General features: G+C 71.7%; 94 protein-coding genes and 5 pseudogenes (2 of these 99 cut by a window edge). 72 read left to right on the top strand and 27 right to left on the bottom strand.

Translation table 11 applies throughout. The features are described from left to right. Together ACHFIV_RS17440 and ACHFIV_RS17435 are read left to right on the top strand one after the other, a co-directional pair. On the top strand, positions 1-483 hold the 3' portion of the coding sequence (locus ACHFIV_RS17440; protein WP_398969357.1) for an SGNH/GDSL hydrolase family protein. The gene continues 726 nt to the left of window position 1, outside the view; only the last 483 of its 1209 coding nucleotides appear in the window; the start codon falls outside the window, past its left edge; the stop codon is at positions 481-483. 126 nt (positions 484-609) lie between these two features. Further along, entirely contained in the window at positions 610-2766 is a 2157-nt protein-coding gene (locus tag ACHFIV_RS17435; RefSeq protein WP_398969355.1) for a SpoIIE family protein phosphatase, read from the top strand. 229 nt (positions 2767-2995) lie between these two features. On the opposite strand, the gene ACHFIV_RS17430 is transcribed toward ACHFIV_RS17435, so the two are convergent. After that, positions 2996-4441 carry a glyceraldehyde-3-phosphate dehydrogenase gene (locus ACHFIV_RS17430; protein ID WP_398969353.1) on the bottom strand — a complete coding sequence of 482 codons (1446 nt, stop codon included), beginning with the start codon at positions 4439-4441 and terminating at the stop codon, positions 2996-2998. Positions 4442-4672: 231 nt separating this feature from the next. On the opposite strand from ACHFIV_RS17430, the gene ACHFIV_RS17425 reads away from it, so the two are divergent. Beyond that, positions 4673-6403, top strand: a complete 1731-nt coding sequence (locus tag ACHFIV_RS17425) for a pentapeptide repeat-containing protein (RefSeq protein WP_398969350.1) — start codon at positions 4673-4675, stop codon at positions 6401-6403. Positions 6404-6516: 113 nt separating this feature from the next. Here ACHFIV_RS17425 and ACHFIV_RS17420 read toward each other — a convergent pair whose 3' ends face one another. Both ACHFIV_RS17420 and ACHFIV_RS17415 read right to left on the bottom strand, forming a co-directional pair. Beyond that, complete coding sequence (locus ACHFIV_RS17420; protein WP_398969348.1) at positions 6517-7056, bottom strand: MarR family winged helix-turn-helix transcriptional regulator; 540 nt, start codon at positions 7054-7056, stop codon at positions 6517-6519. A gap of 230 nt (positions 7057-7286) precedes the next feature. Then, positions 7287-8654, bottom strand: a complete 1368-nt coding sequence (locus ACHFIV_RS17415) for an MFS transporter (protein WP_398969345.1) — start codon at positions 8652-8654, stop codon at positions 7287-7289. A gap of 289 nt (positions 8655-8943) precedes the next feature. On the opposite strand from ACHFIV_RS17415, the gene ACHFIV_RS17410 reads away from it, so the two are divergent. The 11 genes from ACHFIV_RS17410 to ACHFIV_RS17360 are packed head-to-tail and all read left to right on the top strand — an operon-like array spanning position 8944 to position 18982. Then, entirely contained in the window at positions 8944-10428 is a 1485-nt protein-coding gene (locus tag ACHFIV_RS17410; RefSeq protein WP_398969342.1) for an aldehyde dehydrogenase family protein, read from the top strand. Between the two features lie 32 nt (positions 10429-10460). Beyond that, on the top strand, positions 10461-11438 hold the full coding sequence (locus ACHFIV_RS17405; RefSeq protein ID WP_398969340.1) for a VOC family protein: 978 nt from the start codon (positions 10461-10463) through the stop codon (positions 11436-11438). Next, complete coding sequence (locus tag ACHFIV_RS17400) at positions 11435-12232, top strand: aspartate dehydrogenase domain-containing protein (protein ID WP_398969337.1); 798 nt, start codon at positions 11435-11437, stop codon at positions 12230-12232. Before ACHFIV_RS17405 ends, ACHFIV_RS17400 begins: the two co-directional genes overlap by 4 nt. Next, positions 12229-13011: an alpha/beta fold hydrolase gene (locus ACHFIV_RS17395; protein WP_398969334.1), complete on the top strand. Its 783-nt coding sequence runs from the start codon at positions 12229-12231 to the stop codon at positions 13009-13011. Before ACHFIV_RS17400 ends, ACHFIV_RS17395 begins: the two co-directional genes overlap by 4 nt. An 11-nt stretch (positions 13012-13022) precedes the next feature. Continuing rightward, positions 13023-13544, top strand: coding sequence for a cupin domain-containing protein (locus ACHFIV_RS17390; protein ID WP_129260692.1), 522 nt, complete (start codon positions 13023-13025; stop codon positions 13542-13544). Continuing rightward, complete coding sequence (locus ACHFIV_RS17385; RefSeq protein ID WP_398969329.1) at positions 13537-14292, top strand: SDR family oxidoreductase; 756 nt, start codon at positions 13537-13539, stop codon at positions 14290-14292. Before ACHFIV_RS17390 ends, ACHFIV_RS17385 begins: the two co-directional genes overlap by 8 nt. A 19-nt stretch (positions 14293-14311) precedes the next feature. Then, positions 14312-15100 carry an SDR family oxidoreductase gene (locus ACHFIV_RS17380; protein WP_398969327.1) on the top strand — a complete coding sequence of 263 codons (789 nt, stop codon included), beginning with the start codon at positions 14312-14314 and terminating at the stop codon, positions 15098-15100. A gap of 9 nt (positions 15101-15109) precedes the next feature. Next, the gene (locus ACHFIV_RS17375) at positions 15110-16735 is read left to right on the top strand and encodes a thiamine pyrophosphate-binding protein (protein WP_398969325.1); all 1626 of its coding nucleotides are present in this window, start codon (positions 15110-15112) and stop codon (positions 16733-16735) included. 38 nt (positions 16736-16773) lie between these two features. Continuing rightward, a complete protein-coding gene (locus ACHFIV_RS17370; RefSeq protein WP_398969322.1) occupies positions 16774-17709 on the top strand; it encodes a PDR/VanB family oxidoreductase in 936 nt (311 codons plus the stop codon). Between the two features lie 29 nt (positions 17710-17738). Continuing rightward, positions 17739-17963 carry a recombinase-like helix-turn-helix domain-containing protein gene (locus tag ACHFIV_RS17365; protein ID WP_398969319.1) on the top strand — a complete coding sequence of 75 codons (225 nt, stop codon included), beginning with the start codon at positions 17739-17741 and terminating at the stop codon, positions 17961-17963. Positions 17964-17965: 2 nt separating this feature from the next. Further along, entirely contained in the window at positions 17966-18982 is a 1017-nt protein-coding gene (locus ACHFIV_RS17360; protein ID WP_398969316.1) for a Rieske 2Fe-2S domain-containing protein, read from the top strand. A 117-nt stretch (positions 18983-19099) separates the two neighbouring features. On the opposite strand, the gene ACHFIV_RS17355 is transcribed toward ACHFIV_RS17360, so the two are convergent. The 4 genes from ACHFIV_RS17355 to ACHFIV_RS17340 form a co-directional block, all read right to left on the bottom strand. Beyond that, the gene (locus ACHFIV_RS17355) at positions 19100-19735 is read right to left on the bottom strand and encodes a MarR family winged helix-turn-helix transcriptional regulator (protein WP_398969313.1); all 636 of its coding nucleotides are present in this window, start codon (positions 19733-19735) and stop codon (positions 19100-19102) included. 44 nt (positions 19736-19779) lie between these two features. Beyond that, positions 19780-20727, bottom strand: a complete 948-nt coding sequence (locus ACHFIV_RS17350) for a methionyl-tRNA formyltransferase (RefSeq protein ID WP_398969310.1) — start codon at positions 20725-20727, stop codon at positions 19780-19782. Between the two features lie 703 nt (positions 20728-21430). Further along, on the bottom strand, positions 21431-23098 hold the full coding sequence (locus tag ACHFIV_RS17345; protein ID WP_398969307.1) for an FAD-dependent oxidoreductase: 1668 nt from the start codon (positions 23096-23098) through the stop codon (positions 21431-21433). Positions 23099-23107: 9 nt separating this feature from the next. After that, a complete protein-coding gene (locus ACHFIV_RS17340) occupies positions 23108-24022 on the bottom strand; it encodes a diiron oxygenase (protein WP_398969305.1) in 915 nt (304 codons plus the stop codon). A gap of 464 nt (positions 24023-24486) precedes the next feature. Between ACHFIV_RS17340 and ACHFIV_RS17335 the strand changes: the two genes are divergently transcribed. The 5 genes from ACHFIV_RS17335 (at position 24487) to ACHFIV_RS17315 (ending at position 32718) form a co-directional block, all read left to right on the top strand. Continuing rightward, a complete protein-coding gene (locus ACHFIV_RS17335; protein ID WP_398969302.1) occupies positions 24487-25827 on the top strand; it encodes an extracellular solute-binding protein in 1341 nt (446 codons plus the stop codon). Continuing rightward, positions 25824-26783, top strand: a complete 960-nt coding sequence (locus ACHFIV_RS17330) for a carbohydrate ABC transporter permease (RefSeq protein ID WP_398969299.1) — start codon at positions 25824-25826, stop codon at positions 26781-26783. Before ACHFIV_RS17335 ends, ACHFIV_RS17330 begins: the two co-directional genes overlap by 4 nt. Continuing rightward, positions 26780-27679, top strand: a complete 900-nt coding sequence (locus tag ACHFIV_RS17325) for a carbohydrate ABC transporter permease (RefSeq protein ID WP_398969296.1) — start codon at positions 26780-26782, stop codon at positions 27677-27679. Before ACHFIV_RS17330 ends, ACHFIV_RS17325 begins: the two co-directional genes overlap by 4 nt. A gap of 211 nt (positions 27680-27890) precedes the next feature. Further along, positions 27891-30005: an MMPL family transporter gene (locus ACHFIV_RS17320; RefSeq protein ID WP_398969293.1), complete on the top strand. Its 2115-nt coding sequence runs from the start codon at positions 27891-27893 to the stop codon at positions 30003-30005. 10 nt (positions 30006-30015) lie between these two features. Continuing rightward, entirely contained in the window at positions 30016-32718 is a 2703-nt protein-coding gene (locus ACHFIV_RS17315; protein WP_398969290.1) for a SpoIIE family protein phosphatase, read from the top strand. A 15-nt stretch (positions 32719-32733) separates the two neighbouring features. Here the strand turns inward: ACHFIV_RS17315 and ACHFIV_RS17310 are convergent, their stop codons facing one another. The 3 genes from ACHFIV_RS17310 to ACHFIV_RS17300 all read right to left on the bottom strand — a co-directional run bounded on the left by ACHFIV_RS17310 (position 32734) and on the right by ACHFIV_RS17300 (position 36047). Continuing rightward, complete coding sequence (locus tag ACHFIV_RS17310) at positions 32734-33366, bottom strand: class I SAM-dependent methyltransferase (RefSeq protein WP_398969287.1); 633 nt, start codon at positions 33364-33366, stop codon at positions 32734-32736. Positions 33367-33391: 25 nt separating this feature from the next. Beyond that, on the bottom strand, positions 33392-34177 hold the full coding sequence (locus ACHFIV_RS17305; RefSeq protein WP_398969285.1) for an SAM-dependent methyltransferase: 786 nt from the start codon (positions 34175-34177) through the stop codon (positions 33392-33394). A 145-nt stretch (positions 34178-34322) separates the two neighbouring features. Continuing rightward, complete coding sequence (locus ACHFIV_RS17300; protein ID WP_398969281.1) at positions 34323-36047, bottom strand: lysyl oxidase family protein; 1725 nt, start codon at positions 36045-36047, stop codon at positions 34323-34325. 441 nt (positions 36048-36488) lie between these two features. Here ACHFIV_RS17300 and ACHFIV_RS17295 point away from each other — a divergent pair, with 441 nt between their 5' ends. The 14 genes from ACHFIV_RS17295 (at position 36489) to ACHFIV_RS17230 (ending at position 50203) form a co-directional block, all read left to right on the top strand. After that, positions 36489-37250, top strand: a complete 762-nt coding sequence (locus ACHFIV_RS17295) for a DeoR/GlpR family DNA-binding transcription regulator (protein WP_398969278.1) — start codon at positions 36489-36491, stop codon at positions 37248-37250. 161 nt (positions 37251-37411) lie between these two features. Further along, on the top strand, positions 37412-38770 hold the full coding sequence (locus ACHFIV_RS17290; protein WP_398969276.1) for an ABC transporter substrate-binding protein: 1359 nt from the start codon (positions 37412-37414) through the stop codon (positions 38768-38770). Continuing rightward, entirely contained in the window at positions 38767-39738 is a 972-nt protein-coding gene (locus tag ACHFIV_RS17285; protein WP_398969273.1) for a carbohydrate ABC transporter permease, read from the top strand. Before ACHFIV_RS17290 ends, ACHFIV_RS17285 begins: the two co-directional genes overlap by 4 nt. Then, positions 39735-40607 carry a carbohydrate ABC transporter permease gene (locus ACHFIV_RS17280; protein WP_398969269.1) on the top strand — a complete coding sequence of 291 codons (873 nt, stop codon included), beginning with the start codon at positions 39735-39737 and terminating at the stop codon, positions 40605-40607. The genes ACHFIV_RS17285 and ACHFIV_RS17280 overlap by 4 nt, the downstream gene beginning before the upstream one ends. Further along, on the top strand, positions 40607-41596 hold the full coding sequence (locus ACHFIV_RS17275) for a zinc-dependent alcohol dehydrogenase family protein (protein WP_398969266.1): 990 nt from the start codon (positions 40607-40609) through the stop codon (positions 41594-41596). The genes ACHFIV_RS17280 and ACHFIV_RS17275 overlap by 1 nt, the downstream gene beginning before the upstream one ends. Further along, positions 41593-42507, top strand: coding sequence for a PfkB family carbohydrate kinase (locus ACHFIV_RS17270; RefSeq protein ID WP_398969263.1), 915 nt, complete (start codon positions 41593-41595; stop codon positions 42505-42507). Before ACHFIV_RS17275 ends, ACHFIV_RS17270 begins: the two co-directional genes overlap by 4 nt. 46 nt (positions 42508-42553) lie before the next feature. Then, positions 42554-44995 (top strand): SpoIIE family protein phosphatase, encoded by a 2442-nt coding sequence (locus tag ACHFIV_RS17265; protein ID WP_398969260.1) that lies wholly within the window; start codon positions 42554-42556, stop codon positions 44993-44995. A gap of 168 nt (positions 44996-45163) precedes the next feature. Next, the gene (locus ACHFIV_RS17260) at positions 45164-45586 is read left to right on the top strand and encodes a DUF6221 family protein (protein WP_398969257.1); all 423 of its coding nucleotides are present in this window, start codon (positions 45164-45166) and stop codon (positions 45584-45586) included. Positions 45587-45785: 199 nt separating this feature from the next. Then, positions 45786-46676, top strand: a complete 891-nt coding sequence (locus ACHFIV_RS17255; protein WP_398969254.1) for an SDR family oxidoreductase — start codon at positions 45786-45788, stop codon at positions 46674-46676. A gap of 104 nt (positions 46677-46780) precedes the next feature. Further along, on the top strand, positions 46781-47023 hold the full coding sequence (locus tag ACHFIV_RS17250) for a hypothetical protein (protein ID WP_398969251.1): 243 nt from the start codon (positions 46781-46783) through the stop codon (positions 47021-47023). Between the two features lie 341 nt (positions 47024-47364). Further along, entirely contained in the window at positions 47365-47880 is a 516-nt protein-coding gene (locus ACHFIV_RS17245) for a lamin tail domain-containing protein (protein WP_398969248.1), read from the top strand. A 148-nt stretch (positions 47881-48028) separates the two neighbouring features. Next, the gene (locus ACHFIV_RS17240; RefSeq protein WP_398969245.1) at positions 48029-48526 is read left to right on the top strand and encodes a peptidylprolyl isomerase; all 498 of its coding nucleotides are present in this window, start codon (positions 48029-48031) and stop codon (positions 48524-48526) included. A 152-nt stretch (positions 48527-48678) separates the two neighbouring features. Next, positions 48679-49473, top strand: a complete 795-nt coding sequence (locus ACHFIV_RS17235) for an SDR family NAD(P)-dependent oxidoreductase (RefSeq protein WP_398969727.1) — start codon at positions 48679-48681, stop codon at positions 49471-49473. Positions 49474-49498: 25 nt separating this feature from the next. Then, a complete protein-coding gene (locus ACHFIV_RS17230) occupies positions 49499-50203 on the top strand; it encodes a ribonuclease H (protein ID WP_398969242.1) in 705 nt (234 codons plus the stop codon). A 13-nt stretch (positions 50204-50216) separates the two neighbouring features. Here ACHFIV_RS17230 and ACHFIV_RS17225 read toward each other — a convergent pair whose 3' ends face one another. After that, positions 50217-50675 carry an ATP-binding protein gene (locus ACHFIV_RS17225; protein ID WP_398969724.1) on the bottom strand — a complete coding sequence of 153 codons (459 nt, stop codon included), beginning with the start codon at positions 50673-50675 and terminating at the stop codon, positions 50217-50219. A 192-nt stretch (positions 50676-50867) separates the two neighbouring features. On the opposite strand from ACHFIV_RS17225, the gene ACHFIV_RS17220 reads away from it, so the two are divergent. The 5 genes from ACHFIV_RS17220 to ACHFIV_RS17200 all read left to right on the top strand — a co-directional run bounded on the left by ACHFIV_RS17220 (position 50868) and on the right by ACHFIV_RS17200 (position 54959). Further along, a complete protein-coding gene (locus tag ACHFIV_RS17220) occupies positions 50868-51722 on the top strand; it encodes a helix-turn-helix domain-containing protein (protein WP_398969240.1) in 855 nt (284 codons plus the stop codon). A 124-nt stretch (positions 51723-51846) separates the two neighbouring features. Then, positions 51847-52104 (top strand): WhiB family transcriptional regulator, encoded by a 258-nt coding sequence (locus ACHFIV_RS17215; protein ID WP_398969236.1) that lies wholly within the window; start codon positions 51847-51849, stop codon positions 52102-52104. A 41-nt stretch (positions 52105-52145) separates the two neighbouring features. Beyond that, complete coding sequence (locus ACHFIV_RS17210; protein WP_398969233.1) at positions 52146-52484, top strand: YkvA family protein; 339 nt, start codon at positions 52146-52148, stop codon at positions 52482-52484. A 37-nt stretch (positions 52485-52521) separates the two neighbouring features. Further along, the gene (locus ACHFIV_RS17205) at positions 52522-54423 is read left to right on the top strand and encodes a rhamnogalacturonan lyase (protein WP_398969230.1); all 1902 of its coding nucleotides are present in this window, start codon (positions 52522-52524) and stop codon (positions 54421-54423) included. A gap of 164 nt (positions 54424-54587) precedes the next feature. After that, the gene (locus tag ACHFIV_RS17200) at positions 54588-54959 is read left to right on the top strand and encodes a hypothetical protein (RefSeq protein WP_398969228.1); all 372 of its coding nucleotides are present in this window, start codon (positions 54588-54590) and stop codon (positions 54957-54959) included. A gap of 332 nt (positions 54960-55291) precedes the next feature. Here the strand turns inward: ACHFIV_RS17200 and ACHFIV_RS17195 are convergent, their stop codons facing one another. Then, positions 55292-56017, bottom strand: coding sequence for a VOC family protein (locus tag ACHFIV_RS17195; protein ID WP_398969225.1), 726 nt, complete (start codon positions 56015-56017; stop codon positions 55292-55294). Between the two features lie 225 nt (positions 56018-56242). Here ACHFIV_RS17195 and ACHFIV_RS17190 point away from each other — a divergent pair, with 225 nt between their 5' ends. Next, a complete protein-coding gene (locus ACHFIV_RS17190; protein WP_398969223.1) occupies positions 56243-58678 on the top strand; it encodes a GH92 family glycosyl hydrolase in 2436 nt (811 codons plus the stop codon). Positions 58679-58850: 172 nt separating this feature from the next. Beyond that, positions 58851-62186, top strand: coding sequence for a LamG-like jellyroll fold domain-containing protein (locus tag ACHFIV_RS17185; protein WP_398969220.1), 3336 nt, complete (start codon positions 58851-58853; stop codon positions 62184-62186). Positions 62187-62321: 135 nt separating this feature from the next. On the opposite strand, the gene ACHFIV_RS17180 is transcribed toward ACHFIV_RS17185, so the two are convergent. After that, positions 62322-63341, bottom strand: coding sequence for a LacI family DNA-binding transcriptional regulator (locus ACHFIV_RS17180; RefSeq protein ID WP_398969217.1), 1020 nt, complete (start codon positions 63339-63341; stop codon positions 62322-62324). 213 nt (positions 63342-63554) lie between these two features. On the opposite strand from ACHFIV_RS17180, the gene ACHFIV_RS17175 reads away from it, so the two are divergent. Continuing rightward, positions 63555-64385, top strand: a complete 831-nt coding sequence (locus ACHFIV_RS17175) for a phytanoyl-CoA dioxygenase family protein (protein ID WP_398969214.1) — start codon at positions 63555-63557, stop codon at positions 64383-64385. Between the two features lie 45 nt (positions 64386-64430). Here ACHFIV_RS17175 and ACHFIV_RS17170 read toward each other — a convergent pair whose 3' ends face one another. Beyond that, entirely contained in the window at positions 64431-66776 is a 2346-nt protein-coding gene (locus ACHFIV_RS17170; protein WP_398969211.1) for an AbfB domain-containing protein, read from the bottom strand. 600 nt (positions 66777-67376) lie between these two features. On the opposite strand from ACHFIV_RS17170, the gene ACHFIV_RS17165 reads away from it, so the two are divergent. From ACHFIV_RS17165 to ACHFIV_RS17130, 8 genes and pseudogenes are all read left to right on the top strand, one after another. Next, positions 67377-68462, top strand: a complete 1086-nt coding sequence (locus ACHFIV_RS17165) for an ABC transporter substrate-binding protein (RefSeq protein ID WP_398969208.1) — start codon at positions 67377-67379, stop codon at positions 68460-68462. Positions 68463-68560: 98 nt separating this feature from the next. Continuing rightward, positions 68561-70168 carry a sugar ABC transporter ATP-binding protein gene (locus ACHFIV_RS17160; RefSeq protein WP_398969205.1) on the top strand — a complete coding sequence of 536 codons (1608 nt, stop codon included), beginning with the start codon at positions 68561-68563 and terminating at the stop codon, positions 70166-70168. After that, positions 70165-71163: an ABC transporter permease gene (locus ACHFIV_RS17155; protein WP_398969203.1), complete on the top strand. Its 999-nt coding sequence runs from the start codon at positions 70165-70167 to the stop codon at positions 71161-71163. The genes ACHFIV_RS17160 and ACHFIV_RS17155 overlap by 4 nt, the downstream gene beginning before the upstream one ends. Beyond that, complete coding sequence (locus ACHFIV_RS17150; protein ID WP_398969200.1) at positions 71160-72200, top strand: ABC transporter permease; 1041 nt, start codon at positions 71160-71162, stop codon at positions 72198-72200. The genes ACHFIV_RS17155 and ACHFIV_RS17150 overlap by 4 nt, the downstream gene beginning before the upstream one ends. Before the next feature lie 65 nt (positions 72201-72265). Continuing rightward, positions 72266-73303 (top strand): LacI family DNA-binding transcriptional regulator, encoded by a 1038-nt coding sequence (locus ACHFIV_RS17145; RefSeq protein ID WP_398969197.1) that lies wholly within the window; start codon positions 72266-72268, stop codon positions 73301-73303. Continuing rightward, entirely contained in the window at positions 73303-74403 is a 1101-nt protein-coding gene (locus ACHFIV_RS17140; RefSeq protein WP_398969194.1) for an aldose epimerase family protein, read from the top strand. Before ACHFIV_RS17145 ends, ACHFIV_RS17140 begins: the two co-directional genes overlap by 1 nt. 26 nt (positions 74404-74429) lie before the next feature. Next, a pseudogene (locus tag ACHFIV_RS17135) lies at positions 74430-74525 on the top strand (site-specific integrase); the annotation flags it as partial. A 118-nt stretch (positions 74526-74643) separates the two neighbouring features. Beyond that, positions 74644-76224 (top strand): FAD-dependent oxidoreductase, encoded by a 1581-nt coding sequence (locus tag ACHFIV_RS17130; protein ID WP_398969192.1) that lies wholly within the window; start codon positions 74644-74646, stop codon positions 76222-76224. A 36-nt stretch (positions 76225-76260) separates the two neighbouring features. Here ACHFIV_RS17130 and ACHFIV_RS17125 read toward each other — a convergent pair whose 3' ends face one another. Then, positions 76261-79272 (bottom strand): carbohydrate binding domain-containing protein, encoded by a 3012-nt coding sequence (locus tag ACHFIV_RS17125; protein ID WP_398969190.1) that lies wholly within the window; start codon positions 79270-79272, stop codon positions 76261-76263. Between the two features lie 271 nt (positions 79273-79543). On the opposite strand from ACHFIV_RS17125, the gene ACHFIV_RS17120 reads away from it, so the two are divergent. Beyond that, a complete protein-coding gene (locus ACHFIV_RS17120) occupies positions 79544-79969 on the top strand; it encodes an acyl-CoA thioesterase (protein ID WP_398969187.1) in 426 nt (141 codons plus the stop codon). Positions 79970-79985: 16 nt separating this feature from the next. Here ACHFIV_RS17120 and ACHFIV_RS17115 read toward each other — a convergent pair whose 3' ends face one another. Continuing rightward, positions 79986-80570 carry a YdeI family protein gene (locus ACHFIV_RS17115; protein ID WP_398969186.1) on the bottom strand — a complete coding sequence of 195 codons (585 nt, stop codon included), beginning with the start codon at positions 80568-80570 and terminating at the stop codon, positions 79986-79988. Between the two features lie 553 nt (positions 80571-81123). On the opposite strand from ACHFIV_RS17115, the gene ACHFIV_RS17110 reads away from it, so the two are divergent. The 12 genes and pseudogenes from ACHFIV_RS17110 to ACHFIV_RS17055 form a co-directional block, all read left to right on the top strand. Continuing rightward, positions 81124-82305, top strand: a complete 1182-nt coding sequence (locus ACHFIV_RS17110) for a S8 family peptidase (RefSeq protein WP_398969721.1) — start codon at positions 81124-81126, stop codon at positions 82303-82305. Positions 82306-82689: 384 nt separating this feature from the next. After that, positions 82690-83094, top strand: a pseudogene (locus ACHFIV_RS17105) (discoidin domain-containing protein); the annotation flags it as partial. Positions 83095-83119: 25 nt separating this feature from the next. Further along, a pseudogene (locus ACHFIV_RS17100) lies at positions 83120-84438 on the top strand (glycoside hydrolase family protein); the annotation flags it as partial. 64 nt (positions 84439-84502) lie between these two features. Continuing rightward, positions 84503-85702: pseudogene (locus tag ACHFIV_RS17095) on the top strand (alpha-amylase family glycosyl hydrolase); the annotation flags it as partial. A gap of 32 nt (positions 85703-85734) precedes the next feature. Continuing rightward, on the top strand, positions 85735-86052 hold the full coding sequence (locus ACHFIV_RS17090; RefSeq protein ID WP_398969184.1) for a cupin: 318 nt from the start codon (positions 85735-85737) through the stop codon (positions 86050-86052). A 118-nt stretch (positions 86053-86170) separates the two neighbouring features. After that, positions 86171-87079 carry a YihY/virulence factor BrkB family protein gene (locus ACHFIV_RS17085; protein ID WP_398969181.1) on the top strand — a complete coding sequence of 303 codons (909 nt, stop codon included), beginning with the start codon at positions 86171-86173 and terminating at the stop codon, positions 87077-87079. 48 nt (positions 87080-87127) lie between these two features. After that, positions 87128-87820 (top strand): GNAT family N-acetyltransferase, encoded by a 693-nt coding sequence (locus tag ACHFIV_RS17080; RefSeq protein WP_398969179.1) that lies wholly within the window; start codon positions 87128-87130, stop codon positions 87818-87820. A 5-nt stretch (positions 87821-87825) separates the two neighbouring features. Beyond that, positions 87826-88707 carry an ABC transporter substrate-binding protein gene (locus ACHFIV_RS17075; protein WP_398969177.1) on the top strand — a complete coding sequence of 294 codons (882 nt, stop codon included), beginning with the start codon at positions 87826-87828 and terminating at the stop codon, positions 88705-88707. Between the two features lie 156 nt (positions 88708-88863). Continuing rightward, entirely contained in the window at positions 88864-89127 is a 264-nt protein-coding gene (locus tag ACHFIV_RS17070; protein ID WP_398969176.1) for a type B 50S ribosomal protein L31, read from the top strand. 145 nt (positions 89128-89272) lie between these two features. Then, complete coding sequence (locus ACHFIV_RS17065) at positions 89273-91123, top strand: acyl-CoA dehydrogenase family protein (RefSeq protein WP_398969174.1); 1851 nt, start codon at positions 89273-89275, stop codon at positions 91121-91123. After that, complete coding sequence (locus tag ACHFIV_RS17060; RefSeq protein ID WP_398969173.1) at positions 91120-91290, top strand: hypothetical protein; 171 nt, start codon at positions 91120-91122, stop codon at positions 91288-91290. Before ACHFIV_RS17065 ends, ACHFIV_RS17060 begins: the two co-directional genes overlap by 4 nt. Before the next feature lie 67 nt (positions 91291-91357). Beyond that, positions 91358-91657 (top strand): annotated as a pseudogene (locus ACHFIV_RS17055) (ABC transporter ATP-binding protein); the annotation flags it as partial. A gap of 108 nt (positions 91658-91765) precedes the next feature. On the opposite strand, the gene ACHFIV_RS17050 reads toward ACHFIV_RS17055, so the two are convergent. Next, positions 91766-92773, bottom strand: coding sequence for a PRC and DUF2382 domain-containing protein (locus ACHFIV_RS17050; RefSeq protein ID WP_398969170.1), 1008 nt, complete (start codon positions 92771-92773; stop codon positions 91766-91768). 242 nt (positions 92774-93015) lie between these two features. On the opposite strand from ACHFIV_RS17050, the gene ACHFIV_RS17045 reads away from it, so the two are divergent. After that, complete coding sequence (locus ACHFIV_RS17045; protein ID WP_398969719.1) at positions 93016-93786, top strand: adenosylcobinamide amidohydrolase; 771 nt, start codon at positions 93016-93018, stop codon at positions 93784-93786. Further along, positions 93783-94679, top strand: a complete 897-nt coding sequence (locus ACHFIV_RS17040) for an NAD(P)-dependent oxidoreductase (RefSeq protein WP_398969167.1) — start codon at positions 93783-93785, stop codon at positions 94677-94679. Before ACHFIV_RS17045 ends, ACHFIV_RS17040 begins: the two co-directional genes overlap by 4 nt. A gap of 4 nt (positions 94680-94683) precedes the next feature. On the opposite strand, the gene ACHFIV_RS17035 is transcribed toward ACHFIV_RS17040, so the two are convergent. Together ACHFIV_RS17035 and ACHFIV_RS17030 are read right to left on the bottom strand one after the other, a co-directional pair. Continuing rightward, positions 94684-95943: a sulfite oxidase gene (locus ACHFIV_RS17035; RefSeq protein ID WP_398969164.1), complete on the bottom strand. Its 1260-nt coding sequence runs from the start codon at positions 95941-95943 to the stop codon at positions 94684-94686. Between the two features lie 315 nt (positions 95944-96258). Next, positions 96259-97131 (bottom strand): SigB/SigF/SigG family RNA polymerase sigma factor, encoded by an 873-nt coding sequence (locus tag ACHFIV_RS17030; protein ID WP_398969162.1) that lies wholly within the window; start codon positions 97129-97131, stop codon positions 96259-96261. Between the two features lie 444 nt (positions 97132-97575). Here ACHFIV_RS17030 and ACHFIV_RS17025 point away from each other — a divergent pair, with 444 nt between their 5' ends. The 3 genes from ACHFIV_RS17025 to abc-f all read left to right on the top strand — a co-directional run bounded on the left by ACHFIV_RS17025 (position 97576) and on the right by abc-f (position 101714). Next, entirely contained in the window at positions 97576-98430 is an 855-nt protein-coding gene (locus ACHFIV_RS17025) for a GNAT family N-acetyltransferase (RefSeq protein ID WP_398969159.1), read from the top strand. A gap of 30 nt (positions 98431-98460) precedes the next feature. Further along, positions 98461-99654, top strand: a complete 1194-nt coding sequence (locus ACHFIV_RS17020; protein WP_398969157.1) for a PP2C family protein-serine/threonine phosphatase — start codon at positions 98461-98463, stop codon at positions 99652-99654. 362 nt (positions 99655-100016) lie between these two features. Then, positions 100017-101714 carry a ribosomal protection-like ABC-F family protein gene (gene abc-f, locus ACHFIV_RS17015; protein WP_398969155.1) on the top strand — a complete coding sequence of 566 codons (1698 nt, stop codon included), beginning with the start codon at positions 100017-100019 and terminating at the stop codon, positions 101712-101714. A 162-nt stretch (positions 101715-101876) separates the two neighbouring features. Here abc-f and ACHFIV_RS17010 read toward each other — a convergent pair whose 3' ends face one another. Together ACHFIV_RS17010 and ACHFIV_RS17005 are read right to left on the bottom strand one after the other, a co-directional pair. Beyond that, positions 101877-102458, bottom strand: a complete 582-nt coding sequence (locus tag ACHFIV_RS17010; protein ID WP_398969152.1) for a snapalysin family zinc-dependent metalloprotease — start codon at positions 102456-102458, stop codon at positions 101877-101879. Positions 102459-102717: 259 nt separating this feature from the next. Then, the gene (locus ACHFIV_RS17005) at positions 102718-103224 is read right to left on the bottom strand and encodes an NUDIX domain-containing protein (RefSeq protein WP_398969150.1); all 507 of its coding nucleotides are present in this window, start codon (positions 103222-103224) and stop codon (positions 102718-102720) included. A gap of 281 nt (positions 103225-103505) precedes the next feature. Between ACHFIV_RS17005 and ACHFIV_RS17000 the strand changes: the two genes are divergently transcribed. Further along, a complete protein-coding gene (locus ACHFIV_RS17000) occupies positions 103506-106934 on the top strand; it encodes a phosphodiester glycosidase family protein (RefSeq protein WP_398969716.1) in 3429 nt (1142 codons plus the stop codon). Positions 106935-107120: 186 nt separating this feature from the next. Here ACHFIV_RS17000 and ACHFIV_RS16995 read toward each other — a convergent pair whose 3' ends face one another. The 3 genes from ACHFIV_RS16995 to dhaK are packed head-to-tail and all read right to left on the bottom strand — an operon-like array spanning position 107121 to position 109177. After that, positions 107121-107531, bottom strand: a complete 411-nt coding sequence (locus ACHFIV_RS16995) for a PTS-dependent dihydroxyacetone kinase phosphotransferase subunit DhaM (RefSeq protein ID WP_398969147.1) — start codon at positions 107529-107531, stop codon at positions 107121-107123. Next, positions 107528-108145, bottom strand: a complete 618-nt coding sequence (dhaL, locus tag ACHFIV_RS16990) for a dihydroxyacetone kinase subunit DhaL (protein ID WP_398969144.1) — start codon at positions 108143-108145, stop codon at positions 107528-107530. The genes ACHFIV_RS16995 and dhaL overlap by 4 nt, the downstream gene beginning before the upstream one ends. A gap of 39 nt (positions 108146-108184) precedes the next feature. Further along, the gene (gene dhaK, locus ACHFIV_RS16985; protein WP_398969142.1) at positions 108185-109177 is read right to left on the bottom strand and encodes a dihydroxyacetone kinase subunit DhaK; all 993 of its coding nucleotides are present in this window, start codon (positions 109175-109177) and stop codon (positions 108185-108187) included. A 330-nt stretch (positions 109178-109507) separates the two neighbouring features. Here dhaK and ACHFIV_RS16980 point away from each other — a divergent pair, with 330 nt between their 5' ends. Continuing rightward, positions 109508-110611 carry an NAD-dependent epimerase/dehydratase family protein gene (locus ACHFIV_RS16980; protein ID WP_398969140.1) on the top strand — a complete coding sequence of 368 codons (1104 nt, stop codon included), beginning with the start codon at positions 109508-109510 and terminating at the stop codon, positions 110609-110611. 11 nt (positions 110612-110622) lie between these two features. On the opposite strand, the gene ACHFIV_RS16975 is transcribed toward ACHFIV_RS16980, so the two are convergent. Together ACHFIV_RS16975 and ACHFIV_RS16970 are read right to left on the bottom strand one after the other, a co-directional pair. Next, a complete protein-coding gene (locus tag ACHFIV_RS16975; protein ID WP_398969137.1) occupies positions 110623-111735 on the bottom strand; it encodes a sensor histidine kinase in 1113 nt (370 codons plus the stop codon). A 3-nt stretch (positions 111736-111738) separates the two neighbouring features. Beyond that, positions 111739-112509, bottom strand: coding sequence for a response regulator transcription factor (locus ACHFIV_RS16970; RefSeq protein ID WP_398969135.1), 771 nt, complete (start codon positions 112507-112509; stop codon positions 111739-111741). Between the two features lie 123 nt (positions 112510-112632). On the opposite strand from ACHFIV_RS16970, the gene ACHFIV_RS16965 reads away from it, so the two are divergent. Genes ACHFIV_RS16965 through ACHFIV_RS16955 form a run of 3 tightly spaced genes read left to right on the top strand, consistent with a single transcriptional unit; the run spans position 112633 to position 114799 of the window. Further along, a complete protein-coding gene (locus ACHFIV_RS16965; protein WP_398969132.1) occupies positions 112633-113364 on the top strand; it encodes a glycosyltransferase family 2 protein in 732 nt (243 codons plus the stop codon). Further along, the gene (locus ACHFIV_RS16960; RefSeq protein WP_398969130.1) at positions 113361-114020 is read left to right on the top strand and encodes a TIGR04282 family arsenosugar biosynthesis glycosyltransferase; all 660 of its coding nucleotides are present in this window, start codon (positions 113361-113363) and stop codon (positions 114018-114020) included. The genes ACHFIV_RS16965 and ACHFIV_RS16960 overlap by 4 nt, the downstream gene beginning before the upstream one ends. Then, entirely contained in the window at positions 114017-114799 is a 783-nt protein-coding gene (locus ACHFIV_RS16955) for a class I SAM-dependent methyltransferase (RefSeq protein ID WP_398969127.1), read from the top strand. Before ACHFIV_RS16960 ends, ACHFIV_RS16955 begins: the two co-directional genes overlap by 4 nt. A 310-nt stretch (positions 114800-115109) precedes the next feature. Here ACHFIV_RS16955 and ACHFIV_RS16950 read toward each other — a convergent pair whose 3' ends face one another. Further along, positions 115110-115343: the 3' portion of a molybdopterin-dependent oxidoreductase gene (locus tag ACHFIV_RS16950; protein WP_398969124.1), read on the bottom strand. 1032 nt of this gene lie beyond the right edge of the window; only the last 234 of its 1266 coding nucleotides appear in the window; the start codon falls outside the window, past its right edge; the stop codon is at positions 115110-115112.

Below are 115343 nucleotides of genomic sequence, written 5' to 3'. Positions count from 1 at the left end.
AACACCGACCTGATGCGCCTGCGCGCCTTCGCCCCGGCCGTCCACGGCTTCCTCGACACGATCCGCGAGGGCCACCCCACCACACCGCTGCTGGTCGTCTCGCCCCTCCTGTGCCCGATCCACGAGGACACGCCCGGCCCCAGCGCACCGGACCTCAGCGCCCTCGGCGCGGGCAAGCTGAACTTCCGTGCCGCGGGGGACCCCGCCGAAACGGCCGCGGGAAAGCTCACCCTGAGCGTCATCAGGAGCGAACTCGCCCGCATCGTCGAGCAGCGGGCGGCCGAGGACCCTCACCTGCACCACCTCGACGGTCGTGAACTCTACGGTGAGGCGGACCACGCGGAACTGCCGCTCCCCGACTCGCTGCACCCCGACGCCGCCACGCACCGCCGCATCGGCGAACGCTTCGCGGAGCTGGCGTTCCACTCGGGTGGCCCGCTCGCCGTCCCACCCGCGGGGACGCCGGGCGGGGCCGGGGGCTGAGCCAAACGGCTACGGCGAGGAGAGGGGCGGTTGAGAGCCCGGACACACAAGGGCATTCTTGAACACAGGTCGCATATGTGTGTTCGTGGGCGGCCTGCCTAGGCGGGGAGGACGAGTGATGGGCCCATGAGCATGGACGAGTCGGGCCGTGTACGTCCGTCCGGCGGCGGCGGTGAACCCACACCGACGGCTGCCGACGGCCTCTGCCTGCCGTCCGAACGTGTGCGCTGCGAGATCCTTGAGCAGCTACCGGTGCCGGTGGCCTACTTCGGCAGGGACCAGCTGCTCGCCATGGCGAACCGGGCGGCCGCCGATTCGGTCGGCAGGCCCGAGGCGTCGATCGTGGGGCTGCGGCCCGGGGAGGTCGAACCCGGACTGTTCCTGGAAGGCGGGGAGGGCCTCGCCGAAGCCATCGCCCGCGTGCTGAGGACGGGTGTGGGAGAGCCGTACGAGACGCACCTGATGGTGGCGGGCAGCGAGCACATCTGGCAGGCGGCGATGTCACCCGTGTGCGATGCCGCCGGCGAGGTGCAAGGTGTGTCCGTCGTGACGCTCGACACCACGGAGCAGTTCTGGGCGCGCCGTCGCCTGGCCGTGCTGAACAAGGCCAGCATGCGCATCGGCAGCACCCTCGACGTGGGCCGGACGGCGGAGGAGCTCGCGCAGCTCGCCGTCGAGGACTTCGCCGACTTCGTCACGGTCGACCTGCTGTCCGAGGCCCTGACGGGGGACGAGGCCCGCTCGGTGGCACACCGGGACTCCATCGACTTCCACCGGGTGGCCCAGAAGTCCGTTCTCGACGGGTGTCCGGAGTCGGTCGTCCCGCTCGGCGGCATCCACGCCTACGACCGTGACTCGATGGTGGGCCGCGCACTGATCGAAGGACAGCCGGCGCGCATCACCCTCGACGACGACGCCCTGCGGCTCTGGGCGACGGGCGAACCCACGCGGTCGAGGAGCATGCGTGAACACAGGATCCATTCGGTGATGGTGGTCCCGTTGCAGGCCCGTGGCGTCACCCTGGGAACGACGCTGTTCTGCCGCCACAGGACCCCCGGGGCCTTCGGCGCCGCCGATCTGCAGCTCGCCGCGGAGCTGGTCTCGCGGGCGGCCGTCTGCGTGGACAACGCACGCCGGTACACCCGTGAGCGGGCCACCGCACTCGCCCTGCAACGCAGCCTGCTGCCCCGCAGGGCAGCCCGGCAGAAGGCCGTCGAGGTCACCGCGCGCTATCTCCCCAACACCGACGGGGCCGGGATCGGCGGGGACTGGTTCGACGTCATCCCCCTGTCCGGCGCCCGGGTCGCCCTGGTGGTCGGTGACGTGGTCGGCCACGGGCTCCACGCCACGGCCACGATGGGCAGACTCCGCACCGCCGTGCGCACCCTGGCCGACGTCGACCTCGCCCCCGAGGAACTGCTCACCCAGCTCGACGCGCTGGTTCTGACACTCGACCGCGAACAGCCGGCGGACAGCGCCGAAGGAGCGACGGTCGCCGGGGCGACCTGCCTCTACGCCGTGTACGACCCGGCGGCGGGATGCTGCACCATGGCACGAGCGGGCCACCCCGAGCCGATGCTGGTCCGCCCCGACGGCACCGTCGAACAGCTGCGGCTGCCCTCCGGCCCGCCGCTCGGAGTGGGGGGCCTGGCCTTCGAGGCGGCCGAGTTCGAGCTGCCCGAGGGCAGTCGGCTGGCCCTCTACACCGACGGCCTGGTCGAGACGGCCGAGAGGGACATCGACACGTCTCTCGCCGAGCTGCGGGAACTGCTCGGGCGCCCGGTGCTCTCCCTCGAAGAGGCCTGCGACACCGTCATGGACGCACTCGTTCCTGAGCAGCCGAACGACGACGTCGCCCTGCTGCTGGCGCGGACCCGGCGTCTGGACGCGGGCCACTACGCCTCATGGGACCTCGCAGCCGATCCGGCCGTCGTGGCCACCGCCCGCGAACGGGCTGCCGCGCAGCTGACGGCATGGGGTCTGGACGACGCCGTGTTCACCACGGAGCTGGTCGTCAGCGAACTGGTCACCAACGCCATCCGCTACGGCGGTGATCCGATCCGGCTCCGCCTCATCCGGGACACCGCGCTCATCTGCGAGGTCTTCGACGGCAGCAGCACCGCTCCTCATCTGCGCCGTGCCCGGATCTTCGACGAGGGCGGACGCGGTCTCCTGCTCGTCGCCAGTCTCACCGAGCGCTGGGGAACGCGCTACACCGGGACGGGCAAGACCATCTGGGCCGAACAGCCGCTGCCCGGCACGGCAGAGGCCGACCTCCTCTGAGCTTCCTCCGCGTCCGGACCGCTGTTCCCGGCCACAGCCGTGCCGAGCAGTTCCCGACGCACCGTGGCACGAGCCGATCGCGCCTCAGGTGTTCCTCACCCTGCTCAAGGCCGGGGACACACGAGCCGAAGAACCAGACATGTCGCACGCACGCACACGCCGCACCGTACTGGCCGGCGGCGGCTCCCGGCGCCGCCTCGCGGCACCAGGAGCCGTGGGACCGGACGGATCAGACCGCCGGGGCCGGGTAGGTCGGGTACTCGACTCCGGACACGTGCTGGACGACCCGGACGACCTGCGAGGAGTAGCCGAACTCGTTGTCGTACCAGAGGTAGAGGATCGCGTTGTCGCCCTCGACCTTGGTGGCGCCGGCGTCCACGATCGAGGCGTGGCGCGAGCCGATGAAGTCGCTCGACACCGCGTCGGGAGCCGTGATGAAGTCGATCTGCCGCCTGAGCGGCGAGGTCAGCGACACGTTGCGGAGATAGTCGAGGACCTCCTCACGGTCGGTTTCGCGCCCGAGCTGCAGGTTCAGGATCGCGATCGAGACGTCCGGCACCGGGACGCGGATCGAGCTGCCGGTGATCTTGGCGTCGAGGTCCGGCAGCGCCTTGGTGACGGCCGAGGCGGCGCCTGTCTCGGTGATGACCATGTTGAGCGGCGCGGATCGGCCACGGCGGTCCGAGTTGTGGTAATTGTCCAGCAGGTTCTGGTCGTTGGTGAAGGAGTGGACGGTCTCCACGTGTCCGCGCAGCACGCCGTACTCGTCGGCCATCGCCTTCAGCGGCGGGACGATCGCGTTGGTGGTGCAGGAGGCGCAGGAGATGATCCGCTCGTCCGGCTTGATCATGTCCTGGTTGACGCCGTGCACGATGTTGGGGACGTCGCCCTTGCCGGGCGCGGTCAGGACGACCTTCGCGATACCGGGCCTCAGGTGCTTGGACAGGCCCTCACGGTCCCGCCAGCGGCCCGTGTTGTCGATGAGGATGGCGTCCTTGATGCCGTGTGCCGTGTAGTCCACCGCCGTCGGGTCGTCGGAGTAGATCACCTGGATCTCGTTGCCGTTGGCGATGATCCGGCTGTTCGCCTCGTCCACGGTGATAGTGCCCTGGAACTGGCCGTGGATGGAGTCGCGGCGCAGCAGCGAGGCGCGCTTCACGATGTCCTGTCCGGCACCCTGGCGTACGACGATGGCGCGCAGGCGCAGACCGTTGCCGGAGCCGGTCTTCTCGATGAGCAGGCGGGCCAGGAGGCGGCCGATGCGGCCGAAACCGTAGAGGACGACGTCGCGCGCCTCGCGGCGCTCCGTCTTGTTGGCGCCCGTCGCACCCGCCACGGCCTCGGCCGTGAACTCGTCCACCGACAGACCGCGGTCGTCGCTCCTGAACGTCGCGGCGAGCATGCCGATGTCGATCTGCGACGGCCCGAGGTCGAGTGCGGAGAGGGCGTGCAGGAACGGCAGCGTCTCGGTGACCGAGAGCTCCTCACCGGCTATCTGCCGGGCGAACCGGTGGGTCTTGAGGATGCTGACCACCGACTTGTTCACCAGGGAGCGGCTGTGGAGCAGGATCGTGACGTCCCGCTCCCGGTGCAGCTTCCCGATGATCGGGATCATCGACTCCGCGATCTCCTCGCGGGTCTTCCAATTGGTGAACGAGTCCTCGGTGGCAGTCACAAGTCCATCTTTCGAGCTAGGCGGTGCTCATATGTTAACCGCACCCGATTTTGATCATGCAATCGGTGCCGCCCGACGGCCGTGGCCGAACGCACTCGGACCTGGCCGGGACATCGCACCGATGCCAGGCAACCGCAGAACCCCGTGGGACGTCATCGAGGCATGACGCCTTCGAGCCCCGAGCGACGGTATTCCCACGGCTGCGGCCGCCCCGACTGCTGTGGTACCCCCGTGGCGGGGCACAGCGACTGCCTGGCACACCTGGAGCCCGCGGACCGTGCCGTCTATCTGGCATCGCTGCATCCCGGCGCCGACATCGACCACCGGGGTACCACCCTCGGCCGAGCCCTGGTGGACGAACTGCTCGGAGCCGTGCGCGACCCGGAGAGCCGCCGCCCGATCCTGGGGCACGCCCGGTTCGAGGAGGCGGTCTTTCCTGACGGGGCCTTCTTCCACGAAGCCGAGTTCTCTTCGGACGCTCACTTCCGTGCTGCGCGGTTCCAGGGTTTCGCGGGGTTCCGCAAGACATGCTTCGCGGCGGCGGCGGACTTCGCCGATGCCTGCTTCGAGGGCGAGTCGAGCTTCGTGCAGGCGCGGTTCGAAGGCCAGGCGCTGTTCCACAAAGCGCGTTTCCACGGTGAGGCCGAGTTCCTCAGCGCCCGGTTCCACGACGTGGCCTGGATGGGTGGCGCGAGGTTCGGCACGGTGCAGTTCGACGGCGCGGGCTTCGCCGACGACGCCGATTTCAACGGAGTGCGTTTCAGCAGCGAAACGGGCTTCAACTCTGCCGAGTTCGAGGGGCGGGCGGCCTTCTCGGGGGCCCGTTTCGAGTGCGGAGTGTCATTCGGCTGGGCTCGCTTCGCCATGACCCCGGTCCTGGGGCCGCTGGTGAGCCCTCAGACGATTTCGCTGCGGAACGCGGTGTTCGACGGCCCGGTCATCATTGAAGCGGCGGCCTCCGGTCTGGACTGCGGACGGACCCGCTGGGCCTCGACGGCGACCCTGCGGCTGCGGCATGCCGATCTGGATCTGACCGACGCGGTGTGCGAGTACCCGGTGACGGTCGCGGCCCGTGCCACTCCGTTCGCCGCCGGCCGCTCGGACCCGCTGCCGGAGGACGGACTCCCCGGCGACCCCGGCGTCCGGCTGGTTTCCGTGAACGGGGTGGACGCGGCGCACCTGATGCTGCACGACATCGACCTGAGCGCCTGCCGGTTCGCGGGCGCCGTCCATCTCGACCAGCTGCGGGTGGACGGCTGGTGCACCTTCGCCGTGCCTCCCCCCGGTACGAGGCGGCCGTGGAGCGCCCGCAAAGTGCTGGCCGAGGAGCATCACTGGCGCGCTCGGGCCGGCCGGACGCCTGGACGAAGACGTGGCTGGACAAAGGCACCGGACGGCGCCCCCGGCCTGCGGCCGGCCGCGATCGCCGCGCTGTACCGGCAATTGCGCAAGTCCTTGGAGGACGGCAGGAACGAGCCCGACGCGGCGGACTTCTACTACGGCGAGATGGAGATGCGCCGCCACGACGCGAGCAGGACGAGGTCGGAACGTGCGCTGCTGACCTCGTACTGGGCCCTGAGCGGCTACGGGTTACGGGCCGCGCGTGCCCTGATCTGGCTGGTGGCGGCCATGACCGGCACGCTGCTGGCCATGATGCTGTGGGGGCTTCCGGCCGATGATCCGAAGCCTCTGACCAAAGGCAGGCAGGTGGCTGTGGGGCAGGACATGGCCCTCGTCACCGAGACCCCGGACCCGGTCAACCCCGCCGGGCCGGTGACCGGACGTCTCACCACCGAGCGCTTCGAGAAGGCCCTACGGGTGGTGATCAACTCAGTGGTCTTCCGCTCGTCCGGCCAAGAGCTCACCACCGCGGGAACGTACACCGAGATGGCCTCCCGCCTCACGCAACCCGTCCTGCTGGGCCTTGCCGTCCTGGCGGTCCGCAACCGCGTGAAACGTTGATGGGGCCTGCCCGGCCCCGCCCCGCCCCCGTGTGCCGTCGCAAGGCCGAGGGAGGGCGTCAGGAACGTCGCCGGGCCGGCTGACGAGGCGCACACCGGAGATCCGGGCCCCGGCTACCGCGTGGCGCCGGCCCGCTCCTCGTCGGCGTCGAGGATCGAGATCTCCAGCTTGCGCAGAAGCCGTGCGAGTTGCCGGCGCTCGGAGGGGGACAGCCCTGCCAGCATCCGGTTCTCGTTGTCCAGGTGTTCGGCGAACGCCGTGTCCACCGTGGCGAGTCCCTTGTCCGTCAGGCGGCAGTACACGACCCTGCGGTCCTGCGTGTCCCGCTCACGGACGATGAGGCCGTCCTTCTCCAGGCGGTCGATGCGAAGGGTCACCCCCGCTGACGACACCAGCCCGGAGTCGGCGAGCTGCCCGGCCGTCAGCCGGTACGGCTCGCCGGACCTGCGCAGCGCGGTCAGGACGTCGAAACCCGCCACGGACAGACCGTGCCGCTCGATGGACTCGGTGAGGCCGGTGCTGTAGCGCAGGAAGGAGCGGTGGAGGCGGGCGAGGACCTCGAGCGGGCTCGTGTCCAGCTCGGGCCGTTCCCGGGCCCAGTCCTCGATCACCTTGGCCACGGCGTCCTGGTCCGCAGGCCTTGCTGCTGCCATCTCATCCCCTTGTACGGCGTCGGCCGGCGTCCCCCCGGCTTCTCACGGCACTGAGAATCTTACCGCTGAGGTGATGGGAGGCTCAGCCGCGGGACCGCCGCCTCACCGAGGTCCACGGCCTCCCGCCCGACCGTGGAGGCGGCGGGCCCCGAAGCGGCTCGATCAGGCGCTTGAGGCGTCCGGGTCCAGGCGGCTGAACCGTCCGTGTTCATGCGCTGTCCCGTGCGTGCTCAGGCGTTGAGCTCCTCCAGCGTCCTGCCCTTGGTCTCGACCGCGAACCAGGCGATCACCGCACCCACGGCCCCCATCACGGCGAGCTGCGCGAAGACCAGGGCCAGGCCGCCGCCCGCCCCGATGATCGCGCCGACGGCCACCGGTCCCAGGATGACGCCGAACCGGTTCCACAGGCCGCCGAAGGCCGCGCCCTTGGCCCGGTTGAAGGTGGGGTACAGCTCAGGGGAGTACAGGTAGAGCCCCGCGTTGATCGCGTACAGGAAGAACGTCGTACAGGAGGCGAAGAGGGCGACCTGGCCGCCCGAGGTCGCACCGGCGAGCGCCAGTACGCCGAGTGAGAGCGCCGTTCCGACGAACGCGCCGATCAGCGCGGGCCTCCGGCCGGTGCGGTCGATCAGCATCGCCATGACGAAGGTGCCCAGCAGACCTGTGACGTTGCTGAGCAGGGTGAAGACGAGGGCCGTGGTGAGATCCAGGCCGAACTCCTTAGTGTAGAGCGAGGGCAGCCAGGTGGAAATGCCGTGGTTCACGTAGTACGCCGCGAACCACAGGCCCGCCAGTACGGAGGTCCGGCGCAGGTAGCGCCCTCGGAACAGGTCCATGAGGGTGCCCTTGGGCTCGTCCACCGGGTTCACGGACGGGGCCGGCCCGGGAAGCTCTTCGGAGGTGGCGCGGGCCACCTCCGCCTCGATCCTGGCGATGGCCGCCTCTGCCTCGGCCGTACGGCCGCGTGAGAGCAGCCATCGCGGGGACTCCTCGACGTGGCGCGGCAGCATGACGGCGATCAGGACCGGAAGCGCGCCGATGAGGAACATCGCGCGCCAGCCGAAGGCGGGGATCACCCATACGGCGAGCAGCGTGGCGGCCGCGAGGCCGGCCGGGAAGATCATCTCGTAGAGCAGGACGAAGCGGCCCCGCTTGTCCGACCGGGCGATCTCGTTGATGTAGGTGGCCGCGACAGGAACGACGCCGCCGATCCCGAGGCCCTGTACGAACCGGAAGAGGGAGAACATCTCGATGCCGCCCGAGAGGGCGACGGCGAGGCTGGAGAGACCTGTGATCGCGACACCCAGGGCGACCGTACGCACGCGACCGATGCGGTCGCCCAGCCAGCCGGCGGCCAGGGCACCGAGCAGCATGCCGATCGACGCGGACGTGACGGCGAAGGTGGCCTGCCCCGTGGACAGGTTCCACTCCTTCATCAGGACGGGGAGCGCGGAAGCGGCCAGCAGCTGGTCGAACGCCTCGAAGAAGGTGACGGCGCCGATCAGGAACCGGACCTTGATGTGCCAGCGCGAGTGCGGCAGTCGTTCAAGTCTCGCGGCAATGGAGCCGAGAGCGGGCTTGCCGGCCACAGTCGTCATGGAGGGGGTCCTTCCGCGGGCAGATGGGTTGCGGAGACAGTAGGGGCCTATATCTAAGCGGTCAATAGTTAAGAGCTTAGGAAGCTTGCTCCCCGTAACCCGACCACCATCATCGATGCCCCGGATGTGGTGCTCAAGGCCTTCTCGGCAACGATTTCACCTCGGGGTCTTGTGCGGAATTACTTAAGCGCTTAGATTTCTAGTACTTCGGCAGTCCGGTGGTGGTCACCCGACGAGCCTGTCCGCACCCGGAGTCCGCCCTTTTTTCGCCTCGCCCGGAGGTCCACCCGTGCTCAAGTTCCCCACCGACATCCTGATCGCGGGCCAGTGGCGACGCGGTGCGGGTGAGCCCGTCGACACGATCGACCCGGCCACCGGCCACCTCCTCGCCACCGTCCACTCCGCCTCGGCGGACGAGGTCGCCGAAGCGGCCGAGGCCGCGGCGAAGGCCGTGGCGGACCCCGCCTGGCGTGACCTGCCCGCCCACGAACGGGCCCGTCTGCTGCACCGGATCGGCGAACTCACCGAAGAGGCCGCCGACGAGCTCTCCGCCCTGCAGACCGCCGACACCGGCAAGACCCTCGCCGAGACGAGGGCCCTCGCGCTCAGCGCGGCGGGCACCTTCCGCTACCTGGCGGCCGTCCTGGAGACGGCGCAGGACGCGGTGACCCCGTCCCGCGGCCCCTACGTGACGGTGAGTACGCACGAGCCGATCGGCGTCGTCGGCGCGATCAACCCCTGGAACTCCCCGGTCGCCAGCGACGCGCAGAAGATCGCCCCCGCCCTCGCCGCCGGCAACGCCGTGATCCTCAAGCCGGCGGCCTGGACCCCCCTCGTCTCCCTGGCGCTCGGGCGGCTGATCCTCAGGGCGCTCGACGAGTTCCGGCTGCCGGCCGCACTGATCTCCGTGCTGCCCGGAAGCGGCCGGGTGGTCGGTGACGCCCTCGTGCGGCACCCCCTCGTGGGCCGCATCGGCTTCACCGGGGGCACGGAGACCGGCCGGTCCATCGCCGGCATCGCCGCCCACAAGCTCATCCCCGCCTCACTGGAACTCGGCGGCAAGTCACCGACTATCGTGCGCGCCGACGCCGACATCGAGCAGGCCCTGGCAGGTGTGATGTTCGGGATCTTCTCGTCCAGCGGCCAGTCCTGCATCGCGGGCTCCCGGCTCTTCGTCGCGCGGGAGATCTACGACTCCTTCGTCGGTGAGCTCGTCGAGCGCGTCCGCGCGCTGCGGGTGGGCCCCGGCACCGACCCGGCCACCCAGGTCGGCCCCCTGGTGCACCACAGGCACCGCGACTCCGTCGCCGCCCATGTCGACCTCGCCCGGTCCGAAGGCGCCCGCGTGCTGTGCGGCGGATCGGTACCGGAGGGCGAACTGTACGAAAACGGTGCGTACTACCTGCCCACCGTGCTGGACGGCCTCGAGAACACCTCGCGCACCTGCCAGGAGGAGATCTTCGGCCCGGTCCTGGTCGCACTGCCCTACGACGACGAGGACGACCTGGTCCGGCAGGCCAACGACTCGGTGTACGGCCTGGCCTGCGGGATCTGGACCCGTGACCTGCGCGCCGCAGCGGCACTGGCCCGCCGGATCGAGGCCGGCACCGTCTGGATCAACACCTACAAGCAGTTCAGCGCCTCCACCCCCTTCAGCGGGTGGAAGGACAGCGGCCTCGGCACGGAGAAGGGCCTCGACGCGATCCGCGCCTACCAGCGCCAGAAGTCCCTGTACTGGGGCATCGCGGACCAGCCGCTTCCGTGGGCCAACTGACCCGGCACGCCTGCCCGTCCTGGAGGGACCCCATGAACCGACCACAGCCCGGTCCGATCGCCCGGCTCCGCTCGCTGCGCTACGTCGAGCTGCACACCCCCGCCTTCACCGAGGCCGCCGACTTCTACGAGGACGTCTGGGGTCTCGAGACCGTCGAGTCCGACACCGGCGCCCGCTGGCTCCGGGGCACGAGCGACGAGCACCACGTCCTGCACCTGACCGAGCGGGACAGGGTCGGCCTCGGCCGGATCGCCTTCGCCGTCACCACACCCGCCGAGGTCGACCAGGCGGCGCGGCGCCTCGAGGCCCGCTCCCTCGTGCCCGTCACCGGCCCCGGCCCGCTGGACCAGGCCGGCGGCGGCTACGGACTGCGGTTCACCGACCCCGAGGGCCGCCTCATCGAGATCAGCGCCCAGGTCGAGGCCGTCGTGCCACGCGGCAGGGACGGCGCCGTGCCCGTGGGGGTGACCCACGCCGTGCTCAACACCACGGACATCGACGCCGCGGTCGCCTTCTACTGCGACGTACTCGGCCTGCGCGTCTCCGACTGGTCCGAGCACCAGATGGCGTTCCTGCGCTGCAACAGCGACCACCACTGCATCGCCTTCAACCAGGCGGAGTGGACCTCGCTGAACCACGTGGCGTACGAGATGACCTCGGTCGACCACTTCATGCGCGGCCTCGGACGGCTGCGCCACCACGGCATCACCCCGCAATGGGGACCCGGCAGGCACGGCCCCGGGAACAACACCTTCTCCTACTTCACCGACCCCTCCGGCCTGGTCTGCGAGTACACCTCCGAGGTCGCCCAGATCGTCGAGGACGCGTGGATCGCCCGTGTGTGGCGGCGGGTCCCCGAGCTCTCCGACCTCTGGGGGACGGCCGGCGCGCCGTCCAGGGAGATCCGCTGCAGCATGGCCGGCTCCCCGGACCCCGGCCCGCTCGCCGTCCCCGCTCCACCGGGCTCCGGCCCACTCGTTCCCGTAGACGCCCAGGAGGCCACCGCATGAGCACCGTACGCAAGGTCGCCGTCGTCGGATGGGGTGCCATCGGCCGGGTGGTCGGCACCGCGCTCGCCGAAGGCCGGGTGACGGGGGCCGAGCTGGTCTGCGTCGTCGACAACCGCCCGCTCGGCGAAGCCGCCCCCGTGCGTCAGGCCACCTTCGAGGAGGCCATGGAGTCCTGCGACCTGATCGTCGAGGCCGCGGGGCAGGGCGTCGTACGCGAATGGGGCGAGCGGGTCCTGGCCTCCGGCACCGATCTGCTGATCGCCTCCACCGGAGCGCTGACCGACGACGAGCTCACGAAGCGGCTGCTCGCCGCCGGCCCCGGCCGGGTGTACTTCACGGGCGGAGCCGTCGGAGGGCTCGACCTGCTCCAGGCGGTGCGCACCCTGGGCCCGCTCGACGAGGTCCGGCTGACCACCACCAAGCTGCCGTCCACCCTCGAACAGCCCTGGATGGACGAGGAGCTGCTGGCGCGCATGCGGACGGCGACCGGGCCGGTGGAGGTCATGTCCGGCACGGCCCGTGACGTCCCGGTCAAATTCCCCAAGTCGACGAACGTGGCCGCCTCGGTCGCGCTGGCCGTCGGCGACCTGGACGCTGTGCGGGTCCAGGTCGTCGCCGACCCCGCGGCGCATCACACCCGCCATGTGATCGAGGCGTCCGGGGGACACGGCGCGTACCGCTTCGAGGTCGCGCACCTCCCCGACCCCGGCAATCCCGCCACCAGCCAGGTGGTCCCGTACGCCGTACTGCGCAGCCTCGCCGCCCTCGCCGGCCGGACCGGGCAGATCCTGTGAGCGCCGCCGTCCACGTCGAGGAGGCGGGCGACCAGGGTCCCCTGCTGCTGTGCCTGCACGGCATCGGCTCGTCCTCGGCCGCCTTCGCCCCGCAGCTCGCCGAACTCTCCGCGTACGTACGGGTCGTGGCGTGGGACGCCCCCGGCTACGCCAGGTCCCCCGACCCGGAAGCCGCCCTCGGCCTGGACGACTACGCGGACGCGGCGGCCGCCCTCATCCGGGAGCGCGCCACCACGGCGCACGTCCTCGGCGTCTCCTGGGGCGGTGTGATCGCGCTGCGGCTCGCCACCCGGCATCCGGAACTGGTCGCCTCACTGATCGTCGCCGACTCCAGCCCCGGCTCGGGCACCGACGACGACAGAGCGGCCGGGATGCGCGCCAGGGCCGACGACCTCGCCGAGCTCGGCCCCCGCGCCTTCGCCGAGGCCCGGGGCCCGCGGCTCGTCTCGCCCGGCGCGCCGGACGCACTGGTGCGCCACGTCGTGGACACCATGGCCGCCTCCGTGCGGCTGCCGGGCTACGCCTACGCCGCCGAATCCATGGCCTCCGCCGACCTGCGAGCCGAACTCCCCTCGATCAGCGCTCCCACCCTCGTGCTGTGCGGTGAACAGGACCAGGTCACAGGCGTGGAGGCGAGCCAGGCCATCGCAGGGGCCATCCACAGAACCGCCTACGTGATCGTCAAGGACGCCGGTCACCTGGCCAACCAGGAGCAACCGGGCCACTTCGACGCCTGGGTGCTCTCCCACCTCCGCATCACCGCATCCATCCCCGAATAGGAGCATTCGCCATGCCTCTGACCACCGACGCGTACGACAACGGCGACGACCTCTCCGCGTACACCGACTCCCTGATCGCCACGAAGGCCTCCCGGGTCGCCGACTTCGACACCCTGTCCTTCCAGGAGAAGGCCGGAGCGCAGTTCCGCCGCGGCCAGATCCGTTACGTCGGCTCCGGTGCCACCGGCAACCACGAGAGCGACAGCCGTATCCTGCCCTCCGGCGGGTTCACCTTCTCCAACATGCTCCTGCCGCCCGGCGCCGAGGGCCCGGCCCACACCCACCACGACGTCGAGGAGGCCTTCTTCGTCCTGGAGGGCGAGGTCAAGGTCGGCATCCACCGCGGCGCCGACGAGGCCGAGTACCGCACCCTCGGCTACCGCGACATGATCGTCGTCCCCGCGGGCGTGACCCGGTCCCTCAAGAACGAGGGCGACACCGACGCCCTGTTCTGCGTCGTCATCGGCACGCAGAAGCCGCAGGTGCCGACCTACCCCGAGTACTCGCCGATGCACGGCGTCACCCGTGGCTGACCAGCCCCCGGCAGGCCGGCGCACCGTCGTCGTCACCGGGGCGGGCCGTGGCCTGGGACTGGCCATGGCCCGCCGGGCGGGCACCGACGGCTTCCGGGTCGTCCTCGCCGAACTGGAACAGGAGCGGGGGGAGCGCGCCGCGGCCGGCCTGCGCGCGGAGGGCGTCGACGCGCACTTCGTACGCTGCGACGTCGCCGACCCCGCCTCGGTGGAGGCGCTCGCCGGCGCCGTACGCGAACTGGGCCCGCTGTACGGCCTGGTCAACAACGCGGCACTCGCCAACGGCGTGGGCGGACGTGAGTTCCAGGACATCGACATCGAGGTGTGGGACCGGCTGATGGCGGTCAACGCCCGCAGCCCCTGGCTGGTGTCGAAGGCCCTGTACCCGCTGTTCACCGGCCCCGGACGCATCGTCAACCTCGCCTCGGACGCCGCGCTGTACGGCTCCCCGCGCCTCGCCCACTACATCGCCTCGAAGGGCGCAGTCATCGCGCTGACCCGCGCCATGGCACGCGAGCTCGGCGAGAGGGGGATCACCGTCAACGCGGTTGCCCCCGGCCTCACCGAGTGCGAGGCGACCGAGACCGTGCCCGCCGAGCGGCACGACCTCTACCGCATCAACCGGGCCATCCCCAGGCCGCAGCAGCCGGACGACCTCACCGGGATCGTCTCCTTCCTGCTCGGCGAGGAATCCCGCTATCTGACCGGACAGGTGATCGCCGTCAACGGCGGCTTCACCATGAACTGAACCGACGGAGACAAGAGTTATGGATCTGGGCCTCGCCGACCGCACCATCGTGGTCACCGGCGGCAGCTCGGGCGTCGGCCTGGCCACGGTCCGCGCCCTGCTCGACGAGGGCGCCCGCGTCGCCACCTGCGGCCGCGACGCCGGCCGGCTGGCGGAGGCCGCCGCCGGCCTCGGCGCCGACGACGGCCGCCTGCTCACCGGCGTCTGCGACGTACGGGACGCCCGCGCCGTGAGCGACTTCGTCCGCCGTACCGCCGAGCGGTTCGGCGGCATCGACGGACTGGTCAACAACGCCGGACAGTCCCGTATGAAGGGACTCGACGACTCCACCGCCGAGGACTGGCGCGACGAGCTGGAACTGAAGTTCGCGGGGGTGCTGAACCCCCTCCAGGCGGCGCGCCCCCACCTCGCCGCGTCCGGATCGGCCGGCGTCGTCAACATCAACGCGGTCCTGGCCAAACAGCCCGAGACCCGGCTGATCACGACGAGCGCCGCACGCGCCGGCATCCTCAACCTCTCCAAGTCCCTGTCCGTCGAACTCGCGGGCGAGGGCATCCGCGTCAACTCCGTCTGCCTCGGCCTCGTCGACACCGGCCAGTGGACCCGCCGCCACGCGGCCGCGGACTCCGGTCTGACGTACGAGGACTGGCAGGCGAAACTGGCCGAGGACCGGGGCATCGCGCTGCGCCGACTCGGCAGGGCCGAGGAAGTCGCGTACGCGGTGGTCGCCCTGCTCTCCCCCCGCGCCTCCTACATCACCGGCACCAGCATCGACGTCTGCGGCGGCGTCGGCCGTTCCATCCTCTAGGAGACCCCCATGCGTCACGACAACGGAGGCGATCTCCTCGTCACCGTCCTGCGCGAACTCGGCATCGACACCGTGTTCGGCATCGTCAGCGTCCACAACCTGCCGCTCGTCGAGGCCGTCGACCGCGAACTGCGTTTCGTGCCCGTGCGGCACGAGGCGTCCGCCGTCAACGCCGCCGACGCCTACGGCCGTGCCCGGGGCACGCTCGGCTGCGCCCTCACCTCGACCGGCACCGGCGCGGGCAACGCCGCCGGATCACTGATCGAGGCGCTCAGCGCGGGTGCGTCCGTGCTGCACGTCACCGGCCAGGTGGAGAGCCGGTTCCTGGGCAGCGGGCGGGGGTTCATCCACGAGACCAAGGACCAGCTCGGCATGCTGAAGGCCGTCTCCGCGTACGCGGCGAGCGTGCCGGACGCCGGGCAGGCGGGCCGGATCCTGCGCGAGGCGGCCCGCTCGGCGCTGACCGCGCCCGGCGGCCCCGCCAGCGTCGAGTGGCCCATCGACCTCCAGTACGCGGCGCAGACCGACGAACCTGCCCCGTACACGGCGCCGACCCCCACGAAGCCGGCCGGACACGAACTCGACGCCGCGGGAGCCCTCCTGGCCTCAGCGCGCCGCCCGCTCGTCTGGGCCGGCGGCGGAGCGGACACCGCCCGCGGCGAGCTGGCCAGGCTGCTGGAGCGGACCGGCGCCGGACTGATCACCTCGAACTCCGGCCGGGGCAGCGTGCCCGAGGACCACCAGCAGGTCATCGGGAACTTCGCCACCACTCCCGCCGTGCGCGCCCTGCTCCACGACGCGGACGTCCTGGTGACCATCGGTACGCACTTCCGGTCCAACGAGACCGCGGACTACACCCTGCAACTCCCCGCGGCACACATCCAGATCGACGTCGACGCGGCTGCCCTCGGCAGGGTCTACCCGGTCGCCCACGGACTGCGTGGCGACGCGGCCGGGATACTGGCGGGCCTGCTCCCGCACGCCGTGCCCGCCGAGCCCGGCTGGACGGACCGTGTCGGCACCGTACGCACCGAGGTGCGCGCGATCCTGCACGACAACATCGGACCGCAGGCCGCCATCTGTGACGCGATCCGCGCCGCCCTGCCCCGTGAGGCGGTCGTCGCGCGGGACGTCACCATCGCCTCCAGCAGCTGGGGCAACCGCCTCCTGGAGATGTACGACCCGAAGGACAACGTCTTCCCGCGAGGCGGAGGCATCGGACAGGGACTCGGCATGGGCATCGGCGCGGCGCTCGCGCGGCCCGACGCGCCCACCGTCGTGATGGCGGGCGACGGCGGGCTCGCCGTCCACCTGGGCGAGCTCCTCACCCTCGCCCAGGAGCGGCCCCGCCTGACCCTGATCGTCTTCAACGACGGCGGCTACGGAGTGCTGCGCAACATGCAGGACCACCACGGCGAGCGCCGCTCGGGAGTCGACCTCACCACCCCCGACTTCGAGCTCCTGGCCCGCGCCTGCGGCCTGCCGTACGCCCGGATCTCCGCCGAGGAGCACGCGGGCCCGGTGCTCGGCCAAGCCGTCGCCTCGGACGGCCCCACGCTCGTCGAGGTGGACCTCGACGCCCTCGGCCCGATGAAGAACCCGTTCACCCCGCCCGTCAGGATCCCGGGCCAGTAGCCCGGCCGACCGAACCGCCGGCAAGGAGGCAACAGACCATGAGCGAGGAATCGCTGCGGCTGACCGTCCGTCGTATGACCTGGGAGGCCGAGGGCGTCCTGTCCGTCGAACTGACCCACCCCGACGGCAAACCGCTGCCCGCCTGGACCCCCGGCGCGCACCTCGACGTCCACGCCGGCGGCCAGGTCCGCCAGTACAGCCTGTGCGGCGACCCGCGCACCCAGGACGTCTACCGCATCGGCGTTCTCAACGAGCCCGCCTCGCGGGGCGGTTCACGTTTCGTGCACACGCAGCTGCGGCCGGGCCAGGAGATCACGGTCTCCGAGCCGCGTAACCACTTCGCGCTGGAAGACGTTGACTCCTACGTGTTCGTCGCCGGCGGGATCGGCATCACCCCACTGCTGGCGATGGCCCGGGAGGCCGCCCGCAGGGGAGCCCGGTGGCGCATGGTGTACGGCGGCAGGAGCAGGGCCTCCATGGCGTTCACCGGTGAAATCGACGCGCTCGGCGGTGACGTCACGCTCGTCCCCCAGGACGAACACGGCCACATCGATCTCGACTCCGTGCTCGCCGGGCTGCCGGCGGACACCCTGGTGTACTCCTGCGGCCCCGAGCCCCTGCTCGCCGCCGTCGAACAGCGCTGCCCCGCTGACCGGCTGCGCCTGGAGCGGTTCGCCGCTCCCACGGTGGAGCACGCCGGCGACGACGAGGTCTTCGAGGTCGAATGCCGGACCTCGGGGACGACCTTCACGGTCGGCGCCGGCACCTCGGTCCTGGAGGCCGCCGAGAGCGCCGGACTCACCGTGGACAACTCGTGCCGCGACGGCATCTGCGGCTCCTGCGAGACCCGGGTGCTCGAAGGGACCCCCGACCACCGCGACTTCCTCCTCAGCGAGGCCGAACGGGCCGCGGGCGCCACGATGATGATCTGCGTCTCACGGTGCGCCTCGGGCCGGCTCGTCCTCGATCTGTGACACCTTCCCCCGCACCTTCAGGAGACACCGTGACCGACACCTGGCCCTACCTGCACGTCCACCAGTCCCGTACGCACGAGCCGACCCCCTACGAGTACAAACTCGCCGCCACCCTCGAAGAGGTCTTCACCCGCGAGGGCCACGAGCTCGCCGACGTCGTGCGCGGGCTCAACGCCCGCCAGGTCCACACCGCCGACGGCAGCCCGTGGACCGAGGAAACCTTCCGCGCCGAGATGAACCGACTGGGAGCCTGACCATGACGCTGTCGTCCTCCGCCACCGCGGACCACATCTACGCCACCGGTCTGCGCAACCAGTGGCATCCGGTCGTCCCCTCCCGTTTCGTGGCCCCCGGCGCCATGCGCAAGGTGACCGCGCTCGGTGAGCAGTGGCTGCTGTTCCGGCGCTCCGACGGAGCCCTCTCCATGCTCGCGGACCGCTGCCCGCACCGCGGCGCACCGCTGTCGCTCGGCAAACACCTCGGCGACCGGGTCGCCTGCTGGTACCACGGCGTCGAGGTCGAACCCGACGGCACCGTCTCCTCGGTCCCCGGGCTGCCCGGCTGCAGCCTGGAGGGCAAGAAGCTGGTGACCTCCCTGCCGGTGCGCGAGGCCGGGGGCGCGATCCTCGCCTACTTCGGGGACGAGGAGCACCCCGAGCCCGCCGAGCTGACTCTCCCCGAGCCGCTGACCGACCCCGAGGTGGACGCCTTCCTCTGCTACGCGGAGTGGAACGCGCCCTGGCGGTACGCCGTGGAGAACCTGCTCGACCCCATGCACGGCGCTTTCCTGCACCACGACTCGCACACGATGTTCGACGGTGACACGACGGCCAAGTTCCGCATCCGGGAGACCGACCGCGGCTACTTCTTCGAGAAGACCGACCAGCGCGGCGTCAACTTCGACTGGGTGGAGCTCTGCCGGACCGGGGTGGACTGGGTCGACCTCTCCATCCCGTACCCGCCGTCGGCCGGCCCCGGCGGGCCGTTCGGCATCGTCGGCATGGTCTGCCCGGTGGACGAGCGGCGCAGCGGCGTCTTCTTCTGGCGCTACCGCCGGGTCGAGGACTGGCAGCGCGCCTCCTGGCGTTTCCTGTACCGCACCCTGATCGAACAGCGCCACTGGGACGTCCTGGAGCAGGACCGCGTGATGCTGGAGGGCATGCCGGCCGACGCCGACCAGCGCGAGAACCTCTACCAGCACGACCTGGGTGTGGTGCGACTGCGCCGGCTGTACCGCGCGGCCGCCGAGGCCCAGTCGAAGGCCGGCGCCTGAGAGGGCACCGGCCCCACCCCGGGCCGGGGAGCGGCCGGAGGGCGCCTTCCAGGGCGCAGGGCGCGGGGCGCCGGTCGGAGGCCGTTTCCGGTGTCGTCCCGCCGGCCCCGCGCCCGGTCATGCCCGCGGCGGTGAGAGCCGGCCCGCCCCCGGGTCGCGCGAGCGGGCCCCTCGGAGGGAGGGGCGGGATGCCGGGCGCCGGTGGCCGCCCGAACGCGGCCCGGCGGCCTGGACCGGCTCAGCGGTGGTGACGGGTCCGCCCGCCGCCCGGTCCCGTTCGAGGTGCGCGTGGACGCGGCGCAGCAGGGACGCGAACCGGTCGCGCTCCTCGCGCGTCAACGGCGCGAGGAGGTCCGCCTCGGTGGCGGACACGGCGGCGTCGAGGCGTGCCAGGGCACATCTGCCCGCGGGAGTCAGGGCGACCTCGATGCGGCGGCGGTCCTCGGGGTCCCGGGCGCACTCGACGTATCCGGCCACGTCCAGGTCGGTGACCGTCCTGGTCAGGTCGCTCTGGTTCATGTCCAGCCGGGAGGCGAGACCGCCCTTGGACAGCGGGCCGGTGTCGGCCAGCATGGCGAGGATCGTCAGATGCCACAGGCGCAGCCCGTGGGCCGTCAGCGTGTCGGTGAGCCTGCGGCGCGCCGCCTTGCCCGTCGCGTACATGAGATAGGCGTTCAGGTCCAGCACGCTCGACGGCGTCATGCCGGCGGGACGGGGCTCGTGGGCCGTCCCGGGGGAGCTCGGCTGTTGCATCGTTCTTCCTGACGTGACGCGGCGGCCGGGAGGAGGCCCGATGGTCATGGCCGGCCGGTGAGGTAGCCGCCCATCGAGGTGAAGTACTCGGTCGCGGACATCTCCTCCCCGTCCTCCGTGCGTACCCGGGTGACGGCGAGACCACGGTTGCGGCCGGTCCGGGCGTCCGCACCGGCGACGATCACCACCCCGTCACCCTCGCGGTAGAAGATCCGGCCCGGGGTGCCGCCGTAACGGCCTTCGGACAGGACGGCCTTCAAGATCTCCAGGCGCCTGCCCCGGTGGTAGGTGAAGGCGCTGGGGTAGGGGGCGGACTGCGCGCGCACGAGACGTTCGAGGTCCTCGGCCGGCCAGTTCCAGTCGATGCGGATGTCCTCGGCGGAACGCTTGTGGAAGAAGCTTGCCCGGGACCGGTCCTGCGGGGTGAAGTCCGTGTGCCCGGAGGCGATGAGGTCGAGTGCCTCCGTGGTGACGGGGGCGATGAGTTCGACGGTCCTGTGGAACAGGTCCGTCGCGGTGTCGGCAGGCCCCACCTCCACGGCACGCTGCACCACGATGTCGCCGGCGTCGAGCTCCGCGTCCATCATGTGCGCGGTCACGCCCACCTCGCGCTCGCCGTTGATGAGCGCCCAGATCAGCGGTGAGAAGCCCGCGTACGCGGGGAGCAGCGAGTCGTGCACGTTCAGAGTGCCGTGCCGGGGGAGGCCGTAGATGTGCGGGGGGATCCACGTACGCCAGTTGTTCGCCACGATGATGTCCGGCTCCGCCTCCTTGAGACGGGTGAGCAGCTCTTCGTCGTCGGGCCGGCTGCGGATCAGCACGGGCACGCCGTTCTCCTCGGCCAGATCGGCGACCGAGTCGCTCCAGATCTTCTCGTACGCGTGCTCGCTCCGGGGGTGCGTCACCACCAGCACCACGTCATGTGCGGAGTCCAGGAGCGCCCGCAGGGTCCGGTGACCCCACGTCTGATAGCCGAACATGACGACCCGCACGGATTCCTCCTCGGAACAACGATGGACGATGCTTAGTAAAGGAAGCCTAACCTAAGCATGTAATCCCCGGCGGTTCAAGCGCAGTTGACAGTCGTTCAGCCAGTGAAGGTCCTCTCGGCGGCGCGGTTTGACGAAGGTGCGGTCCACCTGGATCCCGCCGGCTCACCGACGCCCTCCGCCGCGCGCCGTACCGGGAGAAGGCGTTCGGGAGGGAGCGCCTGCGGTACCTGGACGTCTCCGGCGTGGCCGAGGCCGCCGGGACGCCTGGCACCGGTCACGGGGGAGGGGGCCACGTCGAAGGCCGACGTGGTGGTCCGTGCCACCGCCGTCTTCGGCCGGCTCCCTCGCTCTGCCGGGGCGTCGGGGAGCGCCGCCGGCTCGGCGGTCAGGGCCGGGTCCGCACCGTGCGCGACGACCGCGTGTTCACCGCCCCGGACCGCGGGCGGCGTCATCCACCGGGCGGGACCGAGCGCGCGCGGAACGTCACGTCGGCCCCGCTGTCGAACACCGCGGTCAGGATGGGCGAGGAGCCCGACTCGCTGATGGAGCGCGGGCCGATGGCGCGCCCGGCCCGCCTCGCGCAACCGGGGGCGAGATCACCGCGCTCCTCCGAGGCTGCCCCTCCGCCCGGCACCGTGCTGCCGGAAGGTTCTGCTCCGCTTGCCGCCCGCCCACCGGCGCCGTTCAGTGGGCGGGCAGACGCTCAGCCGGGGATCCTCCGACGGCCGCCCCTCGCTGCGGCCACCAGCTCGGGGAGCGTGGCCAGTTTGACCCTGGGTCGGCCGTCGCGGCGTCCGAGGGCCAGTTCGGCCCGTTCGATCTCGGCCATGCCGCGCGCGTCGACGATCCGCCGGTTACGGCGCCGCACGAGCCGCCGGAACGCCTTCGCGCCATGGGCGGGCACCGGCAGGGCCCCGTCGACGGCGTCGCCCAGCAGTGTGCCCACGGTCTCGGCGGCGCAGGTCCGATTGGCCCCGATGCCGCCCGAGGGGCCGCGCTTGATCCATCCCACGACGTAGGTCCCCGGCAGGCCTGTCACCCTGCCGCCTTCGTGCGGGACGGTGCCCGTCGCTTCGTCGAACGGCAGTCCGGCGACCGGCAGCCCGCGCTGGCCGACGGCGCGCAGCACCAGCCCGGCCGGTATCTCCCGGCTGCTCGCGTCCGCCGTGCCGTCAGGACCGTCCGTGACCCGGAGCGCGGTCACACCACCGTCACCGAGTGCCTCCACGGGTGAGGAGTGGAACCGGAACACGATCCGGCGCCCCGACGGCGGCGGACGCGACCAGTCCACCGTCTCCCGGGGAACGTCCCGCAGCAGTGCGGCCCGGTCGGTGGGGCCCGCGGCGTCGATCGCCGCACCGGTCCGCGGGTCGTGGTCGTCGACGACCAGTCGCACTCCGGCCAGATGCCTGAGCGCGAGCAGCTCGGACCTCGTGTACGCAGCGTCCCCGGGCCCCCGCCGCCCGAGCAGCACCACCTCACGCACCGAGCCGGAGCGCAGGGCCTCCAGGGCGTGGCCGGCGATGTCGCCGGCGGCGAGCCTGTCAGGATCCGAGACCAGGATCCGTGCCGCGTCCAGGGCGACGTTCCCGTTGCCCACCACGACCGCCCGCTCCGCGGCCAGGTCAACGGCATCCGGGGCGACCTCGGGGTGGGCGTTGTACCAGGAGACGAACGTGGTCGCGCAGATGCTGCCGGGCAGGTCCTCGCCGGGGATGCCGAGCCTGCGTCCGGCCGGCGCGCCGACGGCGTAGACCACCGCGTCGTGATGGGCGGCGAGCTCCTCCGCGGTGACGTCCCTGCCCACCTCCAGGCCCAGGTGCATGCGCACCCTCGGATGCGTGTGGAACCTGGCGAAGGTGTCCCCGGCCTTCTTCGTCGACAGGTGGTCGGGCGCCACCCCGTAGCGGATGAGCCCGCCGGCGGCGGGCAGCCGGTCGATCAGCGTCACCTCGGCGCCGGTGTGCAGCAGCAGGTCCTCGGCGGCGTACATCCCGGCCGGTCCGGTGCCCACCACGGCGACCCGCAGCGGTGCGAAGTCCGACGGCAGGCTGCGTGTGAAGGACGGCTCGCCCCAGACGTGGAAGTTGGGTCCCTGCCGCACCTGTTCCGGCTCCCGGTCCGCGAAGTACGCCGCGTTGAGCGGCCCGTACTCCTGCTGCGCGGCGGGGAGGCTGTCCACCGGGAAGACCGCGTCCACCGGGCAGGCGTCGGCACACGCGCCGCAGTCGATGCAGGACTTCGGGTCGATGTACAGCATCTCGGTCCGACCGAAGTCCGGTTCCCCGGGCGTCGGATGGATGCAGTTGACGGGACACACCGAGACGCAGGTGGCGTCACTGCAGCAGGTCTGGGTGATGGCGTAGGTCATGTCGTCCGCTCAGATCAGATGGGCACGCTTGTAGAACACCAGGGCGGGCTTGGTGAGCAGGCGGGCCGAGGCCAGGAAGTCCATGAGGCCCGAACAGCTCGACCGCATCATCGACTTGTGGTGCTCATTGGCCTTCGCCTCACCGATGGCGCGCTTCCCGTCGAGGCCGGCGTTGGCGTAGACGTCCTTGTTCACCATGCTGGTGACGATGACGTACGACGCGATCGCGATGACGAGTGCGTTGATGCGCCGGCGTACGGGTCCCGCGCCGCTGAGGTGCTTGCGGGTCTCCGCGCGGGCGAACTTCATGTGGCGCGACTCCTCGACGACGTGGATGTTGTTGATGGTGCGCACGAAGGGGACGACGCGTTCGTCCCGCATCCAGTCGCGCTGCATGACGTCGAGAACCTCCTCGGCGACGAGGATCGCGGCGTACGCCGCCTCACCGAACGCCAGTGTCTTGAAGGCGCGTCCCAGCTCGACGGCGAGGCGGTGCGGCCGGTAGGGCGGAGCCCCCAGCTTCTGCGCGCCTCGGGCGAACATGATCGAGTGCCGGCACTCCTCGGCTATCTCGGTCAGCGCCCACTGGACGTCCGCGCTCGTGGGGTCCTTGGCGTACACGTCACGCAGGACCATCTGCTGGAGGATCATCTCGAACCAGATGCCGGTACTGGCCACCGAAGCGGCTTCCTGCCGCGTCAGTTCCTTGCGCTGCGCCTCGGTCAGCTCGCCCCAGTAGGCGGTGCCGTACAGGGTGCTCCACTCGGGGCTGGCACCGTGGAACTCCTTGTCCAGCGGAGTCTCCCAGTCGACCTCGGTGGCGGGGTCGTATGCCAGGGTGGCGGCCGAATCGAGCAGGCGTCGGGTGAGGTGGTCCTCGGGCGGGCGGTCCTCGGCATCCGGTCGAACGGTGCTGCTTGCCATGGTGCGGCTCCTCGGTTCGTCAGTGATGTCCCTGGTGCTGTCACATGTGAAAAAAATTGATTGGCCGTCATGTGCCGTACGCGGTACCGGAGATGCCGGGCAGCGCCGGGCGACGGACCGGCGCCGGCCCTGGTGGGGCGGCTTTCCTTCCCGCTTGTTAGACGGAAGGTATAGCAAGGATGCCGGGCGGGCCTACCCCCCAGTAAGAAATGTGCGCTCATCCTCGCGATATCTCCTCGCGTATGCCCGCCCGCGGGCGTTCCTGTCGTCCGGCGAGCGGACGAGAAGGGCGAGTGCGTTCGATCTGCCGAACATTGTTCGCAATTTCAGCGCGAGTCATTGACGCCGCGATTCCCCGCGCCTACGGTCCCGTCCGAAGTGGCGGGCACGCGTCGAAATCTCGAACGCGCGGCCCCTTCCTTCACCCGTCCCCGCATCTCAGAGACGAGCCGAGACGAGCCGCCATGCAACCACCCCTCCTCAGCCGGCGCCGAGCCCTCGTGGGCGGTGCCGGCGCACTGGCCGCCGCCGGAGCCCTGGGCTCACTGTCCGGCTGCGCCGCGCCCGCGACCGCCGCAGGTCCGGGACAGACCCTGCTGCGGTACTGGCACCTGTTCGGTGGCGGTGACGGCGTCAACATGCAGGGAATGCTGGACGGCTTCAGGGCCGGGCACCCGGACATCGCCCTGGAGGCCTCGACCTTGCAGTGGGGCGCCCCCTACTACACCAAGCTCGGCATGGCCGGTGCCGGTGGCCGGGCCCCCGAGCTCGCCGCCCTGCACCTCGCCCGCCTCGCGGGGTTCGCGCCCGGCAGGCTACTCGACCCGTTCGACCTCGGCCTGCTGGCCGAACACGGTGTGCGGGAGGAGGACTTCCCGCCGGACATCTGGCGCCGGGGCCGGACGGGGGGCAAGCAGTACGCCGTCCCGCTCGACACCCACCCCTTCGTCCTCTACTACCAGACCGAGATCTGCGAGAAGGCCGGACTCATGGCGGGCGGCCGGCTCAAACCGGTCAGCGGCGCGCAGGAGTTCGCCGACGCGCTGCGGGCCGCGAGGAAGACGACCGGGCAGCCGGGTCTGGTGACCGAGACGCTCGGGCCCGACTGCATCACCCCGTGGCGTCTCTTCTCCAGCTTCTACGCGCAGACCGGCGGCACGGTGCTCTCCGCGGACGGGAAACGCCTGGCGCTCGACGACACCAAGGCGCTGCGGGTGCTGGAGTACCTGGCGGGGCTCGTCGAGGAGGGGCTGATGGTGCGCCGCGTCGACTACCCGGGATCCGTCGGCGTCTTCAACGGCGGGAAGACCGCCTTCCACCTCAACGGCGAGTGGGAGATCAGCACCTTCAAGAACACCGGGCTCCCCTTCTCCATGACCCGCATCCCGGCGCTCTTCGGCACCGCGGCCACGCAGGCCGACTGCCACGCCTTCGTCCTGCCGCACCAGGAGGACCGGGGCGGCGCCCCGAACGAGGCGGCCCACACCCTCGTCGCCTGGATGCTCAAGAACTCCGTGGCCTGGGCCGAGGGCGGCCACGTGCCCGCCTACCTCCCGGTGCTGGACGATCCGGCCTACCTCGCTCTCAAGCCGCAGTCCGAATACCGCACCGTGATCGACGACGTGGCACTGGACGAACCCGCGTGGTTCGCCGGCTCCGCCTCCCGGCTGTGGATCGAGCTCGGCGCCGTGTTCTCAGGCGTTCTCACCGGCTCCCGGAGCCCGCGCAACGCCCTGACCGAGGCCAAGGCCCGGCTGCGGAAACTCCTCGACACCCGCAACCCCCTTCCGGGAGCCTCCTCATGACGTCCACCACCGCGGCGGCACCGGCTCCCACGGCGAAGCCGGCCGAGCGGGCCGGACGTCCGGCCCGCAGCGTGCGAAGGAAGTGGACCGAGCACGGTCTCGTGTTCATCGCGCCCTTCTTCCTCGTGTACGCCGTGTTCCTGGTCTGGCCGTTGATATCGGGCCTCGGCATGAGTCTCACCAGCGAGAACATCACCGGCGCCGAAGGGGAGTTCGTCGGCCTGGACAACTACGCCGAGGCGGTGCGCGACCCCGAGGTGTGGTCGTCGCTGTGGAACACCGTCTGGTTCACGGTCCTGTCCACCGTCCCCCTCGTCGTCGTCGGTCTCGTGCTGGCACTGATCGCCCACCAGCTGCGGGTGGTGCAGTGGCTGTGGCGGCTCAGCTGGTTCGCACCGTTCCTGCTGCCGTCCGGGGTCGTCTGCCTGCTCTTCCTGAACATGATCCTGCCGTCCGGCTTCGGTCTCGCCGACCAGATGCTCGCGACCGTGGGACTGACACCGGAGATCGGCTGGCTGACGGACGAGCGGTACGCCATGCTCAGCATCGTGGCGACCACCGTCTGGTGGACCGTCGGTTTCAACTTCCTGCTCTACCTCGCGGCCCTCCAGGCCATCCCGGCGCACCTGTACGAGGCCGCGGAACTGGACGGCGCGGGCGCGTGGAACCGGCTCCGGCACATCACCCTGCCGATGCTGCGCCGCACCACCGGTCTGGTCGTGGTCCTCCAGGTGCTGGCCTCGCTGAAGATCTTCGACCAGGTCTACATCATGACCGGTGGCGGCCCCGACGAGTCCACCCGGCCGATCCTCCAGTACGTCTACCAGCAGGGCTTCACGGGCTACCGCATCGGCTACGCGTCGGCCGTCTCCTACATCTTCTTCGCCCTGATCCTGACCGTCTCCCTGGTGCAGCCGTTGCTGTCCCGGCGCCGAGCTGAGGAGGCCGCGAAGTGAGCGGTTCCGCCACCGTCACCACCCGTCCGGCCGCACGCTCCGAGCGGTCCTCGGACGCCGGGGGACGCCGCCCGCGGTGGGCGCCCGGCAGGGTCCTCCTGCTCGTCGTCGCCCTGCTCCTCACCGCGGCCTGGCTCCTCCCGCTGGCCTGGGCCGTCGCCACCTCCCTGAAACCGGAGGGCGACACCACGAGGACACCGCTCTCCTGGGTCGGCTCGCGCGTCACCTTCGACGCGTACAGCAAGGTCTGGGAGTCGGGCGACCTGATGATCTGGCTCCTGAACTCGGCCTACATCTCCGTCATGACCACCCTGCTGACCGTCGTGACGTGCGCGATGGCGGCGTACGGCTTCACCCGCACCGACTTCCGCGGCCGGCGACTGCTCTACGGGCTGGTGCTCGCGGGCATCATGGTGCCCCCTCAGGTGCTCATCGCGCCCCTCTTCCGCGAGATGGTCCAGCTGGGCCTCGTCGACACCTACTGGGGCGTGATCCTGCCCCAGGTCGCCGTGCCGGCCATGGTGTTCATCCTGGTCAAGTTCTTCGAAGGCGTACCGAGGGAACTGGAGGAGGCGGCGTTCGTCGACGGCGCCGGACGCTGGCGGGTGTTCTGGACGATCGTCATACCGCTGTCCCGGCCCGTCCTGGCGGCCGTCGCGATCTTCACCTTCATCTCGACCTGGAACAACTTCCTCTGGCCGTTCCTCGTCACCACCGACCCGGGGGGCATGACCCTGCCGGTCGGCCTCGTCAACGTCCAGTCGACCTTCGGGGTGCGCTACGCCCAGATCATGGCCTCGCTCGTGATCGCGGGGATGCCGCTCCTGATCGTCTTCGCGTTCTTCCAGCGGCAGATCGTCCGCGGTATCGCGCACACCGGTCTCGCCGGACAGTAGGCCCCGGCACCGGGTCCGCGCCCGTACGGACGGCACGGCATCCGTACGGGCGCCGGACGGTCTCCACACCCCTGGCCCTCCTGCCCGGGCCCCGAACACCGCGCTGGTCCGACCGGGGCCCGCGGAAGGCGCCCACGGCATGTCGCCGGCCCGCCCGCACCCGTGCCCCCTACTGTCGCCGCCACGGAACAGGACGAGGCGGGGGAGCGGCATGCGCGAAGTTGCCCGGCTGCTGTGCGGACGGCGGACCAAGTGGCTCGTCGTGGTGTTCTGGCTCATCGTCCTCGTCCTGGCGGCGCCGCTCGCCGGGAAACTCATGGACGCCCAGGACAACGACGCCACCTCCTGGCTGCCGAGCAGCGCCGAGTCCACCCGGGTGTGGGACGAGTCCATGGATTTCCGGCCCGAGATCATCACCACCGTCGTGGTGTACGCGCGTGAAGGCGGCCTGACCGCGGCGGACCGCGGCCGGATCACCCAGGACGTGCGGCAGCTGACGACGCTGCGCGCCCACGGCGTACGGGGTGAGGAGACCCGCGGTCCGCTCTACTCCCGCGGGGCCGACCCGGCCGCCGCCCAGATCTTCGTACCGGTCACCATGGACGAGAAGGGCTGGGAGCGCATCGGCCCGGCCGTCGACTCGGTGCGGGACGTCGTGGGAAGCGGCGGCGGAGGGCTCAGCGTCCACATCTCCGGCCCGGGAGGGGTCGCGGCCGACTCGTCCGAGGCCTTCTCGGGCATCGACTCGACGCTGCTCCTCGCCGCCCTGGCCGTCGTGATCGTCATGCTGCTGATCACCTACCGCAGTCCGACCCTGCTCGTGCTGCCGGTGGTCGCGGTCGTCGCCGCCCTCCTCACCGCTCAGGCCCTCATCTACCTCCTCGCGGCGCACGCGGGCCTCACCGTCAACGGGCAGAGCGCGGGCATCCTCACCGTGCTGGTCTTCGGCGCCGGCACGGACTACGCCCTGCTCCTCGTCGCCCGGTACCGCGAGGAACTGCGACGCCACGAGGACCGGCACGAGGCCATGGCACGGGCGTTGCACCGGGCGGGGCCCGCCGTGCTGGCCAGCAGCGGGACCGTCCTGCTGAGCATGCTCGTGCTGCTGGCCGCCGAGATGAACTCGACCCGGGGCCTCGGTCCGGTGGCGGCGATCGGGGTGGCCGTCGCGCTCGTCGCCATGCTGACGCTCCTCCCGGCCCTCCTGGTGATCTTCGGCCGCTGGGTCTTCTGGCCGGTCGTCCCGCACTTCGGCAGCCCCGAGCCCACCGAGCACGGGTTCTGGGCGCGTACCGGACACCGGCTCGCGCTGCGTCCGCGCCGGTACTGGGTGGCCACCGCGCTGGTGCTCGCGGCCCTGTCCCTGGGGCTCGTCCAGCTGCGAGCGGCGGGTCTCAGCAACGCCGACTCCTTCACCGGCAGACCGGACTCCATCGCCGGACAGGAGATCCAGAACCGGTACTTCCCGGCCGGGAGCGGCAGCCCTCTCGTCGTGATCGCGGCGGCGGACCGGAGCGCCCAGGTGCGCACCGCCGTCCAGGCCACCCGAGGGGTGGTCCCGGGATCGCTGGTCGTACCGCCCGGCGCACGTCCGGAGCACGACGGGCGGGTCATCTTCGAGGCGACCCTGAGCGACGCCGCCGACAGTGAACGGGCCAGGAGGACCGTCGAGCGGGCCAGGGAGGCCGTGCACCGGATTCCCGGCGCGGACGCGCAGGTCGGAGGCGACACGGCGGCGGCGCTCGACATGGACGCCGCCACCCGCCACGACAACCTGCTGATCATCCCGCTGGTGCTGCTGGTCGTACTGATCATCCTGGCTCTGGTGCTGCGTTCCCTGCTGGCGCCGTTGCTGCTGATCGCGACAGTGGTCCTGTCCTTCGCGGCCGCGCTCGGTGTCAGCGCGCTCGTCTTCCGCCATGTCTTCGACTACGCGGGCGAGACGACGGACTTCCCGCTCTTCGTCTTCGTGTTCCTCGTGGCGCTCGGCATCGACTACAACATTTTCCTGACCACCCGCATCCGTGAGGAGGCCCTGCACCAGGGCACCCGCGCCGGCGTGGTCACCGGTCTCGCGGCCACCGGGGCGGTCATCACCTCGGCCGGCCTGGTCCTGGCCGGCACCTTCGCGGCGCTCGGGACCCTCCCGGTGGTGGCCTTCGCCGAGATCGGCTTCGCGGTCGCGCTGGGCGTGCTCCTCGACACCTTCGTCGTGCGGTCCGTGCTGGTCACCTCCCTCTTCCTGGACATCGGACCGCGTGTCTGGTGGCCGCATCCGATGTCCCACGAGGCCGGCGGGGCGGCGAGGAGGCGGGAAGCCGTGTAGAAAGGGGGACATGGCCGGACGCTACGGCCGCCCGCGGTCGTTCCTGCGCATCAGGAGCCTCGCTGGTCAGGTCTTCCTCCTGCAGGTGGCGATCGTGGTGTTGCTCGTCGCGGCATCCGTGACGGCGCTCGTGCTGCAGTCCCGCGCCGACAGCGAACGCGAGGCCCGCAACCGCTCGGTCGCCGTGGCCGAGACCTTCGCGAACAGCCCGGGCATGGAAGCGGCCCTGGAGAGCCCCGACCCCACCGCCGTGCTCCAGCCGAAGGCCGAGGCGGCGCGGAAGGGCTCCGGAGTGGACTTCCTCGTCGTCATGAACCTGGAGTCCGTGCGCTACACCCACCCCCTTCCCGACCGGATCGGCAAGAAGTTCGTGGGCGAGGTGGAGCCGGCCCTGGACGGCCGTGTCGTCACCGAGAAGGTCGACGGAACCATCGGTCCTCTCGTCCAGGCCGTGGTGCCCGTGGCCGGCGCGAACGGCGAGGTGGTGGGGCTGGTGTCCGCCGGTATCACCATCAAGAACGTGAGCGGCGTCGTCGAGAACCAGTTCCCCCTCCTGTTCGGCTCGGCCGCCGGGATACTGCTGCTGACCACGGGAGGCACCGCACTGGTCACCAGACGCCTGAAACGTCAGACGCACGGTCTCGGCCCGACCGAGATGACCCGGATGTACGAACACCACGACGCGGTCCTGCACGCCGTGCGGGAGGGCGTGGTCATCGTCGGCGGCGACGGGCGGCTGCTGCTCGCCAACGACGAGGCGCGACGGCTCCTCGGCCTCCCTCCGGGCGCCGAGGGCACGCCCGTACCCGAGCTGGGGCTGGGCCCGGTCACCACCGCGCTGCTGGCCTCGGGGCGCAGGGCGACCGACGAGGTGCACTCCGTGGGTGGCCGGCTGCTGGCCGTCAGCCAACGGGCCACCGACAGGAACGGCGGGCCTCCCGGCAGCGTGACGACCCTGCGGGACACCACGGAGCTGCAGGCCCTCACCGGCAGCGCCGCCATGGCGCGCGGCAGGCTGAAGCTGCTCTACGACGCGGGCACCGAGATCGGCACCGCCCTGGACGTCGTACGGACGTGCGAGGAACTGGCGGACTTCGCCACGGAGAGGTTCGCCGACTACGCCACCGTGGACCTGGCCGAGGGAGTGCTGCGAGGCGAGGAACCCACGGCCGCCCGCGCCACCACCGACGGACTGCGCCGCTCGGCGTTCAGCGGGCCCCGCGAGGACACGGGACTCCACACGCTGGGCTCGGTGATCCGCTTCCCGCCCGGCACCGACATCGGTGCGGGCCTGCTCAGGGGCGAAGCCGTCCTGGACACCGACCTGACACAGCTCTCCGGCTGGCAGGAGCCCGACCCCGAACGCGCCGCACGCCTCGTGGCGTGCGGGTTCCACTCCATGATCGCCGTCCCGATGCGGGCCAGGGGAGTGATCCTGGGCGTGGCCATGTTCTGGAGGGCGCAGCGACCCGAAGCCTTCGAGGACGAGGACCTGTCCGTGGCGGAGGAGATCGTCGCCCGAGCCGCGGTGAGCATAGACAACGCCCGTCGTTACTCGCGCGAGCACAACGTGGCGGTGACCCTCCAGCGCAGCCTGCTGCCGCAGGGCCTTCCCGACCAGAGCGCCATCGACGCCGCCTACCGGTACCTCCCCGCGATGGCGGGGCTGGGAGGCCTGGGCGGTGTCGGCGGTGACTGGTTCGACATCATCCCGCTGCCCGGCGCCCGGGTCGCGCTCGTGGTCGGCGACGTGGTCGGCCACGGACTCCACGCCGCCGCCACCATGGGGCGGCTGCGCACGGCGGTCCACAACTTCTCCACCTTGGACCTGCCCCCCGACGAACTGCTGTGGCATCTGGACGAGCTCGTGGCCCGGATCGATCTCGACGAGTCGGCCGAGGGTTCCGAGGGGGGCGGTGTCACCGGGGCGACCTGTCTCTACGCGATCTACGACCCCGCGTCCGGCCGCTGCACCATGGCGCGGGCCGGCCATCTCCAGCCGGTGATCGTCAGCCCCGACGGCGAGGCCGTCTTCGCGGACGTGCCCGGCGGCCCGCCCCTGGGGCTCGGCGGCATGCCCTTCGAGACCCTCGACGTGCGCCTCCCGGAGAACAGCCGGCTGGTGCTCTACACGGACGGGCTCGTCGAGGACCGGCTCCGCGACATCGACGAAGGTCTGGAACTGCTGCGCGAGACGCTGTCCGGCCATCCCGACCGGACCCCGGAGGAGACCTGCGAGGCCGTCCTGCGCGTCCTGGTGCCCGCCAGGGCCCGCGACGACATCGCGCTCCTCGTCGGCCGCACCCGCTGTCTCGCGGCCGAGGACGTGGCGGAGTGGGACGTTCCGTCCGACCCCTCGGCGGTCGCCGGAGTCCGCTCCGACGTGTCCCGCAAGCTCATGGAGTGGAACCTGGCCGAGGAGGCCTTCACGACCGAGCTGATCCTCAGCGAACTGGTCACCAACTCCATCCGCTACGCCACCGGCCCCATCCGCGTACGGCTCATCCGCGACCGGACGCTGATCTGCGAGGTGTTCGACCGCAGCAGCACCTCACCCCATCTGCGCCAGGCGGCCAGCATGGACGAGGGGGGACGGGGACTGTTCCTCGTCGCCCAGCTGGCCGAACGCTGGGGCACCCGCTACACCGACGACGGCGGCAAGGTCATCTGGACGGAGCAACTGATGCAGCCGGATCTGGACGGGCCGGGGTGACCGGAGGAGGCCGGTTCACCGGCGGCAGTCCAGAAAGAGGTGCGGTTCGGGCACCGCCCCCGGATGGGACGGCGTGAAGACCGTCTCCTGCGCCCGTACGACGCTGAGCCCGGCCCCGGTCACGAGCGCCCTGAACGCGTCAGGGCCGAAGCTGGTCACCCGTACCTCCTGGCCCATGAAGACGGCGCTCACCCCCTCCACGTCCAGTGGCACGGTCGCCAGGACGAGATGGCCGCCCGGCTTGAGCGCCCCCGCCAGGCGGCACACGAGCGAGCGCTGCTCGTCGCGTGACATCTGGAGCAGTGAGAAGTAGACGCAGACAGCGTCGAAGCTCTCCTCCGCCAGGGGGAGCTCACGGATGTCGGCGCAGCGGAAGGAGGCCCCGGGGACGCGCTCGGAAGCCAGTTCCACCATGACGGGCGAGACATCGACACCCAGCACCCGGTGTCCGGCGGCCGCCAGCGCCTGGGCGGTCGGGCGGCCCGTTCCGCTGCCGACGTCCAGGACGGCGCTGTGCGGCGCCAGCCGCTCCAGCAGCCGGCCGAGCGAGGCGTGGTGCGCGGCCGAGCCGGCGAAGGCCGTCTCGTAGTCGGCGCCGATGGCGTCGAACGCCTCGGCTGCCGGGTGGTGGTGGTGGCCTTCCGCCATGAGGGCGTCCCCTTCCGGACCGGTGCTACGGGATGCGGGCGACAGCGACGTAGACACCGCTGAACTCGAGCTCGGGGGCCGGCGTGCCGCGGAACCACTCGGGAGCCGTCACCAGGCCCGGCTCGACGATGTCCAGGCCCTCGAAGAAGCGGGCGAACTCGGCTCGGGTGCGCAGCGCGAGCCGGATGCCGCCCTTGCAGTACTCCGCCGCGCCCTGTTCTCCGCGCTCGGGGTTCACGTCCGACGCGCCTTGGGACAGCACGACGTAGCTGCCCGGAGCCAGCGCGGCCGTCAGCCTGCGCACGATGGCCTGCGGGTCCTGGTCGTCGGGGAGGAAGTGGAGGAGTCCCAGGAGCGAGAGGGCGATGGGGCGGTCGAAGTCCAGGACCTTGCGGGCCGCCCCGATGATGGTCTCGGGTTCGAGCACGTCCGCGTGCACGTAGTCCGTGGCCCCCTCCGGCCGGCTGATCAGGAGGGCTTCCGCGTGCCGCAGCACGATCGGGTCGTTGTCGCAGTAGACCACGCGTGCGTGCGGGCTGATCTCCTGGGCGATCTGGTGCAGGTTCGGCGCGGTCGGGATGCCCGTGCCGATGTCGAGGAACTGGCTGACGCCCTCGCCGGCCAGCCAGGCCGTCGCGCGGTTCATGAAGGCGCGGTTCTGGAACGCCCCGGCCTTGGCCTCGGCCGGCAGGTGCTCGGCCACCGCCTGGTCCACCGGGTAGTTGTCCTTGCCGCCGAGCAGGGAGTCGTAGACGCGTGCCGAGTGGGGCCTGCTGGTGTCGATCGGGGGGTGAGGTGTCCCAGTCGTCATGACGAGCTCCGTTGCAGATGGGGTGGACCGCTCCACCTGCGAAGTCTGCCACAGCAACTCAGGTGTGAAGGACAGCGGTTGACGCTGCGAGGTGAGGGCAGCGGCCCCCGGGGCGATGGCCGGGGGCCGCGTGGGAGGCCGCGTGTCAGGGGGCGTCGACCAGGTCGTGCCGGGGAACGGTCACCGTGCGGGCGCCGGGCTTGCCGCCCAGGACCACCTTGCGAAGGGCGCTGTTGTTCCCGAGGTCGGTCTCCTTGAGCCGCTTCTCCGGGTTGGCGAGCACCTGGATGTAGTAGGTGCCGTTCGCCAGGCCGGTGATGTCGAAGGACTGACCCGGCAGGTCCTGGGTGTACGTGTCACCGGAACCCACGTCGAGAACCTCCCGCACGGAGATGGAGTTCTCCTGGCCGCAGGCCGTCGACAGATCGGTGTTGTCGGGGTGCCAGTTGGCGTTCTTCACCGTGTAGTCGACCGCGTCGGTGTTGGCCAGGCAGAAGGCCTCCTTGCCGCTGCGCACGGTCTCCTTCTGGTCGGCCTTCAGCAGCCGGTAGCTCGCGAAGTCGGTGAAGTGCCAGTGCTCGTGCCCCGGCCGGGGGTCCCACTCCATGGTGCCGGTGGGCGTGTAGCCGACCTGCTTGCCCGAGGCGTCGTAGAAGTACTGGTAGGCGTCCATCAGTTCGTTGCCCGGCTTGCGGAAGCCGTCGACCACGAGTTGCGCCGGGCCCGCGTTCCACACGTTGGCGCTGAAGGCCAGGTAGTCCTTGCCGGGGGCGCCGGTGTCACCCTGACCGATGGTGATGCCGTAGGCGGGCAGGGAACGCAGGTCGGGCTTGGGGACGTCCGGCACGGTCGCCGTGCCCGTCGGACGCTTGGCGTTCGGCCGGGCCGCGGGTGCCTGCCGTGAGCCGTCCGTGCGACCCGGCCCGTCGCCCTGTGCCGCCCGGAGCCCCGCGCGCTTCGCGGCCCAGGGCACGGCGGCCGGAGCCGGCGGGTGGGGACCGTGGCCCACGTTGTACGAGGGGCCCGCCCCGGTGGTACCCGACACCGGGGCGGGTGTACGCGTCGCGGTGTGACCGGCGTGGCCGCCGTGGCCGGAGTGTCCCGCCTCGTGGCCCGCGTGCCCTGACGCGGAACGGGCGCCGGCGGCGGCAGCGGGGCTCTCCTCCTCCCAACTGCGCTCGCGCACCGTGACCTTGACGGTCTGCGGCGCATCGGTCATCCCGAACAGATCGCGGTAGCGCTGGGTGACGGACACCTCGGCGGTGTACGTCCCAGCCGGCAGGGCCACCGGCGCCGCGTAGTAGCCGGCGTAGGTGTTGGACGCCCAGCCGCTCTCCACGCCCCACACCGATCCGAGCGTGAAGGGGTTGGTCGGGCAGCTCTCGGGATACTTCGACGTGGACGGGGCGTCGGGCAGGATCCGGCCCGACGCGTTGTTCGGGCAGAACGACTCCGTACGGTTCACCACCGCCTTGCCCGAGGCGTCCCGGACCGTGACGCGGACGAAGTCCGGCAGCCCCGAGAAGTCCTTCACCAGGCCTTCGGGGAGCGCCCTGGTGCGGGTCTTCTTCCCCTCGCGGATGACCTGGGTGGCGACGACGGGGTCCTTGTAGCTCTTCCGGGTCACCCGCAGCTCGAGCGGCGCCCCGGACGCGGTGAGATACGTCCCGAGGTCCAGGTAGACGCCCGGATCCTCCTTCCACGAGTCGAGGGTCACCGACTTCGAAGCGGCGACCAGACCGAGCTGAGGGGACGTCCGCGCCTGCTTGCCGTCAGGCGCCGCGGCGACGACGCCGGCGGTCACGGTGATCGCCGCGGCGGCGGCGACCGCCGGACGCCACAGGCGGCTGCGGGGGGTTCTGATGCTCATCGTTCTCCGATGTCCGAGTGCCCCGAGGGGCGGTGGAGTCGCTTTGCCCGTGAGAGGCGACAACCGTGGCCGGAGGTTGTCCGAAGACGCTTGGGGCAGGGATTGTTGGCCGAAATCAGGCATTGAGGTGTGCAATGAGACATTTCCAGGCTGTTCCGCCGGTGAACTCGAGGCGGCTGTGCTAGAAGCCCGGATGCCTGTGTGACCGCCTGCGGGCATGAAACGGGCGTCCTCCCGAGCGGAACGGGCACCACCCGGCCTCTCGCCGCCCGCCCTCGTCCACGCCACCAGCGGGCTGCCCGTGAGGAAACGGGCATGAACGGGCGCAGGCCAGGTCGCGAAGAAGCTGGTCGAACGGCCGTTCATGCTTGTACAAACAATGCGTGGGCCCGAACGGACGCCGGGACCACACCGGATCCGTACTAGCGCTGGGATGGTGGCGTGGGCACCGAGGAACGCCGACGAGGAATTCTCGAGACGGCCCGACAGGACGGTTCCGTCGACGTGAACCAACTGGCCGAACGCTTCCAGGTGGCCAAGGAGACCATCAGGCGCGACCTGCACACACTCGAGGAGCACGGCCTCGTACGGCGCACGCACGGTGGTGCGTACCCGGTCGAGAGCGCAGGCTTCGAGACCACCCTGGCGATGCGCACCACCCACCACGTGCCGCAGAAGTCACGGATCGCGCGAGCCGCCGCCGACCTGCTCGGTGACGCCGAGACGGTCTTCGTCGACGAGGGCTTCACCCCGCAGCTCATCGCCGAGGCGCTTCCGCGCGACCGGCCGCTCACCGTGGTCACCGCCTCCCTGGCCGTCGCGACGGTTCTCGCGGACGTCGAGAAGACCGCCGTTCTCCTGCTCGGCGGACGACTGCGCGGCAGCACCATGGCGACCGTCGACCACTGGGCCACCCGCATGCTCGCCGACTTCGTCATCGACCTGGCGTACGTCGGCGCCAACGGGATCTCCCGCCAGTACGGTCTGACCACCCCGGACCCGGCCGTCGGCGAAGTCAAGGCGCAGGCCATGCGCAGCGCCCGCCGCCGGGTCTTCGCAGGCGTCCACTCGAAGTTCGGAGCGGTCAGCTTCTTTCGTTTCGCCGGGGTCGGGGACTTCGAGGCCATCGTCACCGACACCGGGCTGCCGTCGGCGGAAGCCCAGCGCTACTCGCTCCTCGGCCCGAACGTCATCCGGGTCTGACCGGACCCGGCGCGGGTCCCGCCCGCCGTCCCCGTCCCCGCCCGCCTTCCCGCTCCCGCCGCGAGGCCGGAGGGCAGCCCGGCCGTGCCCACAACCGTCAAGCGGAGCCGCGAGGGCACCGGCACCGATCCATGAGCCGCTACGACCGATCAGGAGAACTTATGCCCCACCAGCAACGACGCCGTGGAATCCGCGTGCGTGCGGTCGCGGGCACGGCAGTGATGGCTTTCCTCGCCTCCGGGTGCGCCGGCGCCGGAGGCACCGCGTTCGGAGGCGGTGACGCGCTGAACGTACTCATGGTGAACAACCCGCAGATGGTCGAACTGCAGAAGCTCACCGCGAAGCACTTCACCGCGGAGACCGGCATCAAGGTCCACTTCACCGTGCTCCCGGAGAACGACGTCCGCGACAAGATCAGCCAGGACTTCTCCAACCAGGCGGGCCAGTACGACGTCGGCACCATCAGCAACTTCGAGGTGCCCTTCTTCGCGAAGAACGACTGGCTGCACCCGCTCGACTCGTACGCCGCCGCGGACCCGGCCTTCGACCAGGACGACATCCTCGAACCCCTCAGGGAGTCACTCACCGCCGAGGGCAAGCTCTACGCCGAACCCTTCTACGGCGAGTCGTCCTTCCTCATGTACCGCAAGGACGTCTTCGAGGCGAAGGGGCTGACGATGCCCCCGCACCCCACCTGGACGCAGGTGGCCGGACTCGCGGCGAAGACGGACGGCGCCGAGCCCGGCATGAAGGGCATCTGCCTGCGCGGACTGCCCGGCTGGGGCGAGCTCGTCGCCCCGCTCACCACCGTCGTCAACACCATGGGCGGCACCTGGTTCACGAAGGACTGGAAACCCCGGCTCACCTCACCGGAGTTCAGGAAGGCCACGAAGTTCTACGTCGATCTCGTGCGCGAGCACGGCGAGCGCGGTGCCTCCCAGGCCGGGTACGCCGAGTGCCTCAACAACATGACACAGGGCAAGACCGCCATGTGGTACGACGCCACGGCGGGAGCGGGCTCCCTCGAGGCCGCCGGCTCCCCGGTGAAGGGAAAGATCGGCTACGTACCCGCGCCGGTCGAGAGGACCAAGAGCTCGGGGTGGCTCTACACCTGGGCGTGGGGCATCCAGAAGGCCTCCAGGAAGGCCGACGACGCGTGGAAGTTCGTGTCCTGGGCCTCCAGCAAGGAGTACGAGTCACTCGTCGGTGAGACCAGCGGCTGGTCCGACGTCCCGGCAGGGAAACGCGCCTCCACCTACGACAATCCCGAGTACCGCAAGGCGGCCGGTGCGTTCGCGGACGTCACCGAGCAGGCCATCTCCGGCGCCGATCCCAGGAACCCGGGCACCCAGCCGCGCCCCGTGCCCGGCATCCAGTTCGTCGGCATCCCCGAGTTCACCGATCTCGGCACCCGGGTCGCGCAGGAGATCAGCGCCGCCATCGCCGGCCGCCAGTCCGTCGACAAGGCGCTGGCCACCTCCCAGAAGCTGGCCGAACAGGTCGCCAAGGAGTACCGATGACCACAGCAGCCGGCACCACCCCCCAGTCCCCGCCCCGGCCGTCCGCCCCCGGCCCCGCCCCCGCGAGGAGGAGCGGCCCCCGGGCCTGGGCCACCAGGGCTCCGCTCCTGCCCGCCCTGGTCTTCCTGATCGCCGTCACCCAGCTGCCGTTCGTGGCCACCCTGGTGATCTCCCTCTTCGACTGGAACTCCCTCAACCCCGACGAGCGGGCCTTCAACGGCCTGGACAACTACGCCTCCGTCTTCACCGACGCGGCCCTTCGCGACTCGGTCCTCACCACGGTCCTGCTGACCGCGGGTGTCGTCCTCGCGACCGTGGTCCTCGGACTGGCCCTCGCCCTGCTCCTGGACCGCGCGTTCTTCGGCCGCGGCCTGGTCCGTACCCTTCTCATCACGCCGTTCCTGATCGTGCCCGTCTCGGCCGCGCTGCTGTGGAAGCACGCGCTCTACAACCCGGAGTACGGACTCCTCAACGGCGCCCTCAGCTGGATCGGGGAACTCCTCGGCGACACGGACCCGAGCCAGCCGGACTGGATCGCGGACATGCCGCTGCTCGCGGTCATCGCCGCGCTGGTCTGGCAGTGGACGCCGTTCATGATGCTCATCCTCCTCGCCGGGCTGCAGAGCAGGCCCGCGGAAGTCGTCGAGGCCGCGCGCCTCGACGGTGCGAGCGCCTGGCAGACCTTCCGCTACCTGACCCTGCCGCATCTGCGCCGGTACCTCGAACTGGGCGTCCTGCTCGGAGCCGTCTACATCGTGCAGAACTTCGACGCGGTGTTCACGATCACCGCCGGCGGACTGGGCACCGCCAACCTTCCGTACACGATCTACCAGACCTTCTACCAGGCCCATGAATACGGACTGGCGTCCGCCGCGGGAGTCGTGGTGGTGATCGGCACGATCATCATCGCCACCTTCGCGCTCCGGACCGTCTCGTCCCTCTTCAGCGAGGAGGCGAACCGCGCATGACCACCGTCCCCGTCCCCGCCCCGTCCGCGCAACGCGTGCTGCGGCGGGCCCGACGCCGCTCCACCGCTCTGGGCCTGCTGGCCTGGGTGGCAGGACTCGTCTTCTGCCTGCCCGCGCTCTGGATGCTGCTCACGTCGCTGCACGCGGAGCCGGACGCCGCCACCAATCCGCCGTCCGTGTTCGCGCCGCTCACCCTCGACGGCTATCGCGCCTTCTTCGGCTCCGACACCGGCGTCACGCCGTGGCCGCCCCTGCTCAACTCCCTGGGCGCCTCGTTCTTCTCCACGGTCCTGGTGCTCCTGCTGGCGCTTCCGGCGGCGTACGCCCTTTCCATCCGGCGCGTCCCCAAGTGGACGGACGTCATGTTCTTCTTCCTCTCCACGAAGATGCTGCCTGTCGTCGCGGGCCTCCTCCCCGTCTACCTGTTCGCCAAGAACGCCGGGATGCTGGACAACATCTGGCTCCTCGTCCTGCTCTACACCTCGATGAACCTGCCGATCGCCGTGTGGATGATGCAGTCGTTCCTCGCGGACGTGCCGGTGTCCGTGATCGAGGCCGCGCAGGTGGACGGCGCGAGGCTGCCCACCGTCCTGGCCCGGGTGGTCGCACCGATGGCCGCCCCCGGCATCGCGGCGACCGCGCTGATCTGCTTCATCTTCAGCTGGAACGAACTGCTCTTCGCGCGGGTGCTCACCGGTGTCGTCGCCCAGACCGCCCCCGTCTTCCTCACCGGATTCGTCACCAGCCAGGGCCTCTTCCTCGCCCAGCTGTGCGCCGCGTCCGTCGTCGTGTCCCTGCCGGTGCTCGCCGCCGGCTACGCCGCCCAGGACAAACTCGTCCAGGGCCTGTCTCTTGGAGCAGTGAAGTAATGCGGGCAGCGATCGTCGAAGCCCCCGGCAAGGTCTCCGTCACCACCGTTCCCGACCCCACGCCCGGCCCCCGCGAGGTCGTCGTGTCGGTGGCCTCGTGCGGACTGTGCGGGACCGATCTCCACATCCTCCAGGGCGAGTTCGCGCCCACCCTGCCGCTCGTTCCCGGCCATGAGTTCGCCGGTGAGGTCGTGGGCGTCGGACGCGACGTCACGGAGCTGGCCATCGGCGACCGGGTCGCCGTCGACCCCTCCCTGCACTGCCACGAGTGCCGCTACTGCCGCAGCGGACGCGGCAACCTCTGCGAACGCTGGGCCGCCATCGGTGTCACCGTCGCAGGCGGCGCGGCCGAGTACGCGGTCGCCCCCGTGGCCAACTGCGTCAGACTGCCCGAGCACATCGACGTGAAGGACGCCGCCCTCATCGAGCCACTGTCCTGCGCGGTCCGTGGCTACGACGTACTGAGCAGCACCCTCGGAGCCGAGGTGCTGATCTACGGATCCGGCACAATGGGTCTGATGATGCTGGAGCTCGCGAAGCGCACCGGGGCGGCGGGGGTCGACGTCCTGGACGTCAACCCCGACCGCCTCGCCACGGCCGGCCTCCTCGGCTGCTCCCGTGCGGCGGCCGGGGCCGACGAGCTGGACCGCCCCGGCGGCTGGGACGTCGTCATCGACGCCACCGGCAACGCGGCGGCCATCCAGGACGGCCTGGGACGGGTCGCCAAGGGAGGGACGTTCCTGCAGTTCGGGGTCGCCGACTACGCGACGACGGCGGTCATCGAGCCGTACCGGATCTACAACCAGGAGATCACCATCACCGGCTCGATGGCCGTCCTGCACAGTTACGAACGCGCTGCCGCACTCTTCGCCACCGGAGTCCTCGACCCCGCCGTCTTCATCAGCGACCGGCTGCCGCTCGACCGGTACCCGCAGGCCATCGACCGCTTCAAGGCGGGCATCGGCCGCAAGATCGTGGTGGAGCCGTGACCGGCGGGCCCGGTGCCGTCCTGGTGCTCGGCGAGGCGCTCATCGACCTGGTGCCCGTCGACGGGGACGGCGGCGTGCGGGCCGCCCAGTTCGGCGGGGCTCCGGCGAACGTCGCCGTGGGGCTGGCCAGGCTCGGCACCCCGGCGGTGTTCGCCGGGGGACTCGGCGACGACGGCTTCGCCCGCACGATCGAGTCACGGCTGCGGGCGGCCGGGGTCGACCTCGCCCTCTGTGAACACTCGGGCCTGCCCACCGCCCTGGCCGTGGCCGATCCGGGCGCCGGAGGGACGGGCTACCACTTCCACCTCCAGGACACGGCCACGTTCCGCCTGCCGGACCTCTCCGCGCGGGCGGCCGAGTTCGGGGCCGTGTACGCGGGCGGCCTCGCGGCCGTGGTGGAGCCCGCGGCGTCGGCCGTGCGGGCGACCGCCCGCGCGGCTGCCGAGCACTCCCTCCTGGTGGTGGACCCCAACGTCCGCCGGGACCGCACCCTGGGCGCGGACCAGGGAGCGGCGGCGCTGCGCGAGCTGTGCGGCCTCGCCCACGTCGTGAAGGCCAGCGACGAGGACCTGGAGCGGCTGTGGCCCGGAGCCGATCCGGAGGAGACGTGCCGGAAGCTGGCGGCCGGGGGGCGCCTGGTGGTCCTCACCCGGGGCGTGAGGGGCAGCACGGCGTACACCGCCACGGCGCCACCCGTGTCCGTGGCGGCCGTCCCGGTCGGGGTGGTCAACACGATCGGCGCGGGGGACGCGTTCGCAGCTGGCCTGCTGAGCAGGATGGGCGCTCTCGGCACCTTCACGGCGACCCCGGAGCCCGAGGAGGTGCGGGACATGCTGGCCTACGCCTCCGAGGTCGCGGCCTCGGTGTGCGCCCAGGCGGGCACGGAGCCCTCGGCGCCCTGGGCGGAGTGACGCCCGTGGACATGCGCAGCCGCGCGCGGGTGCGCATCCTGGCTGTGTGACCTGGAGCCCCGAAGGCAGCCGAGCGCCCGACGGACTGTCGCTGGTGCTCGCCCAGGCCGTGGTGAGTGCCGTCGACGCCGTCGGGGGGTACGCGGGCGGGGTGTACCTGCGCTCCCGCACCCCGGGGCTCCTGCTGATGGCGGTGCTCGCGGGGCTGCCCGGCGCGCTCATGCGCCCCTGGTGGCGCATGCACGTGAACCGGCCCTTCCCGGTGGCCGAGGCCTACCGCTCGGGCCGGCCGGTGTACCTGGGGGACGCCGAGGAGGCCATGCGCAGGTTCCCGCAGCTGATGGCGGGCCTGCCGTTCCCCTTCGGCTCGCTCTACGCGCCCGTGTCGACCGGGACGACACCCGTGGGGGTGCTCGTCGTCCTGCGCTACGCGACCCGGGGCGTGCCGGTCGGCGGCGCCGACCGGCGTCGCATGGAAGCCGTCGCGGGGAGGCTCGGAGCCGACATCGCCGCACAGGACGCGCCCGCAGAGTGGGACGGGGAGCCCATGCCCGTACGACTGCCTTCGGGAACCGCGCGGCAGATGCGGGTCGGGCACTTCGAGTGGGACATGGACAGCGGCACCGTGACCGCGGACGACTGCGCGCACGAGATCCTGGGCCACGAACCCACCGGCGCGCCCGTGCGCTCCATGGAGGCGCTCACGGCCGGCCTGCTGCCCGAGGACGCCCACGGCCTGCGGACGCTGGGGAGCAGGGCCGCACGGTCGGCGGAGCCTCACGTGCGCCGGATGTCTCTCTGGGGCCCCGACGGCCGACCGCTGCTGGCCGAGCTCTCCGGCCACGGGGAACGCGCCGGCCCGGCGGGCCGGGTGACGGGTGTCCTGTTCGACCAGGGCGCGGGTCCGGCCGTGCCCGACGCGGCCGACCGGATCCCGCGCGGCATGCTCTCCCACGACCGGCTGGGAAGGATCACCTACGCCAACCCGGCGGCGGAGCGGATCCTCGGCCACACCCGGGCGGATCTCACCGGAAGACCGCTCGGGGAGGCGCTGCCCTGGCTGGCGAACGCCGCCTACGAGGACCACCGCCGCGCGTCCCTGTTCTCCGACGACCCCGTCCACTTCCTGGCCCGGCGCACCCCGACCGAGTGGCTGTCCGTGTCGATGTTCCCCGGCCGCGACGGCGTCACGATCACCTTCAGCCCCTCCGGGCGGCCCGGCCACACACCGGAGTCCGGCGCCACCCCGGGCGGGGAGCTCGGTTCTCCGGCCGACCGCTCCGCGGTCCTGTACCGGCCGGTCGCCCTGGCCATCGCCCTGACGGAGGCCGTCACGGCACGCCAGGTCTCGGCCGTGGTCACGGAGGAGCTCCTGCCCGCCTTCGGCGGCAGACAGCTCGCCATCTACCTGCAGAACGAACGGCGCCTCTACCTTGCCTGGGAGACGGGCTTCCCCAAGGGCTTCCTCGACCGGTTCGACGGGGTGGGCCTCGACACGCACATCCCCGGCGTGGAGACGCTCACGACCGGCCGGCCCCTGTTCTTCGAGTCCATGCAACAACTGGGCGACGCCTATCCCGGCATCCCCATGGACGCCAGTGTCGGAGCCCGTGCCTTCCTGCCGCTCATCGCCTCGGGCCGCCCCGTCGGCTCGTGCATCCTCGGCTTCGACCAGCCCCGCGGGTTCAGCCCCGAGGAGCGCACCGTGCTCACCGCGCTCGCCGGGCTCATCGCCCAGGCACTCCAGCGCGCACAGCGCTACGACACCGAGGCCGCGCTCGCCCGGGGACTCCAGGACGCCCTGCTGCCCCACCGGCTCCCCGTCGTCGACCACGTGGAGACCGTCGGGCGGTACCTCTCGGGCACCCAGGACATCGAGATCGGAGGCGACTGGTACGACGTCATCGAGACCGGGGGCGGCCTGGCCCTGGTCATCGGGGACGTCCAGGGCCACGGCGTGGCCGCGGCAGCCACCATGGGCCAGCTGCGCAGCGCCGTGCGGGCCTTCACCCTGATCGGGCACGAGCCGCAGGAGATCATGAGCGCCACCAACCGGCTGCTCATCGGTCTGGACCCCGGTCAGTTCGCCAGCTGCTGCTACGTGCTGCTCGACCCCGCCACCGGTGCCACCCGGGCCGTACGCGCCGGCCACCCCCAGCCCGTCCTGCGGCACGCCGACGGCCGGGCCGAGGTCCTGGAGCTCGCCGGTGGTGTGGTGCTGGGCGTGGACCCGGAGGCGTCGTATCCCGTCACGGAGCTCGGGCTCGGCCCGGGAGCCGTCCTGGCGCTGTTCACGGACGGACTCGTGGAGAAGTCGGGCACGGACATCGACGAGGGCATCGAACGCCTGCGCAGCACCCTGGCCGCGGTGGGCCACATGCCGCTCGCCGAGACCGCGGACCGCATCATCCGGCAGGCCAGGCAGGACGACGACCGGCCGGACGACATCGCGCTGCTCATGGCCGCACGCAGGGCCCCGTCCGGCTGACTCCCGCCGGCCGCAGCCGGACACGGTGTCCGTCATGCGGACGCGCGCCGTGCGGACTGCGCCCGCGGCGCCCCGGTGAGGCATCCTCTGCTGGTCGGGCAGAACGGGTCCGTGGCGCTGAGTGGATCAGTCGCGGCGGTCTGTGACGGAGAAGGATTCGGAAACCAGATGGCAGACAACTCGGACCTGTTGGCCTTCGTGCGGGCACGCCTCGCCGAGGAGGAGGGCATCGCCCGGGAAGCTGGAGGCGACGGCTGGCGGACTCCGGCCGAGGCGCCCGGCGAGGTGCACGACCGGACGAGCGGTATCGCGTTCGTCGTACGGTCGCGCGCCTACGACCGGCACATCGCCTTCCAGGACCCGGCGCGCACTTTGCGCCGCATCGAGACCACCAGGGTGCTCCTGGACGAGTACGAGGAGATCGCACCCCTGGACACCGACCGCCCGGCCCAGGACTTCGCGTCGGGTCGTGCCGTCGGGCTGGGCTTCGTCGTCCGGCAGATGGCCGCCGAGCACGCCGGGCACCCCGAGTACCGGGTGAAGTGGCTTCCGCGGTTCTCCCACTGGGGCCCGTCCACCCCTCCGGGATGAGAACCCGTCCGGGCCCCCGTCCCGCCCGGGTGCCGAGTCCGCCGCGCGGTCGGAAGGGGCGCGGCACGCCTGCGCCGCTCCCTCCCGCGCCGTTCCCTCGCGCGGGCGGCCGGCCGCCGGGAATGCTTAGGTGGAAGGACAGTCCCCGCGCGGGGCGGCGCCACCCGGCGCCGTCGCGGTCGACCCCGAGGAGACACGTATGACGGGACCAGCCGGTTGTCTGCAAGGCCGCGTCGCCGTGGTCACCGGCGCCGCGAGGGGTCTCGGCGCGGCCGTCGCGAGAGAGCTGGGAAGCCGTGGCGTCACCGTGGCTCTGCTCGGCCGCGAGGAGGCGGGGCTGGCCCGGGTTCGGGACTCGCTTCCCGGCCGGGCACAGTGCTGGGAAGTCGATGTCGCCGACGAGGCGGGCATGGCGCGGGCGGCCGACGACGTCCGGGAGCGGCTCGGGCCGGCATCGATCGTCGTCGCCAACGCCGGTCTGGCCGAGGGCGGCCCCTTCGCCGGATCCGACCCGGCCACCTGGCGGCGCGTGATCGAGGTGAACCTGATCGGCAGCTCGATCACCGCGCGCGTCTTCCTGCCCCACCTGCTCGCCACGCGGGGTTACTACCTCCAGATCGCCTCGCTCGCCTCCATCGGCGCGGCACCCATGATGAGCGCCTACTGCGCGTCCAAGGCCGGTGTGGAGTCGTTCGCGCACGCGCTGCGCGCCGAACTCGCGCATCAGCACGTGGGCGTCGGCATCGGCTACATGAACTGGACCGAGACCGACATGATCCGTGACGCCGACCGGCAACCGGTGCTGCGTGAGCTGCGGGCGCACATGCCGAGGCCCGCGCGCAAGGTCTACCCGGCGAAGACCGTGGCGCGCCGCATGGTGCGGGCGGTCGAACGGCGCAGCGCCGCCGTGTACGCGCCCGGATGGCTCCGCGCCGCACAACTGGTGCGCGCGGCGATGCCTCCGGTCGTCACGGCGTACTCGAAGCGCGAACTGCCCAGGCTCGAGCGCGACGCTCCGTTCGAGGCGACCGGACTCCTGGGAGCCGGCGGCCGGGCCGACACCGTGGGCCGGCGCGGGCAGGACGGCTGAACCGCGCCCGGAGGGCGGAGCGGGAGGCGTACCCCGACGTGAGTACGCCGGCGCCGTACGCCTGAGTACGTGACCCGATCCCGGTGCGGGACCTCGCTGGTCGAATGGCAGCCATGGTCCCCGACGCGCCCTCGCGCCCCCGCATCCAGAACCTGGCCTGTGCCGGCACGGCGCTGGCCGTGACCCTGCTCCCGCTGGCCGTCGGCGTCCTGCTGGCCAGGACGATGGCCCTGGACCCGATGACGCCGGTGAACGCGCTGGTCACGAGTGGCGGTCAGCGCGTCCGTCTCGCCCCTGCGCGATGGGCACTGAAGGCTCGAACGCACGAGCTCCTTTCCCGTCGGTAACGGAACATTTGTCCAGGTAAGCGCTGTCGCTCCTGTTACACGGATCCGTGTGATCCGTACGGTGGCGCCCGGGGTGGCGGAGCCGGGGTGAACGGGGCGCCGTGACCAGGTGAACGAGCCCCGTGAAGGGTCGGTGCAACGATCAACGGTTGACAGGTCTACGACCGTTCGGGTGTGTGCCGAATGCAGTCGTCCGTGACAGAAATGTCCGCACTTCGTCACACGGACCAGGGCATCTTTCGGCCACGTCGGAAGCGGGACAAAGTTTGCGTTCCCGGCATGACGCCGGGGTCGGAAAACGCCCGGTGCTCCCTTCCGGGCCCGCATGATGAGGGGTTTCCATGTCCCGTTCCGCACGACGGATCACCGCCACCGTTCTCGCCTCAGGAGCTCTGCTCGCCGCAGCGGCCCTCCCGGCGACGGCCGATGGCCGGGACCGCGGCCAGCACCGGCCGGCGCAGCGCTCGGCTGTCGTCCTGGGTGAGATCCAGCACGACAGCCCCGGCCGCGACAACGGCTCCAACCGCAGCCTGAACGCCGAGTGGGTCACCGTCACCAACACCAGCCGTCACTCCGTCAACCTGCGGGGCTGGACGCTCACCGACGAGAGCCGCCGCACCTACAGGTTCGACCTGCGGCTGCCCGGACGCTCCTCGGTCCGCGTCCACACCGGTGTCGGCCGGGACACCCGGCACGACGTGTACCAGGACCGCCGCAACTACGTGTGGGACAGCAGGGACACCGCCACGCTCCGTGACGACCGCGGGCACCGGGTCGACTCCGAGTCGTGGGGCCGGCACCGCGACGGTGGCCACCGCGACGGCCAGCGCAACGGCGGTCACCGCGGCAACCGCTGAGCAGTACCGGTAGGGGGAAGCGGCGTTCTCCCTGACTGAAACGGCGTACCACGGCTCGCCCCCGTGGTACGCCGCGCTCGTGCGGCCCCGGCCGCCGGTGGGCGGGGCCTGTGCATCGAAGGGCGGCCGGTGATGTCAGGATGGGCTCATGACCATCAAGGCGTATTTCGACATCACCATCGACGACGAGCCCGCTGGGCGGATCGTGTTCAACCTCTTCGACGACGTGACCCCCAAGACCGCGGAGAACTTCCGCGCGCTGGCCACCGGCGAGCACGGCTACGGCTACGCGGGCTCGCCGTTCCACCGGGTCATCCCGGACTTCATGCTCCAGGGCGGCGACTTCACCCGGGGCAACGGCACCGGCGGCAAGAGCATCTACGGCGAGAAGTTCGCCGACGAGAACTTCACCCTGAAGCACAACAAGCCGGGTCTGCTCTCGATGGCCAACGCCGGCCCGAACACCAACGGTTCGCAGTTCTTCATCACCACCGTCGTCACCCCGTGGCTGGACGGCAAGCACGTGGTGTTCGGCGAGGTCGCCGACGAGGCGAGCATGGAGCTCGTCCGCAAGATCGAGTCGTACGGCTCCTCGACCGGCAGGACCAAGTCGAAGATCGCCGTCTCCGAGTCCGGCGTTCTCTAGACGTGACGGGGTCCCGGCCGGCTTCCTCCGGCCGGGACCCCGGACCGCCGCCCCGTCCTGCCGGTGAGCGGGCGGCCGGAAGGCGTCCGGGGCCACGGAGTGACAGGGTGAGAACCCCGCACGCCGTGGACATCGGACGGAAGGACCGCAGGGTGCGCATCGATCTTGCCGGCAGGACAGCGGTCGTGACCGGCTCCTCCCAGGGCATCGGCCTCGCCATCGCCACCGGGCTGGCCGGCGCCGGAGCGCGCGTCGTGCTGACGGGGCGGGGGCAGGAACGGCTCGACGGGGCGGCGGGCGTCGTGCGCGGCACCGAGCCGGACGCCGACGTCCTCACGGTCGCCTGCGACCTCGCCACCGAGGAGGGGGCGGCGGAGCTCCACGAGGCCGTGCCCGCCACCGACATCCTCGTCAACAACCTCGGCATCTTCGGCTCACGGCCCCCGCTGGACATCACCGACGAGGAGTGGCGCGCCTACTTCGACACCAACGTCCTCAGCGCGGTGCGCCTCATCCGCCGCTACCTGCCCGGCATGACCGAGCGCGGGTGGGGGCGCGTCCAGAACATCGCGAGCGACTCCGCGATCGTCATTCCCGCCGAGATGATCCACTACGGCATGTCGAAGACCGCGCTGCTCGCCGTCTCCCGTGGCTTCGCCAAGGAGGCCGCGGGGACCGGGGTGACGGTCAACTCGGTGATCGCCGGGCCCACCCACACCGGAGGTGTCGAGGACTTCGTCCACGAGCTCGTGGGCGGCGACCTTCCGTGGGACGAGGCCCAGCGTGCGTTCATGCGCCTGCACCGGCCGCAGTCCCTGCTCCAGCGCCTGATCGAGCCGGAGGAGATCGCACATCTGGTCGTGTACCTCAGCTCCCCGCAGGCGTCGGCCACCACGGGCGCGGCGATGCGGGTGGACGGCGGATACATCGACTCGATCGTGCCCTGACCTTCCGGACTGGCATGATCGGAGCATGGACGAGCGCATCATCGCCGCGTGTGACGGGGCATCGAAAGGCAATCCGGGACCTGCGGCCTGGGCGTGGGTCGTGGCCGATGGCCTGGGCAACCCCGAACGGTGGGAAGCGGGCCCCCTGGGAACCGCCACCAACAACGTCGCCGAGCTCACCGCCCTGCTGGAGCTGCTGAGGTCGACGGATCCGGCCGTACCCGTCGAGGTGCGCATGGACTCGCAGTACGCGATGAACGCGGTGACCAAGTGGCTGCCGGGGTGGAAGCGCAACGGCTGGAAGACGTCGGCCGGCAAGCCGGTCGCCAACCGGGAACTGGTCGTCGGCATCGACGAGCTGCTGAGCAGCCGCACGGTCACCTTCCGCTACGTTCCGGCGCACCAGGTGGACGGCGACCCGCTCAACGCTCTGGCCGACCAGGCGGCCAGTGAGGTGGCGGTCTCGCAACAGGCCGCCGGGACGGCGTACGGCGCCGCGGACCTGCCGGTACCCGCACCCGCCCGCTCGACGAAGAGCCGGGCGGCCGCCGGTGGATCGGCCAGGGGCGGGTCCCCGCAGGGCTCCACGGCCCGGACGCGCTCGGGCGCCACGATCCGCGCGAAGTTCGCCGGCCGGTGCCACTGCGGGAAGCCGTACGCGGCGAAGGACATGATCGCGAAGAATCCGAACGGCTGGGGTCACCCGGAGTGCCGGGCGGTGCCCGCCTGACCGTCCCGGATGATCAGAGGTCGGCCCAGACGAGCCGTCCGGACACGCTGGTGCGCGTGCCCCATCGCCTCGCCAGCGCGTCCACCAGCATCAGGCCCCGGCCGTCCTCGGTCACCGACGCGAGACCGAAGCCGTCACCGGCGCCGTGCGGCCCCCAGGACGCCACCGGTCCGGGGGCGTCCGTGCGGTGGGCCCCGCTCCCCGGTCCGCCGTACGGTTCCGGGTCCCTCGGACCCGGCAGTGCCGGGATGTGCCGCCGGCCCCGGTTCCACACACAGATGCGCACCCGGCCACGGGTCCGCAGGAGGCGGCACCGGATCCGCCGGCCCGCGGTGTGCTCCACCGCGTTGGCGACCAGCTCGGTCACGACCAGGGCTGCCGTCTCGACGCGCTCGTCGGGCTCCCCCCAGCCCCGCATGGCTTCCTGCACGCGGTGCCTGGCCACGGGGACACCCCGTGGGAGGCGGGGGATCCACCAGCTCTGGGCGCTCCGTCCGCCCGCGCCTTCAGGCGCCAGACGCGCGCACGCGACTATTTCCGACATGTACGTACCCTCGGTGCAAAGTGCATACTTTGCAAGAGGCAGAATGTCTGGATGCTTCCGATTCAGCGCTGAGGCCGCTCCGACCCGCACACATCGGAGCGCGCGAGGAAGGGGACGTGGATGAGGCCTCGCTCCGGCCCCACCGTCGAACACCGCGTCCTGGTGGCCCGCCTGCGTGCGCTGCGGGAACGCGCAGGTGTCAGCCTCCAGGCGGCAGCCGTGGCCCTGGGTGCCCACCCCGCCACCGTCCGCCGGATCGAGCGCGCGGAGACCGGGCTCGACGCCCATCAGGTCCGCGTCCTCCTGGAGTGCTACGCGGTACCCCCGGCGGAGGCCGAGCCGATCATGGCGGGCCTCGCCGCCGCGAACCTCCCGGGCTGGTGGCACCGGTGGCGGGACGTGATGGAACCGTGGCGGCAGGAGGTCATCGGAATCGAGTCCTCCGCCGCGGTCGTCCGGACCTGGCACCCCGCGCTCGTGCCCGAGCTGCTGCGCACCCAGGCCTACGAGGCGGCACTGTGCCGGGCCCTCACCGCCGACGCGGCGCCTCGGCGTGACCGGCACCTCGAACTGCTGGCGGAGCGGCAGCGCCGGCTGGAGGAGCGCGGTGCCGCGCTCTGGGCCCTGTTCCCGGCCTCGGCCCTCCACACGAGCGTCGGCGGACCCTCGGTGATGGCCGGACAGAGGGCGGCGCTGGAAGAGGCCGCGCACCGTCGGCATCTCACGCTGCAGATCGTGCCCCTCGACTTTCCGCCGCACCCCATGACCGGCGTCCCGCCGCTGCACCTGCTGCGCGTCCCGGCCCCGGAGATCGGCGACCGGGCGATGCTGGAGATCCCCGGCTCCCGGGTGGACATCATCGACGAACCGGACGCCGTCATGGACTACCGCATCCGGCTGGACGGCGCGTGTGCGACCGCCCCCCACCCGGAATCACCGCTGCCGAACGCGACGCCGAGCGCCGGAAACCCGTGAACTCCGGGCCTGTTGTGGTTTCGAACGCCCGATGACGGTCAGGCGCACAGTGCGGAACCGAAACGAAGCGGAATCCGACCGACCGGGACCAACGGACCGATCCCCGCGAGAAGGAGTGAGAATCATGGACAACTGGCGCTCGCACGCGGCGTGCCGCGAAGCGGACCCCGACCTGTTCTTCCCCATCGGCAGCACCGGCCCCGCGCTCGTACAGGCCGAGGAGGCCAAGGCCGTCTGCGGAACCTGCCCCGTGCGTGAACAGTGCCTGGACTGGGCCCTGGACAATGGACAGGACGCGGGTGTGTGGGGAGGCCTGGACGAGAACGAACGCCGTGCCCTGAAGCGTCGTCGCGCCCGGCAGCAGGCCAGGAGCCACGGGTGACACCTGGCGGCCCGGGCCGCCCCTCCGGGAGATGATGAGGCATGGACACCTCGGTCTGGCTCATCATCGGCGCGCTCGTCCTCCTGCTCATGGCGGGTGCCGCCGCCGTCCTGCTGGTGCGCGTCATCCGGGCCAGAAGGCTCCTCATCGACGCGGGCATCCCCCTGCGCAACAAGGCGCTCGTGTGGGCGGCGGTGCTCTACACCGTGTCGCCCGTCGACCTCGTGCCGGACCCCGTCTATCTCGACGACATCGGCTTCCTCCTGCTCGCCCTGCGCTCGCTGCACGCCGCGGCGCACGCGGCCGGCGTGGGGCGGGGGCGGCCGGACGCGGCCCGAACGGAACCGGGTGGCAACCTTTCGGCTTCCGGGAGCAACTGAGGGGGCGTAAGCCATCCCCGGCCAGAAGGTGCCTCTCGTGGAACCTCTGCTTCCCCACACCGATCCCCGCCCACGCCGCGGACGCCGTGTCACCCGTACCCGCGCGCTGACAGGCGCCCTGACGGCAGGCCTGCTCGCCGTCGGCGGGCTCGTGGCACTCGGTCCCGCCTCGCAGGCCGCCACGGCACGGCAGGCCGAAGCACTCGACCGCGGCGTCGTGAGCGTGCACACCGACAGCGGAAACCTCGTCAGCTGGCGCTGGCTCGGCACCGACCCCGACAACGTCTCCTTCAACGTCTACCGGGCCGGCACCAAGGTCAACACCTCGCCCGTCACCACCTCGACCAACTACTTCCACGCGGGAGCGCCCGCCACCGCCGACTACACGGTGCGCGCGGTCGTCGGCGGCGTGGAGCAGAGCGACTCCGTGCACGCGATCCAGTTCCGCTCCGGATACAAGGACGTGCCGATCAGTCCGCCCGCAGGCGGGACCACGCCCGACGGGGTCTCCTACACCTACGAGGCCAACGACGCGTCCGTAGGCGATCTGGACGGTGACGGCGCACTCGACTTCGTGCTGAAGTGGCAGCCCACCAACGCCAAGGACAACTCCCAGTCCGGCTACACGGGCAACACGGTCATCGACGGAGTGCGCCTCGACGGCACCCGGCTCTGGCGTATCGACCTCGGGCGCAACATCCGCTCCGGCGCGCACTACACCCAGTTCCAGGTGTACGACTACGACGGCGACGGCCGGGCGGAGGTGGCGATGAAGACCGCCGACGGCAGCGTCGACGGTACCGGGAAGGTGATCGGCAGTTCCTCCGCCGACCACCGCAACTCCTCCGGATACATCCTGTCCGGTCCCGAGTTCCTGACGATGTTCAACGGCAGGACGGGGGCGGCGATGGGCACCGTCGACTACGTCCCCGCGCGCGGCACGGTGTCCTCGTGGGGCGACTCCTACGGCAACCGGGTCGACCGCTTCCTCGCCGGCACGGCCTATCTGGACGGCGCCAGGCCGTCCCTGATCATGGCGCGCGGCTACTACACGCGCAGCGTCATAGCCGCCTGGGACTGGAGGGGCGGCGCCTTCACCCGGCGCTGGACCTTCGACACGAACAGCTCGACCAACGCCGGCAAGGGATACGACGGACAGGGCAACCACCAGCTGTCCGTCGCCGACGCGGACGGTGACGGCAAGGACGAGATCATCTACGGCGCCATGGCCGTGGACGACAACGGCAGCGGACTGTGGACCACGAAGAACGGCCACGGCGACGCCATGCACGTCGGGGACCTCGATCCCTCTCGCGCGGGCCTCGAGGAGTTCAAGGTCGACGAGGACAGCTCCAAGCCGTCCTCCTGGATGGCGGATGCCAGGACCGGTCAGATCCTCTGGTCCACCCCGGCGAGCGGTGACAACGGACGTGGCGTATCCGGTGACATCTGGTCCGGCAGCGCCGGCGCCGAGTCATGGTCCTCCGCCGTCTCCGGGGTGCGCAACCCGAAGGGCGCCGTGGTCACCAGCCGTAAGCCGTCCAGCTCCAACTTCCTGTCCTGGTGGGACGGCGACACCACCCGCGAACTCCTCGACGGCACCCACATCGACAAGTACGGCACCTCGGGCGACACCCGTCTGCTGACCGGGGCGTCCGTCCACTCCGGCAACGGCACCAAGGCCACGCCCGCGATCTCCGGCGACCTCTTCGGGGACTGGCGCGAGGAAGTCGTCTGGCCGACCACCAACAACACGGCCCTGCGGATCTACTCCACGCCGCACGAGACCGGCACCAGGATCACCACACTGCTCCACGACACCATGTACCGGACGGCGCTGGCCTGGCAGAACACCGCGTACAACCAGCCGCCGCACCCCAGCTTCGCCATCGGCAGCGGCATGGCGACCGCCCCCCGGCCGGTCGTCACCACTCCGTAGAGCACCGGCGGGCCGTGTCCCCTCCCCCGGGGCACGGCACGCCGGTTCTCCGCCCCCTGGGGACGGGAGCCGTCCGGGCGGCCGACGAGTTCCACGCGGGTATCCTGCTGCGGGAGTTGCGGGGAAGGCGTCGAGCGGACGCGGTGCGGCCGGGGGGCGGAACGATGCGTGTGTACAGGACGGTGGTCCAGGTCCTCGCCCTGGTGGCGATGGCGGCGGGATGCTCCTCCTCCCAGGGCGGGGACGGCCAACGGCTGACCGAGCAGCGCGGGAACTACTGCGCGCAGCTGGGGACATGGCAGAAGGCGCGGAACGCGGCGGACACGCAGCCCCCCGAGCCGTCGGGGTTCGACGAGACCGGGGCCGTCGCTCAGGACGCCTTCCTCGCGATGCGGCCGCTCAGGGAGGAGGCCGTCGGGGGAGGCCGGACCCTGGGGGAGGCGACGGCGGCGGCCATGAACAACGGCGACTCCGAGGCGGAAGGGCTTGTCGTGCGTTACTGCGACGACGCCGGCTTCGAGACACTGACCCGCTGAGGGTGTCCGCGCCGCTCGCCGGCTCGCGCCGCCCAGGGGCCAGCAACGCCCACCGGCCGGCCGTACCCGTACGCCGGCAACACCCACGGTCCAGCCACGCCCACCCGGCTACCGTCTCCCGGCACACGCCTCCGCTGCCCGGCCCCACCGGCCGTGCCGTCCGGTCCGCGGCCGGCACCCCGCCTCGCGACCGAACGCACCGGACCCCGTGAGCCACGCCGTCGGTACCCGACGCCGCCCGCGCCCTCCACCGGTGCGGCGGGTTACGCGGGCACGCCCTGGAACCCGGCCGCCGACGGGCCCCGGCGGCAGCCGGCGGACGCGGCGAGCGTCTACTCGCCCGTCACCGGATCACGGCCCGTCAGGCAGTAGACGCCGCCCGCCGGGTCCCGCATCACCGTCCACCCGTCGCCCTCGCGCACGAACCGGGCCCCGTGCCGTTCGTGCAGGGCGCGCCCGGCCCCGAGATCCGAGCAGGCCACATCCAGATGCGCCGACGCGGGGCGGGGCTCGTCCAGGCGCTGGACGAGCAGGTGTACGGGCAGGTCCAGGGACGGGCGGAGCACATGGAACTCGGGGTGGTCTCCGGGGCGGGCGTCCCAGCCGGTCAGCGTGGCCCAGAATCCGACCTCGGCCTCGAACGCCTCCGGTGAGACGTCGAGGGACATCTGGTCGAGCCGGCTCGCGGTCCCTCCGGCATCGGTGAACACCGGCGGTCGCGTCCGCCCGCCCCGCCAGGGCACCACGCAGAAGGGCTGTCCACCGGGGGAGCGCATGACGGTGAGTTCCGGGTGCCGGGCCTCGCCCTCGGCGCCCAGTCGGCGGGCCCGCGCGACGAAGGCGGGCATGTCGTCCACCGCCAGATCGGGATGCGCACCGCCCGGCCCGCCCACCGCCTGGGTCACCAGGTACGCGTCGGCCCCGTCCGCGAGCAGGGTGGTGAACTCACCCCTTTCGCCCCACGGCGCCGAGGCGCGGGTCCCGGTGACCGCGCTCCAGAAGGCCGCGGCGCGGCCGGCTCCGGGGCGGTCGATGAAGGCGTACGTCCAGCGGATCACGGTGTTCCTCCTGCGGCGGTCGTCGGGCCCGGGCCCAGCTGCCATCGTGTCAGGCGGGTCGCTCCCGCGGCCCGGTTCACCACTCGTTCACCGATCGATCGGTTCGTGGCATTCCCTCGCACGCCGCGGGGACCTACGCTCGGCCGCGAATCGATCAACGCTGCCGCGTCGTGGTCCGAACGGTGCTGACAACGTTGTCCCTCTCCGTCGGAGGTATCCGAGAACATGCCCTCCAGACCGTCCCCGGCCCGGCGTCTCACCGCACGGGCCGCCGCGATCGCCCTCGCCGGCACACTCGCCGGCGCCGTCGTGCCGCCGGCCGCCGAGGCCGACGTGCTGGTCGCGCGCCCCACCGCCTACGTGGACCCGATGATCGGCACGGCGAACGGCGGCAACACCTACCCCGGCGCCGTCCGTCCGTACGGCATGATCGCCTGGTCGCCGACCAGCACCACGGGCGACCAGACGAGCACCGGGGCGGCCAACGGCTACGAGTACGGGGTGACCCGGATGCGCGGCCTGAGCCTCACCCACGTCAACGGCGCCGGGTGCAACCCCGGCGCCGCGGGTGACGTACCGATCATGCCGTTCGTCGGCGACGTCACCTCCTCGCCGTCCGCCGACACGAAGGACGCCGTCTACGCGTCCGGCTTCTCGCACGACGACGAGCGCGCCGTTCCCGGCCGTTACACCGTCGGGCTGGACTCCGGTGCCACCGCGGACCTGGCCGTCAGCGAGCGCGCCGGTGTGGCCGACTTCGGCTTCCCGGCGGACAGGCCCGCCAGCCTGCTCTTCCGGGTGTCCAACTCGTTGAACGGCAGCGAGGACGCCGAGATCGAGATCGACACCGCCCACCGCAAGGTGACCGGTTCGGTGCTCACCGGCGCGTTCTGCGGCAGACGCGCCAACGGCGGTACGAACAACCGGAAGAGCTACTACCGGCTCTACTTCAGCGCCTCCTTCGACCGCGCCTTCTCCGCCACGGGCACCTGGCGCGACGGTACTCTCACGCCGGGCGCCACCAGCACGAGCGGCGGCGAGGGCTATGCCACCGGGGCAGACCGCGCCGGGCGCGGTTCCGGGGGCTGGGTTGGCTTCGACACCGCGGCCGACGACGACGTCCGCATGCGGATCGGGATCTCCTACGTCAGCCAGGCGGGCGCGGAGGCCAACCTCCGCCAGGAGATCGCGCCGAGGGCGAGCGTCGACGACGTGGCCCGCGCGGGGTCCGCCGCCTGGGACCGCGAGCTCGCCTCCGCGCGCGTCGGCGGCGGCAGCGACGCGCAGCGCACCGCCTTCTACACCGCGCTGTACCACTCGCTGATGCAGCCGAACCTGATCAGCGACAGGGACGGCCGCTACCCGGGCATGGACGGGAAGCCGCACCGCGTGACGCGCGGTCAGAAGGCCCAGTACAGCAATTTCTCCGGGTGGGACCAGTACCGCGCCCAGATACAGCTCCTCGCCCTCCTCAAACCGAGGGTCGCCGGCGACTTCGCCCAGTCGCTCCACAACTTCTCCCGGCAGAACGGCGGAGTCTGGGACCGCTGGGTGCACGTCAACGGCGCCACACATGTGATGACGGGCGACCCCACGGCCGCCACCCTCGCCACGTTCTACGCGATGGGCGTGCGCAACTTCGACTACGAGGGCGCGTTCGAGTCCCTGGCGCGGCAGGCCACGGTGCCCCACCCGGACGGCCTCTCCGACGCGGGGTGCCCCGGCCAGTGCACCGGCCAGCGCCCCAATCTCGCCCAGTACCTGGAGTCCCGCTACGCGGCCCAGGACGTCTGCCACTGCTGGGGCGGTGCCGCCGAGACCCTGGAGGACGCGGTCGCCGACGCGGCACTGGGCCGGTGGGCCCGGCTGCTCGGGCGCGACGAGGAGGCCGACGCCTTCGAGGAGCGCGGTCTCTGGTGGCGCAACGTCTTCAACCCCGAGGCCGGTGACGGCGCCGGGACCACCGGCTACATCCAGGCACGCAACCTCGACGGCTCCTGGGTGACCCCCTTCAGCCCGGGCAGCGACCGGGGCTTCGCGCAGGGCAGCAGTGCCACGTACACCTGGATGGTCCCGCAGGACGTGCAGGGGCTGGCCGAGGCCATGGGCGGCCGTGACGTGGCAGCCGAGCGGCTGGACGGCTTCTTCCACAAGGCGGACGGTTCATGGTCGGTCAAGGGCGGTGACGCGCTGCGCTACGACCCCACCAACGAGCCGGGCATCCACGCCCCTTGGCTCTACAACGCGCTGGGGCAGCCGTGGAAGACCCAGGAGACCGTACGGGAGATCGTGAACACGGTCTACGGGACCGGCCCGCGAGGACTGCCCGGCAACGACGACCTCGGCACGATGTCGGCCTGGTACGTCTTCTCGGCCCTCGGTCTCTACCCGCAGACACCCGGCAGCGCCACCATGCTGCTGGGCGCGCCGCTGTTCCCGTCCGCGGTGCTGCACCGGCCTCAGGGCGGTGACATCCGGATCAGCGCCCCGGAGGCCGATGCGACACATCCGTACATCGACGCGGTGAAGGTCGACGGACGCCCGGCCGACAGGTCGTGGACGGACGCCCGGCTGGTCACCCGTGGCGGGTCGCTGGCCTACCGGCTCGCCGACCGGCCGAACACGTCCTGGGCCACACGGCCTGCGGATCTTCCGCAGTAGCACACCGACCGGACCTGTTCCGGAGCCCGGTGGGCGGCGCCGTGCCGTTCGCCGGGCTCCGCCCGCCCGGCGCGGAGGGCGGGAGGGGCCCCAATTTTCTATCGTTGAAAATTCTGCGTGCACGACCGTTGTCAGCTGTTTGGGGCTGTGGCTCAATGTTCGACTATGTGCAGTGCTCCGCGGTTCGGGGCACTCCGGCTTCTTCGACGAGGACGACGCCTTGATACGACAACTAGCCCGCCCCCGCACGTTGCTCCGATCACTCGCCTGTACGGCGGCGCTGCTGCTCCCGCTCGGGGCCACCCTGGTCCCGGCCGCCGCCGCGGCTCCCGCAGCCTCCGCGGCCGAGGCCGCCACCGCCACGGCGTTCACCGAGGAGGACCCGTCCACCGAGGTGCACGGTCTCAAGGGCGAGTACTTCGCCATGTCCGCCCCGGGCGCCCGTGACTTCGCGAAGCTCGGCGCGACCGCGCTCGACCCGGACATCAACTTCCCCGGGCTGACCGGCGCCTTCGAGTCGGCCACCGGACGGACCGAGCACACCACCGCCCGCTGGACGGGGCAGATCGAGGCCCCGGAGACGGGTGACTACACCTTCTCCGCCATCGGTGACAACGGTTTCCGGCTCTTCATCGACGACAAGGCGGTCATCGATCACTGGGAGCCGGACTGGGACAAGGAGCAGACCAGCGTCCCGGTCGCGCTGAAGGCCGGTGAAGCGCACACGTTCCGGCTGGAGATGTTCCAGGACACCGGCGGGGCGAACATGTTCCTGCGCTGGTCGAGCGCGAAGCTCGCCAAGCAGATCGTGCCCGAGTCGGCCTTCACCCCGCCGTCCGACTTCGAGGTCTACCCGGTCGGGCTGACCGTCGCCGAGAGCGGCCTCGAGGTGCAGGCGACCTTCGATCACGAGGTCAGCGGCACGAAGGGCCTCAAGGACCACCTCACCATCGAGGCGGACACGACGCCGATGCCGGTGAAGTCGGTCACCAAGGCGTCGGACAACCCCAAGGCGCTCGTCGTCACCCTGGGCGCCGCAGTCCAGAAGGGCCAGCAGCTCAAAGTCGTCTACGACGGCGAGGGCGGCCTCAAGAACGGCGACGAGACCGTACCGGAGATCAGCCGCAGGGCGAAGAACCTCTCCACGCACCGGCTCACCACGCCGTGGGGTGACAAGGTCGACCCCGCGAACCCGATGCCCGAGTACCCCCGCCCGCAGCAGGTGCGCGACGACTGGAAGAACCTCAACGGGCAGTGGGAGTTCGCCGGAGCCACCGCCGGTGAGAAGCCGGTCTTCGGCAAGAAGCTCGACGAGCGCATCACGGTGCCCTATCCCGTCGAGTCGCAGCTCTCCGGGCTCGAGCGCCACGAAGACCACATGTTCTACCGCAAGCTCGTCACGGTGCCCAAGAGCTGGTCGGTCGGCAAGCGCGACAAGGACGAACGCCTGAAGCTCAACTTCGGCGCCGTCGACTACCAGGCGCGGGTCTGGGTCAACGGCAAGCAGGTCGCCGAGCACACCGGCGGCTACACCGCCTTCAGCGCCGACATCACCGACGCCCTCAAGGGCAGCGGGCCACAGGAGATCGTGGTCGCGGTCACCGACACCACCGGAGCCGACCAGCCCACGGGCAAGCAGTCCCCGAACCCGAGCGGCATCTTCTACACCGCCTCCTCCGGCATCTGGCAGACCGTCTGGATGGAGCCCGTCGCCCCGGCCGCCGTCGACTCCCTGACGACCACGCCGGACATCGACAAGGGCCGCCTCGCCCTGACGGTCAACTCCGAGGACGCCTCGAAGTCCGCCCGTGTCACCGCCGTCGCCCGCGACAGGAAGGGCAAGGTCGTCGGCACCGCCACCGGCCCTGCCAACAGCGAGATCAGCCTGCCGGTCGCCAGGCAGCACCTGTGGACCCCGGACGACCCGTACCTGTACGACCTCGAGGTCACCCTCAGGGACGGCCGCTCCAAGGACACCGTCGACAGCTACTTCGGCATGCGCTCCTTCGACGTCGCCGAGGTCGGCGGCTACCAGAAGCTGGTGCTCAACGGAAAGCCCTTCTTCTCCCTCGCCCAGCTCGACCAGGGCTTCTACCCCGACGGGCTGAACACGGCCCCCAGCGACGACGCCCTCGTCTTCGACCTCAAGGCGCAGAAGGACCTCGGCTTCAACTCGGTCCGCAAGCACATCAAGGTCGAGCCCGCCCGTTGGTACTACCACGCCGACAAGCTGGGTCTCCTGGTGTGGCAGGACTTCGTCTCCGGCAACATCACCGGCGAGAAGGGCCAGAAGGCCTTCCTCGACCAGGGCGCCGAAATGATGGAGCAGCTGCACAACCACCCCTCCATCGGCGCCTGGATCGTCTTCAACGAGGGCTGGGGCGAGTGGGACCGCACCGAGACCGGCAGGATCACGGAGAGGGTGCAGGCCGCCGATCCCTCGCGCGTCGTCAGCGCCCACAGCGGTGTCAACTGCTGCAACTCCAAGGGTGACTCCGGCAAGGGCGACATCATCGACCACCACGACTACAACAACACCGACCCGGCCTTCCCCGACGAGACGCGTGCGGCGATCGACGGTGAGCACGGCGGCTTCACCCTGCGCATCCCCGGCCGCATGTGGCCCGGCGCCCCCACCGCCATCTACAGCGGTGTCGCCGACAAGGACGCCCTGACCGCCAAGTACGTCGACAACACCCGTACCTACTACCTGGAGGCGGCAGGGGCCGAACTCTCCGGCTCCGTCTACACCCAGGTGACCGATCTGGAGAACGAGCTCAACGGTCTCTGGACGTACGACCGCCGCGAGATCAAGGTCGACGCCGCGAAGGTGCGGAAGATCAACCAGGAGGTCGTCGCCGCCGGCGCCGCAGCGGGCGAGCGGGACGAGATCAAGGGCGGCGGTGCCTGGTCCCTCGACGAGAACCAGGGCGCCAAGGCCGCCGACAGCGGCCCGAACCACCGAGACCTCACCCTCTCCGACGGAACGTCCTGGACGGCCGGGGTGCGCGGTTCGGCGCTCAAGTTCGACGGTGAGGGACAGTACGCGCAGACCGACGGGCCGGTCGTCGACACCACCGGCGACTACACCGTCTCGGCGTGGGCTTCGCTCGACGCGCTCCCGGGCAACTACGCGACGGTCGTCAGCCAGGACGGCCGTCGCCAGGAGAACCCGTTCTACCTCCAGTACGGACAGGGCGGGTTCGCCTTCTCCACGCCGGGCGCACACCGGGCCCGGCTGGAACTGAAGCCCGAACTCGGCCGGTGGTACCACCTCGTCGGCGTGCGCAGCGGTGACGAGATCAAGCTGTACGTCGACGGCGAGCTCGCCTCCACCGCCGCAGCGGGTTCCGCCGATGTCAGCACCGGCGCGCTGTCCGTGGGCCGCGCCAAGTGGTCGGGCGCGCACACCGACTTCTGGAACGGCTCCGTCGACCAGGTGAAGGTGTACGACAAGGCGCTCACCGACCAGGAGGTGACCGCCCTCCACGACGGCGAACAGCCGTAGGGAGCACCCCGCGGGACCACTCCCGGCAGTGTGCGCACACGCCGCACCGCCGGGAGCTCGGTGCCGTCCGGCGGCGTGTCCCGAGAGGTCCCCCCTGACGTCCGCGCTCCGCGCGCGACGGCCGTGCGCAGACCGTCAGGCCGGGAGGACCGGATCTCCGGTGCTCTCCCGGACCAGTACCCGGTGCGGGACCACGATCCGGCGGGCCGGCAGTGTGCCGAGACGGCCGAGGACGCGCTCGGTCAGGCACTGCACCGCGCGTTCGGCGATCTGCTCCCGGTCCGGGGCGATCGTGGTGAGCGAAGGGGCGGCGAACCTGCCGTCCTCGATGTCGTCGAAGCCCATCAGTGCCAGATCCTCCGGCACCCGCACGCCCTGTTCGGCCGCCACGCGCAGTGCGCCGAGTGCCAGTTCGTCACTGAAGCAGAAGACGGCGTCGACGGAGCCCGGCGCCGCCAGCAGTTCACGCAGGGCACGTGCCCCTTCGGCCCGGTGCAGGTCGGCCACCTCCACCTCGGCCACCGGACGCAGCCCCGCCTCCCGCAGCCCTTGCCGGAAGCCCTCCGCCCGCAGTTCCGCCGTGCCGTGGCCGAGCGCGGACTGCAGGCCGATCGCGGCGACGCGCCGACGGCCCCGTGAGACCAGGTGACGGGCGGCGTCCCTGGCCGCACCCACGTTGTCCAGGGCGACGTGGTCGATGGAACCGTGCGGCTCAAGCTCGCCCAGGACCACCAGCGGCAGACCCCCGGCGAGCGAAGCCAGATCGGCCGGTGAGGTCGACCAGGGGCTGATGATCATCCCGTCGACCTGATGCCCCTCGGACCCGTCGAGAAGCCGCCGTTCCAGATCCGCCCGCCCTCCGGTCCGCTCCAGGAGCACCGTCCACCCGCGCTCCTGTGCCGCGTCGATGAGAAGGCCCGTCAGCGCGCCGAAGTACGGGGAGTGGATCTCCGGCACGACGACCCCGATGAGGCCCGTACGCCCCTGCCGGAGGTTGCGGGCGGCGAGATTGGGGCGGTATCCCAGTTCCTCCACCGCCGCCATGACCCGGGCGCGCGTCGCGGGAGCCACGGCCGCCGCGTTGCTCACGACGTTGGAGACGGTCCGGACGGACACACCGGCGAGCGCCGCGACGTCCTTGAGCCTCGCTGCCACGGTCGGTGCGCTCCTGTCCCTCCGGGCGGGGCGGCCCGTCGTCCGCCTCTTCCGCGGTGAGCACCGTAACAGCCCTCGTCCACCTTGGTTCGCATCTCCTCTTGCTTCGTTGTTTGCAACGTTGCAACATGGGGTTCGCAGGCCGGGCGCCGAGGAAGGCGCCCTACCGGCCCGCGCGTTGTCCCGCTGCCCCCCGACGAGAGGACCACCGTCATGACCGACGCCGCGACCGCCGCCCCGCACCTCGACGCGGCCGTCCAGGACCTGTACACCGCCGGCATCACCGCGTGCCGGGGTGCCTTCACCCCGGAGTGGGCCGACGCGATGCGTGAGGACATCGAGAAGGCCTTCGCGGAGGCGCGCGGGCGGGAGGGCGGGGCGGTCGGCCGGGGGCCGCACCGCTTCTACGTGGAGATACACCCCGAGCAACTGCGGGGCTTCGTCGACCTCGTCGACCATCCGTGGGTGCGCGGGGTGTCCGAGGCCGTCCTGGGGGCCGACTACCGCATCGTCGAGCTGGGCTTCGACGTCCCGCTGGCCGGGGCGGTGAACCAGCCCTGGCACCGGGACTTCCCCATGCCCGACGCCACGCGGCACCAGCGGCGGCTGACGTCTCTCGCCTTCAACCTCACCGCCGTGGACACGCGCGACGACATGGGGCCGTTCGAGATCGCTCCGGGCACCCAGTGGGACGACGACCCGCGCTTCGCGCACGGCATGTTCCCGCCCCGCGACTCCTACCCGCGCTATGCCTCGCTCGCCGAGCGCAAGTACCCGAGGCGTGGGGACGTCTCGGCCCGTTCGGCCCTGACGATCCACCGGGGCACCGCCAACCACTCGCCGGACTCCAGGCCGGTCCTGGTACTCGGCGTCGACGCACCAGGGGCCGGCAACGACGCGCAGCACGACATGGCGGTGACCAGGGAATACTGGGCGTCGCTGCCCGGACGGGTCCGCGCCCACCTGCACTGCCCGGTCGTGGAGGAGCTGGCCCCCATCGTGCAGAAGCACACCATCGAGGGCCTGGTCATGGGCGACGCGTGACCCCGCCGGGCCCGGTGGACGGCCCGCCGGGCCCGGCTGCTCACCTCAGGGTGCCCAGGGGGCGTCCACAGCCCACGTCGTGTCCTCGGTGAAGGTCGCCGCGTTGTCCCAGGCGTGACCGCCGCCCGGAGTCGCCAGCCACACCTCCGAGCCGATGTGGCGCAGGTAGCTGCCCGGCAGATTGGCGCTCGACAGCCGCACGCCGCCCTGACCCGCCACCGCGCACCAGGTGGCGTCCGCCTTGAAGAGGGCCGACCCGTCGCTCGCGTCGCGGCGGACCCGGAAGTCCCGGTGGCGCAGGTACTCACCGGGGTAGTTCCGGGACTCGAACGAATAGCAGTTGCCGTTCGCCAGGCCGGTGACGACCTTCCACGTGGCGTCGTTCTTCAGCAGCGCCGTACTGCCGCCGTCGACGACGGCCGTGTGGGCGAGCTCCTGGGAATGGCGCAGGTACTTGTTCGTGTGCCCCGCAGTGGTGACCCTGAGCGACCTGTTCCCGGTGGGCAGGGTGACCGGCGGCGGGGGAGTCCTCGACGCCTGGATCAGGGCCTGGTTGGCGGCCTTCACCCGGGCGGTGTCCACCTTGACCACCTGGCGGTCGTAGGTCAGCAGCCCGTTGGCCTCGTTCTCGACGTCGGTGATCTCCGTGTAGACCGAAGCGGAGAGCCCGACGGGCAGCTGACCCACGCGGATCGAGTCGATGAGGCCCACGAAGCGGTTGTTCAGAGCGGAGAGGCTCGCCTGGTCCTCGTAACTGAAGCCGCCGCCCGGATACCACTCGTGTCCCGGCACCTTGTGGCCCAGCCCGCCGAACTCGCCGAGTACGGCGGCCCGCGTCGCCGTCGGAGCGGTGTTGCCCGGCCCGACGTAGACGTGGTTGTCGATCACGTCGCCGTTGCCGCCGTCCACCGAACCGCAGCAGTTGACCCCGCTCATGTTGTTCACCAGGCGCGACGGGTCGTACGCCTTCACCTCGTCGGCGATCCTGGCCTGGTCGTACTGTCCCCACCCCTCGTTCTGGTTCACCCACATGACCACCGAGGGCGAACTGCGGTGCTGGTCGATGACCGCGTGGTACTCGGCCTCCCACTGGGTCCGTGCCGCGGCGTCGGGGGTCTTCCCGGTGTCCATCGCGGGCATGTCCTGCCAGACGAGGAGCCCCAGCCTGTCCGCCCAGTAGAACCAGCGCTGGGGTTCGACCTTGATGTGCTTGCGGACCATGTTGAAGCCGAGGTCCTTGTGCGCCTGGAGATCGGACCTCAGAGCGGCGTCGGTGGGCGCCGTGTAGATGCCGTCGGGCCAGTAGCCCTGGTCCAGCGTCCCGGTCTGGAAGACGAACTTCCCGTTGAGGACCGGGCGCAGGATGTCGTCGACCTTCGCGACGCCGACGGACCGCATGCCCGCGTAGCTGCCCACCGTGTCCACCACGCTGCTGCCGTCGAGCAGTTCGGCGCGTACGTCGTAGAGGAACGGGTCGTCGGGGCTCCACAGCCGGGGGTCCGGCACCGGTACGGGGATGTCCGCGCCGGGGGCACCCGTCGCCGTACCGACGACCGTGCCACCGCGGGAGACGGTGACCCTCGCGCTGCGGCCGGCTGCTGCTGCCGCCCGCACCTGCACCCGCAGGGTGCTGTTCCCGAGGTCCGGGGTCATGTCCAGGCGTGTGACGTGCGACGTGGCGACAGGCTCCAGCCAGACCGTCTGCCAGATCCCCGAGGCCGCGGTGTAGAAGATCCCGCCGCCAGGGTGCGGGTTCACGTCGTTGATCCGCTGCTTGCCGACGGCCTGGCCACCGTTCTGCGTGGGGTCGTACACGGAGACCACGACGGTGTTCGTACCGCCGTTGAGCCGGGGAGTGATGTCGTACGAGAACGAGTCGAAGCCGCCCTTGTGGGCGCCGACCCGGGTGCCGTTGACCCAGACGGTGCTCTGCCAGTCGGAGGCGCCGAAGTTGAGCACGGTGCGCCGGCCGTTCCAGTCCGACGGCACGGTGAAGGTGCGCTTGTACCAGAGCTTGTCGTTCTCGGTGATCCTGCGCTTGATGCCGGAGAGCGCGGATTCGGCGACGAACGGGACCCTGATCTGCTCGGAGAACGCCGAGGGCTGCCCGGCGTCGCGGCCGGTCACCGCGAAGTCCCAGACGCCGTTGAGATTGGCCCAGTCGGGGCGGGTCAGCTGTGGCCGGGGGTATTCGGGGAGCGGGTTGTCCACGGACACCTGGTTCGTCCAGGGCGTCGTCATGGGCGCCGGCTTCGGTGTCCACGCCGTGGGTGCGGCTGTGGCCGGGGCGGTGGCGGCTCCGACGAGTGCGGTGGCGAGCAGCGCCAGCAGGCCGGTGCCGGCGGTTAACCGTCCCCACCAGGTGCGGCGTGGTGCGGGTGCGGATGTCATCCCAGGTACTCCTTCATGAGGAGGAGCCCGCCGCGCCGGCCGGCGCGGGGGGTGGCACGTCGGCGGACCGTTGCTCAGCGCGGCTGCCGGAGATGGTCCGCGGTCCCGTTGCCGTCGTACTGGACGACATGGGCGCTGCCGGCGGTACCGCTTCTGCCCTGCCGGACAGCCGGCGCACGGCGGAGGTGGGCGTCGCGCCCGCAGCTGACGGGACGACACCTCAGTGCAACGTTGGAAAACTGATGTCCGCGGTATGACAGCACGCGGTCATGTCGGTGTCCAGAGGTGGCGCAGTACCTGGTGCGGTACGTGGCGCGGACGGGCCCGGTGATCGGTGGGGGCGGGGGCGCTCCCTGGGGCGACACATTTTGGAAACGCATGGACAGCCCTCTTGTTTCCTGCGGCGCCGCGCCTATATAACGTTGTAAACCGAGCCGCCGAGAGGCCGCACAAGCCCTCACGACCGCAGTTTCCGCAGCTCGCGGCGGGACCGTGAGGGAAAACAGCGCCATCTGCCGCCGAGCGTCAGATGCACCGTCCCGCCATGCCCGACCGCACGCCGAACGGTGTGCCGTCACCTCGCCAAGGAGCGTCCCGCGCATGATGACCCAGCGTCGATCCCGTACCCTCGCCGCGGCCTGCCTGCTCGCCGCCACCGCCGCGCTGGCCGTTTCCGGCTGCTCCAAGTCGGAGACCACGAACAGCGCGGGCGGTGACAGCAGCCAGGGAGCCCAGGCGGCCAGGACTCCCGAGGCGGCTTCCGGCCCCGGCTGTTCACTGCAGAGCTACGGCGCACCCGAGATCGACCTCAAGGACGCCGTGGTCGGCTTCTCCCAGTCGGAGAAGGAGGCCAACCCCTTCCGCATCGCCGAGACCCAGTCCATCAAGGACGAGGCGGCGAAGATCGGCGTCAAGAAGCTCCTCACCACCAACGCGCAGTCGCAGCTCTCCAAGCAGATCAGCGACATCCAGGACATGCTCTCCCAGGGGGCGCAGTTCCTCATCATCGCTCCGCTGAACTCCGACGGCCTGGAGCCCGCGCTCAAGGCGGCGGCGGCGAAGAAGGTTCCCGTCCTCACGATCGACCGCAAGGTCAACTCCACGGCCTGCAAGGACTACGTGGCCTTCCTCGGCTCCGACTTCGTCGAGCAGGGCAAGCGCGCGGCCGACGCGATGATCAAGGCGACCGGCGGCAAGGGCAAGGTGGCGATCCTCCTCGGCGCATCCGGCAACAACGTGACCACCGACCGGACCAAGGGCTTCGTCGACCGGATCGAGGCCGAGGCACCCGGCATCGAGATCGTCGCCCAGCAGACCGGAGAGTTCGCCCGCGACAAGGGCCAGCAGGTGATGGAGCAGCTCATCCAGTCCAAGCCCGACATCACCGCCGTCTACGCGGAGAACGACGAGATGGGTCTCGGAGCCGTCACCGCGCTGAAGGCAGCGGGCAAGAAGCCCGGCAAGGACGTCAAGATCGTCTCGGTGGACGGCACCCGGAACGCGGTGCAGGCCCTGGTCAACGGCGAGTACAACGCCGTCATCGAGTCCAACCCGCGCTTCGGCCCGCTGGCCTTCGCGACCGCCCAGAAGTTCTACGGCGGCGAGGAGATCCCCGAGAACGTCATCATCACCGACCGCGCCTACGACGAGACCAACGCCGAGGAATCGCTCGGCGGGGCGTACTGATCCGCTCCTGACCCCAACGGCCCCGGCCGCCGTGGCGCTCCCTACGGTCACGGCGGCTCCGGCCCTCACCCTTGGACAGCGGAAGGCCAAGCACACCCATGGCACCACCCGAAGCAGTACCTCAGGCACCGGAGGCGACCGGCCACACGGACACCCCCGTGCTCGAAGCCCGCTCGGTGAGCAAGAGTTTCCCCGGCGTCGTCGCCCTCGACGACGTCAGTTTCTCCCTGCGCGCCGGGGAGACCCACGCGTTGGTGGGCGAGAACGGCGCGGGCAAGTCCACCCTCATCAAGGTGCTGACCGGCGTCTACCGGCCGGACGGGGGCGAACTTCGCCTGACCGGCGAACCGGTCCGCTTCGCCCGGCCGTCCGAGGCGCAGCAGGCCGGCATCTCCACGATCTACCAGGAGGTCAACCTCGTCCCGCTGATGAGCGTGGCGCGGAACATCTTCCTGGGCCGCGAACCCCGGAACCGCTTCGGCCTCATCGACTTCGCCCGTATGCACCGGGAGACGGGCGAGCTGCTCGACGGGTTCGGTGTACGCGCCGACCCACGGCGTCCCCTGCACACCCTGGGTGTGGGCACCCAGCAGATGGTCGCGCTCGCACGCGCGGTGTCGGTCAACGCCCGGGTCGTCATCATGGACGAGCCCACCTCCTCGCTCGAACCACGCGAGGTGGAGACCCTCTTCCGTGTCACCGAGCGCCTGCGCGGCCAGGGCATCGCCGTCCTGTACGTCAGCCACCGCATGGACGAGCTCTACCGGATTTGCGACCGGGTGACCGTCCTGCGCGACGGACGCCACATCCACACCGGCGACCTCGCGGACCTCGACCGGATGCAGCTCGTGTCGATGATGCTCGGCCGCGACCTGTCCGAGGTACGCCGCTCCGGTGTCACCAGTTTCGCGGCGGAGGGACACGAGGCCGCCCGCACACCCGTCCTCACCGCGACCGGTCTCTCCAGCCGCCTCCGGCTCCACGACATCTCCGTGTCGTTGTACGCGGGCGAGGTACTCGGCCTCGGGGGCCTCCTCGGTTCCGGGCGCAGCGAGACCGCCAAGGCGCTGTCCGGCGCGCTGCCCCTGGACGCCGGCGAGCTCACCGTCGACGGCACCACCCTGAAGCGGCTCACCCCCGCCGCAGCCATCCGGGCCGGCATCAGCCTGCTGCCCGAGGACCGCAAGGCCGAAGGCATCGTGCCCGGTCTCTCCGTCCGCGAGAACATCGTGCTGGCGGCCATGCCCCGTCTCTCCCGGGCCGGTGTCGTCTCCCGTGCCAAGCAGGACCGGATCGTCGACATCTTCATGAAGCGCCTGAGGATCAAGGCGTCGAGCCCCGAGCAGAAGGTCGGCGAACTCTCGGGCGGCAACCAGCAGAAGGTGCTGCTGGCCCGCTGGCTCTGCCTGGAACCCAAGGTGCTGCTGCTCGACGAGCCCACCCGCGGCATCGACGTCGGGGCCAAGGCCGAGGTCCAGAGCCTCATCGACGACCTCGCCCGCGAGGGCCTCGCCGTCCTGCTCATCTCCTCGGACATCGAGGAGCTCATCGAAGGCGCCGACCGGATCGTCGTGCTGCGCGGCGGAGCGGTCGCGGGCGAACTGTCGGGCGACGACGTGGCCGAGGACCGGCTGCTCGAAGTGCTCGCCGACCACGCACCGGAGCCGGCGGACAGGGCCCCGGCCGCCCAGGAGGACCCCCGATGACCCAGACCGCCACCGCCCCGTCCACGAAGAGCGACAAGCCCCGCACCTCCGCGAGCCCACTGGCCCGGCTGCGTGATCCCGCCTGGTACCAACGGTACGGCGTGTACGTGGCCGTGGGGGTGGTACTGCTCTTCAACGCCCTGTTCACCGAACACTTCATGACCACGGACAACTTCCGCACCCAGCTCGTCCAGGTCGCCCCCGTCGTCATCGTCGCCCTGGGCATGGCCCTGGTCATCGGCACCGAGGGCGTGGACCTGTCCGTCGGCTCGACCATGGCGCTCGCAGCCGCCTTCCTCCCGCTCTACCTCGGATACGGCCTCGTACCCGCGCTCGTCGTCGCCCTCCTGGCAGGCGCCGTCGTCGGAGCGGTCAACGGCGCGCTCGTCTCCCTCGTCGGGCTGCAGCCCATCGTGGCCACGCTCGCCCTGTTCGTCGGAGGCCGCGGACTCGCCCTCGTCATGGCCGACGGCCAGCTCAAGCAGATCGTCAACCCCGACCTGCTGTCGCTCGGCACCGGCTCCTTCCTCGGCATCCCGCTGGTCGTCCTGATCGCCGGCGTACTGGCCGTCGCCGTCGCCTTCCTGGTACAGCGCACCACCTTCGGCAGGCAGGTCGTCGCCGTCGGCGGCAACCGCTCCGCCGCGGCGCTCGCGGGCCTGCCCGTCAAGCGGGTCCTCATCGGCGTCTACGTGATCTGCGGGCTGCTCGCGGCACTCGCCGGCATCCTCGCCACGGCCAGACTCACCGCGAGCGACCCGTCCTCGCTCGGCACCCTCATGGAACTCTCCGCCATCACGGCTGTCGTGGTCGGCGGGACCCCCCTCAACGGGGGATCCGTCCGGGTGCTCGGAACCGTGGCGGGCGCCCTGCTCATGCAGCTCCTGCGCGCCACGCTCGTCAAGCACGACCTGCCCGACTCCACCGCACAGATCGCCCAGGCGGCCATCATCATCGCCGCCGTCTACGTCGCCCGGGAGCGTCGGTCCCGATGAACGAAACCAAACCCCTCACCGCCGCCCCGGTCCCGCCGGCGCCGAAGGCGCCCGCGCCCCGCCCCGCCGGCGCCGAGCGGACCGGCCGGCAGCGCGCGGCCGAGCTCCTGCAACGCCAGGGAGTCCTCGCTGTCCTGCTGACCGTCGTGATCGCCGCCTCGTTCGTCTACCCGACGTTCGCGTCCCTGGACAACGCCCGCGGAGTGACGATCCAGGCCTCCTTCCTCGCCGTGGTCGCCCTCGGCATGACGATGGTCATCATCACCGGCGGCATCGACCTGTCCGTCGGATCGGTCTTCGCCCTCGGCGGCGTCCTCGCCGCCTGGGGCTCGCAGTACGGACTCCTCGCCGCGCTGCTCCTGCCCCTCGTGGTGTGCGGCGGAATCGGCCTGCTCAACGGGTTCTTGATCGCCCGGGGGAACATGGCGCCCTTCATCGTCACCCTCGCCACGCTCCTGGGCGCCCGTGGCCTGCTGCTCGCCCTCACCGACGAGGGCGCCACCACGTATCTGGTGCCCAAGGACTCCGCCTTCGGTGAACTCGGCCAGGGCAGTGTCTGGGGCTTCGGCCACCCGGTCCTCATCGCCCTGGTGCTCTTCGGGGCCGGCGGCCTCGTCCTCCAGCGCACCTCGTTCGGCCAGACGCTCTTCGCCGTGGGCGGCAGCAGCGACGCGGCCACGCTGATGGGCCTCCCCGTCGCCCGGACGAAGATCCTCGTCTACACGCTCAGCGGGCTGCTCGCCGGGCTCGCCGGCGCGCTCAACGCGGCGAGGCTGTCCTCCGGTGTCACCATCGTCGGCGTGGGGATGGAACTCGACGCGATCTCCGCGGTGGTCATCGGGGGCACACTCCTCGTCGGCGGCGCCGGATCCATCAGCGGAACCCTCTGGGGGGTCCTGCTGCTCGCCGTCATCCAGAACCTGATCAACCAGGTCGGCTCACTCAACTCCTCGTACCAGTCGGTGGTCAGCGGCGGCTTCCTTATCGTTGTCGTGGTGGCGCAGCGCTATCTCGCGCGCAGTCGCAGAAGCACCTGACGACGAGCCGGCCGCTCAGGGCCGGACAGAGAACCAGACCGAGCCGAGCCGAACCAAGGAGTGCCGTGGGCGTCAGCCTCAAGGACGTTGCACAACGGGCGGGCGTGTCCATCAAGACCGTGTCGAACGTGGTGAACAACTATCAGCACGTCACACCCGCCATGCGCACCAAGGTGCAACAGGCGATCGACGAACTCGGCTACCGGCCGAACCTCACCGCCCGTCATCTGCGCAAGGGACGCACGGGCATCATCGCCCTCGCCGTCCCCGAGTTCGGCAACCCGTACTTCGCCGAACTCGCCGGAGCGGTCATCGACGCGGCCGCCCGGCACGACTACACCGTCCTGGTGGACCACACCGCCGGCCTGCGGGACAAGGAACTCCTGGTCAGCCAGGGATTCCGGTCCCACGTGATCGACGGCCTCATCCTCAGTCCCATCCACCTGGAGACCGAGGACCTCATGGCGCGCACCGAGACGGCGCCCCTGGTCCTGCTGGGGGAACGCGAGTACGAGGCGCCGTACGAGCACATCGCCATCGACAACGTGGCAGCGGCCCGCGCGGCCGTGCGCCATCTCATCGGCCAGGGCAACCGGCGGATCGCGTTCCTCGGATCGCGCACCGGCCGGGAGCGCCAGCCCGCGCACCTGCGGCTCCGGGGCTGGCGCGAAGAGCTCGCAGCCTCCGGCATCACCCCGGACGAATCCCTCGTCGTGGTGACCGACGGCTACGGCCGCGAGGACGGCGCCGCCGGCATGGCCAGGCTCCTGGACCGGGAGGACAGGCCCGACGCCGTCTTCGCCTACAACGACCTCATCGCCATCGGCGCGATGCGGTCCATCACCGAACGAGGCCTGCGGATCCCCGAGGACATCGCCGTCGTCGGTTTCGACGACATCGAGGAGAGCCGCTACACCACCACCACGCTCACCACCATCGCCCCCGACAAGGAAGCCATCGCCCGCCTCGCCGTCGACAGCCTCGTCGAACAGCTCTCGGGCTCACACGTCGCCGAACCGCGCAGGCCCCGCCCCGGCTACCGCCTCGTCGTCCGCGAATCCACCACGCCCGGGCCCGACTCCGGCCACACCGAGGACCACTGATGCCGCGCCCCACCGTGCACCGCACCCCGTTCGGCCTCGCCCAGGGGACCCCGACCGACCTGTGGACCCTCGACAGCGGGACGGGAGTACGCGCCGGGGTACTGACCTACGGCGCGTCCCTGCACCACCTCACCGTGCCGGACACCACGGGCGCCACCGCCTCGGTCGTCCGGTCCCTCGCGACCCTCGACGACTACACGGCCGAGCACCCCTACTTCGGCGCCGTCGTCGGCCGTTACGCCAACCGCATCGCCCACGGCCGGTTCGTCCTGGACGGCACCGCGCACCACATCCCCGCCAACGACCGGGGCCACGCACTGCACGGAGGTCCGGATGGCTTCCACACCAAGGTGTGGGAAGCGGCACCCGACCGGAGCACGGACAGCGCGTCCGTACGGCTCACCCTGCACAGCCCCGACGGCGACATGGGCTTCCCCGGGGCGCTGGACACCACGGTCACGTACACCCTCGACACCCGGGGCACCCTGGCCGTCGACTACGAATCGGTCACCGACCGCCCCACGGTCGTCAACCTCACCAGCCACGCCTACTTCGACCTGGCCGGCCACGAGGACGTCCTCGGTCACCACCTCGAGGTCGACGCCGACACCTACCTGCCGGTGGACGACGCCGGCATCCCCCTGGGGCCGCCCGCCGAGGTCGGCGGAACCCCCTTCGACCTCACCGCGCCCCGGCTGCTGGGGGACCGCCTGCGCACCGAGGACGCACAACTGCGCGCCGCCGGCGGCTTCGACCACTGCTGGTTCCTGCGGGACACGGGCGGCGGCCTGCGCCGCGCCGCCCGTCTCACCGCGCCGGGGGCGGCACGCGTCCTTGAGGTGTGGACGACGGAGCCCGGAATCCAGGTCTACACGGCCAACCAGCTCGACGGCTCCTTCACCGACGGCACCGGGCGCCCCCACCGACGCCACGGCTCGGTCTGTCTGGAGACCCAGCACCTGCCCGACTCGCCCAACCGTCCGGACCTGCCCAGCGCCGTACTGCGCCCGGGCGAGACGGCGCGCAGCCGAACCGAGCTGCGCTTCCCGCACCTGCGGGATCAGGGGTCTGAGGAACATCCGTGTCAGACCGTGCGCTGAACGTTCGCCGGCCCTGGTGGGCGACTGAGAAGCCGGAGAACGTCCGCCGCTGCTTCAAGCCGTCCCCAGAGGCGATCGCGAAGCTCACGAGCCTGCTCGCTCCCGGCGATGGCAGCCGATGAGCCTCGTTCCTTGATTGTCCTCAGCGCCAACTGTGCCGGCCCCATTCTCCTGGCGGGCCGGTCCCTTGACACCGCGGCGAATTCTTGGCCTTTCCGGCCCTCGGTCATAGTCGGCGCCATGGACTTTGACGTAGTGGTGGCCGGAGGCGGCCCGGTCGGATTGATGCTGGCCTGCGAGCTCCGGCTCGGGGGAGCGCGGGTGGCCGTCCTGGAGCGCCTCACCGGAGTGAACCCGACGATCAAGGGCGGGGCAATCACCACGCCCAGCGCCGAGGCGCTCTACCGCCGGGGCATGCTGCCCGCGCTGGCCGAGGTGCAGCGGCAGGCAATGGACCGCTTCCAGGCGTTCATCCGCGAGCAGAACGGCGGGGACGGAGGGCAGGACGCGGGCCAAGGGCTCGGTATCGTCGGGCACTTCGCCGGGATCATGCTGCGCGCCGACCTGGTCGACCGTACGGAGCCGGGCCTCGGCGACGCCGGACCCGCCGCCGAGATCGCCTTCGTGGCGCAGCAGGACATCGAGCGGCTGCTCGGGGAGCGGGCGGACGAGCTCGGCGTCGACGTGCGCCGGGGAGTGGAGCTGTCCGGCTTCGAGGCGGACGAGGAGGCCGTCACCGTGCGGACGAGCGACGGGGCGATACGTGCCGGCTGGCTCGTGGGCTGCGACGGCGGCCGCAGCGCGGTCCGCAAGCTCGCGGGGTTCGAATTCCCCGGTACGGACCCGGAGGTCACCTGTCACCAGGCGGTCGTGGAGATGACCGGCGCCGAGGACCTGACGGTCGGCTGGACCGCCACGGACACCGGGGTGTACGCCTACGGGCCGATGCCGGGCCGCGTCGTCACTGTGGAGTTCGACGGCCCGCCGGCCGACCGGGACGCGCCGGTCACCGCCGAGGACCTCCAGGCGCGGCTGCGCCGCGTATCCGGCGTGGACGTCACGATCACCGGGGTGCGGACCGCGACCCGCTTCACCGACCACGCCCGTCAGGTCACCGAGTACCGCAAGGGCCGGGTGCTGCTGGCGGGCGACGCGGCGCACGTGCACTCCGCGTTCGGGAGCCAGGGGCTGAGCCTGGGTATCGGGGACGCGATGAACCTCGGCTGGAAGCTCGCCGCGGTGATCGGTGGCCGGGCGCCGGACGGGCTGCTGGACACGTACACCTCCGAGCGGCACCCGGTCGGTGCGTGGGTCCTGGACTGGACCCGGTCCCAGGTCGCGGCCATGCGCCCGGACCCGCAGTCCCGGGCCCTGCGCGAGATCGTCAGCGACCTGGCGGAGACGGTCGTGGGCACCACGTACCTCACCGCGCGGCTCAACGGTGGCGGGGTGCGGTACGAGCTGCCGGGCGAGCACCCGCTGATCGGCCGCAGCACGCCGGACCTCGAACTGACCGACGGCGGCCGCCTCGCGGACCACCTCCACGGCGGCCGGGCGCTCCTGCTCGACCTCACCGACGACCCGGAGTTCCGGGCCCTCGCTGCGGGGTATGCCGGCCGCGTCGACATCCTGACGGCCGGCTGTCCGTCGCGCCCGGAACTGGCGGCGGTCCTCGTCCGTCCGGACGGCTTCACGGCCTGGGCGGCCGACAGGGGGGCGCAGGCGTCGACGTCGCCGGCCGGGCTGGCGGAGGCGCTGGAGGAGTGGTTCGGAGTGCGGGAGGGCGCGGTCACGCCGGGCGGTGAGAACCCGCCGGTGTGACGGACGCACGCCCTCGCGCGTCCGTCACACCACGGCTCACTTCAGGTAGGGACCTGCCGCGCCGACCTTCCCCGGGGCCGCGTTACGGCCGCCGAGGTCGAGGACGTACACCCGCAGATTCCCCTTGCCCGGTGCCGGGACCGCGAGCGTGCCGCCCGTCACCACGCGGGTGTCACCGGTGACTGCGTCCTTGTAGGTCCCGTTCGGGACGCCCGTGTACGTGGCTCCGCCGGAGACGGTCACCAGCGCGAAGCTGTCCGTGCCGCTCGCGGTGTCGGTGTAGCGGCGCTTGTACGCCATCGAACCCGTGATGCCCTCCGTGGAGTACTGCCCCATCTGCAGGGCGGGCACCGCCCGGCGGATCTGGTTGAGCCGCTGCACGTGCCTGACCAGGGGCTTCGCCAGGGTGTCGGCGACCGGACCGGTCGCCGAGGCGACCGTGCCGAAGTCCGACGCCTTCACGTCGCCCGCGAGGTGGCCGCCGTAGTACGCCCGGCCGGTCGTCTCCAGCGGGCAGACCGGCCCGCAGTCGATCTTCTTGCCCGCCTGGAACTCCGTCTCGGAGCCGTAGTACAGCGTGGGGATGCCACGGAACGTCCACATCAGCGACATGTTCTCGGCCCAGGCGTCCGTGCCCCCCGCGTACCGCTCACTGCTCTTGTTGGGACCGTAGTCGTGGCTGTCGACGTACACGACGTTGTAGGTGGCGTCGTTGTAACTGTCGTCCGAGTCCTTGCCGTTGTGATAGGCGTTGTTCGCGTCACCGAAGTTCATGTGCATGCGCATGTCGATGACGTGCATCCCGGAGAACCGGCTGTGATCGGGGACGTGGTAGTCGTTTCCCCTCAGGAAGGCGTTGTCGGACACCGGCTGGGAACCGGTGCCCTGCTGCTGCTCGTAGCCGTACATCTCGAGGGCTGCCTTCTCGTCGTCCGCGGCGTACTCCTTGCGCTCCTTCCAGGTGTAGAACTGCGCGGAGTGGTTGACCGAGCCGCGGTTCCACTTGTCGTTGACGAAGGCGGCGACCTCGCCGAAGACGAAGAAGTTCTTCGCGGCCCCGGCGCCGAACCGCTGGGTGACGCGTTCCTGGATGGCGGGAAGGAAACGGCGGTTCCAGGTGGTGCGGGGGATGTGCACGGCGGTGTCGACGCGGAACCCGTCCACACCCATGTCGATGTACTTGTTGTAGGCGCCGATCAGGTAGTTCTGGACGGGGGCGCTCTCGGTGTTGAAGTCGGCGAGGTCGTCGTGCAGCCAGCAGGACCGGGAGTCCTCGCCCTCCCAGTTGCCGATCCAGCAGTTGTGGTAGAGCGCCTTGGGGAACATGCCCGACGTGGGGCCGGGCCACTGGCAGTTGTAGATCCGGTAGCCCTCGGGGGAGGTGTGCTGGGTGGGGGTGCCCCAGTTGACACAGGTGTTCCCCGAAGGTTCGGCCGTGGACCACAGGTCGCCGTTGTAGTACGACTTCCCCGACTTGGTCTCGACCGTCAGGCCGTCGTACTCGAAGCCGTCGTTCTTCTCGTCGTAGTACCAGCCCCACTGGGCGTCGCGCACTCCGTACGCCTTCGGGGTGAACAGGCCCTTGGCTCCCCAGCGGGAGGAGTGGTTGTGGACGACGTCCTGGTAGATCTTCATGCCCTTGGCGTGGGCCGCGTCGATGAGGTCCTGGTAGGAGGCTCCGGCGGACTCCAGCCGGGAGTCGACCTCGTAGAAGTCGTAGCCGTGGTAACCGTGGTAGTCGTAGTCGGACCGGTTGAGGACCACGGGGGTGATCCAGACGGCGGACATGCCGAGGCCCTTGATGTAGTCGAGCTTGTCGACCAGTCCCTTGAAGTCGCCACGGAACATCGGATCGTCGTTCGCCGCGTTGCCCGACTTCACGTGCTGGCTGCCGCCCCGGTTGTTCGCGGTGTCACCGTCGTTGAAGCGGGCGGTGAGGACGAAGTAGACCGGATCCTTGCGGGGGTCGGTGCCGAGCGGTCTTCCCGGAGCCGGAGCCTCCGCCTCCTCCCCGGTGGCCACCGTGGCCGTGGCGGAGGCCGGCGAGACGTTCCCCGCGGCATCGACGGCCCTCACGGTGTAGCTGTAGGCGGTCCTGGCCTCGAGTCCGGTGTCCGAGAACACCGTCGACCCGACGTCGGTGACCAGTGTGCCCTTGCTGCCGCCGGTCCGCGTCACCTGGTACCTCGTCACCCCCTTGTCGTCGGTGGAGGGGTCCCAGGTCAGTACGACGGACACCCCGTCCGCGCTCGCCGACACCCTGGCCGGGGCGGTGGGCGCCTGCGTATCCGGTGTCGCGGCCGCACAGGGGTCCCCGGCGCCGGTGGTCACCTTCCTGTCCTTCACCGTGGTGAGGCCGGGGGAGAGGGTGTAGTCCCCGCCGTTGTTGTTGTCCCAGACGCCGTTGCCGTTGTTGAAGGCGGCGAGCATGGACCGGGCGGTGCCGAGGTCCACGGACTTCCTCACCCAGCCGGTGCAGGCGGGCTCCATACCCACGCCGGGCACGGTCGTCCAGGAGCCGCCCGCCGGGCGGTAGTGAAGATTGGTGGTCGTCCAGCCGACCGTGGCGGTCGAGTAGTAGACCGACGCCGCGCCGCCCTCCGCGGGGTCGTCCGTTCCGCTCCCCGCACAGGGGTCGCTGTGGGCCACCACACCCTCCTTGACCGTGACGGCTCCGGTGCCCAGGGCGTAGTTCTCGCCGGCGTTGTTGTCCCACACACCGGAGCCGTCGTTGAACGTCGCGGTCAGTCCGGCGGCGCCGCCGAGAGCGACGGTCCCTTTCACCCAGTCCGTACACGCGGGTTCCATGACCACACCGGGCGCGGTCGTCCAGGATCCGCCGTCGGGCGCGTAGTGCAGCCGGTACGCGGACCAGTTCCTGGTCTTCGTGTAGTAGAAGACGGTGGCGGTGGACTGGGAGGCGGCTACGGGCACAGCCGGCCGAGGAGCGGAGGGCCCGGGAGCCGGGGCCGGTGGTCCGAACAACACGGCCGCCGTGACGGCCGCAGCCGCGGGGCGTCCGAGCAGCCGGACAAGGGTGCGTCTCATGCGTGCTTCTCCAGGGGAGGGCCGCGGACGGGTGGACCGCGGCTGCCGACAGCGCAGCCGCTCCGCGAGCGGTTGCGGTATTCCCGCCGGAGAACCCGGACGCGCCTCGGGGTTCGGGCGAGCAGTACGTTCCGAGGAGGCAAGGCCTGTCGGAAGCTTTCTGCAATCTCTTGCACGCAGGAAGTTACCGGTGCATGACAGGTCCGTAAAGAGGGTGCGCGAACCGGGCCGGAGAGGAATGAGGGGTGGCCGCGCACGCGTTCCGGTGGGCATGACCTACTTCGTCGATGTGACGGTGCGCGGCTACGAGCTCGACACCCAGGGCCACCTCAACCAGGCGGTATACCTTCAGTACGCCGAGCACGCCCGATGGGAGCTCCTCCGGGAGGCCGGACTGGCCCAGGAGAAACTGCTCGCCGACGGCGTCGGACCGGTGCAGCTGGAAGTGACGGTGAAGTACCTGCGGGAACTGCGGGGCGGGGACAGGGTGCGTGTGAGCTGCGAGTTCTTCCACAGCGCGGGCAAGACCTTCGAGATCCGGCAGCGGATCGTCAAGGAGGACGGCACGGTCGCCGCGGAGATCGCAGGGGTGGGCGGCCTCCTCGACCTGACGGCGCGTCGGCTCGTCCCGGACCCTGCCGGGCGGTTCGCCTCGCTGGCGACGAAGCCGGAGCTCCTCGGGTTCCGCGCCGCCTGACGAGTGGCGGCAGCGGTCAGGGGACCTTGTCGCCCGACACCAGCCTCGTCACCATGCGTTCCAGGCGTGCGGCCCTGAGGCCAGGAGTCCTCGCTCTGAGGAGCTGCAGGATCACGAGATAGCGGTCCGTCCTGCCGAGCCGCCCGAAGCGTTCCGCCGCCCGTGGGGCTCCGGCCAGCGCGGCGGCGAGGTCGGCGGGGACGGTGGCCTCCTTCTGGGAGGGGTACGCCGTCTCCCATCGCCCGTCCTCGCGCGCGGCCCGCACCTCGGCGAGTCCCGGCTCCCGCATCCGGCCGGCGGCCGTCAGCGCCTCCACCCTCCGTACGTTGACGAGGGACCACGGGCTTGCCGGCCTGCGGGGCGAGATCCGCTGGAGGTAGCACGTCGCGTCGAGGGACTTGCGCTGCCCGTCGATCCATCCATAGCAGAGCGCGGCGTCGATGACCTCGGAGGCCGTGACGGAAGTGATGCCCGAGCCCTTCTTCGCGATCCTCAGCCACAGGGCGGAGAAGGCCCTGTGGTGCTCCTCCAGCCATCGCTCCAGATCCCCGGACCGCTCGAAGAACAGCGGCTCCGCGCCGGGAGCGGTGTCGTCGGCCACAGTCGTGACGCCTCCTTCGGGTCTCCCGGGACGCATCGGGTGCCCCAGGTCCTCGATACACAGGCTAGGCGCCCTGTAGGACAGGTTCCGTCCTCCAGGGCGTCCCGGTCCGGCGTCCGTCGGTCGGGGCCGCGAAGTCCGGAGGCGGCGACGGGCGCGGCAGTGGCGGTGGTGGTGCCGCACGCTCGCCTTCTGCCGGACGCTATGCGGTTCCGTGGCGGTATGCGCGAATGAACCGTTTCACCTCGGAGGGGCCAGGGTTGTGTCACGTGCCCGTCGGCAGCTCTTGCGCGACAAGGCTGTCTTCGCCTTCCTGGTGGGGGCGTGAGGTGTGCGCCGGCGCCGTGCTCCCCGGGCGTGGTCAGGTTGTTGCTCGCAGAAAGAGTGAAACCTTTCATCCGATCGGCCGAATGGGCCTGCCCCCAGTACCGATCGTTGCGCTGTCCGGATGACGCGGCTCAGGCGCGCCGGGGATGTGGACGAAGGGTCAGGTGTTCGTACTTCGCGGACCTGGCAGGTCCGCGAACCGCTCCTCCACACCATGGGAGAACGCATGCGCCTGCGCGCCCGCTGGGCACCGGCCGCTCTACTGCTGATCGCCCCCCTGACCGGCACCACCACGGCCACGGCCGACACCGGCGAGACCCTTGTGCCGGTGCAGAAGTCGGCCCGGGCCGTGCCCGGTCAGTACATCGTCACCCTCTCGCCCGAGCAGAAGCCGGACGCCATGGCCGAGCAGCTCGGTCTTCGTACCCTCTTCACCTACAGCAAGGTCCTGCACGGTTTCGCCGCCTCCCTCACAGCCGCTCAGCTCGAGCAGGTACGGGGCGCGGTGGGGGTCCAGGCCGTCGAGGAGAACAGTGAGGCCTCGGTCTCGCCGCCGGCCGTCGGGACCGCCGGGAAGCGGGCCGTGGCCGGGAGCTGGGGGCAGGACCGCATCGACCAGCGGAGTCTGCCGCTGGACGGCACGTACGACGTGGACGGCACGGGCCAGGGCGTGACCGCGTACATCCTCGACACCGGCATCGAGTCCGCGCACAGCGAGTTCGGCGGCCGGGTGGGCACGGGCTACGACGCGATCGGTGACGGCCGCGACGGCGAGGACTGCAACGGTCACGGCACCCACGTGGCCGGGACCGTGGCGGGCGCGACGTACGGTGTCGCGCCCGCCGCCTCCCTGGTGCCGGTGCGGGTGCTGAACTGCGAGGGCTCGGGCACGTGGGCAGGCATCATCGCCGGCCTCGACTGGATCGCCCGGAACGCGGAACAGCCGGCCGTGGTCAACGCCTCCCTCGGCGGTCCCGCGTCTTCGGCCGTCGACGACGCGTTCGACGCCCTCGCGGCGGAGGGCACCCTGCCCGTGGTCGCGGCGGGCAACGAGGACCAGGACGCCTGCGACGTCTCCCCGGCGCGCGCCGACGGGGTGCTCGCGGCCGGCGCGAGCGACGACCAGGACCGGCAGGCGACGTTCAGCAACTGGGGCACCTGTGTCGGGCTGTACGCCCCCGGCGTGGACATCGTGTCCGCGAACCTCGGCGGTGGTTCCACGACTCTCAGCGGGACCTCCATGGCGAGCCCGCACGTCGCCGGTGCCGCGGCGCTGTACAAGGAGCAGAACCCCGACGCCGCGCCGCAGGAGGTCGCCGACTGGCTGGCCGCCGAGGCGACCCCGGACGTCCTGACGGGCCTGGGCTCCGGCTCACCCGACCGGCTCCTCCACACCGGCGGTCTCTGACCACCGGCCTTCCGCCGGCCTGTTTCCCGGGCGGGGCCCGCGCGTCGCGGGCCCCGCTCTTCGCTGTGCCATGGAACAGGCACTTTCGCGCGGCTCACGGAAGTGAGCAAAAAACGTACGGCTCTTTCGTCCGCCTTTCATGAGTGACGCGGTTCGCCAGTCGGCCCGAAGAAGGGCGTGTAGGGGCCGGACCGGGGCCCCAACACTCCACGTCCTCATGTTCCGGTTTCTGTCCCAGCCGTGGACGCTTCGACCATTCTCTGCAACTCTCTGACTGCCAAGCGCAAAACACGGCTCAGTGGACGCAGGAACGAGTCCGCAGAGCCCGGGTGACAGAGCCGCGCCCTTGGCGTCCACCGCGCCGAGGCTGAAGATCGGGGACGTATGACAACCCAACGCTGGAGATGGCGGGCCCTGTCCGCTGTGGTCACGACCAGTCTTCTGATGATCGGATGGCCGTCGTTCACCGCTGCCGCGGCCGACGGGCCCAACATCGCCGCAGGCCGTGCCGCGGCGGCGAGCAGTGCCGGCAGCGAGTACGTCGCACGGAACGTGACGGACGGCGACCAGGCGACGTACTGGGAGGGGACAGGCGGCACGCTCCCGCAGTGGGTGCAGACCGACCTCGGCTCGGCCGCCCGGGTCGACGAAGTGCGGCTCAAGCTCCCCGCGGGGTGGGAGAGCAGACAGCAGACCCTCTCGCTCCAGGGCAGCGCCGACGGGACCAGTTTCTCGACCCTGAAGACCTCGGCCGCCTACACCTTCGGCCCCGGCAACTCCAACGAGGTCCGGATCCCCGTCCCGGCCACGCGCACCCATCTACGACGAGGCGAACGTCATGCTGGGCAGGACCGTCCCGGCGGGAAGCCGGATCAGGCTGCAGAAGGACGCCGCCAACACCAGCACCTACGCGATCGACTTCGTCAGCCTGGAGCAGGCGTCCCAGGGGGCGAACCCGGACCCGGCCACCTACACCGTGCCCGCCGGCTTCACCCACCAGGACGTACAGAACGCCCTGGACAAGGTCCGGATGGACACCACGGGCACGCTCGTGGGCGTCTACCTGCCGGCCGGCGACTACTCCACCTCCAGTAAGTTCCAGGTGTGCGGCAAGGCCGTGAAGGTCGTCGGCGCGGGTCCCTGGTTCACGCGGTTCCGTGCCCCGTCGACGCAGGACAACACCGACATCGGCTTCCGCGCCGAAGGCAGTGCGAAGGGCTCGTCGTTCTCGGACTTCGCGTACTTCGGCAACTACACGTCCCGTATCGACGGGCCCGGCAAGGTGTTCGACTTCTCGAACGTCTCCGACATCGTGATCGACAACATCTGGAACGAGCACATGGTGTGCCTCTACTGGGGGGCCAACACCGACGGCGTCACGATCAGGAACTCCCGGATCCGGAACATGTTCGCCGACGGCGTCAACATGACGAACGGGTCCACGGACAACCACGTGGTGAACAACGAGGCGCGGGCCACCGGGGACGACAGTTTCGCGCTGTTCTCGGCGATCGACGCCGGCGGCGCCGACATGAAGAACAACGTGTACGAGAACCTCACCTCCCTCCTCACCTGGCGGGCCGCGGGTCTGGCCGTGTACGGCGGCTACGACAACACCTTCCGCAACATCCTCGTCGCCGACACCTCGTGTACTCCGGTGTCACGGTCAGTTCACTGGACTTCGGATACCCGATGAACGGGTTCGGGACAGGCCCCACGGCGATCGAGAACGTGTCGGTGGTGCGCTCCGGCGGTCATTTCTGGGGGTCGCAGACCTTCCCCGGCATCTGGCTGTTCTCGGCGTCGAAGGTCTTCCAGGGCATCCGGATCTCGCACGTGGACATCGTGGGTCCGACGTACAGCGGCATCATGTTCCAGACGAACTACGTGGGAGGACGGCCGCAGTTCCCGATCAAGGACACCGTGCTCACCGACGTCTCGATCTCGGGCGCGCGCAAGAGCGGTGACGCCTTCGACGCGAAGTCCGGCTTCGGGCTGTGGGCCAACGAGATGCCGGAGGCGGGCCAGGGGCCTGCCGTCGGTGAGGTCACCTTCAACGGGCTGAAGCTCAGCGGCAACGCCCAGGACGTGAAGAACACCACGTCCACCTTCAAGATCAACGTCAATCCGTAGGGGCGCGGCCCACGCGGTACGCGGTCCGGGATGCGCCCCTCGGCCGCGTAACGACTTGCATCGAGAGATCCCGCCCAACGACTGGGTCTCGAGGTTCGGCGGCACCCCGTGGACCCGGGTCGCCGACGGGCAGTGGTACCTCCACCTGTTCGCCCCGGGACAGCCCGACTTCAACTGGGCGCACCCCGCCGTCCGTCAGGAGCACGAGGTCGTCCTGCGCTTCTGGTTCGAACGGGGCGTCGCCGGCGTGCGGATCGACTCGGCGGCCCTGCTCGCGAAGGACCCCGCCCTGCCCGACTTCGTCCAGGGGACCGACCCCCACCCGTACGTCGACCGCGACGAACTCCACGACATCTACCGCTCGTGGCGCGCCATCGCCGACCGGTACGACGGCATCTTCGTCGGCGAGGTGTGGCTTCCCGACTCCGAACGCTTCGCCCGCTATCTGAGGCCCGACGAGCTGCACACCGCCTTCAACTTCAACTTCCTGGCCTGCCCCTGGGACGCCGCGCTGCTGCGCTCCGCCATCGACGACACACTCGCCGAGCACGCTCCGGTGGGAGCGCCCGCCACCTGGGCGCTGTGCAACCACGACGTGACCCGCACGGTCACCCGCTACGGACGCGAGGCGACCGGCTTCGACTTCGCGGCCAAGGCCTTCGGCACGCCCACCGACCTCGAGCTCGGCACCCGCAGGGCACGGGCGGCCGCCCTGCTCTCCCTGGCGCTGCCGGGCGCCGTCTACCTCTACCAGGGGGAAGAGCTCGGACTGCCGGAGGCCGACATCCCCCGCGAGCGGATCCAGGACCCGATGCACCTGCGCTCCGGCGGCACCGACCCCGGACGGGACGGCTGCCGCGTCCCGCTGCCCTGGTCCGCCGGAGAGCCGTACGCGGGCTTCGGGGCCACGACCGAACCCTGGCTGCCCCAGCCGGCGGACTGGTCCTCGTACGCCGCCGACGGGCAGAGCACCGATCCCGGATCCATGCTCACCCTCTACCGGGAGGCACTGCGGCTGCGCCGCGGCACACCCGGCTTCGCCGCCGCGCCCGGCGAGACCGCCGACGGCCGGCTGAACTGGCTTCCCGCGCCACCGGGCGTCCTCGCGTTCCGGCGGACACACGGTCTGATCTGCGTCGTCAATCTCTCGGGGAGCCCGGTGCCGATGCCCGACCACGAGGAGATGCTGCTGATCAGCGCCCCGCTGGCCCCCTCCGGCCTGCTGCCGGATGATACGGCGGTCTGGCTGCGCGGGACGCGATAGCGGGGGAGCGGGGGCTGCGGCACAGTGGTCGTATGGATGATCTGAACGCTCTTGCCGACGAGCACCTGGCCGCGGCCCGCGCCCACGCGCACGGACGCAGCGCGCATCTGCTGCTGCGCCAGGAGCCGCTGCGCCAGACGGTGATCGCGCTCACCGCGGGGTCCGCCCTCGACGAGCACAACGCGCCGCCCGCCGCCTCACTGCAGGTGCTGCGCGGAGCGGTCCGGCTCACCGCCGGGTCCGGGGACGTGGACCTCGTGGCGGGCGGACTGCACCCCGTCCCCCAGGAGCGGCACGGACTGCTGGCCCTGGAGGACGCCGTGGTGCTGCTCACCGCCGTCAACGACTGAGCGCACCTGGAGTACACCCGGGCGACGGAGGCATGAGAGAAAGGGGGCGGCCGGGACGCCGTGCCATCGGTGACGGCGTCCCGTCCGTCCGCCTTCCCTACCCCCACGGAGTGCCCGCGTGCCCAGCAGGACCGACGACCCCGCCGCGGAACGAACCGCGTCCCCGGCAGGGCGCACCGCGCCGAGGCGCTGGCGCGCCGCTCTGCGCCGGACGCCCGTCTCGCTGTGGAACGACGACCTCTCCGACTGGGCGGCGGCCCTGACCTACTACGCCATCCTGGCGCTGCTGCCCGCGCTCCTCGTGACCGTCTCCGTCATCGGCCTGGCCAATCCGGGGGCCACGAACGCCTTGATCGCCGACATCACGGCCTTCGCGCCGGCCGAGTCCGGAGCGGCGTTGCGCCGGCCGCTGGAGGCGGCCACCCACGAGCGCACCGCCGTCTGGCTGCTCGTCGCCACCGGCAGCGTGAGCGCCGTGTGGTCAGCCTCCAGCTACCTGGCGGTCTTCCGCCGGGCGATGCACGCCATGCACCAGGTGAAGGACACCAGGCCGCCCCTGCGCCAGGCCCCCATCATCGTGGCCTCGGCCGTCGGACTACTCGTCCTGTTGATGGCCAGTGCGTTCGCTCTCGTGCTCACCGGGCCCCTGGCGCGGTGGCTCGGCCGCCGGGCGGGGCTGGCCCAGGCGGGGGAGACGCTGTGGGAGGGCCTCAAGTGGCCGGTCATGCTCTGCCTGGTCGCCTGCCTCATCCTGGTCCTCTTCAGTACCGGGCCGCGCTCCGCGCGGAGTGTGCGGCGAGGGCTGCCGGGCGGGGTGCTGGCGGCGTTCCTGTGGCTGGTCGCCTCGGCCGGATTCGCCGTGTACGCGACCCACATCGGCAGCTACAGCCGGCTGTACGGTTCGCTGGCCGGACTGGTCGTCTTCCTGATCTGGATCTGGTTCACCAATCTGGCGCTCCTGACCGGCGCGCAGTTCAACGTCGAACTGGCCCGGACGGAGGGCCACCGGGCCCGCGAGGCGCCCTGACGGCCCCAGGGCCTTGTGGGAGCGCTCCCAAGCCGTGAGACTGGGCCCATGGACAGGACCGCCCACGTACGCCCCTACCGGCTCGCCGACCGGGAGGCCCTCGCGGACATCTGCGTCCGCACGGCCGACAACGGTGGTGACAGCACGCACCTCTGTCCCGATCCCGGCCTGATGCCCGCACTGTTCGCCGAGCCGTACGCCCACCTCGAACCGGATCTGGCCTTCGTCCTGGACGACGGCTCCGGACGGGCGGTCGGCTACGTCCTGGGGACCGCGGACACGGGGCGGTTCGTGCACGCCTTCCGCGAGACCTGGCTCCCACGGGTGACGGCCCGCTTCCCCGAGCCCGGGGGCGAACCGGCGACACCCGCCGAGGAGATGACGGCCCTGCTGTACCGCCCCGAACGCATGGTCCTTCCGGAGCTGGCCGAGCACCCCGCACACCTGCACATCGACCTGCTGCCGCCGTGGCAGCGCAGGGGCCACGGCAGGGAGCTGATGGGCGCGTTCCTCGACGCGCTGCACCGCAAGGGCGTCCGTGCCGTCCATCTGTCCATGCTGACGGCGAACGCTCCGGCCAGGGCCTTCTACGACCGGCTCGGCTTCCAGGTGATCGACGTACCCGACCCGGGTCCGCTCACCTATCTGGGGCGCTCGACGGAGGGTGTGGAGCGGGTCGGCTGGGCAGGTAGTGGAGGGCGAGCCAGGGAGAGGGCCCGGGCCGCCGGCGCGGAGGGGTGAGCGGAATGACGGAGCAGAGCACATGGAGCTTCGCGGACGACCGTGGCCGGCTGGTGACGGCGGACCGCCGGCCGTCCCGGGTGCTCGCGTACGTCCAGGCGGGGGCGACGCTGTGGGACTACGGGATACGCCCGGAAGGCCTCTTCGGGTCCGGCCACGACGGACCGGAACCCGACCGCGCGAAGACAGGCGCGCTCCCGCTGGACGCCGTCGACTACCGGGGTGCGGGCGACGCCCTGGACGTGGACACGCTGTTACGCGGCGGACCCGACCTGGTCGTCGCCGTCAGTTACGGACACGGCCAGCTCTACGGGCTGGACCCGGACACCGCCAAGCACCTCGAGGAGTGCGTCCCGGTCGTCGTGATCGATGTGGGCCAGGCCCGTACCTTCGGCCGGGTCGCCGAGCGGTTCGCCGAACTCGCCCTCTCGCTCGGCGGCAGGCAGGACCCGGACGCCACCGCCGAGCTGCACGCCGCCCGCGAGCGGCTCCGCGCGGCCACCCGCGCCGCCAAGGAAGGGGTCAGGGTGCTGGCCCTGTCGCCCGCGAGCCAGGAGCAGGCGTACGCCGCCCGGCCCAGGATGTGGCCCGAGCTGCGTGTCCTGGCCGAGCTGGGAGCCGGCCTCGTCTCCCCGCCGGAGGGGGCCGGGGTCAACTGGGCCACCGTCGACTGGGCGGAGGCCGCTGCCCTGGAGCCCGGCATAGTCCTGGCCGACATCCGGTCCCACGCGCTTGCGCTCGACGGGGTGACCGCTCCCGCCTGGGAGGCCACCGGGCGGCGCGCGCGAGTCGTGCCGTGGAACCCGGAACCGCTGTGCAGCCCGCAGGGCCACGCGCGTTTCCTCTCGCTCGTGGCGGACGCCGTCGAAGGGGCCACGGCCGGCTGAGCGAACCTTCCCGCACATGGCTCCGGCCGGCTCCGGCCCCGGAGCAGGCGGGCAGGTCCGCTGCTCCGTACGGACGTCCCGGATCGCGCCCGACGCCGCCGTTCGGTTGGCTGGCACGGAGCAGGACGCGAGAACCCCGTACCCCCAGGAGCAGCCATGCAGCAGGACAAGCACCCCCCGTACCGCCCCGTGGTCTTCCGTGACAGCTCCGCCGGGTACGCCTTTCTGACCCGGTCCACCGCGTCCAGTGAGCAGACCATCGACTGGGACGACGGCAACAGCTATCCCGTCATCGATGTGGAGATCTCCGCCGAGAGCCACCCGTTCTTCACCGGAAAGGCCCGGGTGGTCGACACGGAGGGGCAGGTAGCGAAGTTCGAGCGGCGTTACGGCGACGAAGGCGGCACCGGCGCCCCCTGACCCGGCTCCCGCGGCCACCGACCGAGGGCACCTCGCTCCGGCCGGGGGTGCGGGTCCAGCCGGCGAAGGCCCCGACCGGAGCGCCGGTACCGCAGCGGTGACGTGTCCAGGGTGTCCTAGCCGTACCCCGGTCGTTCATTCCGTTATGACCGTGACCCTTACCGACACCGTCCCACCGTCCACCACCGACCTGCTGACCGGCGTCCTCCTCGGTCCGGACTTCCGCCGCCGGCACGGGTTCTGGCAGCGGCTGATCAGCACAGAACCGTTCCGCCGCCCCCCCGGCGGTACGCCCGAGGAGCGACTGGAACGTGCCTACGACCGGTTGCGGATCCTCAACCGGTCGCTCGACAGCGGCGCACGCCTCGCGGCCGACCCGCGCGCGCTGGCCGCCCTGCACGCGTGGCTCGGCCCGGTGGACCCCGCGCTGACCACCGTGGCGGGCATCCACTACAACCTCTTCCTCGGCACCCTCCTCGATCACGACTGCGTCGGCCGCCGCGATCTGTCGGACTACCTGACGATGCGGCGTATCGGCACCTTCCTCTGTACCGAGGTGGCCCACGGCAACAACGCCTCGGCCATGGAGACCACCGCGACGTACGACCCTGAGCGGGACGGCTTCGTCCTGCACACCCCGAACGCCGGCGCGCAGAAGTTCATGCCCAACACCAGCCCGGCGGGCGGGGCCAAGTCCGGACTGGTCGCCGCGCGCCTGGTCGCGGACGGGGCCGACCACGGGGTGCGCCTCTTCCTGGTGCCGCTCACCGATGAGGCGCAGGCACTGCCCGGCGTCCGGGTGCGGCGGCTTCCCGCCCGGATGGGCAGCCCGGTGGACCACTGCCTGACCTCCTTCGACCGGCTTCTCCTGGCGCGGGACGCCCTGCTCGAGTCCGGCGAGGAGGGAGACACCACGGGGGAGTTCAGGACCGGGCCGGGAGACAGGCGGCGGCGCTTCCTGACCTCGATCGGACGTGTCACCCCGGGCCGTATCTCCATGAGCGCCTGTGCGGCGGGCTCGGCCCGCGCGACCCTCGCGGTCGCCGTGCGCTACGGCGGTCACCGGCTGATCTCCGGGGCCCGCGGGAAGCCGCCCGTGCCCGTGAGCACCCACCGGTCCCACCACGGACCCCTCGCTTCGGCCATGGCCACGGTCTTCGCCATGAGCCTGCTGTACCGCAGGGCGCAGGAACGGTGGGAGGCCTGTACGGACGGGGACGGCCGGGCGGAAGCGGGAAGACTCGTCGACGTGGCGAAGGCATGGATCACCTGGCGGGCCCGTGACGTCATCGTCGAGAGCCGTGAACGCTGCGGCGCGCAGGCCCTGCTGGAGAACAACGGCATGACCGAACTCGTCACGGGCGTGGAGGGGGCCATCACCGCGGAGGGCGACAACATCGCCCTGTACGCCAAAGCGGCGGCCGACATGCTCCTCGCGGCCGAGCCCGGCGGCGGCGAGAGCGCGGACCGGTCTCCGTGCGCCGGTGACCTGGCCGACCCGGGCTTCCTGGGCCGGCTGCTCGGCTCCGTCCAGGACATCTGGTTCGCCCGTGCCAGGGCCCGCGCGCTGCGGGCGCCGGACGCTGACCTCCTCGGGCGGTGGAACGCGGCCTCGGGCCCCGCCCTGCGGGGGGTCGAGGCCTGGGCCTACCGGCAGGCAGCCGAGGCCTACGCCGAGGCACGCGCCGCGCTGCCCGAGGGAGCCGCCCGGGACCGGCTGGGTGAGCTGGAGCGGCTGTTCGCCGTCGAGTGGGTGGCCCGCAACAGCGGCGACCTGCTGGCAGCCGGACTCCTGAGCGGGGATCAGGTCGACGCACTGCCGGAGACGGCCGAGGAGCTGATCGCCGCCGTCGCCGCGCACGCCCCGGAACTGGCCGCTTCCTTCGCACTGCCCGAGGAGGTGTTCGCGGACTGGCCGATCGCCGGACCCGGCTACGCGGACGCGTACGACGATCCCGAGGGCCCCTGGAACACCGGCCGGGCGGATCCCCGGTGAGCGCGGGAGGCAAGGCGCCCGCAGCGTGCGGCCGTCTGGGCGAGCGGCTCGAGATCGTCGGCCTGAGCGCCGTCCTGCTCGCCTACTGGGGCACGGTGTCCGTGCTCGCGCGCCGGTGCGGGAAGCCGCGGACCGACTGCGGCGAATCGGTTCGCCCCAAGCGCTGACCCGCCGGACGTCCCGCCGGTACGGAGAGCTGACACCCCGCCGTACCGGTGGACGGGCCCCGACGGCGCCGGCACGCCGCGTGAACCCCTGCTGGACGAACCCGCCAACCACCTGGACATCCGGCACCAGGCGGAGCTGCTGTCCCTGGTCGCCGCGCTGCCCGTCACCGCCGTGACCGCGCTGCACGACCTGAATCCGGCCGCGATGTTCTGCGACCGGGGCACGGTCATGCGGGAAAGCCGCGTGGTGGCCGGCGGAACGCCCTCGGAGGTGCTCACCGAGGAACTCATCGCCGACGTCCACCGCGTACGCGCCGTGGTGGCGCCGGAGGGATCTGGGGGTCGCCCTTCGGCGCGGTTCCTCCCGGGGGATGCCGCCCCCGGGCGGCTCCGGTGCGACGAGGGGGCGGGCCCGTGGACCGCCCGGGTCCGCCCCTCGCTGGTGCCGCGCGGCCTCTCGCCGCTGTGTGAGGGGTCAGCGACGACGTCCCTGGCCGAACTCGCCGCCCATGTCCTTGCCGCTGCCCGTGTCCTTGCCGTCCGCGTAGTCGATCTTCTCCTTGCGGAGCTCGGCGGAGACTTCCTTCTGTTCGGTGACCCTGCTCGTCTCGAGGTGGACCCGCTCCACGGGGACCGCCTCCTTGCGGACGGTGGCTCGTTCGGCGTGCAGAGTGACCTCGACGTCCTGCTCGCCGAGTTCGCTCCGCCCGGTCATGCCCACTCCCTTCTCGCCCGGCTGTACGGGTTCGCGCACCACGCGTACCTCTTCGTGGGACACGGGCACCGTCCGGGTGACGTTCTCGGTCACGACGTACTTGTGCAGGCGTGCCTTCCCGCTCTCGTACTCCTCCGTGCCGACCTGGAGTTGCTCCTCGGAGCGGATCATCTCGTCCCGGCCGCCGGCGGACCGCTCGGCTCCGGCTCCGGCGAGCGGACGTGACGTGGAGGAGGTCTCCGTGTCGCGGTGCCTGCCCGCGCCGGCACCGGTGGTGCCCATGCCGGGGGTGGTGCCGGTGGCCTTCGCCTGGCCGGCCGGAGCGGTACGGCCGGCTCCGGCCGCGCCGCCCGCTGCCCCGGCCGCACCCGCGGCACCCATGGCGGCCGTCCCGGTGCCGGACGTGGTGGGCGCGTCGCCACCCGCCCCGCCGCGGCCGGTGGTCTTCCTGGTCATGCCGTAGTGCCGGTAGAGCTCCTCCTCCTCCGACACGGAGAGGTGCGCGTCCGCGTCCACCCGGGGGGCGTCCTTGACGCGGTCCTTGGGATGCGAGACGTGCAGGTCGGAACCCACCCGGCGGGCCCCCGCGAGCGGTACGAAGCTCTCCTTCATGCCGAACATGCCGGTCTTGACCGTGATCCAGTCGGGCTTGCCGGTGTCGTCGTCGACGTACACCCGGCCCACTGTGCCGACCTTCTCTCCGTCGCTGTCGTAGACGGTCAGACCGTCGAGTTCTCCGGAATCCGTGAAACCGTCAGCGGCTCCCATGGCCGATTCCTCCTCGCCCGGGCGCGTCCTGCGGTCGGTTCCAGCAGGGGAGGCGCGTCCGGATTCCATCGCGCCTCACCCGCATGGCGGCTGCAACTTCCCGGCCCCGGCCGCGAGCGGCCGAGACCACCGGTGCGGGGCGGTGGCCCCGGTTAAGGCGGGTGCCGGCCCGCGGCAGGCGTTACGCCATTCGGGTGAGCACTCCCCAGGACTCGCCTGAGGCGCGCCTCCGGCCCGCCCGTATGATCGACGCGCTGCTGCCGGCCGTCGGCAAGCCTGTCAGGGGGTGCGTCATCGGATCGACCGACATCCGCCTGCCCCGGCAGCGGGGGGAACTGCGGGTCCGGCGGGAAGGCGGCCTGGGACTGCACCACCTGGTCTGGCGGCTGGGACCCGGCTGGCGTGTGTGCAGCAGCGCCGTGCTCGGCGGCGGGATCGGCCCGCGGGAGTGGGTACTCAACGCCCAGGTGCCCGGCGGCTACCCCCGGCTCGACCCCGACCGGCACCTCGCGGAGATCGCGACGGCCGAAGCGCTCGACGGACCGGGGGCGGGCCTGATGACCGCCGCCGATGTCACCGCGTACACCGTCGCCGACGACGGAGGCGTGACCGCGACCGTCACCGGCGGCCTCGGCGTACGGGGATGGGCGGCGGTTCCGGCCGAGGGTGCCGACGGCCCACCGCCACCGGGAACCGTCAACATCGTCGTCACCCTCCCCGTGGCGCTCTCCGACGCCGCCCTGGTCAACGCGGTGGCGACCGCCACCGAGGCGAAGGTCCAGGCGCTGGTGGACGCCGGCCTGGACTGCTCCGGGACACCGACGGACGCGGTGTGCGTCGCCGCGCCGGACCCGGGCGGTCAGCCCGGAGAGCCCTTCGCGGGACCGCGTTCACGCTGGGGCGCGCGACTCGCCAGAGCCGTGCACCGCGCCGTTCTGGAGAGCGCGCTGCGGCAGTCTTGGGACCCACCGGTCCCGCGACCGCACGCACCGACGAAGGGAACCTCCCCATGACCACCGCATCCCCCGCAGAAGCCGCTCCCGGCACGCCGACCGTCGCGGTCCTCGGCACCGGGATCATGGGATCCGGGATGGCCCGCAGCCTGCTCAGGGGCCGGCTCCCCGTCCGGGTCTGGAACCGCACGCGGTCCAGGGCCGAGCCGCTGGCCGCTCACGGCGCCACCGTGGCCGACACCCCCGAGGAAGCGGTACGGGGTGCCGACGTCGTCCTCACCGCCCTGAACGACGGCCGGTCCGTGGCGGAGACCCTCACCACAGCGACCCCCGGCCTGCGACCGGGGCAGGTCTGGCTGCAGACCTCCACGGTCGGCCTCGACGCGACGACCGACCTCGTCCACCGGGCCGCCGGACTGGGACTGGTCTACCTCGACGCCCCGGTCTCCGGCACGAAGCAGCCCGCGGAGCAGGGCACGCTCACCGTCTTCGTCGCAGGGCCCTCCAGCGCCCGCGCCACGGCACTGCCCGTCCTGGACGCGATCGGGCACCGCACCGTGTGGGCCGGCGAGGAACCGGGAGCCGCCACCCGGCTCAAGCTCGTCGCCAACACCTGGGTGATCAACATGGTCAACAGCGTGGCGGAATGCCTCAACCTCGCCGAGGGTCTCGGGGTCGACCCGCAGCTCTTCCTGGACGCGATGAAGGGCGGCCCGCTGGACACCCCGTACCTCCAGGGGAAGTCGGCGGCGGTGCTCTCCGGTGATCTCAGCCCCAGCTTCGCCCTCTCCACCGCGCTCAAGGACGCCCGGCTGATCCTCGACGCGGCCGGGGCGTGCGGGGCGAGGCTCGACCTGGTCGCTGCCTCCGCCGAGCGGTTCACCCGCGCGGAGGCGGCCGGACGCGGTGGCCAGGACATGATCGCCACCTACTACGCGGGCCGCCCCGCGTAGCCGGTCAGACCACGGTCACCGGATGCCGCACCACCGCGTCGAAGAGATAGCCCTGCGTGTTGGGAGCGGTGGCCGCCGGCTGGGTGCGGCCTGAGCGGTCCGTCGCCCGCGCGAGCAGAACGCCCGGGCCCGCCTCCACCGGTACCCAGTCGGCGGTCCAGCGGACCCAGCTCCCGGCCCTGGGCTCGTCACGCAGCCGTGCGGGACGCCACCGGGCGCCGCCGTCCGTGCTGACCTCGACCGAGCGCACCGGCGGGCCGCCCGACCAGGACCGGCCGGTGAGCAGATGCCTGCGACGGGCGGCGAACGAGGCACCGGGCTCGAGCTCGAACGCGCTCTTCAAGGTCTGGCGGGTCAGGGGCGCGCCGCCCTCCGGCGGGTACGCGGGACCGAAGAGCCGGTACAGGCCCGTGTTCCACGGGCTCAGCAGTGGCTCCGCGCTCACCTCGATGTCACCCACCCACTTGATGTTCGCTATGCCCACCCAGGACGGCACGACCAGCCGGACCGGTGCGCCGTGGTCGGGCGGCAGCGGCTCGCCGTTCATCTCGTACGCGAGAAGTACGTCGTCCAGTGCCTTCGCCACCGGCAGGGGTCTGCGCACCCGGCCGAGCGCCGTCCCGTCGCTGACGACCTCCGCGTCCAGGCCGCGTGGCAGCACGTCGACCGCGTGCCGGCCGATCCCCGCCCGGTGCAGGACCTCGGCGAGACGTACGCCGCGCCAACGCGCCGTGCCGATCGCGCCCAGCGTCCAGGCGGTACCGCTGACCTGCTGGCCCTGCTGCGAGGTGAAGAAACTCCGGCCGTTGCCCGCGCACTCGACGAACGCCGTGCGGGTGACGGCCGGCAGCGCGCGCAGCGCCTCGTACGAGAAGTCCACCGGGCCGCCGGACAGACCGTCGCCCCATACCGTCAGCTTCCAGTCCGAGGCGTCGATGACCGGGGTGGAGGTGTGGTTGCGGACGAAGAAGCGGTCGGTGGGAGTCAGGAGTCCTGTCTCCCGCAGCGCCGCGAACCTCGTCTCGGCGTTGGTGCCGCGCACCGTGAACAGCTCCGGCGGCAACGGCTTCACCACCCCCGCCGGCGACTGAGCCGCATGGGCGGGGGCCGCGCCGGCCGGGACCAGCGGGGCCGCGACAGAGGCAGCGGCGACCAGCTTCAGCAGCTCACGACGGTCGATCCCCGCAGGTCTCGCACGGCCGCGCGCCCACTGGCGCAGCCGCCTCAGGTCGTACGCGGCTTCGGACGGGGACAGGGAACTCATGGGCGCTCCAGGGGAGAAGTGTCCGATCGGGCGGGGCCGCCGCGCGCCGTCAGCAACTCCCGTACGGGGCGGCCACCCGGCCGGTCTCGAACAGGACGCGGTGACGGAGCGGACGGGCTGGCTCATGTCATGCCTCGCACGGTCGTTCCGAGGAGGTCCGTGCGGGCGCGGCGGCGTACTGGTCACGGACCGTAGACGCCGCTCGTGCCGGAGGGAAGCAGGCCGCACAGCCGGCCACGAAGCTGCAATGCCGCCGCAACACACGCCGGAGGCCGGCCCCGTCGAACGACGGGGCCGGCCTCCGGCCGGGTGGCGTCAGTCCTCTGTGAACATCCCGCTGCGCAGCTTGCCGAGAATGCGGTTGAGCAGCCGGGAGACGTGCATCTGTGAGATACCGAGCTCCTCGCCGATCCGGGCCTGCGTCATTTCCTGGCCGAAGCGCATGTCGATGATGCGGCGCTCGCGCGCGTCGAGCTCGCCCAGCAGCGGCGCGAGCGTGTGGAGGTTCTCCACGGCCTCCATGGCGGCGTCGGGCTCGCCCAGCACGTCCGCGTAGGTGCGCCTGCCCGCCGCGCGGCCCACCTGGTCGCCCGTGTCGGCCGGCATGTCGAGCGATCCCGCCGTGTAGCCGTTGGCCGCGACGATGCCCTCGGCGACCTCCTCCTCCGGGATACCGAGGTGCTCGGCGAGCTCCCGCACCGTGGGGTCCCGGTCGAGGCCCGCAGCCAGGGCCTCCTTCGCCTTCGCGAGATCCACCCGCAACTCCTGCAGCCTGCGGGGCACATGCACGGACCAGGTGGTGTCCCGGAAGAAGCGCTTGATCTCGCCGACGATGTAGGGCACGGCGAACGAGGTGAACTCGACCTCGCGGGTCAGGTCGAAGCGGTCGATGGCCTTGATGAGACCGATCGTGCCGACCTGGACGATGTCCTCCATGTCGCCGCTGCCCCGGTTGCGGAAGCGGCCGGCGGCGAAGCGCACGAGGGACAGGTTCATCTCGATGAGGGTGTTGCGGGCGTACTGGTACTCGGCGGTGCCCTCCTCGAGCACCCTCAGGCGGTCGAAGAAGAGCTTCGACAGCTGGCGCGCGTCCTGTGGGGCGATCCGCCCGGCGTCCTCGATCCAGGGAAGTCCGTCGGCGGCACCTGCTCGTTCCGCACCGGCGGTCTGTGCAGTGTGCACGGTCATCCCGTCACGCTCCTCAGGTTGTGTGGGACCAGAGGTGTAGGCGCCTGCCCGACGGCACCCAACTCATGCGCGACAGAACGGTTTTGCGCCATGATCGCGGCGGATTCGGCCGGTATGCGTCGTGATCGTCCCCGCAGCCGTGGCGGTGGAGCACCGTGCGCGCGCATGGGACCGCCCCACCGGTACGGGGGAGCCCGGTGGGGCGGCCGTATCCAGAGTGCCACAGGCCGGCGCCGGGTGGGGCGGTATCCCGTGCAGAGGTGCGCGATTCGCCCGACCGGCAGGGGCGGCCGTACCGCGCCCGTCGGCGGCGCCGGCGTCGTGCCACGGCCACCGCTCATGTTGCACCCTCGTGAACGGAACGCCGGCCCGGGAATAGGCGCGGGGCGAACCGGCCTTTACCCCTGTCGTCGCCCGCCGCTACCGACCGGAGTGAGATCGCCCATGCCCGAGGCCACCCCTCTGTCCACGCACCGGCCCACGCCACGGGCCGCGGACCCGTCCACACCCCGGTTGCCGGCCCCCGGGACGGCGACCGCCGCCTCCCACCCGCTGGACGACCCCGTCCGCGCCTCGCTGACCGGTCCGCACGCCCGCTTCGCCCAGCGGCGGGGCCGCGTCATGCGCTACCACCCGGAGGTCACGCCCTGGCTCGCCCTGCCCGACGCCCCCGAGGCCCGGGACTGGGCCGACGTCGCCGCGCTCGCGGGCGTCGGCGCGTCCGTCACCGTCACCGCCTTCCGTGAGCCTCCGCCGGCCGGCTGGGAGATCGTGTTCCACGCCGAGGGCGTCCAGTTGGTCGACGACACCGTGGACGTCGCCCCCGACCCGGAAGCCGTCCTCCTCGGTCCCGCAGACGTGCCGGAGATGCTGGACCTGGTGGGGCGCACCCGTCCCGGCCCGTTCCTGCCGCGCACCGTCGAACTGGGCACCTATCTCGGCATCCGCCGCGCCGGGGTCCTGGTCGCGATGGCGGGGGAGCGGCTGCACCCGCCGGGTGCGACCGAGATCAGTGGCGTCTGCACCGATCAGTCCGTGCGCGGTCAGGGGCTCGCGACGCGCCTCGTCAGGGCGGTCGCCCACGGGATCCGGGAACGGGGGGAGGTCCCCTTCCTGCACGCCGCGGCGTCGAACACCTCCGCCGTCCGGCTCTACGAATCCCTCGGCTTCACCCTGCGCCGCACGACCTCCTTCCTCACCACGATCGTCCCGGCGGACGCTCCGGCGGGCGCGGCGCCACCGACCGACGTCAGGACCCGGGAGCAGGGGACGGGTAGCTTGGAACACGTGGGGCGTTAGGGACGGACAGGCGGGAGGCATGCCGTGGTCATGGGGCTCCGGCGTCCGTCGGCGGCGCGCAGACCACCGCTCCCGGGCACGGACCCGGGAGAGGCCGCGGCGGGCGCCGCCAGGATCGGGAACCGGGCGCTGGCGCTGTGGATCGTCCTGCTGACCGTGCTGATCGTCCTGCTCGACGCCTTCACCGGCAACGACCTCCCTCTCATCCCGCTCACCGTGGTGCTGCCCGCGCTGGCCTCGGTCTTCTGCACGGTCCGCCAGACCACCGCTGTGGCCGTATGGGTCACCCTCGTCGTCGTCGCCTCTCGGATCGCCTCGACCGGCCCCTTCTGGGACGTCGTCTTCCTCATCGGCTTCACCGCCCTGGCCAGCGCTCTGGGTGTCGTCGCCTGCGCCGCACGCATCCGCCACGCCGTCGAAATGGCGAGGCTCCGCTCGGCGGTCGTCGCGCTCCAGCGCCAGATCCTGCGTCCGCTCCCCGTCACCACGCGGCAGGTATGCGCCCACGGCCTCTACGAACCGATGGAGGAGGACCGCTTCGTCGGCGGCGACATCTACGAGGTCGTGGAGTCGCCCCACGGGACACGCGTGATCATCGGCGATGTGCAGGGCAAGGGACTGCCGGCGATCGGAGCCGGATTCGCCGCGCTCGGGGCGTTCAGGGAGGCGGCCGTCCGGGAGCCCGAACTCACCGCGGTGGCCGACGCCGTCGAGGCCGCGGTCGTACGGCACAACGCCTTCTCCGCCGAGACGGGTGAGACGGAACGCTTCGTCACCGCCCTGCTGCTCGGGTTCGACGGAAGCGACCGTGTGCAGGCCGTCAACTGCGGCCACCTGCCGCCGCGGCTGCTGCACGACGGGGCGGCGTCCGTCGTCGCCCTGCACCGGACCTCCGTACCGCTGGGCATGGCCGACCTCAGCAGCGAGCCGCGCGCCGTGGAATGGCTCAGCTTTCCGCCGGGCTCCGCACTGATGGTCTTCACCGACGGTGTGACCGAGGCGCGCGATGCGACGGGGGTCTTCTACCCGTTCGACGAACGGCTCGGCGAATGGGTGGGACGCGGGCCCGATCAGGTCCTGCACGCGCTCCAGGCCGACCTCCAGAGCTTCTCCGGGGGAGTCCGCCGCGACGACGTGGCCGTGCTCGTGCTGTGCAGGCCGCCCGGCGGCGAGGAAGCGGCCCTGCCGCACGGGAGCACCGCGACGGGCGGCCGCGGGGAGTAACAGCCGCTTGGCAGGAGGGGGAGCGAGCCGGTCGCCGTGACGTCGCGCTTTTCCGCCGGGCCGGCCCGGCGCGGGGGCGATGCCGCGTGCCAGGGGGCCGGCCACGCCGCCGGAACCCCCGGAGACAGCCGGGAGCCGCCGCAGCATGGTTAGAATGACGGCATGGGTTCGTACTACTTCTTTCTCTGACGCACGGCCAGGACGCCGCCGCGCGACGCTGACCGTCGCCGCGTGAACCGCCGGGTCACCCCGTGTGCGCCGCCGTCCTTCCCGCCGTCCGACACCCCCTGTCCCGCAACGCGCTTCCGCGTCCGACGCGATGTGTGCGCTGCCGAGGGCATGCCACTTCAGGGAAATCACCCATGTCTCTTCAGCACCCCCGCGCCCAGCTGGCGATGAACGACGTCTCCAAGGCGTACGGTGACCGGTCCGTCCTGGACCAGGTGTCCCTCACCGTCCGTCCCGGGGAGAAGGCCGGCGTCATCGGCGAGAACGGCTCCGGGAAGTCCACCCTGCTCCGGCTGATGGCCGGCGTGGAGACCCCGGACAGCGGTGACCTCTCCGTCAGCTTCCCGGGCGGTACCGGATACCTGGCCCAGACCCTCACCCTCGATCCCCGGGGCACGGTCCAGGACGCCGTCGACGAGGCCTTCGCCGAACTCCGCGCCATCGAGCGGGCGATCCGCGCCGCGGAGGAGGAGATGTCCGGCGGGGACCCGGCCGACGTGCAGCTCGCCGCCTACGGGGACCTCCTGACGGCGTACGAGGAACGCGGCGGGTACCGGGCTGACGCCAGGGCCGCGGCAGCCCTGCACGGCCTCGGGCTCGGGCATCTCAGCCGGGACCGCGGGCTCGGCACCCTGTCCGGCGGCGAGCAGTCCCGGCTGGCCCTGGCCTGTGTACTCGCCGCCGCCCCGGAACTCCTCCTCCTCGACGAGCCCACCAACCACCTCGACGCGACGGCCGTCCACTGGCTGGAGGACCACCTCCGCGCCCACCGGGGCACCGTGGTCGCCGTCACCCACGACCGGGCCTTCCTGGAGCGGGTCACCACCGTGGTCCTGGAGGTCGACCGCGACCTGCGAAGCGTCTCCCGGTACGGCGACGGCTGGGACGGCTACCGCACGGCGAAGGCGGCAGCGCGCCGCCGCTGGGCGCAGGAGCACCAGGAATGGCTGGCCGATCTGGCTCGTACGGAAGAGCTGGTGAGCGCGGCAGGCCGGCGCCTCGCGGGAGCCGGAAAGGATCCCGGGCAGGGCTTCGGCAAGCACCGCCGGTCGCACGAAGCCAAGCTGTCGGGCCAGGTGAGGGCCGCCAGGTCCCGACTGGAGGCGCTGCGCCGCTCGCCCGTCCCCGCGCCTCCCCGGCCGCTGCGCTTCACCGCAGACCTGGCCCTCGCCCGCGCGGCCGGATCCCCGGCCGGCGGGGAAGACGGACCGGGCCCGTCGGCGGAGCTGAACTCCGTGCGCGTCGGTGAACGGCTGGACGTGCCCTGCCTGCGCGTCGAGCCGGGCCGGCGGCTGCTGGTCGACGGACCCAACGGCGCGGGGAAGACCACACTGCTGCGCGTCCTGGCCGGGGACCTCGTGCCCGACGTCGGCACGGTCGTGCGGCGGGGCCGGATCGGCTACCTCCCGCAGGAACTCCCCGTGAGGCCCACCCGCCGTACCCTGCTGGCCACCTTCGCCGCGGGGCGGCCTGGGTTCCCCGACGAGTACGAGGACGAACTGCTGGACCTCGGCCTGTTCCGTCGTGAGGACCTGGGCGTGCCCGTGGCGGCCCTCTCCATCGGGCAGCAGCGCAGGCTCGCACTGGCGCGGCTGGTGACCCGTCCCGCGGATCTGCTGATCCTGGACGAGCCGACGAACCACATCGCGCTCGGACTGGTCGAGGAGCTGGAGGCCGCGCTCGACCGGTACCCGGGAGCTGTCGTGGTCGTCTCGCACGACCGGAGCTTCCGTGGGCGCTTCACCGGAGACAGGATCGAGCTCCGGGCGGGCCGGCCGGTGACGGGCCAGGGGGACCCTGCCTCCGAGGCGCCGCGCGCTTCGCGCGCGTAGACACGCGACCCCTCGGCATCCCCGGACGGGCGCCCCGACGCGGACCCGGCGCGGGACAGGCCGCCCCGGCGCGGACCCGGCGCGGCCCGGCTTCGAGCGCCCCGCCTCGCGGGATCGCCGAGCCGCCCGCCCCGGCGCGGGCGTCGGTCACAGGACCAGGACCTACGGCGCGTCCACCAGGAGCCGGCCGCCGGAAGAAGTGGGCGAGGCGAGGCCGTTGGCGTAGGCGGACTCCACGCGGCCCCGCTCGGTCGCGTTCGGAACGGCGTTCCTGCACGCGGTCCCCGCGCTCGATCCCGACATCAGCTGGGAGCAGGGGCCGGGTTTGGTGTCGGGCAGGCCCAGGCTGTGGCCGATCTCGTGGGCGGCGATGCGGGTCCTGTCGTACCCCTGTGACACGGCCTGGCTGCCGAGCTCGACACGAACCTGGCCGCCCGGGCGCACCGGGCCGAGTGTCGCCTGCGGCCATCCGCTCGTGGCGACGATCTGGATCTCGGCCCTGGTCCCGGGTGCCGCTTCGACCAGCCTGACACTGCCGACGTTCCGGTTCCACGAGGCGACCCCGGCGGTGACCGCCGCCTCCCATCCGACTGCCCTGCTGTCGTCGTAGCGGAGCGTCACCACCGCGGCCGCCTCCTTCGTCACGGGGGACTCCGGCGGGGGCGTGGCGTGCGCTGCTGTCGCTGCGGCCAGGGTGACCGCGGCGGCGGTTCCGGCGGCCTTGAGCCATAAGGAGTGCGGCATTGCTGTCCCTTCACTCGAGGGTGAGTCGGTTCCGGCCGGAACGGAACGTTCCGAGCGGAGGGAGGGAACTGCGTCACCGGTGTGGCCGGCCACAGTCTCCCGGGCCTTTGAGCTATGCCCAAGTCTCCGTACTTATCATGCTCCTGTCATGAGAATCGGCCGGAAAGGAGCGCGGGACGGACCCGGCCCCCTCCGGACGCGAGCGCGGCGCGGGAACGCGCCGGCCCCCTCGGAGGCACGCGGACACGGGCTCCGGCGCCTATGCCCCCGAAGAGGAGCGGCCCTCCCGTACGTGTGCACGCAACCGCTCGACGAAGACCCGCTGACCCGCCACCAGCCGTTCGAGGGCCTCTTCCGGGGTGCACCAGGCGAACCGGTCCATCTCCGGGAACTCCCGCAGTACACCGGAGCCCCGCGGCCACTCCGTCGTGAAGGTGCCCGGAACCGCAGTGGCAGGGTCCAGCCCGGCTTCCACGGCCCATACGGTGACGGTCTTGCCGCCGGACTGACGTGTGTCGCCCAGCGACACCCAGGTGCCCTCCGGGAGAGGCAGCCCGAGCTCCTCCTCGAACTCACGGCGCGCGGCGGCCGCGGGCTCCTCCGAGGGCGCGTACTCGCCCTTGGGGATCGACCAGGCCGCCGTCTCGCGCCGGGCCCAGAACGGACCACCCATGTGGCCGATCAGTACTTCGGCGTCCGGCCGGCCGTCCGCACCGGCGACGACCCGGAAGAGCAGGATCCCCGCGCTGCGCTTGGCTGTCGACATGTCGTCAAGTGTGCGGGGCGGGCGTCCGGAAGGCCAGCGGCCGAGGGCTCCCCGGGGAGCGCGCGGGCCCGCCGAGGGCGGACCGCCGGAGTCATCCCCTCGCCGCGCGCTGTTCCTCCCGATGTCCCCGTTGTCCTCTGGTGTGTCCCGCCGGGCCCGGTCATGCTGGCCGCCGACGGCGCGTTCCGCGCGCAATCCACTCCGCACCAGGAGGATTTGTGGGCCTTGGCACCTACCGCAGCGCCCTGCGGCCACTCGTGCTGCTCGCGACCGCCGGGGCGATGGCGGCCGGGACCGTCACCCCCGCAGCCGCCGACCGAACTCCGGACCCCCGCCCGCACACCACCGCCGAGATCCTCAGGCCCGTCACCCCGCCCGCAGCGAGCGGCCCGTCCGGCCGGCCGAGATCCGTGGTGGACGGCGACGGCATCGAGACCGCCCGTGCGTCACGTCCCATCGCCCCCGGCGTCCGGCTGAGTTCGTACGACCGCCTGGAGTCCGACAAGTGGCTGCGGGTCGACACCCTCTCCGTCGATCTGGCAGGCAGCGGGGTGCGAGCCGACTACCTCTCCTCTGGCAAGGTCGCGGACCGGCGCGCGGTCTCCGAGCTCGCCGCCGGGCACGATCCGGGGAAGGGCCGGCGTACCGTCGCCGCGGTCAACGCGGACTTCTTCGACATCAACCAGACCGGAGCGCCCCAGGGGCCCGGCGTGAAGGACGGCCGGACGGTCCACTCCCCGGCTCCGGGCGCCAACCGCGCGGTGGGTATCGGGCCGGAGAACGCGGGGCGCGTCCTGGAGCTGTACTTCGAGGGCACGCTGACGCTCCCTTCGGGAACCCACCCCCTCGCGGCGTACAACGCGGCGAACGTCCCGGCCCAGGGAGTGGGCGCCTACACCTCCGCCTGGGGCAGCGCCGACCGGGCGCTCACCGTCGACGACGCGCAGCCCGCCACCGAAGTGGCGGTACGGGACGGCGAGGTCGTCTCCGTGACGGACGCCCCCGGGGCGGGGCCCGTACCCGAGGACACCGTCATCCTGGTGGGGAGGGAAGCCGGAGCGGTCCTGCTGGCCGCACTGGAGCCCGGTGACCCGGTCGGCATCGAGTACCGGGTACGCACCGACGGCGGAGCGGTGCCGCGTACCGCCGTGGGTGGCCGGGAACTGCTCGTCGTCGACGGGGCGGCGCAGAACCACGACGGCGAGGGCAACAACACCGCGGCGCCCCGCACCGCCGTAGGGTTCTCTAAGGACGGCCGGACCATGCAGGTCGTCACCGTCGACGGCCGTCAGACCGACAGCGGCGGTGTCACCCTCACCGAGCTGGGCGAGATGATGCGCCGGGCCGGCTCGTACAGCGCGCTCAACCTCGACGGCGGAGGCTCCTCGACACTCGTCGCCCGTGAGCCGGGCAGCGACGTGCTCCAGGTCGAGAACAGCCCCTCCGACGGCAGCGAGCGCACGGTCCCCAACGGCCTCGCCCTGACCGCCCCCGACGGCAGCGGGCGGCTCGAAGGGTTCTGGGTCGAGACCCGTACGCCGGCGAGCGCCGCCCCCGGTGACGGCCCGGTCGGCGGAGGTCACCCCGAGCGGGTCTTCCCGGGGCTGACCCGTCAGCTCACGGCCGCCGGATTCGACGAGACGTACGGCCCCGCCCCGGGCTCCCCGCGCTGGCGCGCAGTCAGTCCGGCAATCGGCCGCGTCGACGACCAGGGCGTCTTCACCGCGCGCCGCAGCGGCGCGACCGACGTCCTCGCGGAACGCGCCGGCGCCCGCGGCGGAACCCGCCTCACGGTCCTCGACCGGCTGGACCGGATCCGCTCCACCACGCCGCGCGTCGGACTGGCGGACCGAGCGGCCACCGGCGGTTTCGGCATCGTCGGCCTCGACGCCCACGGTACGAGTGCTCCCGTCGAGCCGGGCGACCTCACGCTCGACTACGACCGCACGCAGTTCGCCGTCGAGGACGACGGCCGCGGAGCCTTCACCGTCAGATCCCTCACCGGTTCGGGCGCCGGACGGATCACGGCGACGGTCGCAGGTGTCAGCACCACCCTCGCGGTGAGTGTCGGCCTCACCGAGCAGGCTGTCGCCGACTTCGACGACGCCGGAACCTGGAAGTTCAGCCAGGCCCGCGCGGACGGTTCGCTCGGGGCGACGCCGGACGGGCACACCGGCGCCGGTCTCCGCCTCACCTACGACTTCTCGCGGTCGACGGCGACGCGCGCCGCCTACGCGGCACCGCCGCGCCCCGTCGTCGTCCCGGGCCAGCCCCAGTCGTTCACCCTCTGGATCAAAGGTGACGGGAACGGTGCCTGGCCGACTCTGCACCTCAAGGACGCGGCGGGTTCCGACCAGCTCCTACGAGGGCCCTACGTCACCTGGAACGGCTGGCGGCAGGTCACCTTCACCGTGCCACCGGGCGTGGCGACGCCGCTGTCGGTCCACCGCTTCTACCTCGCCGAGACGGCCGCGGCCCGGCAGTACACCGGCGAGATCGTCGTGGACGACCTCGCCGCCCAGGTGCCGCCCACCGTGGAACTGCCCGGACAGCCGCAGGCCGCCGACCCGTTGGTCGACACGGCCGCGGTGACCGGGGCCAGGGACTGGCGGTTCGCCGTGATGTCGGACGCGCAGTTCGTCGCACGCGATCCGGACAGCGCCATCGTCCAGCAGGCCCGACGCACCCTGCGGGAGATCAAGGCGGCGCGACCCGACTTCCTCGTCGTCAACGGCGACCTCGTCGACGAGGGATCACCCGCCGACCTCGCCTTCGCCCGCCGGATCCTCGACGAGGAGCTGGGCGACTCGTTGCCCTGGTACTACGTGCCCGGCAACCACGAGGTGATGGGCGGGAGGATCGACAACTTCGTCACACACTTCGGGCCGGCCCGGCGGACGTTCGACCACAAGGGGACCCGGGTCATCACTCTGGACACGTCGAGCCTCAGCCTGCGTGGCGGCGGCTTCGCCCAGATCAAGGAGCTGCGCGCCCAGCTCGACGCCGCGGCCGCGGACCGCTCCGTCGGTTCCGTCATGCTGATCGAGCACGTGCCTCCACGCGATCCGACGGTGCAGAAGGGAAGTCAGCTGAGCGACCGCAAGGAGGCGGCACTCGTCGAGCAGTGGCTCGCCGATCTCCGCCGCACGACGGGCAAGGGGGCCGCGTTCGTCGGCAGCCACGTCGGGGTCTTCCACGCCTCGCGCGTGGACGGAGTCCCCTATCTGATCAACGGGAACTCGGGCAAGGCGCCGGCCGGACCGGCGGGTGAGGGGGGCTTCACCGGCTGGACCCTCATCGGCGCGGACCGGGTCTCGGACGGCGAACAGGCGGCGGCGCGCCGGCAGCCGTGGGAGGGAGGTCCCGACTGGGTCTCCGCCCAGACCCGCGCCCACGTCGACGCCCTGGCCCTCGACGCCCCGCCCGCGCTCGTCACCGGAGAGCGGGCGAGGGTGGGCGCGTCCGTCACACAGGGCACGCGAACCGTGCCCGCGGCCTTCCCGCTCAGCGTGGACTGGACGGGTTCCCCGAACCTCCACATCGGGGACGCGGACGACGCCCGCCGACGCCACACCGCGACGCTCGATCCCAGCACCGGCACTCTCACCGCGCTCCGGCCGGGCGCCCTCACGCTCGCGGTGACCGTCAACGGCGCCACCCGGCAGCTGCGCATCCAGATCGCGGCCGGGGCGGCGGAACCCGCCGCCTGACGCCTCGTCGCACGCGCGGCCACCGCGCGGCTCCCGGACCACCACCCGGTCCGGGAGCCGCGCGGTGTTCTCCTGCACCACGGCCACACAGTTCACTCCGGACGGAGCGGCCCGCACGGCGGCCTGAGCCCACGCGCGACCGTCTCGCGCCGGCCGCCCCGCCCTGAGGGGGCGCGGCCGTCACCCTCACGCCTTCCGGTAACCGTACGCGTCCGTTGCCGCCGCCTCCACGGTCCCCAGATCGCCCCCCGCCGACGCCGTCACCAGCGCCGCGACCGCGCCCTCCACGAACGGGGCGTCCACCAGCCGCGCCCCGTCCGGCAGCTCACCGCCCTCCGCCAGCATGGACTTCACCGTGAGGACCGCACTCCCGAGGTCCACGAGCAGAGCCACCCCGGCGCCCCTGTCGACCTTCCTCGCCGCCTCGGCGATCAGCTCCGAGCTCGTCCCGAGCCCGCCGGCCGAGGTACCCCCGGCCGCCGCCATCGGGGCCGTCGCCCCACCCGCCGCCAGCCCTCTGGCCAGCTCGGCGACGGCCTCCGCCACCGGCCCGCTGTGCGAGACCAGCACGATCCCCACCTGCTTCTCCTCACTCATGCCGCACCCTCGCCCCTCTGCTCCGCCGCCTCGGCGAGTGCCCCCACCAGAAGCGCGGCCGACGCGGCCCCGGGGTCCTGGTGCCCGATGCTGCGCTCACCCAGATAGCTCGCCCTGCCCTTACGCGCCCGCAGCGGCACGGTCGCCAGGGCGCCGGCCAGCGCGGCGTCCCGGGCCTGCCCGAACGATTCGCCCACTACCTCGACCGAGGGGAGCAGGGCGTCGAGCATCGTCTTGTCCCCGGCCTGCGCCCCGCCGAGCTGTGCCACCGCGGCGACCCCCGCCCCGAGGGCCTCGGCCAGCTGACCGGGTGTCACCTCCGCCGCGTCGCCCAGGGCCTTTCCCGTGCGGCGCAGCAGGGTTCCGTACAAGGGACCGGAAGCCCCGCCGACCGTGGAGATCAGATGTCTGCCTGCCAGCGTCAGCACGGACCCCGGCGTCGCGGGGGGCTCCTTGTCGAGCACATCGTTCACCGCCGCGAAGCCGCGCCGCATGTTGCTCCCGTGATCGGCGTCCCCGATCGCGGCGTCCAGCTCGGTCAGCCGGTCCGCCTCACGGTCGACGGCAGCCGCGGTGGCAGCCATCCAGCGGCGGAAGAAATCGGTGTCGAGCACAAGATCTCCTGTTCCTCACACACGGTGGAAAGTCCCCGTTCACCGGCCCCAGCGGAGCGCGGGCGTCTGTACCGGCGCGTCCCAGAGCCGCACCATCTCCTCGTCCACCTGGCAGAGCGTCACCGAGCAGCCTGCCATGTCCAGCGACGTCACGTAGGTGCCCACCAGGGTACGAGCCACCGCGACGCCCCGCTCCGACAGGACCCGCTGCACCTCGGCATTGAACCCGTACAGCTCCAGCAGCGGAGTCGCGCCCAGGCCGTTGACCAGCACCAGTACGGGACCGGTGGGCCGCAGGTCCTCCAGCACCGCGTGGACCGCGACGTCGGCGATCTCCCCGGACGTCATCATCGGGCGGCGCTCCCGGCCGGGCTCGCCGTGGATGCCGATACCCAGTTCCAGCTCGCCCGGCGGCAGATCGAACGTCGGTGTGCCCTTCGCCGGGGTGGTGACGGAGCTGAGAGCCACCCCGAAGCTCCGCGAGCACTCGTTCACCCGCCTGGCCAGGGACTCGACGCGCTCCAGCGGCGCCCCCTCGTCGGCGAGGGCGCCGGCGATCTTCTCGACGAACAGAGTCGCCCCCGTGCCGCGCCGGCCCGCCGTGAACGTGCTGTCGGACACCGCCACGTCGTCGTCGACCAGGACCCTGGCGACCCGCACGCCCTCGTCCTCGGCGAGTTCGGCGGCCATGTCGAAGTTCAGCACGTCCCCGGTGTAGTTCTTCACGACGAACAGCACCCCGGCTCCGCTGTCGACCGCGGCGGCCGCCCGCACCATCTGGTCCGGCACCGGCGAGGTGAAGACCTCTCCGGGGCACGCCGCGGACAGCATCCCGGGTCCGACGAACCCCGCGTGCAGCGGCTCGTGCCCGGACCCGCCGCCCGACACGAGGCCCACCTTGCCGGCCATCGGGGCGTCACGGCGGACGACCAGGCGGTTCTCGACGTCCACGACCAGCTCCGGGTGGGCGGCGGCCAGACCGCGCAGGCCGTCCGCGACGACGGTCTCCGGCACGTTGATGAGCATGCGCAACGGTTCCTCCTGGGAAGAGCGTGACGGCCGGCCGAACGTACTGACCGCCCGTCAGCGTGAGTCAGGACCTCATGTCTCAGGTGTACGGGACCAGTATCGAAGAGACCCGGGTGATCGGGAAGCGACGCGTCGGAGGGACACACCCCGGGCCGCCGGAGTGACACACCCCGAGCAGCCGACGGTACCTGTCATCAGCCGTGCCGCGCGCCGGCAGCCGCCGGGGACACGGGACACCGCACCGCCCCGGCGTGTCCTCGCGGTCCTTACGGTCCGGTGACGTGGGCGTGCCGCACCGCCCTTCGCCGCCCCCGGCGGCCTAGCGTGGCGGCCATGCGCGTACTGGTCACCGGCGGTGCCGGGTTCATCGGGTCCCACATCGTCCGGACTCTCGCCTCCACGGGGCACGAGCCGGTGGTCCTCGACGCCCTGCTGCCCGCCGCGCACGGCCGCCCGGCCGCGCCTGGGGCGCCGGGGCAAGGTGGCCTGCCCACCGGTGTCCGGACGATCGTCGCGGACGTACGGGACCGGGCGGCGGTGGCCGGAGCGCTCGGCGGGATCGATGCCGTGTGCCATCAGGCGGCGATGGTGGGTCTCGGCACGGACTTCGCGGACGCGCCGGAGTACGTCGGATGCAACGACCTGGGCACGGCGGTGCTGCTCACCGAGATGGCCGCGGCCGGGATCCGGGACCTGGTGCTCGCCGGTTCCATGGTGGTCTACGGCGAAGGCCGGTACGACTGCGCCCGGCACGGCTCCGTCAGGCCCGGGCCGAGGGCGGTGGCCGACCTCGACGCCGGCCGGTTCGAACCGCGCTGCCCCGCCTGCGGCTCGGAGCTGCTGCCCGGGCTGGTCACCGAGGAGGCAGCCGGCGACCCGCGCAACGTGTACGCGGCGACGAAACTCGCCCAGGAGCACCTCGCCGCCGCCTGGGCGCGCGCGACGGGCGGCCGGGCCGTCGCCTTGCGCTACCACAACGTCTACGGCCCGGGGATGCCGCGCGACACCCCCTACGCCGGTGTCGCCTCCTTCTTCCGTTCGGCCCTGTCCCGTGGCGAGGCACCCCGGGTGTTCGAGGACGGCGGACAACGGCGCGACTTCGTGCACGTACGCGACGTGGCGGCGGCCAACGCCGCGGCCCTCGCGGCGCTGACGGAACGGCGTCCGGGCACCTTCGACGCCTACAACACGGGGAGCGGCACCCCGCACACCATCGGCGAGATGGCCCGGGCCCTGTCATCCGCCCACGGTGGTCCGGCGCCGGTCGTCACCGGTGAGTACCGGCTCGGCGACGTGCGTCATGTGACCGCGGACTCACGCCGGCTCCGCGACGAGCTCGGCTGGAAGCCGGAGACGGATTTCGCCGCGGGCATGAGGGAGTTCGCCACGGCGCCGCTGCGGGGCGCAGGCGAACGCGGTGAGCGGGCACCCCGGTGAGGGGCCGGGCCTCAGCCCGGGGCGACGGGGAGGGTGACCTCGAAGCAGCACCCACCCGACACGTTGCGCACGTCCGCCCGGCCGTGGTGCGCCTCGACGATCCCGCGCACGATCGCGAGCCCGAGGCCCGCCCCCGCCGGCGGGGTACGGGCCGGGCTGCCCCTCCAGCCGGTGTCGAAGACGCGCGCCAGGTCCTCCTCCGGAATCCCGCCGCACCCGTCGGTCACCGAGAGCACGAGACCCTCGGGCGACCTCTGCGCGGCCACCGCGACCGTTCCGTCGGCGGGTGTCCGCCGGATCGCGTTGACGAGCAGATTGCCCAGGACGCGGCTCATCTCCTTGCTGTCGACCTCCACGGGCACCGCGTCGACCGGGTCGCCGATCAGACGGACACCGCGTTCACGGGCCAGGGGATGGGCACCGGCGAGCGCGTCGCCCACCAGGTCGTGGGCGGACACCCGGGCGGGGGTCAGGGTGAGCGACCCCGCGTGGATCCGGGAGAGTTCGAAGAGATCACCGACCATGCCGTTCATGCGCTCCACCTCCCGGCGCATCTGCCGCAGGTAGCGGTCGGTGTCCACCGCCATGCCGTCCTCCAATGCCTCCGCCATGGCACGCAGGCCGGTCAGCGGCGTGCGGAGGTCATGGGAGATCCAGGCGACGAGCTCCCGGCGCGACGTCTCGAGGGCGCGCTCGCGTTCGCGGGAGCTCTCCAGCTTCGCGCTGGTGGCCGCCAGTTCGCGTGTGAGTTCGGCGAGCTCCGCGGTGGCCTGACCCTCCGGGGCCGCGAAGACGCCCCCTTCGCCGAAGGAACGGGCGGCCAGTGTCAGATCCCGGCTCCTGGCGGCCACCCATCGGCCCAGCAGCATGGCGGTGGCGAGTGACGCCGCGGCGGCCATGGCGACGACGGTCGTCACCACCGTCAGATCGTGCGGGGAGAGGAACATCGCCCAGGCCACCGTCAGGGTCCCGGCCAGCATGGCCCCCACGGCCACCGCGGCGACGACCGCCAGGGAGACCACCAGGGGGCGGCGGCGCAGCAGCCGCAGGGCCAGGGCGCCCAGCAGCCCGGCCGCAGCGGCGCCCAGGAGGGCGAGGAGGGCGATGAGCAGGATGTCGGCCATGGGTCAGTTCCCCGGGGTGTCGTCGTCCGGCAGGTCCATGCGGTAACCCACGCCCCACACGGTCCGGATCAGACCCGGACGCGCCGGGTCGGCCTCGACCTTGCCGCGCAGCCGCCGCACATGGACCGTCACCGTCGACAGATCACCGAAGTCCCAGCCCCACACTTGCCGCATCAGCTCCTCACGGGTGAACGCCCGCCCCGGGTGGCTCAGGAAGAACGCGAGCAGATCGAACTCGCGGAGTGTGAGACCGAGGTCCCGGCCGTCCCGGGTCGCACGGCGGGCGAGGGGCTCCAGGCCGATCCCCGCCGCGCCGAGCCGGGGGGCGGAGGAGGGGCCCGCCTCCCGGCTGCGGCGCAGGACGGCCTCCACCCGCAGCACGAGCTCGCGGGGGCTGAAGGGTTTGGTCACGTAGTCGTCCGCACCGGTCTCCAGTCCCAGGATCCTGTCGTCCTCGTCCCCTCTGGCGGTGAGCATCACGACGGGTACGGGCCCGTGCGCGCGCATCCGGCGGCACACCTCGAAGCCGTCCATGCCGGGCAGCATCAGGTCGAGCACCACCAGGTCGGGCCGCAGTGCCGAGAAGCGTCGCAGTGCCGAGGGCCCGTCATCGGCACGCTCGACGCCGTAGCCCGCGCGTTCGAGATACCCGGTGACGACCTCGGCGACGGTCGGATCGTCGTCCACCACGAGTACGCGGCCGTGCGACACGCCGTCCTCGTACCCGGTCGGGGCCGCGGAGCGGGGGTGGGGACGGGAGGAGGTGTTCTGCATGGCGCCACTGTGGCATCACCGGCCGTCCGGAGGGCGGCCCCTCGGACGCCGGAGGGGCGACGTCCACGATTCGTAAGAACCTGAAGCCCGAAATGCCGGGTTTTGCTCCGTAGGGTGATCGACGTGACCGACTACGCACCGGCTGATCCCCCCGCCCTCGTCCGCGCCGACATCGTTCTGCCCTGCCTCGACGAGGCCGAGGCGCTGCCCCGGGTACTGGCCCGGGTTCCCCACGGCTGGAGGGCCATCGTCGTGGACAACGGTTCCACCGACGGCTCGGCGGACGTCGCCCGCTCCCTCGGCGCCACCGTCGTGCGCGAACCGCGGCGGGGCTTCGGCTCGGCCTGTCACGCGGGACTCCTCGCCGCCGAGGCGGAGTACGTGTGCTTCTGCGACTGCGACGGCTCGCTCGACCCCGCGCTGCTCCCCGGCTTCGTCCGGCGGCTCGCCGGGGGCGAGAGCGACCTGCTTCTCGGCCGGCGCCGTCCCACCTCCCGTGGTGCGTGGCCCCTGCACGCGCGGGCGGGCAACATCGCCCTGTCCAGGATGCTCCGCCACCGCACCGGACTGAGGCTGCACGACCTCGGGCCCATGCGGGCCGTGCGACGGGAAGCGCTGCTGGCTCTCGGCCTGACGGACCGCCGCAGCGGCTATCCGCTGGAAATGGTGGTGCGAGCCGCTGACGCGGGGCTGCGCGTCGACGAGACGGATGTGCCGTACCTGCCCCGGACGGGAAAGTCCAAGGTCACGGGCACCTGGCTGGGGACCTGGCACGCGGTACGGGACATGCGTGCGGTGCTGCGGCAGCCCGGGCCGCGTACCCCGTCGGATGTCCGCGCGGAGGCGTCCCGGTGAGCGCGCGGAACCCGCGCACCGGGGGCACGACGCTCCTGGTCATCGCCAAGGAGCCGGTTCCCGGCCGCGTCAAGACCCGGCTGACACCGCCCTTCGGTCCCGGAGAAGCCGCGGAGCTCGCCGCCGCCGCGCTGGAGGACACGCTGCGGACCGTGCTCACCCTGCCCGCACAGCGGCGGGTCCTCGTCCTCGAAGGACGCCCCGGCCCCTGGATGCCCCCGGGGTTCGACGTACTGCCGCAGTGCGCGGGAACCCTCGACGAGCGCATCGCCGGGGCCTTCGGCACCTGTACGGGACCTGCCCTCCTCATCGGCATGGACACCCCGCAGATCACCTCCGCCCTGTTGTCCCCCGCGCTCTCACCCGGCGGCTGGGACGACTGCGACGCATGGTTCGGACCCGCCGAGGACGGAGGCTTCTGGGCCCTGGGCATGGCCGTGCCCGACCCCGGCCTCGTACGGGGCGTGCCGATGTCCCTGCCCGTCACGGGCAGCGTCCAGAGAGCACGCCTGACGAGCGCGGGCCTCACGGTGCGGGATCTCCCCGTGCTGCGCGACGTGGACACCGCGCAGGACGCCCTGCACGTCGCCGCCGTCGCGCCGCACGGACGCTTCGCCGACGCCCTCACCCGACTCGGCGGGGCGGTGGCCCGATGAGCACGGTGCTGCCACCGGCCGGCACGGACCAGGCCCCCTGGGCGGCTGATCCGTACGCGCGTGCGCTGAGCCGGGGGCGCGGGCCGCTCTTCCTCCGCAGGAAGGACGGGTGGCTGCTGCCCCTGGACATCGAACGCTGGTGCGCGGACGCCGACGCCGCGGACCTGTCGGCGCTGCGCCGCAGCGAGGGGCCGGTCATCGACATCGGCTGCGGGCCCGGACGGCTGGTGGCCGCGCTGGCCGCCCGTGGGCACCGCGCGCTGGGCATCGACGTGAGCGAGGCCGCCATCGGGCGAACCCAGCGGCTCGGCGGCTCGGCACTCCGACGCAGCGTGTTCGAGCCGCTGCCCGGGGAGGGCCGATGGGGAACCGCGCTGCTCGTCGACGGCAACATCGGAATCGGCGGTGACCCTTCCGCCCTGCTCCGCAGGGTCGCCGCCGTACTGGCGCCGCACGGACTGCTCATCACCGAGGCGGCGCCCCACGACGTCGACGAACAGGTCCAGGTGCGCCTCGACGACGGCCGGGAACAGGCCGGTGCCGCACCGCACTTCCCCTGGGCCCGCACCGGCGTCACCGCCCTGCTCGGGTACGCGCGGTCCGAGGGCTGGCGGCCCGTGGATCAGTGGGAGGCCGGCGGTCGCCCGTTCCTCGCCCTGCGCCGCGCACGGACGGTCCGTACCACCAGCCAGAGCGCCGACAGACCGAACAACGCGGCCGTGACCAGCAGCCAGTTCCCCAGGAACCTGTCGGGGGACATCCCGCTCGCCGGCTCGTAGCGCTCCGCGTGACGGGTGATCAGGGGGAACCACATCAGCAGGAGCAGCAGGGACAGGAGCAGCGGCACGCGTACGAAACCGACCAGCCCGGGGCGTCCCGCGAAGGGGACCCGCAGGGCCCGGTCAGCCGCCGCGTACAGCGGCACCAGCAGCAGGTCGTGCGCCGGCGCGGCGCCCACGAACCACACCAGGATCATGAAGGTGTCCCCGTCGAACAGCCGTACCCCGGCGTAGACCGCGAGGGTGAACGAGACGGCCATCAGCAGGAGATGGAGCGGACCTTCCCCGTACCAGCGGCGCAGCACCCTCTTCACAGCTCTCCGAACGTCAGGCGGCTCACCCATTTGGTGTTCATCACACCCGGGGCGGCGGGCACGACGACCCGCGCCGGATAACCGTGATCGGGGGAGAGCCGCTCACCGTTGACGTCCAGCGCCAGCAGGGAACGCGGGTCGCGCACCTGGTTGTCCCTGAGCCCCACCGTCCGGAACGGTCCGCCACGCTGGAGGGACTCCACCAGCACTCCCGGCGGATCCACGGGATG

This window comes from Streptomyces sp. ALB3 (genome assembly GCF_044385685.1).
Taxonomy (GTDB): domain Bacteria; phylum Actinomycetota; class Actinomycetes; order Streptomycetales; family Streptomycetaceae; genus Streptomyces.
The sequence above is the reverse complement of the archived record's forward strand: the minus strand, read 5'-3'. Positions and strand labels throughout refer to the sequence as shown.

Bases quoted from the DNA above. Each gene is read 5' to 3' on its own strand.
- ACHFIV_RS17435 (WP_398969355.1), top strand. From the start codon at position 610: ATGAGCATGGACGAGTCGGGCCGTGTACGTCCGTCCGGCGGCGGCGGT.
- ACHFIV_RS17420 (WP_398969348.1), bottom strand. From the start codon at position 7,056: ATGGCAGCAGCAAGGCCTGCGGACCAGGACGCCGTGGCCAAGGTGATC.
- ACHFIV_RS17415 (WP_398969345.1), bottom strand. From the start codon at position 8,654: ATGACGACTGTGGCCGGCAAGCCCGCTCTCGGCTCCATTGCCGCGAGA.
- ACHFIV_RS17405 (WP_398969340.1), top strand. From the start codon at position 10,461: ATGAACCGACCACAGCCCGGTCCGATCGCCCGGCTCCGCTCGCTGCGC.
- ACHFIV_RS17400 (WP_398969337.1), top strand. From the start codon at position 11,435: ATGAGCACCGTACGCAAGGTCGCCGTCGTCGGATGGGGTGCCATCGGC.
- ACHFIV_RS17390 (WP_129260692.1), top strand. From the start codon at position 13,023: ATGCCTCTGACCACCGACGCGTACGACAACGGCGACGACCTCTCCGCG.
- ACHFIV_RS17380 (WP_398969327.1), top strand. From the start codon at position 14,312: ATGGATCTGGGCCTCGCCGACCGCACCATCGTGGTCACCGGCGGCAGC.
- ACHFIV_RS17375 (WP_398969325.1), top strand. From the start codon at position 15,110: ATGCGTCACGACAACGGAGGCGATCTCCTCGTCACCGTCCTGCGCGAA.
- ACHFIV_RS17370 (WP_398969322.1), top strand. From the start codon at position 16,774: ATGAGCGAGGAATCGCTGCGGCTGACCGTCCGTCGTATGACCTGGGAG.
- ACHFIV_RS17360 (WP_398969316.1), top strand. From the start codon at position 17,966: ATGACGCTGTCGTCCTCCGCCACCGCGGACCACATCTACGCCACCGGT.
- ACHFIV_RS17355 (WP_398969313.1), bottom strand. From the start codon at position 19,735: ATGCAACAGCCGAGCTCCCCCGGGACGGCCCACGAGCCCCGTCCCGCC.
- ACHFIV_RS17345 (WP_398969307.1), bottom strand. From the start codon at position 23,098: ATGACCTACGCCATCACCCAGACCTGCTGCAGTGACGCCACCTGCGTC.
- ACHFIV_RS17340 (WP_398969305.1), bottom strand. From the start codon at position 24,022: ATGGCAAGCAGCACCGTTCGACCGGATGCCGAGGACCGCCCGCCCGAG.
- ACHFIV_RS17335 (WP_398969302.1), top strand. From the start codon at position 24,487: ATGCAACCACCCCTCCTCAGCCGGCGCCGAGCCCTCGTGGGCGGTGCC.
- ACHFIV_RS17330 (WP_398969299.1), top strand. From the start codon at position 25,824: ATGACGTCCACCACCGCGGCGGCACCGGCTCCCACGGCGAAGCCGGCC.
- ACHFIV_RS17320 (WP_398969293.1), top strand. From the start codon at position 27,891: ATGCGCGAAGTTGCCCGGCTGCTGTGCGGACGGCGGACCAAGTGGCTC.
- ACHFIV_RS17315 (WP_398969290.1), top strand. From the start codon at position 30,016: ATGGCCGGACGCTACGGCCGCCCGCGGTCGTTCCTGCGCATCAGGAGC.
- ACHFIV_RS17310 (WP_398969287.1), bottom strand. From the start codon at position 33,366: ATGGCGGAAGGCCACCACCACCACCCGGCAGCCGAGGCGTTCGACGCC.
- ACHFIV_RS17305 (WP_398969285.1), bottom strand. From the start codon at position 34,177: ATGACGACTGGGACACCTCACCCCCCGATCGACACCAGCAGGCCCCAC.
- ACHFIV_RS17300 (WP_398969281.1), bottom strand. From the start codon at position 36,047: ATGAGCATCAGAACCCCCCGCAGCCGCCTGTGGCGTCCGGCGGTCGCC.
- ACHFIV_RS17290 (WP_398969276.1), top strand. From the start codon at position 37,412: ATGCCCCACCAGCAACGACGCCGTGGAATCCGCGTGCGTGCGGTCGCG.
- ACHFIV_RS17285 (WP_398969273.1), top strand. From the start codon at position 38,767: ATGACCACAGCAGCCGGCACCACCCCCCAGTCCCCGCCCCGGCCGTCC.
- ACHFIV_RS17280 (WP_398969269.1), top strand. From the start codon at position 39,735: ATGACCACCGTCCCCGTCCCCGCCCCGTCCGCGCAACGCGTGCTGCGG.
- ACHFIV_RS17275 (WP_398969266.1), top strand. From the start codon at position 40,607: ATGCGGGCAGCGATCGTCGAAGCCCCCGGCAAGGTCTCCGTCACCACC.
- ACHFIV_RS17260 (WP_398969257.1), top strand. From the start codon at position 45,164: ATGGCAGACAACTCGGACCTGTTGGCCTTCGTGCGGGCACGCCTCGCC.
- ACHFIV_RS17255 (WP_398969254.1), top strand. From the start codon at position 45,786: ATGACGGGACCAGCCGGTTGTCTGCAAGGCCGCGTCGCCGTGGTCACC.
- ACHFIV_RS17250 (WP_398969251.1), top strand. From the start codon at position 46,781: ATGGCAGCCATGGTCCCCGACGCGCCCTCGCGCCCCCGCATCCAGAAC.
- ACHFIV_RS17245 (WP_398969248.1), top strand. From the start codon at position 47,365: ATGTCCCGTTCCGCACGACGGATCACCGCCACCGTTCTCGCCTCAGGA.
- ACHFIV_RS17240 (WP_398969245.1), top strand. From the start codon at position 48,029: ATGACCATCAAGGCGTATTTCGACATCACCATCGACGACGAGCCCGCT.
- ACHFIV_RS17230 (WP_398969242.1), top strand. From the start codon at position 49,499: ATGGACGAGCGCATCATCGCCGCGTGTGACGGGGCATCGAAAGGCAAT.
- ACHFIV_RS17220 (WP_398969240.1), top strand. From the start codon at position 50,868: ATGAGGCCTCGCTCCGGCCCCACCGTCGAACACCGCGTCCTGGTGGCC.
- ACHFIV_RS17215 (WP_398969236.1), top strand. From the start codon at position 51,847: ATGGACAACTGGCGCTCGCACGCGGCGTGCCGCGAAGCGGACCCCGAC.
- ACHFIV_RS17210 (WP_398969233.1), top strand. From the start codon at position 52,146: ATGGACACCTCGGTCTGGCTCATCATCGGCGCGCTCGTCCTCCTGCTC.
- ACHFIV_RS17200 (WP_398969228.1), top strand. From the start codon at position 54,588: ATGCGTGTGTACAGGACGGTGGTCCAGGTCCTCGCCCTGGTGGCGATG.
- ACHFIV_RS17190 (WP_398969223.1), top strand. From the start codon at position 56,243: ATGCCCTCCAGACCGTCCCCGGCCCGGCGTCTCACCGCACGGGCCGCC.
- ACHFIV_RS17175 (WP_398969214.1), top strand. From the start codon at position 63,555: ATGACCGACGCCGCGACCGCCGCCCCGCACCTCGACGCGGCCGTCCAG.
- ACHFIV_RS17170 (WP_398969211.1), bottom strand. From the start codon at position 66,776: ATGACATCCGCACCCGCACCACGCCGCACCTGGTGGGGACGGTTAACC.
- ACHFIV_RS17165 (WP_398969208.1), top strand. From the start codon at position 67,377: ATGATGACCCAGCGTCGATCCCGTACCCTCGCCGCGGCCTGCCTGCTC.
- ACHFIV_RS17160 (WP_398969205.1), top strand. From the start codon at position 68,561: ATGGCACCACCCGAAGCAGTACCTCAGGCACCGGAGGCGACCGGCCAC.
- ACHFIV_RS17155 (WP_398969203.1), top strand. From the start codon at position 70,165: ATGACCCAGACCGCCACCGCCCCGTCCACGAAGAGCGACAAGCCCCGC.
- ACHFIV_RS17150 (WP_398969200.1), top strand. From the start codon at position 71,160: ATGAACGAAACCAAACCCCTCACCGCCGCCCCGGTCCCGCCGGCGCCG.
- ACHFIV_RS17140 (WP_398969194.1), top strand. From the start codon at position 73,303: ATGCCGCGCCCCACCGTGCACCGCACCCCGTTCGGCCTCGCCCAGGGG.
- ACHFIV_RS17130 (WP_398969192.1), top strand. From the start codon at position 74,644: ATGGACTTTGACGTAGTGGTGGCCGGAGGCGGCCCGGTCGGATTGATG.
- ACHFIV_RS17125 (WP_398969190.1), bottom strand. From the start codon at position 79,272: ATGAGACGCACCCTTGTCCGGCTGCTCGGACGCCCCGCGGCTGCGGCC.
- ACHFIV_RS17120 (WP_398969187.1), top strand. From the start codon at position 79,544: ATGACCTACTTCGTCGATGTGACGGTGCGCGGCTACGAGCTCGACACC.
- ACHFIV_RS17110 (WP_398969721.1), top strand. From the start codon at position 81,124: ATGCGCCTGCGCGCCCGCTGGGCACCGGCCGCTCTACTGCTGATCGCC.
- ACHFIV_RS17090 (WP_398969184.1), top strand. From the start codon at position 85,735: ATGGATGATCTGAACGCTCTTGCCGACGAGCACCTGGCCGCGGCCCGC.
- ACHFIV_RS17080 (WP_398969179.1), top strand. From the start codon at position 87,128: ATGGACAGGACCGCCCACGTACGCCCCTACCGGCTCGCCGACCGGGAG.
- ACHFIV_RS17075 (WP_398969177.1), top strand. From the start codon at position 87,826: ATGACGGAGCAGAGCACATGGAGCTTCGCGGACGACCGTGGCCGGCTG.
- ACHFIV_RS17070 (WP_398969176.1), top strand. From the start codon at position 88,864: ATGCAGCAGGACAAGCACCCCCCGTACCGCCCCGTGGTCTTCCGTGAC.
- ACHFIV_RS17065 (WP_398969174.1), top strand. From the start codon at position 89,273: ATGACCGTGACCCTTACCGACACCGTCCCACCGTCCACCACCGACCTG.
- ACHFIV_RS17050 (WP_398969170.1), bottom strand. From the start codon at position 92,773: ATGGGAGCCGCTGACGGTTTCACGGATTCCGGAGAACTCGACGGTCTG.
- ACHFIV_RS17045 (WP_398969719.1), top strand. From the start codon at position 93,016: ATGATCGACGCGCTGCTGCCGGCCGTCGGCAAGCCTGTCAGGGGGTGC.
- ACHFIV_RS17040 (WP_398969167.1), top strand. From the start codon at position 93,783: ATGACCACCGCATCCCCCGCAGAAGCCGCTCCCGGCACGCCGACCGTC.
- ACHFIV_RS17035 (WP_398969164.1), bottom strand. From the start codon at position 95,943: ATGAGTTCCCTGTCCCCGTCCGAAGCCGCGTACGACCTGAGGCGGCTG.
- ACHFIV_RS17030 (WP_398969162.1), bottom strand. From the start codon at position 97,131: ATGACCGTGCACACTGCACAGACCGCCGGTGCGGAACGAGCAGGTGCC.
- ACHFIV_RS17025 (WP_398969159.1), top strand. From the start codon at position 97,576: ATGCCCGAGGCCACCCCTCTGTCCACGCACCGGCCCACGCCACGGGCC.
- ACHFIV_RS17020 (WP_398969157.1), top strand. From the start codon at position 98,461: ATGGGGCTCCGGCGTCCGTCGGCGGCGCGCAGACCACCGCTCCCGGGC.
- abc-f (WP_398969155.1), top strand. From the start codon at position 100,017: ATGTCTCTTCAGCACCCCCGCGCCCAGCTGGCGATGAACGACGTCTCC.
- ACHFIV_RS17010 (WP_398969152.1), bottom strand. From the start codon at position 102,458: ATGCCGCACTCCTTATGGCTCAAGGCCGCCGGAACCGCCGCCGCGGTC.
- ACHFIV_RS17005 (WP_398969150.1), bottom strand. From the start codon at position 103,224: ATGTCGACAGCCAAGCGCAGCGCGGGGATCCTGCTCTTCCGGGTCGTC.
- ACHFIV_RS17000 (WP_398969716.1), top strand. From the start codon at position 103,506: ATGGCGGCCGGGACCGTCACCCCCGCAGCCGCCGACCGAACTCCGGAC.
- ACHFIV_RS16995 (WP_398969147.1), bottom strand. From the start codon at position 107,531: ATGAGTGAGGAGAAGCAGGTGGGGATCGTGCTGGTCTCGCACAGCGGG.
- ACHFIV_RS16980 (WP_398969140.1), top strand. From the start codon at position 109,508: ATGCGCGTACTGGTCACCGGCGGTGCCGGGTTCATCGGGTCCCACATC.
- ACHFIV_RS16975 (WP_398969137.1), bottom strand. From the start codon at position 111,735: ATGGCCGACATCCTGCTCATCGCCCTCCTCGCCCTCCTGGGCGCCGCT.
- ACHFIV_RS16970 (WP_398969135.1), bottom strand. From the start codon at position 112,509: ATGCAGAACACCTCCTCCCGTCCCCACCCCCGCTCCGCGGCCCCGACC.
- ACHFIV_RS16955 (WP_398969127.1), top strand. From the start codon at position 114,017: ATGAGCACGGTGCTGCCACCGGCCGGCACGGACCAGGCCCCCTGGGCG.